The following is a 115,343-nucleotide window of genomic DNA, read 5'->3' as shown; positions in this document are numbered from 1 at the left end:
GTCGAAACTTTAGATTTTAAGCACAACCCTTTTGGTTTACACTGTCTAACAAATAGATACTTCTGTTTAACAAAAGGTTATGTTACAATAAATTTAAAGAAAGGGTACGGTGATTGTTTATGAATAATTTTATATTTGAAAACAGCACAAAGGTATATTTCGGCAAAGGCAGCGTAAAGGAGTTTCTTGCCGGAAGTATAAAGGAATACGGAAACAATGTAATGCTTGCATACGGCGGCGGTTCAATCAAAAAGAACGGTGTATATGATGAGATAAACAGCATATTAAAAGCCGAGGGCAAAAACGTGATTGAATTTTCGGGCATTATGTCAAACCCTACTTATTCAAAAGTAAAAGAGGGTGCAAAACTTGCAAGAGATAATAATGTCGATATGATATTGGCGGTAGGCGGCGGCTCTGTTATGGATTGCTGTAAAGCGGTATCATTGGCAGCGGCATATGACAGCGACATATGGGCAGATTATTGGGAAAAAAGCGGAGTTGTGTATTTTGATCCTATTCCACTCGGAGTTATTGTTACCGTCGCAGGAACGGGCAGTGAATGTAACGGCGGTGCGGTAATTACAAATGAGGAAAAGAAAATAAAAACAGGTCGTGATTATCCTAAATGCAATCCGAAGTTTGCGATAATGGATCCCGAATACACGTTCAGTGTCCCTAAATTACAAACCGCGTCTGGTGGATTTGATATTCTTTCGCATATAATAGAAACTTATTTCAGTAAGACAGATGATGATAATGTATCCGATGATATTTCGGAAGCACTTATGAAAAGCATTATTAAAAATCTATCTGCGGCACTTGAAAATCCAAAAGATTATATTGCAAGAAGTAATTTAATGTGGGCGGCTACAATGGCAGAGAATAGAATTATCAAACTTGGCAAGCAATGTGATTTCCAAGCACATCAAATTGAACATCAGTTGGGCGCTTATACAAATTGTAACCACGGCTGTGGGTTAGCGGTTATTCACCCTACATATTACAGAAAAATATATAAAAACGGAATGAGTAAATTCGTTAAATTTGCAAAGAATGTGTGGGGAATATCGGATATAGGCAAGACAGCGGATAAGGTTGCTTTGGAAGGAATAGACGCACTTGCTGATTTTATTAAAAAAATCGGATTGCCTACGACATTAAGAGAGTTGGGAATAGACGACAAGGATATTCTTCCCGATATAGCCGCGTCATGTAATATTGCTCCGGGCAGTTACGGAGATATGAACAAAAAAGCAATTATGGAAATTTTGGTAGAGTGTTACTAATAGATGAGCCTGTCGACAAAATGTCGACAGCTCCAAAAATCACATCATAGATGTAATTTTTGAGTATTTTCAGAGAAAAAATCATAAAGTTCCTCCAAAGTCGAAACTTTAGATTTTAAGCCATTTCTGCCGCACATGTCGTCAGAAATGATTTTTAATGAGGTTAGCACCTCAAACTCCCCAAAATAAAGTATACAAAACCGCAACGGTTTTGTATATGGTCAATTTTATTTATGAAAGGAAGTAAGAAGATGAAAAAGAATTTTATTACAGGATTTGTTTCGGGTGCGGTAGCATTTTCAATGATTGGAGCATTTGCCGCAAATATGATAACGACACCGAATACTTATGAGGTACAGCTTGACGGTAAAGATGTAAATATTGAGGGCTACAATGTAGATGATTACACATATTTTAAGCTTAGAGATATTTCAGATGCTGTAGGCGGTTTTGATGTTGATTTTAAGGATAACAAAATTGTTCTTACATCACAAGAAAAAGGGCTTGAGATAAAGAAAGAGGGAATATTCTCATCGGGAGGAACTGTAACAGAGCCGATAGCGGGAGAATATGACGAAACAACAAACTGGTTGGACAACACACGAAAAGGTAATACAGCACACGTTGACCATGCAAATGTACTTTATCAAATACCTGAAAATGAAACCGAATTGCCTATGGTATTTTTACACGGCTACGGACAGTCAAGAATGGGTTGGATGACAACACCTGACGGACGTGAGGGTTGGTCAACATCATTCCTAAGAAAAGGACACGGAGTATTTTTGGTAGACCAACCAAGACGCGGTGAGGCAGGCTCAACAGCTTCAATGACGAATGACAGTATTGATACATGGTCGGAAGATTCTAAAGAATATATGCCGGGTGACCAAGCATGGTACACACATTTCAGAATAGGCAGAGTTGCACCGGAGCGTTATGAGGGCTCACAATTCCCTGAGGGTGAGGAGGCACAAGACCAATTCTTCCGTCAAATGACACCGAATACAGGCAGCTTTGATATGGAAGCAAATGTTGCTGCTATGGATGAAGTTATGCAAGACGTTAAAGATATGATGGGCAAAAAGAGCATTTATGTAATTCATTCGCAAGGCGGCAGAGTCGGTTGGAATGTCAATCCCGAAAATGTAGCGGCAATCGTTGCAATCGAGCCGGGCGGAGCTCCTGAAATCGGTTCGGAACAATATAAAACATTACTTGCCGCAAATATTCCGATAGTTATGTATTTCGGTGATTATATCGATAACGGTCCGGAAGATATTCAGTCAACATCATTCTGGAAAAGCGTGCGTGACGGTGCAGTGGCATTTGCGGAAAGCTACAATAAAGACGGCGGAAACTGTACTGTTGTAAATCTTCCTGATGTCGGAATAACGGGAAATTCACACTTTATGTTCCAAGAAAAGAACAGTGAAGAAATAGCACAGCACGTTGAAAATTGGATAAAGGAAAACGTAAAATAACTTGTCGAAGAAATGGAGAGATTAATATGAAAGTCGCACTTGTAAACGGAAGTCCGCATAAAAACGGATGTACATATACCGCACTTTGTGAGGTGGCAAAGACACTGAACGAAGAAGGGATTGAAACGGAAATATTTTGGATCGGTCCGAAAGCTTTGTCGGGGTGTATTGCGTGTAAATCGTGTGTAAGTAAAGGTGAGTGCGTATTTGACGATACTGTAAATGAGTTTCGTGAAATAGCGAAAGAATGTGACGGATTTGTATTCGGCTCACCCGTGCATTATGCAGGAATAAGCGGAGCAATGACATCATTTATGGACAGATTGTTTTACTCTGATTTTTGCGGAAACGGAAACAAAACATTTTATATGAAACCTGCGGCTTGCGTTATATCTGCAAGACGTGCCGGAACAACGGCAACTTTTGATCAGATGAATAAATATTTTACCATTCAAGAAATGCCTATTGTTTCATCGAGATACTGGAATATGGTACACGGTGCTAAGCCGGAAGATGTAAAGCAGGACTTAGAGGGATTGTACACAATGAGAGTTTTGGGACGTAATATGGCATTTATGCTTAAATGCAAGGATATAGCAATGAAAAACGGTGTTGAATTACCAAAACAAGAAACACCTGTTTTCACTAATTTTATAAGATAAGGAGATAAACGAATATGAAAAAAGTAATTTCGATTTTAATGACTTTAGCATTTATGTTTACATTAATTACCGGATGTACGGCGGCAGAGAGCGATAAGCAAGCGTTAGACAATGAATTTTTGCTTACAATGCAAATCGCTAATCCCGTTATGACTGTAAATGGTCAGGAAAAGAATATTGACGATGACGGTACAGCTCCGACTATTGTCAATGACAGAACGCTTGTACCGGTAAGAGCAATTATTGAATCAATGGGCGGAAGTGTTAATTGGGACAGTGATACAAGCACAGCAATGCTTGAATACAACAACGACATAATAACACTTACAATCGGAAGTGAAACCGCATATTTCAATGATAATGCAAATACCCTTGATACCGCTCCGCAGATTATCAACGACAGAACAATGTTACCGATAAGATTTATTGCAGAAAGCTTTAAATTTGATGTTGAATGGGAGCAGGGCACTCAAACGATCACAATAAAAAGCAATACTTTAAATCCAACTGTAACAACAGAGCCAACAATAGCACCCGATAATCAGACGAACGGTAGTAAAGCGTTGGTAGTTTACTATTCGGCAAGCGGAACTACCGAAAAAATTGCAAAATATATAGCGAATGCGGCAAATGCGGATATTTTTGAAATTCAGCCTGTCGAGCCATATACGGCTGATGATTTGGATTGGACAGATGAAAGCAGTCGTGTTGTTAAAGAACATGATGATGAAAGCTTAAGAGATGTAGAGCTTGCTTCAACAACTGTACCGAATTGGGATACATATGATACGGTATTTATCGGTTATCCTATTTGGTGGGGAATTGCCGCATGGCCGACAGACGGATTTGTTAAAGCAAATGACTTTACAGGTAAAACAGTTATTCCATTCTGCACATCTGCAAGCTCGGGAATCGGTGACAGTGGTAAACTTCTTGAGGAAGAAGCAGGTACGGGAAATTGGCTTGACGGTATGAGATTTAGGTCAAGTGCAAGTGAAGATGACGTTAAGTCTTGGGTAGACAGATTGGAAAAATAATTATTGGAGGTTATAACAATGAGAAAGAATTTTGGAGCAAAGCCGTATTTATATCCGCAGCCGGTTATGATTATCGGCACATATGATGAAAACGGAAATGCCAATGCTATGAATGCCGCATGAGGCGGTATTGTAGGTATGGATAAGATTATTATTGATTTATCAAGTCACAAGACAACAGATAATCTTATGCAAAGAAAGGCTTTTACGGTAAGTATAGCCGATGCAGAGCATATGACGGAATGTGACTATGTCGGTATAGTGTCGGCAAAAGCCGAAAAAGATAAAATGAAAAAGGCGAATTTCACAACAACAAAAAGTGAATTTGTTGACGCACCGATTATAAACGAATTACCGTTGACTTTGGAATGTGAGTTAATCAAAGTAGTGGAGGACAGTCTGTATTTAGGTAAAATCGTCAATGTTAACGCAGATGAAAAAATACTCGGAGATGACGGTGAAATCTCGCTTGATAAATTCCGCCCTATAACATATGATACAGTCCACCACGGATATTATGAATTGGGTAAAAAAATCGGAAATGCTTTTAAAGATGGAGAAAAATTGAAATAAATATCTTTGTAGGAGAATTTAAAGTGAAATATATAAATTTAGGTGACGGTAAAATTAAAATCTCTGCGTTGGGATTAGGCTGTATGGGTATGACTCATGCTTACGGAAAACCGTCAGATGAAAATGAAATGATAAAATTGATACATTCTGCATTTGATATGGGAACAACTTTTTTCGATACTGCGGAATGTTATTTGGGAACAAAGGAAAACGGAGATATTGCGTCTAATGAAGAACTTGTCGGTAAAGCACTAAAGAATTATCGTGATAAGGTAATTATAGCGACAAAATTCGGAGTAAAGCATAATAATACCGAACTTATAACCGACAGCAGACCCGAAACAATTATAAAGAGTGTTGACGGCTCGCTGAAACGATTGGGTACAGATTATATTGATTTGTATTATCAACACAGACTTGATCCCGACGTACCCGTAGAAGAAGTTGCGGGAACAATCAGCGACCTTATAAAAGCAGGTAAAATTCGTGCATGGGGTATTTCCGAAGTGGATGAGGAACATATCAGACGTGCGGATAAAATATGTCCACTTACGGCAATTCAAAACAGATACTCTATGATGTACCGTTATTATGAGCCGCTTATGCCTGTTTTAAAAGAATTGCAAATCACATTTGTTGCACACAGTCCGTTGGCAAACGGCTTTTTGACGGGAAAATACAATAAAGAATCGGTGTTTGATAAAGTGTATGATTACAGAAGCGATATGCCGCAGTTTAAGGGAGATAACCAAGAGCTTTTGGATATGCTAAATAATATAGCCACAGAGAAATATTCCACTCCCGCACAAATTTCACTTGCGTGGATGATGGCAAAAGGAATTGTACCTATTCCGGGAACAAGAAAGCTACAAAGACTTGAAGAAAATATCGGTGCGGCTGATATTTTGCTTACCGACGAAGAAGTTTCACGAATTGATGAAACATTGAACACAATAAAAATGTCAGATGTCTTTTGGGGACACAAAATCAAATAAGTTTTAAAGGATGCAATGGGGCAAAACACATTGTATCCTTTTTTATTTTCGGTTATAACCTTTTGGTTTAAACCGAAGAACATATCGATACTTCTGTATATAAAATGTTTATGCTACAATTATTACAGTGAATAAATCACATAAAGATAAATCATAGGAGGTCAAATTTATGTCAAAGAAAATTATAACAATTATTATTGCGGCGGCAATGATTGCAAGTTCGGCAATTAATGCTTTTGCCGTAGGAAACACTTCAAATAATTCATTTAATGTTTCGGCACAGACATATACAACTATGAGTGCAACAGATAAAGAGAAATTTATAAATGATAATTTGGATGTCAAACTGCAACATATGTCATCTCTTGTTACGCTTACTGCAAACGGAGATTATGACAAAATTGCGGAAGAAGTTAAAAACGCACTTGACAGCGGACTTACAGCCACAGAGATAAAAGAATCAATATACCACAGCGGTGCATATTGCGGATTTACAAGAGCGGCAAAAGCGTTGGACGCAGCCGATATCGCATTGAAGGCTTTGGGGCAGGATATTACATATTCAAGCAGAATAACGTCAAGTGAAGATGTACGTTATGACGAGGGACTTGCCACTCAAAGATATTTGTTCGGACAGCAGATAGGAACGATAACCGATGATATGGACGGTGCTTTGAAGCTGCAAACAAAGCTTCTTTCGGGAATATGTTTCGGTGATTTTTACAATCGTACGGGATTGTCATTATATACAAGAGAGTTTCTTACATTCTGCACAATCGTAGGAAACGGAAATTGTGCGGGACAACTTAACGGACATATTAATGGTAATCTAAGTGTAGGTCACTCAAAGGATATGCTGCGTGCGGCGGTATTGCTCAACGAAAAATATAACGGTGAAGAAAAAACACAGCTTGCCCTTGATGTTATTGACAGCAATACAAATGAAGTGTCTGAGTCACCGTCACCAGAGCCGTCAATTTCTACAAATACAATAAAGACAAATTATAAAAGTGACAGTGAAGAATTGCTCGGAATTATGTCGCACTTTAGGACTGATGATACAGACAATTATATAAATAACAATCTTGACAGTCAAACACAAGAAATATTGATAAATGCGGTAAATGCCGTTATTGATAATACCGATATTCCGAAATCGGACGATAAAGCAACACAAGTTTTAACAGATATTGCGGTTATGTCGGCACAAGGCGGCAGAGAAAGTGAGATACCGTCAAAGGTTTCGGAGGGACTTGATGCAGGACTTACTAAGGATAATATGCTTGCCGTTCCGATTTTGCTTGCACCTTATAACGGTTTCCCGAGAACGCTTAATATGAGAGCGTCATTATCCTCGGCACTGGAGGACAATGATACACAAAGCGGTCAGAAAATTAAAACAACAGTAACAATGACAATAGGAAACCCTATTATGACCGTAAACGGCAAAGAACAAAATATAGATGATGATAATACTGTGCCGGTAATCAAAGACGAAAGAACACTACTTCCTATTCGTGCATTTGTAGAGGAAATAGGCGGACAAGTCCAATGGGACGAAAACACAAGAACGTCAACTCTTACATATAACGATACAGAAATAAAACTTACAATAGATTCAAATACCGCTTATCTCAACGGTGCAGAAAAAACACTTGACGTTGCACCTACAATCATTAACGACAGAACTATGCTGCCGATAAGATTTATCGCAGAAAGTTTCGGATATACGGTTATGTGGAATCAAGACAGCCAAACAGTGAGTATTATAAATGCGGATAATATAGAAAACGTATTCGCAAAGGGTGATATTAACCCCGCGTCACCTAAATTTACCGGTACGTCATATATGAACTGGCTTACCCAATACAATGAAGAAACCAAAATACCTGCATTCGGACAAGTAACTTTTGAGCCTTGCACAAGAACTGATTGGCATTATCATGACGGCGGTCAGATCTTACTTGTGACAGAGGGCGTCGGCGTGTTTGAAATGGAGGGCGAGCCTGCAAGATTAATGCAAGCCGGTGATGTAATTCTTATTCCACCGGGTAAAAAGCACTTTCATTCTGCTATAAACGACAGTTGGTTTGCACATATTGCAATAGGCGTAAATCCGGGTGTCGGAACAACAAATTGGCTTGATAAAGTTACAGACGATGAATATAATGCGGCAGTAGAGGAGGCTCGTGCAAACGGAACTATTCGTGAAAAGAGCGATATAATGTTCCCAAAGGGAGATTTGTTAAAGGAAAAGGGATACAGCGGTGCAGTGTACAAAAACAAGCTTGTTGAGAATGAAACAACATTTAATTGCCCTGAGGTTGATAACTACACTATGGAAAAAGGTGCAAGAACAGATTTGCATTCTCACGAGAGCGGTCAACTCATAATCGTAACAAACGGAACGGGCTTATATCAAGAAGAAGGCAGTGATGTAAGAGTTGTAAAAGCCGGAGATGTCATAGAAACAAAACCTGGAGTAAAGCATTGGCACGGTGCGGCAAATGAACAGTTTGCTTATATTGCCGTAAACGGTAATCCGGGACATGACAAAATAACTTGGGATAAAGCCGTAACCGATGAAGAATATAATTCCGTACAAGTAGGCGGAAATACGGCAGTAGTTAAAACCGATTCTGGAAATGTTCAAGGATATGTAAAAGACGGAACGTATACATATCACGGAATACCTTATGCGAAGGCAGATGAAAGATTTGTTCCGGCTCATAAAACAGACAGTTGGGACGGTACTAAAACTGCATATTCATACGGTCAAATAGCACCACAGTCGGGCGGCAATAATTTGCCGACAATGAGCGAGGATTGTCAAAATCTTAATGTATGGACTCAAGGTGTGAATGACGGAAAGAAACGTCCCGTAATGGTATGGCTGCACGGCGGCGGATTTTCAACAGGTTCGTCAATAGAAAGTCCTGCATATGACGGTGAAAATCTAAGTAAAAAAGGCGACGTTGTAGTTGTTTCGATTAACCACAGATTAAATTCTTTGGGACATTTGGATTTGTCGGCATACGGAGATAAATATAAATATTCGGCAAACGTGGGAATGACAGATATTATTGCCGCTCTTGAATGGATAAAAGATAATATTGACCAATTCGGCGGTGATCCCGACAATGTAACCGTATTCGGTGAATCCGGCGGCGGTGCAAAGGTGCTTGCACTTATGACAAGTCCGTATGCAAAGGGATTGTTCAATAAAGGTATTGTCGAAAGCGGAGCGACAGAGAATATGGGAGCAAAGTTTACCGACTTAAAGGCAAGTCAAAGAGTAACAGAGATTACTCTTGATAATTTGGGTATTACACCTGACAGAATTGAAGAACTGCAAAATGTTTCATACGAAGATTTAACCGCTGCGTCCGATAAAGCACTTGTACAAGCTGCCGAGGAAATGGGTATATATGAGGCATTTGTAAACGGATATTCGCTTTTATGGGAGCCGGTTGTTGACGGCGATTTTCTTCCTACAAGTCCCGTTACTGAAGACGGCTTTGCCGAGGCAGGCAAGGATATTCCTCTTTTGATTGGCTCTAATCTAAATGAATGGACTGTAATGGGTAACCCTATGGCAAATCCTAATGAAGAATTGAGTACAGAAGAATTAAATAAACGTCTTACAGATACTTACGGCGATAAGGCACAAGAAGTGCTTGCCGCATTTAAAAAGGCATATCCTAATGAATCCGATACTTCGGCACTGTATGTGGATAATACACTTATCAGATTACCGATTTTAAAACTTACCGCACATAAGGCTGACCAAAACGGTGCACCGGTATATTCATATGTATTCAGTTGGGGAACATCGTATCATACTGCTGAAATACCGTTTGTGTTCAACAATATTGATAAGGTAAGCGTAAGCGGTGACAGAGATGAAGCAGAAAAACTTTCGGATATTATGAGCAGTACATGGATTAATTTTGCTAAAACGGGAAATCCGAACGGTGACGGAATACCTGATTGGGAACCATATACGAGAAGTAATTCGGCTGTTATGATTTTTGACAATGAAACATATCTTGCACATAATCACGAACAAGAGCTGATGTCGCTGTTAGCACCGAATTATAAATATTAATATTTACGGAAAGGCTATGATTAATTATGAAAAAAATAATAGGCTTTATAATTGTAATGATGATGTGCGCTGTCGGCACAGCATTTGCAAATGCAGCTGAAATGAATTATACGGACGGCACGCTTACGATAAACGGTTTAAACGGCAGTGCCGATTTATTACACGCATCATATACAGGCGGTGTTTTGGACAGTACGGAAATTTTGAATGTATCCGACGGAACGTATAATATTAATGCAAAAAACGGTGATAAGTTATTTTTGTGGGATAATACGAATACAATGAAACCGCTTAGCGGAAATATAATCGTAGGTGAAAAAAATCAAGGTGAAAATCTTGAAGAAGATACTCAAGGGAAAATTCTTGTTGTGTATTTTTCGGCTCAAAGTCATACAGAAAGAGTTGCAAATTATATTGCACAGGAAACCGGTGCAGATATATTTGAACTTGTACCGAAAAATCCGTACACAAGTGCTGATTTGAATTATTCAAACAGTAGCAGTCGTGTTGTGTATGAATATCAACATCCCGAAGAAAGAAATGTCGAACTTGTATCCGCAGTACCGCCGAATTGGGATTCTTATGATACCGTATTCGTAGGTTATCCTATCTGGTGGGGAATTGCCGCATGGCCCGTAAATGGATTTGTTGCGGCAAATGACTTTACCGGTAAAACGGTTATTCCGTTCTGTACATCCGCAAGCTCCGGGATAGGTCAAAGCGGAACTCTTTTGAGAGATTCCGCAAAAGGCGGAAACTGGATTAACGGTATGAGATTTTCGTCAAGTGCATCTGAAAGTACAGTGAAAAGTTGGGTAGCAAGTCTTGATTTGAATTAATAAAAAATAGCTTTCTATGGTGAACATAGAAAGCTATTTCGTTGTGTGAATGTTTTTTCTCTCTTTTTGCATGAGCAAGCACGCAAAAACGCATACGAGCAATTCGGTAATAGGAAACGCAATCCATATTCCGATAATTTGTAAGGTATGATTTAACAGCCACATTAACGGAATCAGCAAAACACCTTGACGACAAAGTTGAATAATAATACTCGGTACAACTTTGTCTGTTGCTTGTTTATATGTTGCAATCATTGTAGAAAGTCCGCTGAATACAAACCCTAAAGACATTATACGCATTGCAGTTATGCCCAATAAATGCATTTCTTGTGATGCAGAGAAAAGAGAAAGTATTTCGCCTGGGAAACACATAACCAAAAATGTTCCTACAAACATCATAATTGTTGCAAAGAGTGTTCCGATTTTGTAAGTTTGCCATAAGCGAGCCTCTTTTTTAGCTCTGTAATTAAACCGCATAATCGGCAAACATCCTTGTATAAGACCGTTTACTGTCATAACAATTAATTGTTGTACCTTGAAATATGCTCCGAAAAAAGCCACCGCCGTATCGGAATAGCTTACTAAAAATACATTTACGAAGTTTACCATGAAAGAACCCAATGCGTTCATTATAAAAGATGGTAAACCGTATGAAATGAGCATTTTGAGCATTTGCGCATCAAAGCGATAGCCTTTTAGAATCGGCTTAACTTTTTGCTTTGTGAAAAACAACTGTATCAATGCAATCAGCATTGACAGAGTGTATCCCAAAACTGTTGCGAGTGCCGCACCAGCAATACCCATTTCCGGAAACGGTCCGACACCGAAAATAAGCAATGGGTCGAAAATAAAATTAAACATCACACCGATAATTTGAAACCACATCGGTGCAATCATATTACCGGTTGCCTGCAACATTTTTTGAATTGCGATATGTACCATATTTGGAATCTGCATATACGCACAGATTTTCATATAGCGCAATCCGTATTCAAGAATCTCATTATTTTGCGTGAATGTAGCGTAATAGGGTTTTATAATAAAAAGCGTTGCTATGGTTACTGCCACACCGACTGACAAAGACAACAGAAGTCCGAGTGTTGCCGCCGAATCGGCTTTTTTCTGCTTGTTCTGACCTAAATATCCCGCAATCAAAACATTAACGCCGACGCCTATCCAAATAGATAACGCATTCATAAGTGTAGTAATCGGAAATGAAAGCGAAACTGCGGCTAGTGACTGTTCGTTGATTTTTGCGACAAACATACTGTCTACAAGGTTGTATGAATACTGTAAAAACATCGAAATAAGCGGCGGGGCAGACATTTGCAATATCAGTTTGTTTATAGGTCTATATGCCATTTTATTCTCTGCGTTCATTTTTGCACACTCCCATAATTATATATACTGTAATTATAACGTGAATACTGTTGTATTTCAACCGATATTCTGCATTTTTTAATAAAACCGGTGCAATAAAAGGCAGTCTAAAATGATATGCACCCCAAAAGTTAGACACTTTTGGAGGTGCATATTTTTATTATGATATTATTTTATACTGTATATTTTATTAAATACAGCTGCGGCTTGGGCACGAGTGGTATTTGCTTTAGGGCGGAGGGTATTATCCGTGAAACCACTTATAATTTTATTTCCGCAAGCCCATTGGAAAGCAGAAACAGCATAATCGGAAATGTCTTCCGTATCTGAATAACTGTCGAGTGTATCAATTATAGAAGTGTCAATTTGTTTATATTCTGCAAATCTCTTTAAAATCGATACCATCTGCTCACGAGTTATATTATCGTTCGGAGCAAACTCTGTGTCGCTGTAACCTGAAATAATATTATTCTCACTGCCCCAAGCGACAGCATTTGAGAAATAATCATTTTAATTTACATCAGTGAAGTTATAATCAACATCGGATTTTGTTTCGCCGTCAATTCTGTAAAGAACAGTTATAAACATTCCTCTCGTAATATCTGTATCAGGAGCAAATTCCGTATCGCTTACACCACTCATTAATCCGTTGTCATATGCGGATTTTATCGGGGCATAATACCATTCATTTTCTGCAACATCATCAAACCACCAATCGTCTTTGCCGGACGGTGTAGGCGTTTTTTGCGGAGAGTCGTTTATTTCTTTGAATGTTACGTCAACGCTTACTTGGCTTCCTGGCATTACGAATGAAAATTCGTTGTCGGCTGTCTTTGTAACTTCAATTACATTTCCCTTTGAATCAGTAACTGTTACAGTATCAACCTCATAACCGTCATTCGGTTTTGTATTAACCGTTACGTTTTCACCCAATGCGGCACTTTTCTTTGATATATTCATACTTCCGTTGTCGTATGTCTTGTTTACAGAAGAAATACCATATTTTGCAGAACTTCCGCCGCCACTGCTGCTTGGTTTTGAAGTAGGAATTGGTGTAGGAGTAGGTTCATCTGATTCTATACCTGTCACTTGAACATCAATACTGTCGTCAATTCTGTATTTTGGATAGTATGCATATATCTTTGCATTACCGTTGCTTAGCGGAATAACTTCACCGTCATCGGTAACAACAGCTATGCTGTTATCTGTTGAATAATACTTGACTTCACCCGCATAATTATTCCAAGGGAAAGCTTTTGTTTGAAGTGTTGTTGTATCATTTTTTCCGTTTAATGAAACGTTTTCGGCACCATCGTTGATTTCTGCAATAAGTGGTTTATTAGAGATAAACATGGTATATGCGTTAGATGTGTTTTCACCGCTTACTGCTGAAAGTTTAAAGTCTATATATCCTAAATTGTTGAAATCAGCTTTATCTATCTCAAACGGAACTGTAATATCTTTACTTTCACCGCTCGCAAGTTGAGGTAGGGAAGTAGTGCCGAAAGTTTTGTCGGCGGTATTATTTAGCGTTACATTTATTTCGTCGGACGGTTTAGAACCGTTGTTTGTAACCGTTGCAGATGCATAATAACCGTTATCATCGTGTTTGATTTCAAAGCTCGATACATCAAGTCTTGTATCATACGGAATGGCTTTTGTGGCAGATACAGGCTTTGCATTTTCAATTCCGCGTTCAGTTACCGTAACTGTAACTTCTTCATTTTCCAAGTTGCTCGGAACTGTCCATGGTACACTGACATTTATCGAATTACCGGATTCGATTATGTTGTCAGAACTGCCCTCGTAAAGAGTATTTCCTTTTTTATCCGTTACTTTTAAATCATAACCCTTTGCATCAAGCAAACCTGTGTTCGCAATAGTGAATGTTATATCTTCCGAATAATTCGGATAAATCTTTGACGGAAGAATAATATTGCTGTCTTTAATTTCAAGAGAACTTACAGGTTCAAAGTCAATGGTTACAAGGGTGTTTGCACTGTATTTCATAGGTGAATCTGCATCGCTTTCATCAATCCATTGCTTGTAGTAGTTTGAAACAGCTGATATTTTATTATCATCAGTCATATATAGGTCAAGTTCATCAATAACCATACCGAAATCGGTAATTTGTACCGAATTGCCGAACTTCCAATAACCGTTATCTGTGCCACGCTGATAACGTACACCGTATATTTCAGTACCGTTCTTTGTACTGTCTTGACTTAATTCTGTGTAATAAATATAAATATCTTCACCGTTGGAGGTTACAATATAGTTTCCTATACTTGTGCAAAGGTCGTCATTACCTTGGAAGTTTGCACTTGTGACATTAAATGTACCGTTGTACAAGGCTTCGTAAATGCTGTTTTCATATACGTCGTCTGACATACCAAGTTCAGATGCAGTCTTTTTATACCAATCGGCATTTTTATTATCAGCGGTCATTTCGCCGTTTTTGTATGCACTGTTTACCGTATCGGCATTAATCAAGTCTGTCATATCTCCGTTTGAATCTGCGTTAAACATTGAAGATAACATATCTGAAAGATTCATAATTTTAAACATATATCCGTTATCCAACCATGTCATGTATAATTCACCGTTAATGTTGGTAAGTTTAGGTAATGAATTGGATATACTGTCATTTGTAATTTGTATCGGGAAATATGCTTGCCCGGTTGTTAGGTTTTGAATTTGCAGATAAAGCTCTCTGTCGTCACCTGTTTGTAAATCTTCGTCTTCATCAATAGTGTAACTTGAAATTAAATAACTTTCGTTATTTATATTTATTGTTGCCGAATTATAATCCAATGCAATAGGAGAACTGATTGTTTTATGAGGTATCGGAATTATGGTTTCATCATAAGACTCTCCTGTACTCATATCGTATTTTACATAGGCTATATTAGAGAATGATTTTTCAAGCTGTAATAGGTCGCTGTTACTGTTACCTAATTTTGACACATCAAGCTTGACATAGCTTATATAAAGCATATCCCCATCAACATCAATTTGTGGGTTTAAAGTAAGGTATCTGTCGTGTACAATACTGATTTCTTTGCCCATTTTGTTGGTTTTTGTATCGTATATTGCACAAGAAATACCGATTGATGAAAGCTTTTCTCTTGAAGTTTCCACACCCGCAAATGCGTCTTTAACATCGGTCCATGCGATAATAACTTTGTCACCTATCTTTTTAAGTGTGTGAATTGAATCAGGTGTACCGTCGTCTGCTACAGCTTTAGGAGTAGACCAATGAGTACCGTCAAATATCGAATAATACAGAGTTGCTCCGTTGTATTCGGCACGCTTTTCCGAATCGCCTATAAATGTAAGCATCTTCTTACCGTCATCGAGAGGGATAATATGAGGTCTCGTTCTGTCTGCGGCTTTATATATTAATTGTGTACAGCTTACAACTTCTTCTGTTGCGGTAAGCTGAATATCATCATTTTTTCCGAAGGTTGATAAATCTGATGTGCCGTTACTGTATGGAGTTAATTTAATATCATCATCGGTCATAAGTCCGTTGAAGAAATCAAATTCAGAGGCATGCTCAAGAGTACCCCAACCTTTTGTATATTTGACTACATCTACATCAACGGAGAAGAATAATAAGTCGAATCCCACACCGCCGGCTGCCGTTATCAGTGTACCGGGCTGACCGTTTGCAAAACTCAAATCAAATTGGAATGTTGTAGCAACGTAACCTCTTGCTGAAAGTACATCGCAAAAACCTACACCTACTTGTAATTTTCCTGAAAGGACAACACTTAGTGTTACATCGGTAGTGCTCAGTCTGTCTGCTATATTGCCTTGATAGTTGTTAAATTCATCTGCGGATATTGCATTTTTATCATCATCTGCAGCATAGTTTGTAATTAGATCTACCTGAATACCGGCAATGATATTTAAAAATACAGGTACACCGTAAATTGTAGTATACATAGTCTTATTGAATGTATAGGCTCCGCCGATAGAAACCGAACCGCAAGCAAACATATAGTCGTTGTCCGGCGTTTTAACAAAGTCGAAAGCTAAAATAACGGCTACTTCGACGCTGTACCTTTGGTTATTAAAACCGGCAAATGGAGCTTTTGTATCTTTTAGTAAATCGGTATAATCTGCATATGCTTCTTGATATTCGGCATCGGTTTTATAATCGTCACGAGACGGAGCGACACCATTGAATGTCGCAGCCATTATTTTCATAGCATTACTTCTGTGATTATTATTTTCTTGAACAGCACCACGGAATTTATCATAAAACGCTTTTTTCTCGTAAACGGTTTTCTTACCCATACTATTGAGTATTGTGTCAATATTTGCCTGAATAGTATAACCGGTGTTGTCAGGCCAGTTTGTTTTGCCGAATGTAATCAATCCAGATTGGCATTTGCCTATTGCTGAGCCGACTAACGGAATATCGATTGTACCGCTTTTATCCGCATCGAAAGTTTGAGGTGTTGTAAGTGCAAATTCCGTATAGAATGAAAGACCTGTTGCAACATCGGGATACACAATTTCAATTTCAGTGTTACCTGATGATAATTTTTCTGAATCTACAAGACGTACAGAAAGACTGTCACCAGAATGTAGATTTTCTGTCATCTTAGGAATTGTACATTCTATAATACTGCTGCCATCCTCACGAGGATAACCTTTGTATTCGGTTGTCTGACCGGTTGATGTGCGAACGGTGAATACTGCCTCACTGACACTTCTTCCATAGCTGTCTATAACGGCTGTGACTGTAAGATTGTCGTCGAGTATTCTTATTTGATTTTGGTTTAAGTCGGCTGTGTTCTTGTCATATGTGTACATAATTGACGCAACCTTAGGAGCACCGTAAGGGTAGGTGATATTTGTGTTACCTGCATTTACGGTATAAGCGCCGTCTGCTTGACCAAGTGCGTCTGTGAGCTTTACTTTTGCTACATAGCCTGTCGTAACACCGTTTGAGATGTACATTGTAATAAGGTCGTTTGTGTCACCCAATACGTTTGTCAATATATAAGTACCGGTATCGGAAGTTGTACCGGTCGCACTGTCAGGCATATAGCTTGAGTTTGCAGAGTTTAGCGACTGTGAACCTTTTCCGGCTGATACGGAATATCCTACAAGCGGAAGAGATTCCGGTTCTAAGCCGTTATCGCGGATAGACGCATTTTTAGAAACAACAGTACCTGATATATTAAATGATTTTAAATCGCTCTTTTTAACTTTTTTGTAATTTACAGTTACAACATTGTCTGTTGTTTGTGCTTGCGCAACGATGTGATAAGAATTGGTTGTAAACGTGTCATTGCCTTGCTTGATAACGGGACGGTATATGTATTCTTTATCTTCAACGGAGGCAAAATTTAATGTATATATCTTACCTGTAATCGGTGTTATTTTATCTGAAAGATTTGATTCTGACGGATTTGCGTTAATAACATATTTACCGCTTAGTTCCTTTTTCAGTTGTTCATCGGAACTTGAATTAAGATCATTTTCACTGATAAGACCCTGTACCGTTAAATACTTTTCAGCACCGTTTTCAAATTTAATTTCGATTTTGTTTGAATTTTTCGCTATAAGAGGACGTATTCTGTAACTCGTATTAGGCTCAAGGAATAATTTTGTTGTATCTGTTATTGTGTTGAAACTTGTGTTGTTTGTTGAAACTTGATAACCTACAACATGATATCCGTCATCCGGAGTTGTTGCACTTAAATCAAGTGTATCACCTGCATGGCGAGTAACTGTTTTACCTGCGGCAAGCTCGCTTGATATAAAACTGCCGTTTCCTTCACCGGCTGACGGTAATACTTCGACTGTAACATCGGCATATGATACTTTAGGTGTTATCTTCAGATTTTGATGATAACCGTATGTGTCGTGTGCAACATTTTTTTGAACTGATTCAATCCATGATATGAAATATTTATCATATGGAATGTAATAAAGATTTTGCTTTTCTGTTTTCTTCAGCTCATTATTTACGTTATCCGATGTGAAATTTACTTCGTCAGAAAGTTTTGTTCCTTTTTTGAGTTAAGGTATGAAATGAATTCTTCGGGATAATTTACAGTTATTTTATCATCAGTTGTACCCGGATCTATGGTGATTTTATAGCCTGAAATATATCCGTATTTACCTTTGTGACCATTAATGTCTGTATCATTTATTGTAAATACAATATTGCAGTCATCCTCATTCGGATTGGTCCAGAAATCACGCGTTTTACTTCCGGCGATTTGAGCACCGCTGTTAAGTTCAACCTGCATCGGTAAGGCATTTATCTTTTCATTACCGATACAGTATTCTTGTGTTGGGGGTTGGTTAAGTTCTACATTAACCTTTTTATACATAGCCGCAACACCGTAAAAGCGTACATAACTTTTCGGAGTTTTTGATTTGTCTTCATCAGCCGAATGTATTTCCATGCTTATATTTCCGTTTAAAGGTTGGTTGTTATTCAAGAGAGTTGCAGGCATTGCGTCAAGTGTTCTGCCGAATTTTCCGCTTTTTGATTCATTGATAACAATACTGTCATTATTTGCAATTTTAAATCTTGCAAGCTGTCCGCCAAAGGCGTTTGATGTTGATTCCATATCTGGAGTCATATATTGATAATATACCGACGGTACAGTTTTGGAATGTGTCCATACTCCGCCTTTATCCCACATACTTGTATGGTAATATTCAAGTTTTCCGTAATGAGAGCTACCCATATTTCTTTCACGTGTATCTATTTCATATTTGTTATCCCAATGACCGCAACCCCAAGGCTTATCACCCCAATATCCGTCATAATAAAACAGACCGTCGCGGTTTACTTCTGTTGCAAAGTAGTATGTACCGACTTCGGGAGGAATGTCATAATTGTGAGTTCCGTCACCTGTTGCGTATATTTTACCTTCGGCAGGATCTTTTGTATTATCTGACGGCATTGTATATTTAACGTTGTATTTAAGACCGTTTATGGTGATGTCATTTGTCTGATTTTCATTGCCCATAAGAGAAATATCACTCTCATCATCGGCGTTATTTTTTATTTTGACAACGGTTTCTGCATATTTACCACTTTCACAGCCCGTCATATCACTCATCAGCAGTTTAAATTCACCCTCGCCGGATACGGGAATTTCAATTGTCTTTTCCGTTTCATAAGGAATAAATGTAACTGTTTTGATTTGTTCTTCATAATTTTCTCCTGCTACTGCGGTAATGCTCGATGACAGCAAAGTGAAATCGCAAAGAGAATATTCTGCATTTTTTCGTTTTATTGTAACAGTGGCATTTCCGTCTTTTGACGTGTAACTGTTTCTGCTGAAAGAAACAACGCTTTTTTCTTTCGGCTCGTCGTCTTCGATATTTACAGAAAGTGATGTTACTTCATAAAGTTCGGCATTATCGGGATTTACCAAAAGTAAAGAAAACCCTTCTGTGCCTTCGCTTTTTTTGTCGTCCAATATTTTGAATTTAACCGTTTTTTCGTTTTCGCCCGGTGCGAAAGTAACGGTTGTACCGCTTGAGTATTCAATTCCTGCCATTGCATCCGGCACTACTTCGTCTGCAAATTGCTGTGCCATTTCTGAATCAAATTCCGAATAATTTTCAATATCTGTATTCTCTTCCGAAATGTTATCCGATGTTTCATCAGTGTCAGCTTCTGCCGTGGCATAACGTTCAAGTATTGAAACCCCATCACCGGTTTTCTCTGCGTTATCGTCAAGAATTACATAGTCCTCGCCGTATATCGCAGTTAAGTCAAGCGAGTGGATTGTGACGCTTGCTTCTTCCGATAAATCGCCCTCACGATAAATAGGGAACGAATAAACAGCATCTTCTTCCTTGACGTTTGCTGACGCAGTACCAAGGTAAATTAAATTGCCGCTTGGAAGTTTTTCCGAATCAATTCGTGATGCGTTTAACGGCATGACCGTTTCTTCTGCTTTTGCAGGCATAACTGCCATAGAGGTAAGCATTGACAGCGACAAAAGCAATGATAGTAATTTTTTCATTTTAATCCTTCCTTTCATATTAGAAATATTGGTAGTGTAAAAGAATTTCTCTTTCAAAACAGAAAAATAATTATATATAATAAAAGTATATATTATGATTATTATAAATGTCAATATAATCTAAATAAATGTCAATATAATCTAACTCAAATGCCATTTTTTTGACACAAAATCACGTTAAAACAATATTTTACACAAAACCGCAGCGGTTTTGTCTGCATTATTTTATGGGGAACGCGCAATTTCGGGTTGTAATCACTTCTGACTGTATGTGTGTCGGAAATGACTTTAAATCTAAAGTTCCCGGTTTTAATTTTAAAGAATTCTTTCATAATAAATAGAAAACTCATCAATAAAAAAACAGTTGAAAACCACACAAAATTTACGTTAATATGCGATTAAAACATATATTATGTTATGTAAATCAAATAAAATAAAAAAATATGAAAAAAGGGTTGACTTTATAAGGGTTTATGTGGTAAACTATTTTAGTATGAAAAATACGCACATTTGTGGATTGTGTGAAAGTTGCCTGTTTTGCCTGGGTCTTCACATAAGGTGAAACAAATGGAGGAATAATCAAAAAACGAGGAGGAAATAAAAATGGCAAACGTAATTTCAATGAAACAGCTTTTAGAAGCAGGTGTTCACTTCGGACACCAAACAAGAAGATGGAACCCTAAAATGGCTGAATACATCTTCACAGAAAGAAACGGTATCTACATCATCGACCTTCAAAAGACAGTTAAAAAGGTTGAAGAAGCTTATTATTTCGTAAGAGATATTGCTGCAAGCGGTGAAGATATTCTATTCGTAGGTACAAAGAAACAAGCTCAGGACTCAATCAAAGAAGAGGCTGAAAGAGTTGGTATGTACTATGTAAACGCAAGATGGCTTGGCGGTATGCTTACAAACTTCAAGACAATCCAAAAGAGAATTGAAAGACTTGCTCAAATCAACCAAATGGAAGAAGACGGTACTTTCGATATGCTACCAAAGAAGGAAGTTATTAAGCTAAAGGCTCAAAGAGATAAGCTTGAAAAGTATCTTGGCGGTATTAAAGATATGAAGAAACTTCCTGGCGCAATGTTCATCGTTGACCCAAGAAAAGAAAAGATTGCTATCGCAGAAGCTAAGAAACTTAACATTCCTGTAGTAGCTATCGTTGATACAAACTGTGACCCTGATGAAGTAGACTACGTTATCCCTGGTAACGACGACGCTATCAGAGCCGTAAAGCTAATCGCATCAACAATGGCTAACGCTATTATCGAAGGCAGACAGGGCGAAGATGCTCTTGCAGATGCTGAAACAGCTGAAGAAGATACAGTAGAAGAATAATTTTCATATAATTAATATAGGAGGAAAAGTAACATGGCATTTACAGCTAAAGACGTAAAAGAATTAAGAGAAATGACAGGTTGCGGTATGATGGACTGTAAGAAAGCTCTTACAGAAACAGACGGTGACAAGGATAAGGCTGTTGAATATTTGAGAGAAAAAGGTCTTGCAACAGCTGCTAAGAAGTCAGGCAGAATTGCTGCTGAAGGTATCGTTAAGGCTTATGTTGACGGTAACGTAGGCGTACTTGTAGAAGTAAACTCAGAAACAGACTTCGTTGCTAAGAATGATGAATTCCAACAGTTTGTTTCAGACGTTGCCAAGACAATCGCTGAACAAAATCCTGCTGACGTTGAAGCACTTAAAGAATTAAAGTGCGGAGACAGCACAATCGGAGAAATGCTTACAGAAAAGATTGCTAAGATCGGCGAAAATATGAACATCAGACGTTTCGCAAGAATTGAAACGACAGGTGCAGTTGTAGATTATATCCACGCTGCAGGTAAGATTGGTGTATTGGTTGAGGCTGACGCTGAAAACAATGACACTACAAAAGAGTGTCTAAGAAACGTTGCAATGCAAGTTGCAGCACTTAGCCCTAAGTATCTTTCAAGCGATGATATTCCTGAAGAATATAAGGAACACGAAAAGAAGATTCTTATTGAGCAACTTAAGAATGATCCTAAGAATGCATCTAAGCCTGAAAACATCATCGAAAAGATGATCACAGGTCGTCTTGCTAAGGAATTCAAGGAAGTTTGCCTACTTGAGCAAGAATACGTTAAGGCTGAAAATAAGGAAAACGTTGCTAAGTACGTTAAGAGCGTTGGCGACATTACTATTAAGCAATTCGTACGTTTTGAAACAGGCGAAGGTCTTGAAAAGCGTGAAGACGATTTCGCAGCAGAAGTTGCATCAATGGTAAAGTAATTTAACTAAACCGTATATTAAACCACGGTAGACGATAAGTTTATCGTGGTTTTTATGTGCAAATTAGAAAGTGGATTAATTTTGTGGAATTAGTTAGCGTTAGCTAATTTTGTCTGCTTAGGATAAAAGAAAAGGGAATAGAAGATATGGGGAAAAAGATTATATCATTTTTGTCTGACGGTATTTTGTCGGGAATATTTTTGTGCGTAGGCTGTTGTGTGAGTATGTCGGTTGAGTCAAAACCGCTGGGAGCGTTCTTGTTCAGCTTGGGTTTGTGTGCAATTATTGTGTTTAAATTCGGTTTGTTTACTGGTAAAGCCGGATATATGGCGGTAAAACCGTTGTCGTATGTGCCGGAAGTTGTACTTACCTTTATCGGTAATGCAACAGGTGCGGCGATAGGCGGTTTCTTGCTTAACCTTACACGTTTGGAAGCGACTTTATCGGAAAAGGCCGCTGCTATCACGGCAACAAAGTTCGCCGATTCACCGCTTAGTATATTTGTATTGGCGGTGTTCTGCGGTATATTGATGTTTACGGCGGTTGACGGAAATAAAAGAGCGACTGAAAAAGGTGACTTTGTGATGTCGCTGTTTATAGTGGTTTTACCTGTTATGGTGTTCATACTTTGCGGATTTAATCACTGTATCGCAGATACTTGTTACTTCTTTATAAGTAAATGTGCTAATGCGTCACAGGCGGCAGTATATTTCTTATGTGCTGTACTTGGTAATGCTGTCGGTTGTATGTCTGTACCAATGGTTAAAAAATTATCGCTTAATAAATTGTTTTAATAAAAAAGTTGCGGTGATTGTTCACCGCAACTTTTTTTGATAAGCAATTATGCACAAATTTATCGAATTTCGCCAACTTTGCGACAGCGATAACATCTTCGTCTGTGGCATTCTTTTTACTGCTTGTATGTTTTCCATTATGGCATTGTTGTATTAACACCACAATATTAAAAAGTCGATATTTTTCATGCAAAAAAGTAAAAAAATTTTTTCGGCATTTATTGACAAAAAATATATTGCGTGCTAAAATAGATTTGATTAAATAAATCACTAAAATATACACAGAGAGGAAGATAAAATTATGAAATTTAATTTTTTAAAGGATAAGAAATGTTGGTGCTTTGCAGCAGGTATAGCTACTGCAGTAGTAGGTAAGAAGATTGCTACAAGCGAAAAAGTTAGAAGTATGTGCGTTTCAGGTCTTGCAAAGGGTATGAAGTTCCAGCAAGAGGCTAAAGAAACACTACAAAATATGCGTGAAGAGGCTGAAGATATGTGTTATGAGGCTAAGTCACAGCTAAACGACGAGGAAGAATAATAATGAAATTTAAAATCGTACATGATACTCCGGGTCGTATCAGATTGCGTTGTGGTGGATATTATTTTGATAAAAATCAAGAAAAATCTCTTGAGAAAACAATTTTATCGGAACATTATGTTGATTCTGTAAAGGCTAAAAGCGTCAACGGCGGTATTTTAATTACCTATCAATCCGATTACAGACAGGAGCTTTTGAACTACATAAAAGGAATCAAGCAAAATCAATTAGCGGCTGTTGAAGATGAGTCTGAGGATATACAGGCTGATTTCAAGAATGAGATTATAAAAATGCTTATAAAGCGTTTTGTTCTTAGAAGAATATTGCCGTATCCTGTACGAGTTGCAATGGCTTACTTTAAGGCATTCCCATATGTGAAGAAAGCTGTGGGCAGTGTACTTAATTTAAGGGCCGATGTGGCACTTTTGGACGGTGTTGCACTCGGAACGGCACTTTCAAGAGGAATGTATTCGGAAGTTAATTCAATTACATTCTTGCTTGGAGTTTCGGAACTTCTTGAAGAATATACAAGAAAACGTACAAAAAATGCACTTGCGGACAGTCTTGCGATGAAGATTGACACTGTATGGAAGAAGAACGGCGAAAACGAGGAACAAGTTCCAATTTCAACCGTTAAAGAGGGTGACTTTGTCGTATTCCGTGACGGTGCAATGATCACTTTTGACGGTGTGGTCGTATCCGGACAGGCAAGTGTAAACGAAGCGTCTATGACAGGCGAATCGGTTGCGGCTGTAAAGGATAAGGACAGTACTGTTTACGCCGGTACAGTTGTAGAGGCGGGAAATATAGTAATTAAGGTTAGTGCTGTGGCTGATAATACACGTATTTCAAATATTATTGAAATGATTGAAAACGGTGAAAGTATGAAAGCCGGAGTACAGAGCCGTGCAGAGAAAATTGCAGACGGTTTTGTACCGTACAGCTTGGGATTGGCGTTGCTTGTTTATCTTACAACAAGAAATGTTGTAAAGGCAATGTCTGTTCTTATGGTGGACTATTCTTGTGCAATTAAATTGTCAACGCCGATAAGTATTATAAGTGCTATGCGTGAGGCATCCTCAAGAGGATTTGTTGTAAAAGGCGGACGTTATCTTGAAAGTGTATCTCATGCCGATACTATTGTATTTGACAAGACAGGTACACTTACAAATTCATGCCCGACAGTAGAAAAAGTGCTTTCATTCGGTGAATACACATCAGATGAAATACTTAAAATATCTGCGTGCCTTGAAGAACATTTCCCTCACAGTGTGGCAAAGGCAATCGTTAAAGCAGCTAAAGCAAAACAGCTTGACCACGAAGAAGAACATGCTGAAGTTGAATATGTAGTTGCACACGGCATAGCTACAATGTTGCATGGCAAGCGTGCAATTATAGGCAGTGAGCATTTTGTGCTTGAAGACGAAAATATTCCGATAACTGATGAACAGAAGACTGTTATTGAAAACGAATGTGAGGGTTTTTCTGTTATATACCTTGCAATCGGAGGCGTGTTGTCGGGAGTTATTTGTATAAGCGACCCGCCGAGAAGTGAGGCTCATGAGGCAATTCAGTTACTTCGTGAAAGCGGTATTGATAATATTATTATGCTTACAGGTGACCATGAAGGTGCTGCAAAACGCACTGCCAATATGCTCGGTATAGACAATTTCCGTGCACAGGTATTACCTGAGGATAAGGCGACAATTATTGAAGAATTGAAGAACGAGGGAAGAACGGTTATAATGGTCGGTGACGGTATCAATGACTCTCCTGCATTGGCACTTAGCGACGTTTCAATCGCTATGAAAGATTCTGCCGATTTGGCAAGAGAAGTGGCTGATGTCACATTGCTTTCGGGCGATTTGAGAGATTTAGCGCTTCTTCGCAAGTTAAGCAGCAGACTGTTCAGACGAATTAAACGTAATTATACGTTTATTATGGCATTTAATTCATTGCTTATTTTGCTTGGATTGAAAGGTACTATAACTCCGTCTGCATCATCACTTTTGCATAATTCGTCAACTATGCTTATAAGTGCGAACAGTATGCGTCCGTTATTGAAGGACAAGAATTAATCGTATTAATTTATGATATGCACCCCAAAAGTTAGACACTTTTGGAGGTGCATATTTTTATGGCAAAGAAAGGGCAAAAATATAGAAAACACTCGCCAGAATTCAAACTATCTGTTATAATAGATATGCGAGAAAACCATTTGGGTATAATGGAAACAGAGAGAAAATACGATGTTAAACATGATGTAATATCGAAATGGGAACGCATATTCTTGGAAGAAGGAGCCGAAGGTCTGATGAAAGAAAGACGAGGTAGAGCCAGTAAAGTAGATGGAATAGCAAAAGGTCGTCCACCCAAACTTGATAAGAAAATTGAAGAAGATTTAATTGCCGAAAATCAGCGATTAAGAATGGAGAATGAATACTTAAAAAAACTCAGTGCCTTAGTTCGGAAAAGAATGTTAAAAGAAGAGAAAAAGCAGCAATAGTCAATGAATTAAGGCAAAAATATCCGTTAAAAGACTTGCTGCAATTATCAGGTTTAGCCCGTAGTACCTTTTATTACTATATACAACATCCAATCAAAGATAAATACAAGAAAGAAAAACAAGAAATACTATATATATTTTTAGCTAATAAAGGCAGATACGGCTACCGCAGAATCTTAATTGTATTAAGACAAAAAGGATATACAATTAACCATAAAACTGTGTTGAAACTGATGAAAGAACTTAATCTCAAAGGAAAACAACGCAAAAACAGTAAATATCGTTCATACAAAGGAGAAATCGGCAAAATAGCCGACAACTTACTTAACAGAGAATTTACAGCTACAAAACCTTTTGAAAAACTAGCAACTGATGTAACTGAATTTAAAGTGTGTAATGATAAAGTATATTTGTCACCTGTAATGGATTTGTATAATCGAGAAATTGTGTCATACTCAATTTCATTAAGTCCAAATTTGCAGCAAATTAGAGAAATGCTTGATGGTTTATTCAAAAAGCTGCCCGCTAATGCGAAACCATTATTCCATTCTGACCAAGGTTGGCAATACCAACATTCGGAATATCAACGTTTACTGTCAGAACACAATATTGTACAAAGTATGTCTAGAAAAGGAAACTGTATGGACAACGGTGCGATGGAAAACTTCTTCGGAAGATTAAAAGTTGAAATGTTTTATGGTGAAAAATTTGAAAGTGTCAAAGCTTTCATAGATGAATTAAAAAGATATATTGATTATTACAACAATGAAAGAATTTCTTTAAAGCTAAAAGGAATGAGTCCGGTACAATACCGAACTCATTCACAAGCAAGTTAATATTTAATTTTGTCTAAATTTTGGGGTTCACTTCATTATTTGACGGTTGAGCGGCAGTATAAAAACTGCCGCTTTTTTTATCATATGGAATAAATTTAAAAGAATAAATATTAAAATCGGTATTCCCAAAACGAAAAATATATAGTATAATAGAAATAGAAAGTAGGTGGTAGGTTGTGAGAATTGAAAAGCTAAACAAAGACAAAATAAAGGTAACGCTTACAACTGCGGAATTAATTAATCTTGATATAGATGTGAAAAGGCTTTCGCCCGATTCAAAAGAATTACATACATTTTTATTTCATATTATGGAAACGATAAGGGAAGAAACAGGTTTTAATCCGTATAACGGCCAAGTGGTCGTTGAGGCTACTCCGTCACAGGACGGTATAAGTATTTTGGTTAAACGTTTAAACAAGGGTATAAAAAAAATTACCGAGGAGCAGTTTAAAAAAGTTGTTTCGGTCAAGCCTAAAAAGAAAGAACCGGGTACGGAATGTGTATTTTATTTTGAAACTTTTAATGATATGTGCGGCGCTATAAGCGAAATGGATAAAAGTATTCTTTCAAAAGCAAGCCTTTTTAAGCTGAATAAAACATATTGTATTCTCATAAGAAACGATAATGAGAATATGAGAGGCATTAATGTAATAAGAGAGTTTACGGAAAGAATGTCGATATACCCGTTGCAGAATGAGTACATAAAAGAACATGCTCTTCTTGTCGCAAAAGGTCAAAAACTTGTTGAAATGGCTGAAAACGTCAAACGATTGATGTAAGAGAGATTTTATTTGTTAATATTTTGTTAAATCTATTGCAAAGTTCACATATAGATAGTATAATATATAGGTAGAAAAAATTATCAAAGGAGAACTATTATGGCAAACATTTTAGAAACAGTCGTTTTCGCAGACGGCGAAACAGCAAATACACAACAGGCGACAGGTACTCAAACAGCGGCAGACCCTAATGCTACACAACAGGTTAATCCTGTAATGAGTACAATAGTAAGTATTCTTCCGCTTGTTCTTATTATCGTATTGTTATACTTTATGATGATAAGACCGCAAAGAAAGAAAGAAAAAGAAACAAAGGCAATGATTAACGCAATGAAAGTCGGCGATAAGGTTGTAACAATCGGCGGTATCTGCGGTAAGGTTGCTAAAATTAAAGACGAATATGTTTTTATTGAAACAGGTAACATCGGTACACCGGATCAAAAGTCTGTTGTAAAGATGGAAAGAGACGCTATCAGAACTGTTGAAACAGCTAAAAACTAATTGGTTATAAAATTTAAACCTCTCTAATATATTTATAGTAAATATATAGGGAGGTTTTTTTATGGGTATTAATTTTAAGGGTGTGATAAAAGGGACGATATTTGCAATTCTTGTTACTTTTGTTATAATTCTGATATTGGCACTGCTTTCGTATTTTACAGGCATAGACGAAACTATTATCACAACCGGAGTGTATGCCTCGGTTATTATCAGCGTGATACTCGGAACGATTGCGGTATCAAAAACGGCAAACAGCAGAGTATTTGTTCACGCAATGCTTGTATGTGCGCTGTATTTGATCGTACTTATCGGAATATCGTTGATTGTAAACAATGGAATAATGTTTAACACGCATTTTCTTGCTATAATAGGCGGTACATTTGCATCGGGAATATTGGGGTGCATCATAGGAAAATAGCCGAAAAATAAGTTTTGTGAGAAAAAATACAAAATATTTGTAAAAAAGCCTTTTCAATCACTTGAAAGTATGTTATAATATATTCATGGTGAATTAATATAAGGAGGTTTTAATATGAAACACGTACAGACTTTAAACAAGGCTAATTTAAAGGATTCAGCAAAGCACGGTGGTTGCGGAGAATGTCAAACATCATGTCAATCAGCTTGTAAGACATCTTGCACAGTTGCAAACCAAAAATGTGAACAAGCAAACTAATTGTTTTGCCGAATAAATGAACATTAAAGATGAATCATCGGCTTTTTAAGGTCGATGATTTTCTGATTTTATATAGGGAGTTTTTGAAGTGATACATAAGTATAAACAGTTGGGACTTAATATTGTAATGGATGTATATTCAGGTGCGGTACACGTTGTTGATGATGTAATGTACGATATGCTTGATTATACTCTTGAGCCGTTTATGGCAGAGGCAAAATGTCCCGATTATATTAAAGAAGGTTTAAAAGATAAGTATAGTGAAGAAGAATTGGAAGAAAGCTATGCTGAAATATGTGCACTTGTAAATGCAGGTCAGTTGTTTACAGATGATTGCTATGACGAAATCGCGAAGAATTGGAATAAGCAATCTGTTGTAAAGGCTCTTTGTATTCACGTTGCACATGACTGTAATTTGAGATGTAAGTATTGTTTTGCCGATACAGGTGAATTTCACGGTGGCAGAAGTCTTATGAGTGCGGAAGTAGGTAAGAAAGCTATTGATTTTGTTATCAATAACAGCGGTAACAGAAAAAATATAGAAATCGACTACTTCGGCGGTGAACCGCTTATGAATTTCGGCGTTGTTAAGGAAATTACAGAATATGCAAAAGAAGAGGCGAAAAAGCACGGTAAGAATTTCAGATTTACTGTAACAACAAACGGTGTATTGTTAAATGACGATATTAAACAATATATTAATGAAAATATGTCAAACGTTGTTTTGAGTATTGACGGTACAAAGGAAACTAACGACAGAATGCGTTATCGTGTAGACGGCAGCGGTTCTTATGATACAATTGTTCCTAAGTTCCAAGACTTGGCTGAAAGCAGAAATCAAAATGATTACTACGTTCGCGGTACGTTTACGGCGTATAACGTGGATTTTGCAAAGGACGTAATTCACCTTGCGGATTTAGGCTTTAAGCAGACAAGCGTTGAACCGGTTGTTGCACCTGAAACAGAGGACTACGCACTTACAAGTGAGCATATCGAAAAGGTCTGTGCCGAATATGATAAGCTTACTGAAGAATATGTAAAGAGATATGACGAGGGCAGAGGTTTTAACTTCTTCCACTTTATGGTTGACCTTGACCAAGGTCCGTGTGCGATAAAGCGTCTTTCAGGTTGTGGTGCAGGACACGAATATCTTGCGGTTGCACCGAACGGAGACATTTATCCGTGTCACCAATTTGTCGGTAACAAGGATTTTCTTATGGGTAATGTCAATGAAAATAAAATTGATGAAAATATCGAGAAGATGTTTGAACGCTCAAATGTGTATACTAAAGAAAAATGTAAGAATTGTTTTGCGAAATTTTATTGCAGCGGTGGTTGCAGTGCGAATGCGTATAACTTTAACGGTGATATAAACAAGCCTTATGAGCTTGCTTGTGAATTTGAAAAAAAGCGTCTTGAATGTTCAATAGCAATCGAGGCACATAAAAAATTAAGTTAATTTAAGGAGGAAAAAGAAATGATACACAAGGGTTTTAAAATGAAACTTTACGACGGTATGGCTGAGGAGTACGAAAAAAGACATAATGAGTTATGGCCGGAAATGAAGGATATGATTCACGAACACGGCGGTAAGAATTATTCAATATTCCTTGACAAAGAAACAATGGTTCTTTACGGTTATATAGAAATCGAAGATGAAGAACTTTGGGCAAAGGGTGCCGATACCGCCATCAATAGAAAATGGTGGGACTTTATGGCTGACATTATGGAAACAAATCCTGATAACAGTCCTGTTTCAGAAGATTTACACCTTGTATTCCATTTGGATTGATAAAATGTGTATAAATTAGAAAATAAGGGCGATAATATTTAATGACCTCACAAAATACATTAAAACCGATAGTCAGTCGGTAAATAACCCCCTTATTTGCGGAGAGAACAGTTCATTATGAACTGTTCTTTTTGTATTGACAGATAGTGTGAATTATGATAAACTGATAATAAGGTTAGTTAAAACTAACCTATGTAATTTTATTATGGAGGAATATATGGGCGAAGTTATAAGAGGAATATTGATACCGTTTTTGGGTACGACACTTGGTGCGTCTTGCGTACTGTTTATGAAGAAAATGATGAATAAGATGGTACAGCGTGCCTTAACAGGATTTGCGGCAGGGATTATGGTCTCCGCGTCTGTGTGGAGCTTGCTTATACCGTCAATGGATTATGCGGCGGAAATGGGGAAGTTTGCATTTGTACCGGCGGTTGTGGGATTTTGGATAGGTATATTGTTTTTGCTGGCAATGGACCATATAATACCGCATTTGCATATGGATACCGATAAAGCTGAAGGCCCAAAAAGTAAATTGAAAAAGACAACAATGCTTGTATTTACTGTTACACTTCACAATATTCCAGAAGGAATGGCTGTGGGTGTTGTGTATGCAGGTTATCTTGCAGGAAATATGCAAATATCGGCTATGGGTGCGTTGGCTTTGGCAATCGGTATTGCAATTCAGAATTTCCCGGAGGGTGCAATTATATCAATGCCACTTAAAGCCGAGGGAACGAGTAAAGGAAAAGCGTTTTTATACGGTGTGCTTTCAGGTGTGGTTGAACCTATAGGCGCAGTGCTTACTGTCGTTGCGTCAGGATTTATAATACCCGTATTGCCATATTTCCTCAGTTTTGCCGCAGGGGCGATGATGTATGTTGTAATAGAAGAATTAATTCCCGAAATGTCACACGGCGACCACTCAAATATCGGTACTGTAATGTTTGCAGTAGGTTTTACACTTATGATGATTCTTGATGTGGCACTTGGGTAAATATTTACTACTTGCTTTTATTTAATATTGACAATTATCGAAATTTATGATAGAATACTGCAAGTATGGAGGGGTGGCCGAGTGGTTGAAGACGCAGCATTGGAAATGCTGTAACGGCTTACGCCGTTCGTGGGTTCGAATCCCATCCCTTCCTCCAATAATAAAAAGCTTAAAACCGAAAGGTTTTAAGCTTTTCTTTTTTATTAAACTCCAAAATATGCTTGGAAACCACCGTCAACAGGGATTGTAGCACCTGTAACAAAACCTGATTGAGCGCTGTCGGTAAGCCATAGCAATGTGCCTGTCAAATCCTCCGGAACACCGAAACGTCCCATAGGAGTATGAGCAAGAACTTTCTTTGAACGTTCCGAAAGTGAGCCGTCCGGATTTCTCAAAAGTGTTTTATTCTGTACTGTTTCAAACCAGCCCGGTGCAAGAGCGTTGACTCTGATACCGCTTTTTGCAAAATGTACGGCAAGCCATTCGGTAAAGTTGGAAATAGCGGCTTTTGCGGCACAATATGCGCTTACTTTTGTAATTGCGTGGTACGAACTCATTGACGCAATATTAAGCACATTAGCACCAGGATTGTCAAGCATATCAACTATAAATACTTGTGTAGGAATAAGAGTACCTACGATATTTAGGTCAAATACATAATTGAAGTTTTCCTTTGACAAATCAAAGAATGAAACAACATTGGGATTTTCAATATCGCCTTTTTCAAAATATTCTTTTGTTGTAGTACCTTTTGGGTGATTGCCACCTGCACCGTTTACAAGTATATCAACTTTTCCGAAAGTATCGTTTACAACTTGCTTTGCATTGATAACGCTGTCCTTATCAACAACGTCACATACAACGGCAAGACCGTTACCGCCAAGTTCGTTTATCTTATCACGAACTTCTTCAAGTTTTGAAAGTGTACGTCCCAAAACAGCGACATTCATACCTTGTTTAGCATAAGCGTAAGCAAATTCACGGCATAAAATACCGCTGCCGCCTGTTATAACAACTGTTTTACCTTTTAAATTTTCGTGTAAATCCATTTTTATATCTCCTTAATCATTCTGACCTGCAAGTTTTGCGGCTTGGTCAGCCGTAACAAGTGCATCAATAATTTCATCAAGATTACCGTCAAGTATTTGTTCAAGTTTATATAATGTAAGATTAATTCTGTGGTCGGTAACTCGGCTTTGAGGAAAGTTGTATGTTCTGATACGTTCACTTCTGTCACCGCTGCCGACTTGCGATTTTCTTTCGTCTGCAATTTCTTTGTGACGTTGTTCTTCCATAACATCATAAATTCTCGAACGAAGAATTTTCATAGCCTTATCTTTATTCTTGTGCTGTGATTTTTCGTCTTGACACGAAACAACAATTCCTGTTGGAATATGTGTAATTCTTACCGCGGAGTCAGTTGTGTTTACACACTGTCCGCCCGGTCCGCCTGCACGGAATACGTCAATTCTAAGATCATTCTGATTAATTTCGACTTCAACTTCTTCAACTTCCGGTAAAACAGCTACCGTAACGGCAGAAGTATGAATTCTTCCGCTTGATTCTGTTTCGGGAACTCTCTGAACACGGTGTACACCGCTTTCAAATTTAAGTCTGCTGTATGCACCTTGACCTTCGATTGAAAAGCTGACTTCTTTGTAACCGCCGATGTCGGTAGGGTTAGAGCTTAGAATATCGATTTTCCAATTCTTTGACTCGGCATACATTGAATACATTCTCATAAGGTCTGCGGCAAAAAGTGCGGCTTCATCACCGCCTGTACCGCCGCGGATTTCCATAATAACGTTCTTTTCGTCGTTAGGGTCTTTCGGAAGAAGAAGAATTTTTAATTCTTCACTTGCTCTTTCGATTGTTTCTTCTGCCTCTGCCATTTCAAGACGTATCATTTCTTCAAATTCCTTGTCTTGTCCTGCTTCAAGCATTTCCTTATCATCTGCAACAGTCTGCTTTGCTGACTTCAATTCTCTGTACTTATCAATAATCGGTGTAAGGTCCGAATGTTCCTTACAGTATTTACGCCATGACTCTTGGTCGGCGATAATATCAGGGTCACTTATCTTCTCAGATACAAGCTGAAAGCGCTCTTCAAGCGCCTCTAATTTATCAAACATAATTAAAACTCCTTATTTTACTACATATCTAATATTTTATAATATTTTACCATAGGTGTCAACACAAAAATTAAAAATCATTATTTATAAGTATAAAATCATTTTTTTGGTAGTCAATTAATCCGTCATGTTTCATTTTTGAAAGCTCGTTTGACATTGCACTGCGGTCAACTCCGAGGTAGTCGGCAAGCTGTTGACGTGAAAATGGGACAGTAAATGTATTACCGCCGTTTAAAATCGCCTGTTCTGAAAAATACGACAATAATCTGTCACGAATGAACTTTGACGCAGTGTGCATCATTCTTGTGGCGAGAGATATATTTTTCTGTGCCGAATTTTTAAGAAGATTTCGTAAAAGTCGGTTATGAAAAGAACATTGATTTTCACATACGGAAAGAACTTTCTCTACATTAATAAACAGAACTTCCGTTTTCTCTGCCGCAACCACATCACAGAGCATTTCTTTATTCGGAATGGTCGCATAAGTTTCGGCGAAAATTTCACCCTGACCTATGTGGTTGAATATATTACTGCTACCCCAATAATAGTTGACGACAATATTTACACTACCCGACAAAACAAGTCCCATATCACTGACAGTATCACCGCTGTAATAAATAATTTCCGATTTTTTAAAACTTTTTTGATATGCACCAAGACAATTTAATATCGTCTTAATTTCATTCTCGGAAAGTCCGTTAAAAAATGCTGTTTTTGTTAAAAATAAATAATTCATAAATTCCTCGTATTTTGTTGTTGCAACAACATATTTTTTTATAAGATTATATTATACTGAATTCACAAAGTCAATACATGAAGTATTAACAAGGAGGATTTATATATGGAAAATAAAATGTTTTGCTTTCAATGTGAACAGACAGCAGGATGTTCCGGTTGTACAGGTAAGGTAGGCGTATGCGGTAAAAACGCAGATGTTGCCGCTCTGCAGGATAAATTAACAGGTGAACTTATCGGACTTGTTCGTGCAACAGGTGATGTTGTACCGACAGGAAACGTTTTAAAACTTATAATAGAAGGACTTTTTACAACTCTTACAAATGTCAGCTTTAACGAACAGACACTTAATGAATTGATTGAAAAAGTTCGCACAGAAAGAGAAAGGCTTGTTCCGCAATGTTTTGCTTGTGCATCACCGTGCGGAACAAATAACGAATATGATTTGTCGCATATTTGGACAGATAATGAAGATATTCGCAGTTTGAAATCACTTATACTTTTCGGCATCAGAGGTATGGCGGCTTATGCTTATCACGCTATGGTACTCGGCTATACAAATGATGAAGTTAGCCATTTCTTTGTGAAAGCATTGTTTGCACTTGGTGAAGATTGGGAAATGGATAAGCTTTTACCGATAGTTATGGAATTGGGAAAAGTTAATCTTGTATGTATGGAAATGCTTGATAAAGCGAATACGGAAACTTACGGAATACCGACACCAACAACTATTGATTTAAAAGTTGAAAAAGGTCCGTTTATTATAATTTCGGGACATGATTTGCTTGATTTAAAATTGCTTTTGGAGCAGACAAAGGATAAGAATATTAATATATATACTCACGGAGAAATGTTACCGGCACACGGCTATCCGGAATTAAAGAAGTATAGGCATTTAAAGGGCAACTTCGGTACGGCATGGCAAAACCAACAAAAAGAATTTGCAAATGTACCTGCACCGATATTGTTTACAACAAACTGTTTAATGCCACCAAAGGACAGCTATTCTGACAGAGTGTTCACAACAGAAGTTGTATCATATCCTGAAATCACACATATCGGTGATAATAAAGATTTTACGCCGATTATCGAAAAGGCACTTGAACTTGGCGGATATGACGAGGATAAACAATTTACAGGTATAAACGGCGGAACAAGCGTGACAACAGGTTTCGGACACGGAACAATATTGAGCGTTGCGGATAAAGTTATTGACGCAGTTAAGAGCGGCGCTATAAAGCATTTCTTCTTGGTAGGTGGCTGTGACGGAGCACGTGCAGGAAGAAATTATTATACCGATTTCGTAAAGCAAACGCCTGACGATACCATTATATTAACGCTTGCTTGCGGTAAATATCGTTTTAACGACCTTGATTTAGGTACAATAGGCAGTTTGCCGAGAATTATGGACATGGGACAGTGTAATGACGCATATGGTGCGATTAAAGTAGCCATTGCACTTGCGGAGGCATTTGAATGTGAAGTAAATGAACTTCCGCTTTCAATGATACTTTCATGGTACGAACAGAAAGCTGTATGTATTCTGCTTACACTTCTTCATCTCGGTATTAAAAATATCCGTCTTGGTCCTACACTCCCAGCATTTATATCACCGAATGTATTGGGATACTTGGTAGAAAACTACAATATTGCAAAAATTACAACACCTGAAGAAGATTTAAAAAATATATTGGGTTAAAACAGAAAAACTGCCGACATAAAATCGGCAGTTTTTTTATGTTGACAGTGTATTGTAAGAAGATTATAATAAAATTATCAAACGATAAAGGGATGAATATTATGAATATAGCAATTTTATATCAAGTAAAAGAGCCGCCGCAGGTGGGGAATATCAGAAAGCCTATGAAAGAGGGCGGATACAGTGACAGCGGTTCAGACCTTGCGTATGAATTAAATAAAAACGGATATAATTTGATAACCCCCGTGGAGCATCCCAACGAAAAGAACAACATTGATTGGGTATTCGGTGATGATGAGGAAGGAATAACAAAAGCGATAAATATGGGGGCTGATGTATTGTGGCTGAAAATGCACTTAGAGTATATACGACAACAGAAAAGACGAATTATAAAATCGGTGAAGAATTTGATAAAAACAGTTTGTCTGTAAAGATGCTATATGAAGATAACACTGAAAAAGAAGTCTGCGGATATGAAATATCGGGCTTTGATAATATGAAAGTCGAACCGCAAACTGTCACGGTGATATATAAAGGCTATGATAATTTATGTTATAATTATAAAAAATTAAGAGGTGAAAGCATGAAAGTTAATTATAACAGTACAATACGGTCGTGCTTTATTGGGTACATAGTTCAAGCGATAATAAACAATTTCGTACCGCTGTTGTTTATTACGTTTCAATCGCAATACAGTATACCGCTGTCGAAGATAACATTATTAATTACAATCAACTTTGGTTTACAGCTTATAATAGATTTTGCGTCGGCATTTTTTATCGATAAAATCGGATACAGGCTATCTGTACTTATAGCACACTTATTCGCGGCATTGGGATTGATTTCGATAGCAATATTGCCCGATATGATGAATGATTCTTTTATGGGAATATTTATTTCGGTGTTGCTTTATGCAGTCGGCGGAGGATTGCTTGAAGTTGTTGTAAGTCCGATAGTTGAGGCTTGTCCGAATGAACATAAAGACAAAACTATGAGTATGCTACATTCATTTTACTGTTGGGGTACGGCGGGAGTAGTAGTAATATCAACAATATTCTTTAATGTATTTGGTATTGATAATTGGAAGATACTTGCACTTGTTTGGGCGGCAGTACCTGTTATAAACGGATTGACATTTCTAAAAGTGCCTATTGCACCGCTTATTAACGAAGAAGAAAACGGACTTTCTTTAAAAGAACTTATAAAGCAAAAGGCATTTTGGGGATTTTTACTTATTATGTGCTGTGCCGGAGCAAGTGAACAGTCTGTAAGCCAGTGGGCGTCGGCATTTGTTGAAAAGGCACTCGGAATATCAAAATCAATAGGTGACTTGGTAGGACCTACGGTATTTTCTGTACTTATGGGTATTTCAAGAGCGATTTACGGTAAATTCGGAGAAAAAATCAATCTGTATAAAATGATGGTTTTCAGCGGTTGTTTATGTGTGCTTTCATATTTAACGGTATCGTTTTCATCATCGGCGATTGTCGGCTTAATCGGGATTGGGGTATCAGGGTTTTCGGTAGGCATACTTTGGCCCGGAACATACAGCGATGCGTCAACCTCTATAAAAGGCGGAGGTACGGCTATGTTCGCATTTCTTGCGCTAGCCGGAGATGTAGGTTGTGCAGGAGGTCCTACATTTGCAGGTAAAATAGCAGGCATGCTTGGCGACAATTTGAAAATGGGCATTTTGGCCGCCACTGTTTTTCCTATAACACTTATAATCACTTTAATAATAATGAATTTGCACAAAAAAAGTCTGTACAACACGAAATATTTGTGATATAATTCCAAATATAAATAAATTATGAAGGAAGTGCTATGAAGATGAAGAAGAACAAAATTCGTGTGATTTCAGCGGTGGTTTCTGCGATAATGCTTGCAAGCAGTGCAAGTGCGTTTGCAAAATTTGACGCATATAATGATTCCGACGGTTTTACACTCGGTCATTATGAGGCGGAAGTAAATCAAGAACAACGTGCCGATACAGAAAAATTGTATGAGCAAAGACCAAAAAATGAAAGACAGTTTGAAAATCTTTCAAGAGGTTTGGTGGCAGTACCGGGAGAAAACGGAACGCTTGTAAGCTGGCGTTTTTTAGGTACGGATTCAAACAGCTTGACATACAATCTTTATTGTAGCGGTGAAAAGCTGAATGACAAGCCGATAACTACGACAAACTTTTTCCATACCGGAGCAAGTACAAATGCAGAGTATACTTTAAAAGAAGTAGAGAACGGTGAAGAAACAGGAGTAGAGTATACGACTACGGCATGGGATAAAAATTATATTGGCTTTAAAGTAACGGAGCGTGAAGGATACAACATTGATGACGGTGCGGTTGCAGACCTTGACGGTGACGGAGAATACGAAATTTTGTTAAGACGAGTGCCGAGTATGGACGTTAACACAAGAACATCATATCCTGTTATCGAGGCATACAAAACAGACGGTACACATATGTGGACAATCGATATAGGTCCTAACGAAATTAATGAAGTAGATATAAACTTCCTTGCATATGATATGGACGGCGACGGAAAAGCAGAAGTTATAATGCGTTCGTTCGAGGGTACAACAGACGGAAAAGGCAATACAACAGGCGATACGAACGGTGACGGAATAACCGATTATTCAAAGTCGGAGAGCAATTTGGCAATATTTAAGGACAGACAATACATAGTTTCAACACCTGAATTTCTTTCGATATATGACGGCGAAACAGGTGAGGAAACAGACAGAACAGACCTAAAACCGTCAAAAGAACCGCTTTCGGACTGGTCATACAGATACAGTGATACAGGACGTCTTACAAAGAGAGCAAGCCACTATCTTTTCGGCTTGGCATATCTTGACGGTGTAACACCGAGTGTTGTTATGGTGCGTGGTGCGTGGGATAACGTAAGAGCGGCAGCATGGCATATTGAGGACGGAAAGTTTAAAGAAGATTGGGTACACAATACCGAAAACAAAGATGATGTAAACAGTATATGGGGTGCGTGCAACCATAATCTTGTAACGGTAGACGTTGATTTTGACGGAAAAGACGAAATATTATCCGGACCTATGGCTATTGACCATGACGGAAGCGAAATGTATGCCGTAAAGGTATATGATAATGACGGCAATGCTCAAAAATTGGCTCATGGAGATGCGTTTGATGTTGCAAAAACAGATCCCGATTTTAACGGCTATATGACGTGGGCTTGTCACGAAACATCACAGCTTATGGCAAATATCGAGTATCACGATGCAAGAACAGGTGAAGTTCAATGGGGTTACAGCAAAAATAAAGATACAGGCAGAAGTCGTTCGGCGGATATAGACCCTACACACAAAGGCTTTGAAGTATGGGGCTCAACTGCAACAATTCCTGCCAATATCAGCGGTGAAAATATAGCTGATACATGGAATGGTTTTAAGTTCAGAAAAATTGACGGTACTGTTGACAGCGACGCAACTATTCCGATGAATTTCAAGGTTTATTGGGACGGTGATTTACTTAGCGAATTGCTTGACGGTACAACCGTATCAAAATATAACTGGGAGGACAAGTCTGTTGACGTGCTTATGACTGCGGATGATTGCGCGTCAAACAGCGGTACAAAGGCAGTACCTTGTATCAGTGCGGATTTGTTCGGTGACTGGCGTGAAGAAATTGTATGGAAAACCGCAGATGAAAAGGAAATAAGAATATACTCGACTTCAATTCCTACATCATATAAATTGAATACATTAATGCATGATTCATATTACAGAGCGTCTGTTGCGGTACAAAATAACCACTACAATCAACCGCCGAATTTAAGCTATTATCTTGGTGCTGAAACAACAAAAGTACCTATGTTTGAGGGATATGTTATAAAAGACGGCAAAAAAATCACAAACCCTGATTTGACAGGTTCGCACGGTACCTATGACATTAACGCAAAAACAGGTGCATTAAGTGTAAAATTGGCAGTTGACTGCGCAAATGCCTATGTCGGCAATAATATTGTACAAATTGATACAGAAAACAGTGACGTTACACCGATAATTGTTGATGACAGAACATTAGTACCGGTTAGATTTATCGCTGAAAGCTTGGGTATGGACGTTGGATATAATGACTCGACAAGGACTGTTACACTTTCTGGAAACGGATATAAAGTAAATATGACTTTGGATAAGAGCGAATATACGATTAATGATATTCCTTTTGAAATGGACGTTCCGGCACAAGTAGTAAATGACAGAACGTTGATACCTCTTAGAGTTATTGCTGAATCTATCGGTAAAAAGGTTGAGTGGGACGCAGACAACAGATTAATATATATCGGATCTGTACAATTCTATGATAAAGCAAATGCCGCAAATTATGCTGCTGCATTAAAAAACGGCAAAGAGGAAGATCAGGAAATAATTGAAACACCGGTTCCGACAGAAGAACCTGACCTATTGGCAACGGCGGACTATACGGAATATACAGATTCTAATAATGTAGCGTGGAAAATGTATATAAACGAAGATTATGAAAAGTATAATATAGGCGATAAACTTGAATGGGCAGGTACGAAAAAGCCCGGTGAACTGGCAAATATCGCGGTAGCACAAGGAACAAACGGCAAAGTAATGCATTTTGAGGACAGTACAAAAGGAAACAGAAATGCAATTTATAATCTTCCGTATAAAATGAACGGTACAGTAAGAATTGAGCTTGATTGGAAAGTCGGCGAGTGTACAGGCGGACAGTCATACGGTGAATTGAGATTTGCCGATTCATCAAAAAATACATTCTTTGCATTGAAAACCCAAAAAGGTGCGGAATTGCAATATTCGGCAAACGGCGGAATAGCAAACGGACTTCTTGAAACAGATTGGAAGGACGTAGGTACAGGCTTTAATAAAGACACTGTTTATAATGTGGTTATTGAGGGTGACTTTGATAAAAAAGTATGCAACGCCACTATCTCTGACGGCAGTAAAACAGCTAAAATAACAGATATGCCTTTTGAAAATGCAACAGATTTTAATGCAATGGAAATCTTGGCGGTAAGAGTTGAAAAGAACTTTACTTGGGCAACCAACATTGACAATATGAAAGTCGGCATAAAAGCAAATTAACAAAAAATTCACAAGACAACCTGAAATTTTTGGGTTGTCTTGTGTTATAATATAAGTAAATAATTTATCGGAGGTAACATTTTATGTGTACTGCAGCAACGTATAAAACAAAAGATTTTTATTTCGGAAGAACGCTTGATTATGAATTTTCATATGGTGAAGAAATTACGATAACACCTCGAAATTATAAATTCAATCTAAAAAATATGGGCATAATGGAAACTCATTACGCGATGATAGGGATGGCTCATATTGCCGAAAATTATCCGCTTTATTATGACGCAATTAATGAAAAAGGTCTTGGTATGGCAGGACTTAACTTTGTCGGCAATGCGGATTATAAAGAAGTGATTGACGATAAGGATAATATCACGCAATTTGAATTTATACCGTATATTTTAGGTAAATGTGCAAGTGTAAAAGAGGCAAGGGAGTTGCTTAGAAAAATTAATATAACGAACATTCCTTTTAACGAAAAAATGACTTTGGCACAGTTACATTGGATAATCGCCGATAAAAACGAGGCAATAACTGTTGAATCTATTAAAGACGGTATAAAAATTTATGACAATCCTGTTGGTGTGCTTACGAACAATCCGCCTTTTGACAAGCAGATGTTTAATCTTAATAACTATATAAATTTGTCACCAAAATCACCTAAAAACAATTTTTCGGATAAGTTGAATTTGAATATGTACAGTCGTGGTATGGGATCAATCGGTTTGCCCGGTGATTTATCGTCACAGTCAAGATTCGTAAGAGCGGCATTCGTGAAAACAAATTCATTGTCGGGAGAAACTGAATCGGAAAGTGTAAGTCAGTTTTTTCATATTCTTGGTGCGGTTGAACAGCAAAAAGGCTGTTGTGAAGTTACAGACGGTAAGTTCGAATACACTATTTACACTTCTTGCTGCAACGGTGACAAGGGAATATATTATTACACCGCTTATGAAAATCATCAAATTACAGGTGTTGATATGAATAAAGAAAATTTGAATTCAGATAAACTTATATGCTATCCGTTAATTCAAGGTGAACAAATAAAAATACAGAACCAATGAGAAAGCGGATATATTATGAATGAGGTATTAAAAACAATAAAAGGTGAGATTTATAAAAAAGATGTTTTGTGATATGAAAGAGGAAAATCATAGCTTTATTATAGAAATATTGGTAATAACAGCTTGGATAGGATTATTGTGGTGGTATACAAAATTTGCAGTATTTGACAGTTTTGCTTTTTATGATTCTGAACACAATTATCATTATATAGGTGGCTTGAGGAATATTATATCGTGTTTTATATATCTTTTATCGACTGTCGTAATTTTGCTTAGATTTAGAGCTAATTTGAAGAAATATTCTGCCCAAAAATGCCTCTATGGAATTTGTTTTGTGGGGATAATTTTTATAATAACCTGTGTGTATGGCATATTATCATCAGAAATCAGACAAGTTGTGGTAGAAGATACTGGATTTTATGTTTATAAACATTCGATAAAAAATTTAGATAGTCAATGGTATAACTTTGACTATCTAAAAACACATAATATACAACTATTAGATGGTGAAGTTTATTTTTGTGAAGTTAAAACGAATAATGCAGGTTGGAACAGAGAGAGTTTTAAAGGAGTAGAATCTGATAACATATGTAAATTAGTTGATGATTGGACACTCGGACGAATTCTGAATATCACTTATATGATAATTTTATTAAATAATCAGAAAAAGGAGTTGGTAATAGCCTATCTTAAAAACCGCATGGTTAAGCTATTTTTTTAGACCTGTCAAAAAAATATCAATCTAAGTATAATAAAAGGCAGATTGCAAATTAAGGTAATTATGTGAAAAGTATTATGAGATTTTTATCTGTTTTTTTATTTTCTTGCCTTATAGTAATTATAACTAAAATATAACAGAACAATTCTACATATTTCCTAATTGTATATTTAATATTTGTATGTTAAGATCATATTAGACAAGATGGTACATATGCAAATGCATCAGAATGGTATTTTACAGAAAATTCATTAAGAGCAGAACAAGGTTTTTGTAAAAGGATAAGGCATTAAAATGAAAAATAAGAAAATAGTTGTAACAGCAATTTTAATAATAGTTATAATCAATATTTTTTCAGTATTTAATCCGATTTTATTATTAAATTTAAAAAATGCTAAAAAAATTTGTAATGATTATAACATAATAGAAGTTAAATTAAATAGTGATAATGAATATGTTTCAAGAGAAGAATTCTTAGATTCAGTATTATATGCAATAGGAATGAATGAATATATTATAGATAGATATAATAATACTGATTTTGGTACAATACCAACAGATGATTTTAATTTACCAAATAAACAATATTCAACAACAGATAATTTTTACACAATATGTTTTATTGCTAAAGATTTGAAATTATTACAGACTAAAGGCAATACAAGATGTTATTATGGGAAAGATAATATTAAGGTTCAAGAAGCAGCATCTATTTTGCAAGCATGTTTATCTAATGTAGAAACAGATAACGGTATTTTTACCAAAAAGTCCAAAGAATTTATGACATTATTTATCAAATCACATTTTAGTGGTATCATAACACCATTAGACAGTAATTATTTTACAATTACAAATCCAAGCTTAAAGCGTAAAGACGTATATATTCTATTAGCAAGATTACTCAAACAAAAACGTTATAAATATCTGATTGATACAAAAATTTCAGAACCTGCTTCTCAAATTGATAGTGAACGTTCTATGACTTATAAAGAGTACCTTGATTTAACAAATTAAAATTACTTTACTTCTATAAAAAATCTGTTATACTAAAATTAAAGTATGAAGTGACAACGAAATACAAAGTAAATTTATGCAGACAAGAATCTGAATTGATTTTTGTCTGCTTTTTTACGTTTAAAAGAAAGGAGAGAAGAAAAATGCTTATAAGTATATTATTTGTTAGTATTATTATTGTGTACGGATTTATAGGACTAAAAAAGGGTGGTATCAAAAGTATAGGAGGCTTAATATCAATGATATTGTCTTTTATACTTTCACGCTGTTTAGCTATTCCGGTAACGCAATATGTATGTAATGAATCGGGTATTAGTGATAAAATCAGTAGTTTTATTCAGAGCATCAATGGTTCAGTGTCTCAAGGTGGAAATGCTTTTAACTTAGGTTTTGTTAATTTATCTGCCGAAAAATTATTATCTTCATTCATAATGATACTGTTATTTTCATTGTTTATGTTCATATTCGGATTGATAATACACTTAATATCAAGTGCAGTAAAAATAGTTCCTTTAGGGGAAAAACTTGATAAGTCAATTGGTTTTATAAGTGGTGTTGTTAAAGGTTTAATAATGGCAATTATCGTATATTTCATACTTTATACAGTCAATATGATTCCTAATGTTCATATACCGCTCGATAATACAGTCTTAAATAATGTAATGCAAATGATAGGGGGATTCTGATATGGATATTAAAGAATGTTATGAGATATTGGGTATTACTAAAAAAGCAACAGATGAGCAGGTAAAAAAAGCATATAGAGAGAAATCCAAACAATTTCATCCTAATTTACATTGAGATGACAAAGATGCAACTGCTAAATTTGCAAAAGTATCAGAGGCGTATAGGCTTATATTAGAAAATCGTGAAAAGAAACACAAGTCTATATTTAACTTTGGTACTATATTCAGTGATGCCGGAAGTAAGACGAATACAGAAAAGAAGAAAGAAACAACAAAATCAGAAAAGCCTGAGTCTGAGCAGAAAGGTATTCGAGGTTCTGACGTATATACCACAGTAGAAATTACTTTTGAGGAATCAATTCTCGGCTGCCGAAAGGAGATAACTGTTCAGCATGAAGAAATATGTCCTTGCAGTAAGGAAGAAAATCATACCGATAATTGTACAATTTGTAATAATACCGGTAAGGTATTGAAGAAATTCATATATGATATAAGTATTCCGAGAGGCATATTCAGTGGACAGGTATTAAAAATAAAAGGCAAAGGCAATGTCGGAATCAATGGTGGAGAAAACGGTGATTTGGTTATCAATATTCAAGTAAAACAGAAGAAAGGTTTTGTGAGGACCGGTCAAGACGTTGTTTACTATATGACTATCTCATTTCCACAAGCTGTTTTGGGAGCAGTGATTAATGTGCCGACAGCTTATGGTACAGTGAATTGCGAAATACCGGCAGGAATCAAACCGGGAGAACAATTATGCCTTGCAGGCTATTCTTTCAAAAATTGCTGAATTCCTAAGCACATCAGAAGATGCAATGTGGGATATGATGGAATATCCTGAATTTTGCATAATTGATGAACGTCCAAACGGAGAAAAACACGGCTATTTCTGCCAAAATAGCTACAAAACCTTTGGTACGACTATTATAAACATTGTATATGTTAAAACTGTCGTAGTCAAAGCTCCGGACAAAGAAGTTTATCGTAATAATAACGAACCATTGTTCGTGTACAAAAACGGTAATATTTCATTTGTTGAAACAGAATAAGAAAAAGGTCGGTACATTATGTGTACTGACCTTTTTGAATGTGTTCATATAATTTTACTCTAAGATAGTATTAATAGTATTTTTGATTTCATTAACTGTATTAAATACAGGTAATTCAGGAAGAATTGACAACTGATCAATAATTATATCACGAACGGTATTATACTCAACTTCACTATCAGTAGAAGTATTATGCGTTGTAATAAAATTTTTAATAATAGGGTCAATAACATTTTTATGCTTTATAAGAAGCTGTAATATAGTTGTTCTTTTAGGTTGCGATTCAATTTCTTGCTTGATAAGTACATTTTCTATTGTGAATAAAGCATAATTGAAGAATGTTTGATGCTTTTCTAAGATTGAAACAGCATTATCATAGGCTTGGGGAATAGTAGTGAGTCTAATAGCGTTTAACCATTGCTGAGCACAATAGTTAATATATTCTGACAACTGTTCATCAGAAATTTGAATGTTTTGTTTAATAAAAATTTGTTTTGCTTTTTCGGTTAATAAATTCATATCAATATCATTTAATATGTTGTGAATTGTAATCAATCTGATTTGTTGTGTAGATTTGTTATTTAGTATTTCTTTATAAGTTTTCATAATTAAAACCTCCGTTAAAATGTATTTGAATACAAAAAAACATAGAATCAGAATTTTTGAATTCCTCAACTATGTTTTTTTGCTAAATACTATTTTACTTTGTTTATATAATACCATAATTCTACGGATTTGTCAATACTTTATTGAATTTTATAGCATTAGGCACTGCTTTTTTATCTTAAAAATATTTTTCAAAGTAAATTACCGCCATTTGCTTATGAAAAGGTAGAAATCTTCATTAAAATAAGGACTATATTAATGAGAGACGTTTTATGAACTCTTATCCTAAAAAGAACTTCTCTCAACAATATATCTTTCACCTTATGAGTATTGTAACAATGGATAATAGATATGTATTTCATAATTTTGTCCTATGTATCCGCAAGTCAAAAGAGGTAATTTTGAAAATGCGCATCCAAGTATAATAAAGCGTCATTTATCTTACTTAGATTGATATTTTGAATTTTACCCCCTACGTAGTTTTTAGAGTTCCTCTCCAAGAACTATGATATACTGTTTAAGATGCTGTGGATTGGTTGTGCGCTCCTACCGCTTGACGGTTCACGAAAGGCTCCAGTCACAGACTCTTTGCAGTTTGTTAATCAGTTAGATACCGCATGACGGTTTATTTAGAACGAGGCTACAATTGCTAAGAGCCCCTGTGGGTCTAAACAGTATCAAAATATTTTTAAGGAGAATTATTCTTATGCACAGATATGTTTTTTGTACTTATTTTTGCTTAATCAAAAACAGACAGAAATTCATTTTGAATTTCTGTCTGTTAAAAGCTATTTTAATTCTTTTAAAATTTCAATTAAAAATTTCCATGTGCGTTTGGTAGAAGCTATATCAAGTTTCTCGTTCGGAGTATGAATTTCTAAAATATTAGGTCCTATTGATACTGCATCGAGATTATTAATTTTATCGGCAATAATACCGCACTCCAACCCTGCGTGGATAGTTTCGATTTTAGGCGTTCTGTCATATAAACGTTCAAATACAGCAGTCATAGTTTCTCTTAATTTTGAATTTTCAGCATATTCCCATGCAGGATAGCTTGCGGAATGTTCAAACGAACCGCCAAGTGATAACACTAATTCATCTAAAATGTCCGATTGTTGTTCTTTTTCATTCTTCAAATTGGACCTAATCATAAAACTTGCTTGAAATGTATTATCCGCTAACGAAACAACACCTAAGTTCAGTGATGTAAGCACTTCATTTTTATTGTTAAACTTTAATGCGGTAGATTTTGTATTTGTAAGAAATGTTATTATTTTATCGGTACTTTGTTTTGAAAGTTTTTTATTGCTTTCAGTTTCTGAAAACGTTATTTTTAAGCCTTTTTCCGTATTGATTAATTCTGATTTTATGTTTTTGATTATGTCTTTTAATTTCGATGTATCCTCTATACAGATTACGGCATATGCTTGCTTAGGTATGACGTTTTCTCTAACTCCCCCTTTTATATCGCAAACAGAAAATTTACAATCTTGTGATAACTCATAAAGTATTTTCCCTAATAATTTGATTGCATTTTCACGTTGCTTGCCAATATCAATACCGCTGTGTCCTCCGTTTAAACCGCTTATTTCTATACGCAAAGTGTTGTTGTCACTGCTTTCAAATTCTATCGGAATATTGGCAGTATAAATCATTGCACCGGCACAACCGGCGGTAAAAATGCCTTCATCTTCACTGTCAATATTAATTAAACGCTTACCTTTCAGATATGACGTCTCAAGCTCAGCCGCACCTAAAAGACCTATTTCCTCATCTCTTGTTATAACTGCCTCAATAGGCGGATGAGGTATATCGTCTGAAGCAAGAATTGCAAGGATATAAGCAACCGCAATTCCGTCGTCACCGCCAAGCGTTGTACCGTCAGCCCATAAATATTCACCGTCGGTACACAATGTCAAGCCCTCTTTAGACATATCAATAGTGCAATCCGGTACTTTGTCACACACCATATCCATATGACCTTGTAAAATAATAGGCCCACTGTTTTCAAACCCTTTTGTACCGTCTTTAAAAATTATAATATTTCTGCCGGAATCATAAATTGCTTTAAGATTATGTTCCTTTGCAAAATTCATTAAATATTTTGATATTTCTTCTGTATTTCCAGAACCATGCGGAATATTCGATACTTCCTTGAAATATTGAAATACTATCTTAGGTTCTAATTCATTATAATCCATCTTTTTCACCTCAACTATATTATATCACATTTATTTTATAAACAAAACAAAATCAGAGTATATTTCAACTCTGATTATAATTATTTCTTCAAAAACTCGATAACACGTTTCTTTATATCATCCAATGAATTATCCAAACCGTGTCCTTCACCTTCAATTAATACAAGTTCGGTATTATGCGGCATACATTCTTTATATCTGCGAGAACCGATAACTCCAACTGCGTCATCGGCAGTACCATGTATGATCAGTGTTTTACCACAGAACATTGATGTAGTTTCATAAATCGGTAATGTTCTTGCAACTCTGAAATATATACCGCCGACTTCATAATGATTACCCTCATTATCTTTTACATGGAATTTATCCGGTACGTTTATCATATCATACGGAGTACCGAAACACGAGCCGATTAAAGAATCGTCTTTAATTGTTGCGGCAGGAGCAAGCATTATAAGTTTACTGATACATTCACGATAATATCCCGCCATCATACCGCCTACCAAAGCACCTTGAGAATGACCGAGTATATTTATTTCGGTAACAAAATCAAGTCCTCTGACATAATCAATTATTTTAGCGGCATCAAGTATTTCGCTTAATACATTCATATCACAAAATTCACCGTCACTGGCGCCGTGACCGTCAAAATCAAACCGTATTGTTGCGATACCGTTATTAAGACATTCATGTGCAATCTGATAAAACATTGATTTATCATCTTTGCCTATATTCGCCATAAATCCGTGAAATATAATAAGTATCGGGCATTTTTCAACGTCCGGCTTTAAAAGTTCGCCTCTCAAAGTTAATCCGTCACGCTTTAATGTTACATTCATAAACTAAACCACCTTAAAATAAAATATAATACAATTATATCATTTTATTTGCTTTTGTAAAGCGTTTTTTGTCAATAGTTTCTTATATGTCAAGTCAATCAAAAATGCTCCCAACGGTGCGGTGATTATTATTGACAAAACCGCAACGGTTAAAACTGTTTCACCGCAATTTAATCCCATAGAAAGTGGTATTCCGCCTATTGCGGCTTGAACAGTCGCCTTTGGCAGATAAGCTATCATACAGAACAGTCTTTCTTTTAAGTTGAGATTTGTTTTAAACATACAAATAAATACGCCGAACATACGGAATAGCAAAACTAAGAATATCAATATAATTGCTGCTATTCCCGCTTTAAGTGCGTAATCAATATTAACGCTTGCACCGACAAGCACGAATAATAATATTTCCGCAACAACCCATAGTTTGTTGTATCGCTGAGAAAGAAGTTCAGTCGCCTCTTTTCTGACTTTTTGCAAAGAAATACCTATGCACATAACGGCAACAAGCGATGAAAACGGCACAATTCCACCGTAAGTATCTTCAAATGCAACAAGCAAAAACGACACGCACATTAAAATGATTATTTTTACCGTATCTCTGATATGTGCTTTAGCAAAAAAATTGCCTAACACTATTCCGACAAAAATACCGACAGTTATACCCAATACAATGGATATTGGGATTTTTACAAAACTGACAGCAGACATATCTCCTGTTTGCGACAGACCGAGAAATGCAGAGAAAAGAACTATAACAAACACGTCATCAACCGACGCTCCGGCAAGTATAAGTTGCGGAATGCTTTTATCTTTACCGTAGCCGTTCTCTATTAAATTCAGCATTTTAGGCACAATAACCGCAGGTGAAACCGCACCTACCACTGTACCCATAACTGCCGCGTCAACTACGGATATTCCTAACAATTTAGGTGCAAGAAGTATCATACCTATTATTTCAAAACAAGCCGGAACAAAGCACATCATTATAGCAGGTCTGCCGACTTTTTTCAATTCCGACACATTGAGCGACAATCCGGCTCTTGCAAGAATTATAATTAATGCAATTTTGCGTAATTGTGCGGATATTTCAAGAATTGATGTATCAATTAAATTCAGTGCATACGGTCCTATTATAATTCCAACTGCCAACATTCATATAAGTGACGGCAATCGTAGTTTTTTGCATATTCCGCCAAGTAACAGACCGAACAATAAAATGATTGCTAAACTAAAAAACATAAATATTCCTCCATAAAATACAGAAAAAGCTGATGTTTCTGCATTAAAAAAATAGTGCAGAAGTCATCAGCTTAAATAAGCGGTTTTAGTATTATACTAAGGGAGAACCTCATTCCCTTTATTTAATTCTTGAATATTATATCAGATTTATTTGTGAAAATCAAGTCCTAACTTAAATATTTACTATAATTGTTCCAATATCAACTAATTTACCGTCTTTAAGCGGAATAATATCAACATTATATTTATGGCAAAACACCTTAATTTGTTCGCTGTCGGGATGAGAATTAATGTCACCGTTTACAGCAAGCGTGTTATTATCTATAAGTCCCGTTGCTCCACCAATAAAGCCGTAATCAAGTTTTCGCAATTCAATATGACCTGATGATATTTTTAGGACATCTATTCCCTTTTGTGCCACTGTCTTGGCTATTCCGTTATCAGACGTTATAATTGCATTATTGTCTACAATACAAATATTGCATTTACTGTACCCCTGCTTGACGTTAATAATTTCTTTATTGTGACTATCAAGAATCGTTTTATCAGTATATGCTTTATTACAAATAACATAATCTTTTAAAGCCGTAGCATTGTACCACACGTCATACGGATATTTTGAGTCTATATTGTTTTGTCCTTTAATTAAAGTACACTTTTTAGGCATATATTTTTTGTAATGTTCATATGTTTCGGGAGCAGATATAAAACAATTATTTCCGATATAGTGAATTTGAATATCTGCGTGGGTTGCAACGGAGTCATACAGATTATCAATCTTTAAAGTCGGAATTACTTTGATATTTAATTTTTCAAGAGTATATATAGTTTTATCATCTGCTCTGCAATCTATAACTGCTATTTTTTTCAATTTTAAAACCTCTTAAAATCAATTTAGTTTACATAATATTTTTATGGTAAACTAATTATTATAAGTATCTAAATAATCAACTGCGGTTTGTGACAAAATCGCACTTCCAATAGGTAAAGCGTCTTCGTCTGCTATAAACTTCGGACTATGTATCGGATAAACAGCTCCTTTTTCTACATTTCCTACACCTAATTTAAAATAGGCACTCGGAACGTTTTCTCCAAAATATGAAAAATCATCACCCGCCATTGCCGGTTTATCAAGTGTCACTACTTCGTTTATGCAGGTAAGCTTTTTTGCACTGTTTCTGATTACATCATTCATTTCACTGTTATTAACAACAGGCGGAAAAAGTTTATTGAATGTAAAATCAATAGTTGTTCCATGCTTTTTTGCTGTTTCATGTGCCGTTTTATCAAGTAATTCTATGAGCATTTCACGAGTTTCATTGTCAAGCGAACGTGCCGTACCCATAATTTCAGCAGTTTGCGGAATGGCATTATTGCAAGTCCCGCCGTTAAAATAGCAAACCGTCATAACACACGGCTTGTCTTTTAGAACAGTTGCATTTATTTTTTCAAATTCCGTTATAATTGCCGTGCCGATAGTAACTGGATTTACGCATTTTTCAGGTGCGGAGGCGTGACCGCCGACACCGTGAACAACAATTTTAAAATCGTCGGGCGACGCCATAATTGAGCCGTCCTTAACTTGGATATTGCCCGTCTTTTCTAACGGTTCAACGTGAAGTGCAAAAGCCGCGTCAACGTGCGGATTTTCAAGTATTCCGTCCTCAATCATAGGTAATGCACCGCCTACTCCCTCTTCAGCAGGCTGGAAAACAAGTTTTACGTTTCCGTTCAACTCATCTTTAATATCGTTTAAAATTTTAGCCGCACCTAAAAGACACGTTGCATGAATATCATGTCCGCATGCGTGCATATATCCTTCGCGTTCCGATTTTATTTCAAATTTGCTTTCGTCTTTTATAGGTAATCCGTCTATATCAGCACGCAAAAGTACAGTTTTATTACTGTTTTTACCTTTAATCAAGGCAACTGTTCCTGTTTTAGCTGAGGTTGTATAAGGTATTCCGTAATCGTCAAGTTTACTGCGAATAAATGAAGATGTTTTTATTTCTTCAAAATCAGTTTCAGGAGTACGGTGGAGGTGACGTCGTATGGAAATCAGCTCATCCTTTATTTGAAATGCTTTTTCTTCAATCATTTTATCATCTCCTCAAATTCATCTTCACTGATAACCGTTACACCCAAGCTGTTCGCCTTGTCAAGTTTACTTCCTGTGTCTTCACCGGCAAGAACATATGTTGTTTTCTTTGATACACTTGACGATGTTTTACCACCGTAATTTTCTATTATTTTTCCTGCCTCACTTCGCTTATATTTAGAAAGTGTTCCTGTCAGAACAAATGTCATACCCTCAAAACGTCTGTCGATAATAGAATCTTCACTGTCGTCTATACAGTTTACACCCGCTTTTTCAAGCTTATCAATAAAAGCGATTGACTGCTCTTGCATAAAAAATTCAACAACCGATTGTGCCATTTTACCGCCTATATCGGCAATTTCGGTAAGTTCTTCAACCGATGCGTTTCTCAAATTATCAAGAGTTTTATATTTTGCCGATAAAATCTTTGCGGCTTTTTCACCTATATGACGAATACCGAAAGCATTTATCAGTCTGTATAATGGGTTTGTTTTTGACTTTTCAAGAGCGTTTATAAGATTTTGTGCTGATTTTTCACCCATTTTATCCATTTCGGCTATATCTTCGGCTTTTACATAATACAAATCGGCAGCGGTTTCGATTAAATCTTTTTCTATCATTTGTTCAATGATAGACGGACCAAGACCGTCAATGTCCATTGCATTTCGAGACACAAAGTGAATTATATTTCTAAGTCGCTGTGCCGGGCAATTCACACCTGTGCAACGATATGCCGCTTCGCCTTCTTCACGCACGATTAAAGCACCGCATTCAAGGCAATGTGTCGGCATTTCAAATTCTTTTTCACTGCCGTCACGATTTTCTTTTATAACTTCAACGACAGCCGGAATTATATCGCCCGCCTTTTGAATAATAACAGTATCGCCTATTCTGATATCCTTTTCACGTATAAAGTCAAGATTATGAAGTGTCGCTCTTGATACATTTGAGCCTGCAATGTGGACTGTATCAAGTATTGCAAGAGGTGTAAGAACACCTGTTCTTCCGACTTGAACTTTAATATCTCTTATAACCGTTTGCTGTTTCTCGGCGGGATATTTATATGCAATAGACCAACGGGGGAATTTTGCGGTATCTCCAAGCATTTCTCTTGCGGTCAATTCATTTACCTTAATTACTGCACCGTCTATATCAAAATATAGGTTACCTCTCTCCTCACCTATTTCTAATATTCTCTCATATGCCTTTTCTATAGATGAATACGATTTTTTATCAAGAATAGTTTTAAATCCCTGTTCTTTCAAAAATTCAAGACCTTCAATATGTGTTGAAATTTCTTTACCCTGTATTTGCTGAATATTAAAAACAAATATGTCAAGATTACGTTTTGCGGCTATTTTGGGATCGAGCTGTCTTAGTGAGCCTGCCGCCGCATTACGCGGATTTGCAAAAAGCGGTTGTTCGCTCGCCTCTAAAATATCGTTTATTTTATTAAAGTTATCTCTTGACAAAAAGACTTCTCCTCTCACTTCAAGAAAAGGTATATCGTCTTTTAAAGTAAGAGGTATGCTCTTAATTGTTTTCAGATTTTCCGTAACATCCTCACCGTTAATACCGTCACCGCGCGTCGAACCTCTTGTAAATTCACCGTCCACATATTCAAGAGAAACAGACAAGCCGTCAATTTTCTGCTCAACAACGTAATTTACATCATGCACAACGGCTCTTACACGTCTGTCAAAGTCAAGTATTTCTTCTTTTGAAAATGCCTTTTGCTGACTTAACATAGGCACGTCGTGATGAACTTCACCAAAACTTTTAACAGCTTCTCCGCCTACTCTTACGGTAGGTGAATTTTTCTTTTTATATTCAGGATATTTTTCTTCAAGGTGTTCAAGCTCTACAAGCATTTTATCAAACGCAAAATCAGAAATTTCGGGAGCATCATCAACATAATACTTGTGGTTGTGATAATTAAGTTCATTTGTCAATTCTTCAATACGTTTTTCAATATCGTTCATTAATAAAATTCCTTTCTACTCGACTGATGCAGTCATTCCACCATTTCCGTAATAAGTCGGTGTGTCACCTACAATAATCGTTTCATTTAAAAGCACTGATGTTTCGACAGTGTCGGCTTGTGCAAACATCATTCCCACGAATGACATTTTCATAGATACGTCTAAATACAATTTATGCTTTACCTGATTAATACCGACAGAGTCAAAACTCTCTTTAAAATCAGCATTTACAATACTAACCGGATATATTCGTATCGGCACTTTAGGACCGAGTCCGGCAAGAAAATATAAATTACTGCAGCTTCCGAGCGGTACATATACCGTATCGCTTTTATGTGAATCAATATTTTTCTGCATTGACTGTATTATTGCCGATTTTAAGCGATTGATCTTTGCGGTATCCGTTTCGATTGCCTTTATGCTTTCTGAAGAATTTTCCATAATTTTGGCAAGACTTTGGTATTCTTCTTCAACAAATACATCATCTACTGCACTGTTTACAACCTCATTTGCAATGTTATTTGAATACACCTTTGCATATTCGATAAAAGACGGTTGCAATTTTGTGAAAACAAGCCATATAAGAAAAATTAAAAAAAACAGTGTAAAGAATATTCCTACACCTTTTAAATTTCTGTTTCTTGTTCGTGAAAGTCCAAGCCTCATATAAATCCCTCCCCGACACTGTATAGTATGTCGGGGAGCAAATTTACGTTACATTAACAATTATATTCTCTTTGTGTCGATTTCTTCTTTAACGGCTTTGATAAATTCATCTATTGCCATAGCACCCTTGTCGCCCTCTTTTCTTGAACGAACAGATACAGTGTTATTTTCAATATCCTTATCACCGACAACAAGCATATAAGGTACTTTTTCAAGCTGTGCCTCACGAAGTTTATAACCAAGTTTTTCACTTCTGTCATCAACTTCTACACGCAAAATACCGTTTGCCTCAAGCTGTTTCTTAATTTCATATACATAATCAAGATGTCTGTCTGCAATAGGCAAAAGCTTGATTTGTACAGGAGCAAGCCATACCGGGAATGCACCTGCATACTTTTCGATAAGAAGTGCAAGTGTTCTTTCGTAACAACCGATTGATGTTCTGTGAATAATATACGGATTTTTCTTAGTACCGTCTTTATCAACGTATTCCATACCGAATTTCTCGGCAAGCATTTGGTCGATTTGGATTGTTACAAGGGTATCTTCTTTACCATGTACATTCTTAATTTGAATATCAAGTTTCGGACCGTAGAATGCAGCCTCACCGACACCGACTTTATAATCAATGTTAAGGTCTTTCAAGATTTTCTCCATTGTATCTTGTGCCTCGTTCCACTGTTCTTCTGTACCGATATACTTTTCTCTGTCGTCAGGATCCCATTGTGAGAAACGATATGAAACGTCTTCGATTAATCCAAGAGTTGTAAGCATATAGTTTGTAAGTTCAAGACAACCCTTAAATTCTTCTTCAAGCTGTTCAGGTGTACACATCAAGTGTCCCTCTGAAATTGTGAACTGACGTACACGGATTAGTCCGTGCATTTCACCGGACGCCTCATTTCTGAAAAGTGTCGATGTTTCATTAAGTCTCATAGGCAAATCTCTGTACGAACGACCTCTGTTTAAAAACGCTTGATACTGGAACGGACAAGTCATCGGACGAAGTGCAAATACTTCCTTATCCTTTTCTTCATCGCCAAGTACGAACATACCTTCTTTATAGTGATCCCAGTGACCTGAAATTTTATACAAGTCGCTCTTTGCCATTAGAGGTGTCTTTGTAAGCTGCCAGCCACGTTTTTGTTCTTCATCTTCAACCCATCTTTGAAGTAATTGAATTACTCTTGCACCCTTTGGAAGCATAATAGGAAGACCTTGACCGATATAATCAACTGTTGTAAACAATTCAAGTTCACGTCCAAGCTTATTATGGTCACGTTTTTTTGCCTCTTCAAGCTGTTCAAGATGTGCCTCAAGGTCGGCTTTATTTAGGAAAGCAGTACCGTAAATACGTTGTAACATCTTGTTTTTCTCATTACCTCTCCAATATGCGCCTGTTGCACTTAAAAGTTTGTATGCTTTAACCTTGCTTGTGTAATTTACGTGAGGTCCTGCACATAGGTCAACAAAATCGCCTTGCTTATAGAAAGAAATTGTAGCATCTTCGGGTAAATCGTTAATCAATTCAACTTTGTATGGCTCATCTTTCATTAATTCAAGAGCCTCTGCTCTCGGCAATTCAAATCTTTCGATTTTAAGGTTTTCTTTAGCGATTTTTTTCATTTCTTTTTCAAGAGCTTCTAAATCCTCAGGGGTGAAAGTATGCTCTGTATCAAAATCATAGTAAAAACCGTCATCAATAGCCGGACCGATAGCAAGTTTTGTATCCGGATAAAGTCTTTTTACAGCCTGTGCAAGTATATGCGAGGCTGAATGTCTTAGTGTTTGTAGTTCATTCATTTCCATTTTTATTAGTCCTTTCTTTTTATAAACTAAAAACACCCCTAAAGTACGGATAATATCCATACCTTAGGGGTGCATAAATATACACGGTTCCACCCTAATTACAGCATATAAGCTGTCACTTAGTTCGTCCTTGTTTCGTAAGGAATACGGCAAAACTTACTTAATATAAATTGTTCAGTCCGCAGCTCCGAAGTGGTATTCACATCAAACCCATCAAAGAACGCTTACAGCCCATGACGTTCTCTCTCTTGTGATTTTTGCTTAATGCTACTGTCTTCATCTACGCTTTAAAGTTATTCTAACACTCTTTTTTTATTTTGTCAAGGTTTTATTCGAGCATTTTCTTTAAATATTTTCCGGTATAAGATTTTTCAACCTTTGCAACCTGCTCAGGCGTACCTGACGCAATTACGGTACCACCGTTATCGCCCCCCTCAGGTCCCATATCAATAATATAGTCTGCGGTTTTTATAACGTCAAGGTTGTGTTCGATTACAACAACGGTATTACCGCCTTCAACAAGTTTATCAAGCACTTCCGTAAGTTTGTGAACGTCAGCAGTATGAAGTCCTGTTGTAGGCTCGTCAAGAATATAAATCGTCTTTCCTGTACTTCTCTTTGAAAGCTCCGTTGCAAGTTTAACACGTTGTGCTTCACCGCCTGACAAAGTTGTTGAACTTTGACCAAGTTTGATATATCCAAGACCGACTTCCTGTAAAGTTTCAAGTTTTCGCTTTATCTTCGGAATGTTTTCAAAAAATTCAACACCCTCATCAACCGTCATTTCAAGCACTTCATAAATATTTTTACCTTTATATTTAACTTCAAGAGTTTCTCTGTTATATCTCTTGCCCTTACATACCTCACACGGAACGAATATATCCGCCAAAAAGTGCATTTCTATCTTTTTTATACCGTCACCGCTACAAGCTTCACAACGTCCGCCTTTTACGTTAAAGCTAAAACGTCCTGATTTATAACCACGCACTTTTGCCTCATTTGTAGATGCAAAGACTTCACGAATATCACCGAAAACGTTTGTATATGTTGCCGGATTTGAACGTGGTGTTCTTCCAATCGGCGACTGGTTTATATCAATGATTTTGTCAAGCTGTTCTATGCCCTTTATCTCTTTATGTGCGCCGGCATGAGTTCTTGCGCGATTTAAAACGTGAGCAAGTTTTTTGTAAAGTATTTCATTTACCAATGACGACTTACCCGAACCCGAAACACCTGTGACGCAAGTCATAACACCTGTCGGTATTTTTACGTTGATGTTTTTAAGATTATTTTCTTTTGCACCACGTACTTCAATCCAACCTGTCGGTTTTCTGCGTTCCTTAGGAACTTCGATTTTAAGTTCACCGCTAAGATATTTACCTGTAATCGAACGAGGTGATTTAATCAAATCTTCAACGGTACCCTCTCCTACGAGTTCACCGCCGTTTACACCCGCTCCCGGACCGATGTCGACAATATAATCTGCGGCATACATTGTATCGGTGTCGTGTTCAACAACAATTACAGTATTACCCAAATCACGAAGATGCTTAAGTGTTTCGATAAGTCTGTCATTGTCACGCTGATGAAGTCCGATACTCGGCTCGTCAAGAATATACAGCACTCCCATAAGTCCCGAACCTATTTGAGTTGCAAGACGTATTCTCTGTGCCTCACCGCCCGACAAAGTTCCTGCCGAACGTGACAATGAAAGATAATCAAGACCTACGTCAAGCAAGAATTTAAGTCTTGCCTTGATTTCTTTCAAAATCTGTTCGCCAATCATTTTTTCACGGTCGGTAAGTTCCAATGAATTTACAAAATCCATTTCTTTTTGGATAGACATAGTTGTAAATTCATATATATTAACTCCGTTAATTGTAACCGCAAGTACTTCATCATTAAGTCTTGCGCCGTGACATTTCGGACAGGTTACGTCATTGACGTAACGTTCAATGTCGTTCTTTACATAATCGTATGTGTTGGCATTATAACGTCTTTCAAGGTTTGTTATAACGCCTTCAAACGGTGCACTGTATTTACCGCTGCCGTAACTGCGTTCATAATTCATAGGAATGTTTGTATCGCCTGTTCCGTAAAGAATAATGTCTTGTATATCTTTAGGCAAATCTTTATACGGTGTATTTACGTCGAATCCGTAGTAATCTGCAAGGGCAGTAAAATACATATAAGCCATCGAATCTTTTTTGTTTGCAGTTGCCCAGCCTGTTGCTGAAATAGCACCGTTTATTATACTTAAATTTTCGTCTGCTATAACAAGGTTGGGGTCGATTTTAGACAACGCCCCCAAACCGTCACAATTATCACACGCACCGTATGGATTATTGAAAGAAAACAATCTCGGAGTAAGCTCCTGTAAGCTGATACCGCAATCGTCACACGCAAAATTCTGACTGAAAGACATAATCTCTCCGCCGATAACCTCGACAAGCACAACATCACCTGTCAATGCAATGGCTGTTTCAAGTGAATCGGTAAGTCGCTGAACAATATTTTCACGAATAATCAATCTGTCTATGATAATTTCTATGTTGTGCTTTTGCGTTTTCTTTAACTCTATCGGCTCGCTTAAATCATATTGTTCACCGTCGGCCTTTACACGCACATATCCGCTTTTTCTTGCATTTTCAAATACTTTTTTATGCTCACCTTTTTTACCGCGTATGACAGGCGCAAGGATTTGAATTTTTGTACCTTCGCCCAATGACATAACTTTGTCAACAATTTGGTCTATACTCTGTCTTTGAACCTCTTTACCGCATTTAGGGCAATGCGGTATACCGATTCGGGCATACAAAAGTCTTAAATAATCGTATATTTCGGTAACTGTACCGACTGTTGAACGTGGATTTTTTGATGTTGTTTTTTGGTCGATACTGATTGCAGGCGACAAACCGTCAATATAATCTACATCAGGCTTTTCCATTTGACCGAGAAACATTCTTGCATATGACGACAGTGACTCTACATATCTTCTTTGTCCCTCTGCATAAATTGTATCAAACGCCAAAGATGATTTACCGGAGCCAGAAAGTCCCGTAAGTACGACAAGCTTTTCTCGCGGTATTTTTACATCGATATTTTTAAGATTATGCTCTCTTGCACCTTTAATTATAATATCCTTTTCCATTGATTTACCTCTGTTTTACTGTAAATAGCACGTTCCGCATTCTTTATATCTCTGCTGAACGTCCTTTCTTTCATCCATAGCAATTTTAAAATCTTCCATCATTGATTGAGCAAATATTTTTTCGATCAGCGGATGTTCGGAATAAATTAAAGTCGCTTGATTTATCACTTCAATTCTTTCCGATTCGCCGAATTCACGAATGTCGATTATCTCAACATTTTTGCTTGTAACCTCTTTTATTTGCTGTTCTACATTATATATTTCCTGCATTTTTATATTTCTATCACAAAAACATATAAAATCAAGTAGATTATCGTTTTCAATCATATATATAACAGGAGTGAGAATGTTTTTTGAAATTATCTTAACAAGCTTATTTTTAAGCTCATAATCCATTTTATTCACTCATTTCTTTTTCTAATTTTCGTATTCTGTCACGCAAAGCCGCGGCTTCTTCAAATTCAAGATTTTCAGCCGCTTTAATCATCTTAGCCTGAAGCTCGGCAATGGTCTTTTCGTAATTTATGATATTTTCTTCTGCGGTTTCGGTATCGTCCTCAATAGGCTTTAATGATTCTATAATATCTCTGATGTCTTTCTTAATTGTCTTTGGTATTATGCCGTGTTCTTCATTAAACTTCTGCTGAATACCTCGACGTCTGTCTGTTTCGTCAATCGCCTTTTTCATTGATTTTGTAACCGTATCGGCATACATAATAACTTGTCCCTCACTGTTACGCGCGGCACGACCGATAGTCTGAATAAGTGACATTTCACTTCTTAAGAAACCTTCTTTATCCGCATCAAGTATCGCAACAAGTGCAACTTCGGGTATGTCAAGTCCTTCTCTTAAAAGGTTAATTCCGACAAGTACATCAAATTCACCCATACGCAAATCTTTGATAATTTCTGCACGTTCGATTGTCGATATATCGGAGTGCATATAACGAACTTTAATACCTACACCGGTAAGATAATCGGTCAAATCCTCCGCCATACGTTTTGTAAGCGTTGTCACAAGCGTTCTAAAGCCTTGTTCGGTACGCTTATTAATTTCACCGATAAGGTCATCAATTTGATTTTCGGTAGGTTTAATTGTTATTTTAGGGTCAAGAAGTCCTGTCGGTCTGATAACCTGTTCCGCAACAACCGTTGAATGTTCTTTTTCATAATCTGACGGTGTCGCACTTGTGAATATTACCTGATTTAATCTATCTTCAAATTCTTCAAATTTCAAAGGTCTGTTATCAGCCGCACTCGGTAAACGGAAACCGTATTTAATAAGCGTTTCTTTTCTGGCTCTGTCACCGTTATACATCGCACGCACCTGCGGTATTGTAACGTGTGACTCGTCTATAATCATAAGATAATCATCAGGAAAATAGTCAAGCAACGTATACGGTGCACTTCCCGGAGCACGACCGCTTATATGTCTTGAATAGTTTTCTATACCTTGACAAAATCCTATTTCCTGCATCATTTCTATATCGTACATTGTACGCTGTTCGATTCTTTGTGCTTCGATAAGTAAATCACGTTCTTTGAAATACTTAACCTGTTCACGCATTTCAGCCTCAATTCCGGCAAGTGCCGCAATCATTTTTTCGTTGGTTGTAACATAGTGAGAGGCCGGAGATATAACTGCGTGTTGCCTTACACCTACAATTTCACCTGTAACTACGTTTACTTCGCAAATACGTTCTATTTCGTCGCCGAAAAACTCGACACGAATAGCGTTTTCACCGTTATTGGACGGAAATATTTCCACCACGTCACCTCTGACGCGAAACTTGTTTCTGACAAAGTTAATATCATTTCTTTCATATTGCATTGAAACAAGTTTTTTTAGAAGCTCATCTCTGTCTTTTACCATTCCTACACGCAAAGAAAGCATAAGATTTTTATAATCTTCAGGATCGCCCAAACCGTATATGCAAGATACACTTGCTACGATTATAACGTCCTTTCTTTCAAGCAAAGCAAATGTGGCACTGTGACGTAGTTTATCTATTTCATCATTGGTCAGTGAATTTTTCTCGATAAACGTATCGGTTTGCGGAATATATGCCTCTGGTTGATAATAATCGTAATACGACACGAAAAATTCAACACAGTTATTTGGAAAAAATTCTTTAAATTCACTGCAAAGCTGTGCGGCAAGGGTTTTATTATGAGCAAGTACAATGGTAGGTTTGTTCACTTGTGCAATGACATTTGCCATAGTGAAAGTTTTTCCCGAACCTGTTACACCGAGCAAAGTTTGGCATTTCTCGCCTTTTTTTATTCCGTCAACAAGTGTTTGAATTGCCTGCGGCTGATCTCCTTGTGGTTTAAATTCAGAAACGAGTTCAAATTTATCCATACAGCTTCCCCTTCTTAATGGTTATTTCCTTAGATTTTTAACAAGTATATTTATTCTTCTTGCATTTATCGACGTATATTGTTCAACATTATTTCTGACTGCAAGCTGAATATTTTTACATACAGAAAAAATATCACAGCCATATTGTAAAATGACTGTCATATCTATATGTACACCGTGTCCTGTTTTTCTTAGGTTTATATTTTGCACCTTAATTAGCCCGTCGATCTTTTGTGCCTCATGTATTGCTATTGAATTTATAACATTATCTGAGATAATATAGTCACCCATATAACTGAATGTGGGTCTGACGATTGATTTATCAGCCTCGGCGGTTGTTATTTCCGAATCAAGATTTTTTTGAAATCTTCTTAACGGATGCAAGAAATATCCTGAAAATTCCTTCTTTATTTCAAATGTCGGAACAGGAATAACGTGTTTCCCTTCAACTGTACGCATTCTAAGTGCCATATTCATTTCTTCGGGTGTTGCAACATCCTCTATTCTTATAATTTGTTCAACCTCATGAACACCGATATTTTTAGCAATTTTATTTACCATTCCGTCAGATGTACCCAAAATCATAAGGCACTTAATCTTATTCCTTTTCAGAACTTTTTTTATTTCATTTACCTGCGACGGATTCATAAAAAGTGCGTGTTTAACAGACGCAATTTTTGTCGGTTCTTTTTTGGCAGATGTGCCGGCTATAACTTTTCCGTGAGAAATAAGCAAGCCGTCATCAATTATAGCGTCAGCTCCATATTGCTGCGAAACCATAACACTTCTGTAACTCTTTCCTGTTCCACTCGGACCTACAAATGCGATAACTCTCATAATTATAACACCTTAATTCTGATTTTGCTTGATTTTGTATGACAATGTCATAAGCGGATCTGAAAGGTGAACGTTTTCCACCGCTACGTCCTTATCGAATTTAAGTTCGGTATACGAAAAGTTCATAAGACCTTTAACTCCGCAATTAACCAATTTTTCAGCCGTTTTCATTACTGCCGCTTTCGGTACGGTAAGAATTCCGATGTCAACTCTATGCGAATTCAAAAATTCCTCAAGCTTATCTATTGACATAACTTCTATACCGTTGATTTTTGTACCAATTATATTAATGTCATTATCAAAAATGCCTACCAGTTTAAAGCCTCTTTTTTCAAACGTATCGTGACTTGCCAATGCTCTGCCGAGATTACCGGCTCCGACTATAACAGTAGTATCTCCGTCATTAAGTCCTAATATGTCACCGATTTCGTTATAAAGATGTTCGACATTATAGCCGTATCCCTGCTGACCGAAACCGCCGAAATAGTTAAAATCCTGTCTGATTTGTGATGCAGTCACGTTCATTTTTACGCTAAGTGCATTTGAGGAAATACGCTTTATATCCTGCTTTAAAAGTTCGCCCAAATATCTGTAATAGCGTGGCAGACGTTTAACTACGACCGTAGGAACTTTCTTTTCATTTTCACTCATGTCCTCTAAACCCCTTGTTAATTATATAACATTTATTATATCACACTCATTTCGTTTTGTATAGTCTTTTTAAATGTATTTTTTTGTATTTTGACATTTTACACATATAAAAAAATGTCACAACAAGCCGATACTGACTTATTGTGACATTAGTTACTTAAATTAAATCATTAAGTTTTATCCATTTTTCAAGAGAATCTTTCCACTGTGCAACGTGCGGTATACTGTCTGCCAAGCCCAAGCCGTGAGAACCGATTGGGTATATGTGCATTTCATACGAAACTTGCACTTTGCTTAGTGCGTCGGCGTACATCAAAGAATTTTCTACCGGTACTGCCTGGTCTGATGATGTATGCCATATAAATGTAGGCGGTGTATTAGGTGTGACGTGTTTATAAAGCGACATAAGCTCTTTATCAGAATGTAATGCTCTTTCACCTATCAAGTTTTTTCTTGAACCGTCATGTCTGTATTCGAACATATCTATTACAGGGTAACACAAAATTGTCGCATCAGGCTTACAGCTTTCTTTATCTATTTCATCTGTATCTTCATACATTTTCTTATCATAATGAACAGAAACAGAGGCCGCCAAATGTCCACCGGCACTTGAACCCATAACTGCAATTTTATCCTTATCAATGCCGTATTTGTCGGCGTAATATCTGACATATTTAACAGCACGCATTGCGTCACTTATTTCTGCCGGATGTTTGTACGGTGCAACTCTGTATTCAACCACAAATGCAGTAAGACCGATTGACTGCAACCACTTAGCATATGCAGTACCTTCGTGGTCGGCTCTTATTACATAGCCACCACCCGGAAAAATAATAACAGCACCTTTTGAATTTGCAGGATATGCCGTTATAGTCGGTTTTCTTACCGCTGTTTCATCAGCCTCTATAAATTCTTCGTTCCAATAAGGAATCACGTCATTCCATAAATTCTCCATAATTAATCTCCTTGCTTTTCCGGATTTTCAACATAAGTATTGAATAAATCCATAAATTCATTAAGCTTACTTTTCTTGATTGTAAATTCTGTTTTACCGTTGCGGATTAAAGCACAGTACAAATCATCAATACTCTTAAATTCGATTTCTGTATCAGAACTGCTCTTGATACCTTTATATTTTATTTTCATAACGGTATCGCCGAGTGTTTCGTCTTTATATACTCCGTCAACCGCCAAACCGACAATGCTCTTGTATATTGCTTGTGTTATCTTTGTATCAACCTTTTGACCGTCAAGCACAAAAGTCATATCCGAATCGTTATGAGTTATGTCAATCGTATGTTCTGCTCCGTTATACTCTACCGTTACACTCTTAACTTCCGAAATATCAACAAGCGCCTGCAATTTACTTACAATGTTGTATGACGAGTCATTCGCAAAAGATATAATGTCCGATGAAACTTTAAATACCTGTTCCTTATATTTTACATAAGTCATATCACCGTCTGTGCGACCTATTGTAAGTGTTTCGGTATATTCTTCGCCGTATTTGCCTGTTGAATTGTCGTAAGGCTTAACAGTTATCATTAAAACAGGCGACTTTTCACTGAAACCGCCGTCAGCATTTTCAATCGGTGTAGTAAGTGAAATTTCCTCTATCGGAGCAAGTATTTTGTTATCGATATAATCATCATTGGCACCGCTCTGATAAGGCTGTACCATTTCCCATACATTATTTGTGTTGTTATTTATATTGCTTAATATTCTGATTTCAATAGTTTCATCACTGCGGACAATTTTAATGTCATTAATATTGTCAATATTAATGCTGAAACGATTGAATTCTTTATAATAGCTGATAGGCTTTTTTAAAGTATCAACTTTAAAATCATACATTGTATAGACAGTATTATCGCCGTCTTTCATCACAAAATATTCTCCGAGTGTCGGACTTAAATCACCGATAATCATTTTATCAATCTGACCGTTTTTCTTTTCAACTGTAACAGTGACTTGCGGATTGTCAAGTCCGTATTGTGATAAATCAGCCGGATTTTCTTCAATCTTGTTTTTTGATGACAATGTTGAAATTGTACCGACAAGCGCACTGGCTTTTGAAGAATCTATTTCAGACGCATCCATATCATTTACGGACCATTCCGAATCGCCTATACTTTTTACTGTAATTGTACCGTTTTCACTCTCTGACTTTACAGATAAAATATCGGTTGTATCAGCTGAATAGATACTGTATAAATCATCGGTTGTATCAACATTATTATCTTTTGACGTGTCAATATTACTTATAACAATCGTTCCGACAATAAGCACTATAATCACTGACGCGGCTATAATTATGCTTTTCGTTGTTTTACTCATAGATTTCTCCTTTTTATCCAAATTACAAGTCCGATTATTAATACGGTAATCGGTATTATAATTACAACAAATGCAAAAATAATTTTTTGACCTAAATCAGATAATGTAATAACATTATTTACAAGTGTTTTTTCATCTACGGTAAAGCTTTCTTCGTTACCTATCATAAAGTTGGTCAAATTCATAAAATAATCATAGTTTGCAAGTCCGTAATTATTTGTAAGTGTTGTTTCGTCTATGGTTAAAAGCATAGTATTTCCCGATACATAAACCGATGAGGCGTGTTTTGCATCTACCGAAAGTTCGCTGACCGGATATTCGCCGTCCTGCTCGCCGCCGACTTTTGAAACATTTTCATAATTTGAAGTCGTGTATGCTTTTTCTGAACTTGTCAAAACAGGTGTAACAGATATATCGCCATTTGATTCAAATTCTTGAGTTATCAATCTTGAATATGGGAAATATGCCAAAGTTCTTTGATTGTCTATTATACTGTCGGTAAATTCATATGATTTTACGTTCGGCACGACAAGACTCATCGAACTTCCGCTCAACGAAACGGATTTTGATGTGTCTGTTTCAATTACAAGGTTATCGCTTACACCTATGCCCCATGATGATTTTAGATAGTCATACAAGTTAGTAAGATTTTTTGAATCGACATCAAGATAAACTTGTATATTACCGCCTTTTTGCAAATAAGAATCAAGTTTTGTGATTTCTTCTTTTGAAAAATCGGCCGTCGGTTTTGCAACAATCAACATATTTGCGTCTGACGGTATATCATCGGTCAATGTATTAACTTCTCCGACTTCAAAGTTTTCTGATTCAAGTTTAGTTTTTGCACCGTCAACAGCTATCTCATTATGTCCTTTTATTAGGTATGCCTTTTGTTGTGTTTCGCTTGATACATACTTTAATGCCGAAGTTATTTTATTTTCAACATTAAGTGATGTATACTGTCCTGTTTGTGCATTTACTCCGTACAATTCAGTCATAGTATATGTTTTAAACTTATCTCCGCCGTCAACAATGACAGAATTTGATTGCAGACTTTTGCCGTCAGTAACGTATTTCTTGCCAAAAGTCGGGTTAGATGTCATATTAATATTTGTAACATTGATATTTTTATTTGCGGTGGCATATTTATCAAGCACCGTACGAATATTTCCGTCTTGTTCCGATTCACCGGCAAGAATATATATATCAACAGGAGTATCATAATTTTTAAGATACTCTTTTGTTTTATCTGAAAGTTCGTACATTTTATTTGACGTAAGGTCGATTTTTAAAGGTAATTTGTTGTTAAGCACGCTGACAAATACGTTTACAACAATAACCAAAACAACCGCTATTGCAATAGCAACGGAAGATACAAATTTATATTTTTTTACGTTATTCATTACATATCCTCCTATCTCATTCTGCGTCTTTCAAATACCATAACGGTAAAGAATAAGAACAGACCGGTGATGCTTAAATAATAAATTATCGGTTCAAAGTTAAGGATTCCGAGAGTAAAATCCGAAAATCTTTGTACAGGCGATAACCACAAAAGAATTTTTACAATTATTTCGTTTGAAACGTTTGACGCAACCGAGCCTAAAAGCAATGTAAAAATCAATACACCGTAAGTGGCAACTGCAGCGACAATCTGACTTTCCGTAATAGATGACATAAACGCACCGATAGCAAGTATTGCCGAACATAGCAGTATAAAGCCGACATAACAGCTTATTGTTTCCGCAATCGGCAAATTACCCGTAAACGCTAATATAACAGGATAAATAAGTGTTATAAGCACACCTACCATAAATATTCCAAATGCCGCAAGATACTTACCGAAAACTATTTCTTTTGTAGATATAGGTGCGGTCAGTAATAATTGGTCTGTCTTTTGCTTTCTGTCCTCTGAGAACAATCTCATTGTCAATAACGGCAACAAGAACAACGCCCAGTTATTGACGATTGAAAAGAAATTAGTCATTCTTGCAGTCATAAATCTGATATTTACAACATAGAACATTACTCCTGTTAAAAGAAGAAAAATAGTTAAAAATACATAACCGAGCATTGATGTAAAATACGAATTGAATTCTCTGTTAAATATCGCTTTCATTTGTATTTTCCTCCTTTTCTGACGTATTGTCAGTAAGTTTTAAGAATATATCCTCCAAAGACGGCTCGATTTCTTTTTGCATTAATATCGGTATTTCATTTTCCGCGAATGCAAAGAACATTTTTTTCTTTTCTTCTGCCGCCATTGCGTTATCAAATTCAAAATCATACGAATCATTTTCAGATGAAACACAGGTTACATTTGATATGCCGTCAAATGAATTTAGGATATTTTCGGCTTTTTTCCTATCGCCTGATATTCTGAACAACATTTTTTTATTATCACCAAGCTTATCCGAAAGATTTTTCGGTGTATCTTCTGCAACAAATTTGCCTTTATTTATAATAATTACTCTGTCACAGACTGCACTTATTTCGCTTAATATATGCGAACTTAAAATTACAGTCTTTTCTTTTCCGAGTTCCTTAATAACATTTCTTATTTCGATAATCTGCTTAGGATCAAGACCAACTGTCGGTTCGTCAAGTATAAGAATTTCGGGATCTCCGATTAAAGCACCTGCAAGTCCCACTCTTTGACGATAGCCTTTTGACAAATTGGCAATTTTTCTGTTTTTAACATTATCAATCTTCACCATATCAATAACTTGCTGTATATGACTCTTTTCATCCTCGGTCTTGATTTTCTTCAATTTATATACAAATTCAAGATAATCCCACACTACCATATCAAGATAAAGGGGTGGTATTTCAGGCAAGTATCCTATTTTCTTTTTCACTTCAATAGGATTTTCTAAAATATCATAGCCGTCAATATTAACAGAGCCGTCTGTATATGAAATATATCCGGTGATAATATTCATAGTTGTTGATTTTCCCGCACCATTAGGACCTAAAAATCCAAGAACTTCACCTTTTTTTACATTAAAACTAATATGGTCGAGTGCATATTTATCACCGTATTTTTTTGTTAAGTTTGAAATAGTAATCACTTAAAACTCTCCGTTTCACAGATTAATTTGCAGACTGCCGAGAAATCAGTTCGTATTTTGAAAAAACAAACTCGTCAGCGTACATTTGTACGGCAGAGTTTATTTTTTCAAAAAGTGCATAGGCAAGCCTATCAATATAGGCTTGCCTGCTATTTTTTTGATAAATTAAATCATACAAATTTGAATAACACTTCTGCACGTTCCGGACAATTTGCCAACAGTCTTAGAAGCTGAAAATTCGGCTCCTATTTTAAGGTTATTATACAATAACGTTATTAAATTATTATGAACACATTATTAATTTTCTTTCTTTTCAGGTATTATGCTTATTGAAAGTTCCTGTAATTGTTCTTCGTCAACAACATTAGGAGCTCCCGACATAAGTTCTGACGCATTTTGTACCTTAGGGAATGCTGTTACATCTCTAAGACTGTCATTACCTGTCATAATCATTGCAAGTCTGTCAAGACCGATACCCATACCGCCGTGAGGTGCGGCACCGTATTTATATGCCTCTACAAGGAAACCAAATTTAGCCTCGATTTCTTCATCAGAAAGTCCAAGTGCCTGGAACATTTTTTGTTGAAGTTCGTAATCTGTAATTCTGATTGAACCACTTGAAAGTTCTGTACCGTTAAGGACAAGGTCATATGCCTTAGCCGTAACTTTACCCGGATCAGTATCAAGATATTGAATACACTCGTCCATAGGCATTGTAAACGGATGGTGCATAGCAAGCCACGAATCTGTATCTTCGTCATATTCAAAGAATGGGAATTCAGTAATCCAAAGGAAGTTAAATCCTTCAGGAATTATATCAAGCTGCTTTGCAACCTTTAATCTAAGTGCGCCAAGTACAGGAAGTGTTACTTTATTCTTATCTGCAACGATAAGTACAACGTCACCCTTTTGAGCGCCTACTTTATTTAATATTGCGTCAAGTTCGCCTTCACCCAAGAATTTTGCAAATGCACAAGTCGGTTCATCATCAACCCAACGAACAAAAGCAAGCCCTTTTGCACCTATTCCCTTTACGTATTCCGTAAGTTTGTCGATTTCTTTTCTTGTAAGCGTCTTTGCCGCGTCTTTTGCAACGATTGCTCTTACCGAGCCGCCGTTTTCGATAGCCGAAGTAAACACGCCGAAACCGCAATTCTTAACAAGTTCTGAAATATCGCATATTTCCATACCGAAACGAGTATCAGGCTTATCTGAACCGTAACGTTCCATAGCGTCTTTATAAGTAAGTCTTGGAAGTGGTAATTCTACGTCAACATCAAGAACTTCCTTAAACAATCTTTGTATAAAGCCTTCGTTCATTTCAAGAATATCCTCAACATCAACGAATGACATTTCAAGGTCAATTTGCGTAAATTCAGGCTGTCTGTCTGCTCTTAAATCTTCATCTCTGAAACATCTTGCAAGCTGAATGTATCTGTCAAATCCTGCAATCATCAAAAGTTGCTTGTACATTTGAGGTGACTGCGGAAGTGCGTAAAACTTTCCGTGATGTACTCTTGACGGAACAAGGTAATCTCTTGCACCCTCAGGAGTTGACTTAATCATCATCGGTGTTTCGATTTCTATAAAGCCGTTTTCATAATAATAATCTCTTGCAACTTTTGCAATCTTACTTCTCATAATCAAGTTATCCTGTAAAACCTTTCTTCTAAGGTCAAGATAACGATATTTCAATCTTAATTCTTCGTTTACGTTAGTATCGTCAACAATTTCAAAAGGAGGTGTCTGAGCCTTTGCCAACACTCTCAAATCTTTTACGTCAATTTCAATATTACCTGTTTTAATTGCTGTATTCTTGCTTTCTCTTTCACGAACAACACCTTTTGCCATAAGTACATATTCGCTGTGGCAATCAGACGCTTTTTCAAATATTTCTCTGTCTGTCGAATCATCAAAAGCAAGCTGAACTATACCTGTTCTGTCCCTTAAATCTATAAAAATAAGATTTCCCAAATCTCTTACTTTTTGTACATAACCGCCTACTACAACTTCATTGCCGATTCCTTCAACATCTCCGCAATAGTGAGTACGTTTTAAACCTTGCATTGTATCCATGTCTATTCCTCCATATAAATTTACATACTTATTATATTTTACCCTTATATCAGCTTTGTGTCAAGTCAAAATGCCGATTTTTGACTTATTTCTATACAATTACTTTATTTTTTTATGACAATACTTGATTAAATCCGTATTTAGTTTTATAATATGACAATGTGAACATTAAATTAGGAGGAATATAATGAGTAAACAAAACAAAGAAAACACTCAATCGTTTATGAATAATGTTACTATAATTCTTATTTCACAAGTGCTTGTAAAAGTTCTTGGTATGGTTTACAGAATTGTAATAACAAACATTGACGGTTTCGGTGACGAGGGACTGGGATTTTATAATGTAGGATTTCAGATTTATACCCTACTGCTTGCAATTTCATCTGTCGGAATACCTAATGCAATTTCAAAAATGGTTTCCGAACGTGTTGCACTTGACGATTACAAAGGTGCACATAAGATTTTCAAAACGGCTTTATTGCTGTTCTCAATAATAGGTCTTGTAACGACTGCGGTTCTGTTCTTTGGTGCGGATATTTTTGCACAGCATATAATTAAAATTGACGGTTCTCAATATGTAATGCGTGCGCTTGCACCGTCACTGTTCTTCGTTTGTGTATCTTCCGTAATCAGAGGATATTTCACAGGTATGAAGAATATGAAAGCAACAAGTAATTCGCAGGTACTTGAACAGATTTTAAAATGTACACTTACTATTGTGTTTGTATACCTTTCAATCGGTCTTGCTCCTGCAATTATGGCATCTTGGGCTAACTTTGCAACATCTGTTGCAACTGCGCTTAGTATGCTTTACTTAGTATACTTCTATTGTAAACGTAAAAGCGGTATCAAGGAGCATATTGAAGAATCAAAAGGCGAAACAATTAAGATTTCAGGCAGACATCTTATGATGAGTATTCTTATGATAAGTATTCCGATTTCGCTTGGCTCTATCATTACAGCTATAAACAGAGTTATCGACACAGCAACAATAAGTCGTGGTATTGAAGTTGCATTTGCATCATTAATTCCGGCACATGGCAACATCGGCGATATTATAAATCCGACCGCCGAGCAACTTAATCAGGAAATTGCAAGATTATCGGGACTTCTATCAAAGAGTGATACACTTTACAATATGCCTTTGGCGGTAAACTTCGCTTTTGCAACAGTTCTTGTTCCGTCAATCGCAGGTGCGTTGGCGGTAAAAGATTATAAAGAGGCCTCTTCAAAGATAAACTATTCATTGCTTATTTCAATATTAATTATCTTGCCTTGCGCAATAGGTTTGATAACTCTTGCTGAGCCGATTTATAAAATATTGTATTTCAGCACTTCGAGCGGTTTTGAGCTTTTACAGCTTGTTTCGGTATCGCTTATATTTGCGGCACTTGCACAAACTATGACAGGCTCGCTTCAAGGTCTTGGGAAAGTTTATGTCCCTGCAATAAGCTTGTTGTTTGGATGTATAGCGAAAATTGTATTAAATATTGTACTTATAAGAATACCGTCAATCAATATTTACGGTGCGGCAATAAGCTCTATTGCTTGTCAGTTCATATCATGTGCAATATGCTTTGTTGTTCTTGCAAAGAACTGCAAACTTAACATCAAGCCAATGAAATATATCTTAAAACCGATTATAGCAGGTGTTGTTATGGGCGTTGTTGCAGTCGGTGTTTATAAGCTTTCAATGCTTGTATGCCCATCTGGATTTATAGGTAATTTGATTTCCACTGTAATTGCAATAGCGATTGCGGCGGTTGTATATTTCTTTACGGTGTTTATGCTAAAAATTCTTTCAGAAGACGAAATCAAACAGCTTCCTATGGGTACAAAAATTTACAATGGTCTTGTTAAATTAAAATTCTATAAAGCACAGTAAATTCAAAAAGTCTTTGCCATACAGTAAAGACTTTTTTGATAGTTACTTAAAAGTACCTACTTGTTATAATAACAAAAACACGTTATAATCATTTCAGAGGTGGTAATATGACACAGTATGAAAGACTTGATTTTCTTATTAATCATCTGATAAGTGAGGACAACAGATATAGCAATATAGTTATCCCAAAAGATTCAGAAGAAAAATTTAATTTATTCCGTTCTCTTGTAAACGTCAGAGAACCGAAACAAATTAGTAACGAATTTATAAAGCTACAAGATGATTATTTGCAAGAACGATTGACGGAAATTAACATAACCGACGCATATGATTTACAAGCAATATCGAACAAATTATACCTTTGGCAAGGCGATATAACAACATTAAAATGCGGTGCAATAGTAAATGCCGCAAACAGTGCAATGCTCGGTTGCTTTGTGCCTTGCCACAAGTGTATTGATAATGCAATTCATACGTTTTCGGGTGTTCAGCTTAGATTGGAATGTAATCGCATTATGAAGCTACACGGTCACAAGGAACAGACTGGTGCTGCGAAGATAACAAAAGCATACAACTTGCCTTGTGATTACATTCTTCATACGGTCGGTCCTATTGTATACGGACATCTTACCGATGAACACCTCAAACTTTTGGCAAGTTGTTATCGTTCTTGTCTTGAGTTGGCTGAATCTAACGGTGTAAAATCAATAGCTTTTTGTTGTATATCAACAGGTGAATTTCATTTTCCAAATGATATTGCCGCACAAATAGCCGTTGAAACAGCGAAAGACTATTTGAAACATTCTGAATTGGAAAGGGTGATTTTTAATGTTTTTAAGGATACCGACAAAAAAATCTATGAAAAATTACTCAGATGAGATAATTCATTTGAAAGAAAAACTTGATAAAGCCGATGCTGTTGTAATCGGTGCGGGTGCAGGGCTTTCAACTGCGGCTGGTTTTACTTATGCAGGCGAACGCTTTGAAAAACATTTTTCTGATTTTAAGCAGAAATACGGCTTTACAGATATGTATTCGGGCGGATTTTACCCATTTGAAACACTTGAAGAATACTGGGCGTATTGGAGCAGATACATCTACATCAACCGCTATATGGATATACCGAATAATTTATATGATATGATTTTGAGTTTGGTAAACGGTAAAGATTATTTTGTTATTACCACTAACGTGGACCATTGTTTTCAGAAAGCTGGCTTTGATAAAAAACGCCTATTTTACACTCAAGGCGACTACGGTTTACTTCAATGTCCTACTCCATGTTGTAATGAAACCTTTGATAATGAAGATAGAATTAAGCAAATGTATAAGAGTCAATCGAATATGAAAATTCCTACGGAATTAATTCCGTTATGTCCGCATTGCAAAAAACCATTAACAACAAACTTGCGCTGTGACAACAGCTTTGTGCAAGATGAAGGCTGGCATAATGCGGCGGAGAGATATGACAATTTTTTACGAACAAGAAAAGGTCAAAATATTGTATTCTTGGAATTAGGTGTAGGCTACAACACACCCGCAATTATAAAATATCCGTTTTGGAGAATGGTATCTGGCAACAAAAATTCAATATACGTCTGCATTAATAAAGGCGAGTCGGTATGCCCAGAGGAAATAGAAAAACAATCAATATGTTTAGATGAAGATATTTATAAAGTTATAAAAGATGTCAGGAAGTGATATAATGCACGATATATGGAATCCGTGGCACGGTTGCGTGAAATGCAGTGAGGGTTGCCAAAATTGCTATATGTATTTTTTAGACCGTGTTCGTGACAAAAGCGGCTCGGATATTTATAAAACAAAATCAGGATTTGACTATCCTCTGCAAAAAGACCGTTACGGTAATTATAAAGTGCAGAGTGGTGAGCTTATTCGCGTATGTATGACGTCAGATTTCTTTTTAGAAGAGGCTGACAAGTGGCGTGAAGAAGTATGGGATATTATAAAGCAACGCAGTGACGTAAAATTTTATTTGCTTACGAAGCGTCCCGAGAGAGTGCATAAATGCCTTCCGTCAGATTGGGGTAACGGTTGGGAAAATGTATTTTTTAATGTTACCGCCGAAAATCAAAAACGTGCCGACGAACGCATTCCGATATTACTTGATTTACCGTTTAAACACAAAGGAATAATGTGTGCTCCATTTATCGGTCCTATCAGTATCGAAAAATATCTGCAAAGCGGTCAGATAGAACGTGTAGTATGTGGTGGAGAAAATTACGACGGTTCACGTCCTTGTAATTTTGATTGGGTAAAATCATTACGTCAAGAATGTGTATCGCATAATATTACATTTTGCTTTATTGAAACGGGTACTTATTTTATAAAAGACGGTAAAAAATATCGTATACCGAAAAAATCTACACAAAGCGAAATGGCGTATAAATCGGGTATGAATTACATCGGTAAACCGATTAAATTTAAGTTGTGTGATAATTTCGGATTTGATATACCCGAAAATGAATTATATGTCCCCCACTATCGCAAAAATTGCGAACATTGTAGCAGTAAACTTATTTGCAACGGTTGTTGTGATTGCGGTAAATGTGATTAAGAACTTTGAAATGAATTTTCAGCCGCTAAAACTTCGTTTAACATAGGTATAGATACAGACGCACCTTTTCTTGATACTGCAATAGCTGATGCAACTGACGCAATTTTTAAGGATTTTTCAACAGTGTTCCCCATTGCTGTTTGTGCAAAAAAGTATCCTGTAAATGTATCTCCCGCGGCAGTTGTATCAATGGCATTAACCTTAAATGGCGGCTGAAAAACAACCTTTTCGGTATCGCCGTACATACTTCCTTCACTTCCGAGAGTAATAATGATTTTAAGTTTTGGATAATTCTTTGCAAAATATTTTAAACCGTCCTTTGGATTATCACATTGGGTAAACTCCGACATTTCCACTTCGTTGATAATTATATAGGAAAGCATATTAAAATCAAGATTTTTTATTTCATCGTTATACGGTGAAGGATTAAATATTATACACATTCCTTTTTTGTATGCTTTTTCTATGATATAGTCTATTTTATTTATTTCATTTTGAAGCAAAAGCATATCGCCTTTTTGAAATTTATCAAGCACTTCATCAACAAATTCTTCGGTTATTTTTGCATTTGAGCCGGAATAAAGAAAAATCGAATTATCACCATTGCGACTTACTTGAATAACAGCGTGTCCTGTTTTTTCGTCTACTTTTTTTATATTAGATATATCGACACCGTTTGACTCTAAAACATCTGTAAGCATTTCTCCGTCAGTTCCGATACAACCTGCATGATATACTTCCATACCGGCCTTAGCTAAAGCGACTGATTGGTTAAGACCTTTTCCACCCGGAAATACTTGCATTGAATTACTTGTTTCTGTTTCTCCTATTGTGACGATATGGTCTAATTTATATACAAAATCAATATTACACGAGCCGAAATTCAATATTTTCATAACAGTCACACTCCCTATAAGACATTATTATTTATTTGTTGGCTTTTTAACTTTACCCAATCCGTGACAATGTGGGCATATAGTTTTGCCTATATCTGGATTCCATACATATTTTTTACCGCAAACAGGACATTTTTTGAATATTGGTATAATTGTCATTTGTATCACTCGCTTTTAATATAATTTATTTATCTTGTGCCGAATATTCGGTCGGCCACATACCAGTTTCACGTTTGAATGTTTTGGAGAAATAGTATGATTCTTTAAATCCGACTGCGTCGGCAATATCTTTTATTCTTAAATCATTATTTTCTTCGATTAATTTCTTTGCTTTTTCTATTCTGTATTTAGTTACATATTCATTGGGTGATACGCCTTTTTGACGTTTAAACAATCGGCTTATATAACTCGGTACAAATCCGAATTCTTTTGATAGAACATCGCTTGTAATATTTTTATTATAATTATTAATCAGATATTCTTCCACTTCATTTGCAAGCTGTTCATATCTGTCAGGATCACGTTTATCGTTTCTCAATGTTGCCAATATTGATATAATATCATCTATAAACGCATCATATGAAACAAAGCTTGCAAGTGCATTGACTAATTCTTTTTTTACACTTGTATTTTTCCGCTTCATATGATTCGGATAATTCAATGTGTAAGCATCCAAAATTATATTCAAAAAACCGTTTATTTCTTCTTGTGTACATTCAGATGACATCATATTATCCAGAACTGTCGTCAATTTATTCTTTAAATCATCACTTTTATTTTTTATTGCAAACACTATACTGTCAACGTCCGATTTAGAATATGGCTGTGATATATCTTCGTAACTTTCCGATGTAGAATTACAACACAATAATTGTGATTTATTTAAGATAAGGTGCTTTATGAGTTGTTCTCGCAGTTTGCTGAAATACTTTCCTGTATCCTTAAATAAAACTCCTTTTTGATAAACAATAATTACAGGAAGATTTTTGTTTGAAAATCCATCATAAATTTTGTGTATTAATTCCTCTTGCCTTTCTTCTGTTTCGGCAGTGATAACCATAAGCCGTTCAGAAAGCATATTACTGTTAAAGAAAATATATTCTTCCGACGGTGTAAGCAGATTATCCATAAAAGTATCAATTCCCGAATCCGTCCAAAAACGTTCACCGGGAAGAAGGACTTCCGAACCGTACAATAAATATGCTCCGGCACACGCAAGAACTACTATTGTATTATTATCGTCTGACATTTTACTTTTACTGCCTATCTCACTTTTTATCCTTGCCGTAAGCTCACTTACCTTATCTTTTGATATTGGCTTTAACAGATAGTCAAACACCTTATATTCTAAGGCTTTTCTCGCATATTCAAAGTCAGAATATCCGCTTACGATTATAACTTTTGTATCGGGTTTATTCTGATAAATCCAACCGGCAAGTTCAATTCCTGTCATTATAGGCATTTTAATATCTGTAATAACAATATCAAAATCTTCATTTTTCAATTTTTCTACGGCACTCTTACCGTTTATGCAACATTCTTTAACACAAAAATCAGAATCAACCGATTCTAAAGTTGATTTAATCATTCGCATAATCGGAGGCTCGTCCTCAGCAATAAGCACTTTAAACATATTTTTACTCCCCCACAACAATTTTTATTTCCATACCGTTATCGTTATATATATCGTATTTGAGATTTTTGTTGTGCGTCATAGTAAGACGGACTATTGTATTTACAATACCCAATCCGCCGATATTCCCCACTTGTCTTTCATTTAATGCTTTATCTATTTTGTCTTTTATTTCGGCAATTCTTTCTTCGGATATTCCCGAACCGTTATCCTTTATGATAAGTTCCCATCTATCTTTCGTGCCTATCATCTTTATATCAATATTCCATGGTGGCTCTTTTTCTTTAAAAGCATGTATAAAACAGTTTTCTGCAAGCGGTTGTATAAACAATTTTGGCACCGGAATGTTCATCAAATCATCTGAAACATCAATCTTATAAGAAAAATAATCCTCATATCTTGATTTCATCAATGCAAGATAATTTTTTGTATGGAGTATTTCTTCTTTAAGCGGTACAGTAACTTTTTGATATGCTGCAACGTATCTAAGCATATCAGACAATTCGACGCACATTGTGGAAACACTGTCACAGCCCGCCTCACTTCCGGCAGAACTGATTACCGCCAACATATTGTACAGAAAATGAGGATTCATTTGAGCCTGCAAAGCAAGTGCATATGCCTTTTTCTCTTGAATAATCGAACTATTCATTCTTTCAAGCATTTTTTCAAAACTGTCCTCAAGCTCTTTTATTTCATCAATAGCATCATCGTTGATGTGAGCCATTTTATCATCCGGTGCGTCAATTTTGCAAACGTGATTTGCTAATTGTGAAATCGGTTTTATAACTTCTTTTCCGATAGTTCGGCTTATCAAGAAGACAAACACTAATAATATTGCATACAAAGCCACAAAAATCGATAAAATAAATATTATATTTGCCTTTGTATTTGCCACGGGTGTTCGTATCATTATTTCCCAGTTTGCATTATTGACAAATGCCTAAGAATACTCGCTTCTTTCTCTTTCTGTATATACGGTCGGATATATAATTTTTCCGTTTGAACGGTCACAAATTAAAATCTCGGCATTATCTTCCGTGTGCAGCATTTGCTCAAGCCTGTCTACACTTGCTCTAACCTCAATTATACCGCAAACGGTATCGGAATAATCATTTTTAAGACTCTTTTTTTAAGTTATAAATTCTCTTGTACTTTCTGTCCAAGGATTTTCCGATGGTGCGGTTATTATTTTATCGTCGTTTTCTTCGATTTGATTTAACTCTATGGCATAATTCATATTTTCCATAGTGCTTTGAAATTTCTTTTTATCAATGAAGTAATTTTGATTTGATACAAAATCACCGTATCCGTTATAAACCGATATATTGAAATTACCGTTTCGATCAGTAATCAATCCGTTAAGGATAGATGAAACGTCAATTCCAAGCAAGACATTATTATTGAAAAAATTACTTTTATCATTTTTGGTATTGTTAAGGTTATAAAAAATATTTATTATACGAGGTTGACGTTTTACTTGTTGTGCAAGTACGTCTATTTCTTCTATGTATGTGTCGACCTGTCGAGCCATTGTTTCCGCAATTTTCGTCCCTGCATTTTCTGCCTCATAATTAAGTTTTGTCACAACAGAAAAGTACATTACAATCATTGCTACAGCTAAAATCAAAGCTATAAAAATCAAATATGGTCTGACAACTCTTTCAACAAGTCTTGAATGTTTTTTCATATCAAACTCCGTTTTTATTACATTTAGTAAAAAACTACAAATCATAGAAATATACAATCAATATATTGTACTATATTAACATATTAATTATACTCTATCGGCATTATATTTGTCAACGAAAAAATGTCCCTTTTAATAAAGGGACATTTTTTTAGGGGGGAAATAATACAATTAATCAGTAATTAACTAAAATCAATAAACTTCTTTCCACTCAGCAATGTTTTCTGTATCAAATTTGAATGGATCACCAAGCATTACTTCTGTACCACCATCTGCAGCTTCTGTAATCTTCTTTTCACCAAGGTCACCGGCATTAAATGAACCGCCTACATCACCTGTAATTGTGCCTTTTACAAGTGCATCCATTGTGTAACCTGACAAATAACCTATATCAACAGGATTCCATAGATACATCCAAGGACAAGTACCATCTTCGATAAACGGAGCCATTTCCGACGGCAAGCCAAGACCTGTTAGTTTTACATCTGACTGTTTATCTTGCAATACCTTACCTGCGGCAAGCATACCTACAGTTGTCGGAGCAATGATAACTTTAATAGATGAATCTGTCAAAAGTGCTTGTGTTTCTGATGTTGACTTTGTTGGGTCATCGTCACCGTATGCAACTTTTATAAGTGGTGTATTTGCATACTTTTCAGGATTTTCTTCCAATTCTTTCTTCATCCATTCAATCCATAGATTTTGGTTTGTAGCTTGTGCTGTTGCAGACAATACAGCGATACCGCCGTTACCGTCTACCATTTCATAAGCCGCTTGAATTAGTCCTCTGCCGATTTTTTCAGGATCGGCTTGTTGAATATGAGTTTGTCTTGAATCTTTATTTACAGCACTGTCAAGCGAAATAACCTTAATACCTGCGTCCATAGCTTCTGTCAATGCAGGTTGCAATGCGTCTGCATCGTTAGCTGCAATAGCGATACCCGCAACGTTTTGTGCTACAAGCTGATTGATAATTTCAATCTGCTTTTCCGGTGTGGCTGCTTCAGGGCCTTTGTAAAGTGGTTCTGCTCCGATTTCTTTACAAGCCTTTTCAAAACCGTCATATACTTTCTGCATATAAGGATTTTGTACGTCTTTCGCCACAAATGCGTATGTACCGCTTGCCGATGAGCCATCTGAACTTTGAGATGTTGTGCTTCCGCCACCACCTCCGCAACCTGCCATCATAGTTGCTCCGATTATTGCCGTTAGACCTAATACCAATAGTTTTCTTGCTTTCATGTTTAAAACCTACCTTTCTTATTTTAAAGTTTTCCTTTATTTTTCGGAGTTTCCTACTCCGATTGATACTAAGTTATTTTTGCGACTTTGTCGCCATTGCTTTAAGTTTTTTGAACCAATTCATATTACCGATACTATCTCTGAAACTTGGAATTGCAACTGCAATTATCAATAGTAAACCTACAACTATCATAATAATCTGGCTTGATGCGTTGATTAGACCAAGACCATATCTTAGATAACCGATTACCATAATAGCAAGTGTTGCACCAAGTATTCTTCCTTTACCGCCCGAAGTTGATACTCCGCCAAGTACAGCCATTGCTATAATATCAAGTTCATATCCCTTTGCAACGTCAGGACGTACACTTGACATCTTTGAGGCAAGGTAAATTGCTGCAATTGCTGATAATAAACCTGTCATTGTATAAACAATAATTTTAATCTTATCTGTTTTTACACCCGAGAATTTTGCAACCGTTGTTGAATTACCCATTGCGTAACATCTTCTGCCGAATTTTGTGTAGTGAAGAAGATAAGCAAAGAACAAAGCCTCAACTACTACAAATATTAATGCGTATGGAACCATTCCACCGATTTTACCGGCTGCAATTTGTGTAAACCAATTTGGGAATCCTCCCACCGAATTGGTTTCCAAAATAATCTGTGCTATTCCTCTGAATATTATCTGTGTTGCAAGCGTTACAATCATACTTGACAATTCAGGGAATTTTACAAGGATAATTCCGTTAATTAAACCGCATACAGTGCCTGTGACAAGTGCAAGACCGATTGCTCCAATCATCGGAACTCCTGCGTCAAACGCAACACCCATAATTGTTGCTGAAAGAGCCATAATTGACGCAACACTGATGTCGATTTCACCGAGCATTAATACGAATGCCATCGGAAATACTACTATTGCTTTATCCAAGAAGTCACGGGTTGCATTTAAAATTGATTTTGCGTGTGCATAATACGGTGACGCGGATATATTAAATATATTTACCAATATAAGCATTAATACAAGCATCCACTCCCATTGAAAAAGAAATCTCTGCCAAGAAAATCCTCTTTGGGCTGATATTGTTCTTGTACCGTCACTGCTTACAGCCTGTTTTACATACTCTTTAGCCATCAGATATTCCTCCTTCTCAATGCTTTCATTTCAACGTTTCTTTGAATTAACGAGTTTGCTATAATTGAAAGAAGTATAATCAAACCGCGAATTGCCTCTTGCCAGAATGAAGATACATGGATAAGCGGCATTGCGTTGTTAAGAATACCAAGTAATACAGCACCCAACAATACGCCTTGTACTCTGCCTGTACCGCCATTAATGCTTACACCGCCAAGTACGCAAGCTGCGATTACATTCATTTCATATCCGGTACAGGTTTCACCTTGAGCAACTCCGTATTTACAAACATAAAGTATACCGCCTAAGCCGGCTACCGCACCTAATATAGTATAAACCATAATTAATGTTCGATCTGTTTTGATACCCGAAACTCTTGCACTTTCTTCACTGTTTCCTACTGCATAAATCTTTCTGCCCGTACGGGTTTTATTTAGGAAGAATGCGGCAATTATATAAACAACTATTGCTACAACTATAAGATTATTTATACCAAGAAACTTTCCTGTCGCGATTGACAGAAACTTTGTACCCATTTCCTGTTGTTTTACCCAACTTCCGTTAGCAACTAAATATGTAAGTCCGCGATATATATTCATCATACCGAGTGTTGCGATAATAGGTAATATTTTCAGTTTAGCAACCAATGTACCGTTTATGAAACCACATACGATACCGACTGCTATCGATACTAAAATTATTACCACTCCGGGAACTGCTTGATTATTTTTAAGTATCGTTCCGCCGACCATTGCACCCAACGCCATTATCGAGCCGATTGAAAGGTCGATACCGCTTGTGATAATTACCATCATCATGCCTACCGCTGTAATTGCAAGAACTGCCGTTTCTGTGAACATATCGGAAATGTTTTCAAGTGTGAAGAAGTTTCCTCCACTTCTTATTTCAATAAATACAGAAAGTGCAATCATTACAATAACTAAGCTGATTTCACGAATATTCGATGAAAAGAATTTTTTTAACTTCATAATTAAATTACACCTCCTACATATTCATTGCGGCCTCAAGAATTTGTTCTTGAGTAACGCCTGTTGCATCTGCAAAAATCTTAGATACTCTGCCCTCTTTCATAACAAGGATTGTATCTGCCATACCCAATACTTCCGGCATTTCCGAAGAAATCATTATTACTCCGAAACCTTGTGCCGCCAATTCTGACATGATTTCATATATCTGTGCTTTTGCACCTACATCGACACCCTTTGTCGGTTCGTCAAGGATAACTACTTTCAAATCGGAATTTAAAACCTTTGCTACGATAACCTTTTGTTGATTACCACCTGACAAACTTGACGCCTTATCAAATACAGAAAGAGCCTTTGTTTTAACTTTTTCCAAAAGTTCTTTTGAACGTTCACGTTCTGCTTTTCTGTTTATAACAGTGAACTTAGTAAATTTTTCAAGTGTTGATAATGTTACGTTTTGTCCCAATCCCCAATCAAGAATCAGACCTTGTTTTTGTCTGTCCTCAGGCAAATATCCGATACCTGCTTTCATAGCGTCTGACGGATGTCTTATTGAAAGTGTTTTTCCTTCCAAAATGACCTTTCCTTTATCGGGTCTTTCAATACCCATAATACCTTGACATACTTCTGTTCGTCCTGCACCGACAAGTCCTGTCATAGCAAGGATTTCGCCCTTGTGAAGTGAAAAAGAAACATCTTTGTAGTATCCTGTCTTTGATAATCCCTCAACTCTGAAAATTTCTTCTCCTCTTTCAACTTCTTGCTTAGGATAAATTTGAGAAATTTCACGTCCGACCATTTTTGAAATCAATACTTCATTTGAAATTTCATCTACATTCCATGTACCTATGTACTGCGAGTCACGAAATACGGTTACTCTTGTAGCAAGTCTGTACATATCTTCAAAACGATGCGAGATAAATATTATTGAACAGCCTTCATCTCTAAGTTGTTCTGTAATTCTGTATAATTCCTCACATTCTCTTTTTGAAAGAGCCGCCGTAGGCTCGTCCATTATGATTATTTTTGCATTTGTAGAAATGGCTTTTGCAATTTCTACTATCTGTTGTTCCGCAACTGTCAGATTACCCATACTTGAATGTGGGTCAATGTCACTTCCCAATCTCTCCAAAAGTGCTTTTGCATCCTTGTGCATTTGTTTCCAATCAATTGTATGGAACTTTGTCATTTTCTCGTGCCCTATGAAAATGTTTTCTGTTACACTTAAATGTTGATATGCCGTACCGTGCTGATAAATAGCGGCAATACTTAATTTTTGTGCATCTTTAGGATTTTTTATTTCTACTTTTTCGCCGTTAATGAATATTTCACCTTCTTCAGCTTGATGTACTCCGGTGATAACTTTTATGAATGTTGATTTTCCTGCACCGTTTTCACCCATAAGAGCATGTATTTCACCTTGTTTTAACTGAAAGTGAACATTATCAAGAGCCTTTACTCCGGGGAATATTTTCGTTATTCCTTTTAGCTCAAGAATGTATTCAGACATCTCTCTCATTCCTTTCTTTGTTTATTTGTTGACTTTATTTTAACTAAAATCATTAATATCTTCAATGGAAAAAATCGAAAAGAAGATGTAAAATTTTAAAAAGTGTATTATTTTAAATTTTTCTATCGTGTTAGTTGTGCAGATAAGTGCACAAACCGCTTGGGGATACCTGAAATATTTAGGTTTGTTTAAAATGCTGTACCTTGCAATAATGGACGTCATGAAAAATGGATTAGTCGCCGGCGTGATTGGATATGAGCCTCATTCTCAGTTGGAGTTCTTCTTTGCTGATAGAATCCGCTATTGACGATTTGATTTTTTTAATAACGTAAAAGCGGACGGAATTAAATTCCGTCCGCTTAAATAAAATTTTCTATACCATTTTGTATTTACACAAAACTAAAAGAATACTCTTTTAGTTTTTGTATACCTCTGCTATTGCTTTACCTGCCGCTATGCCAACTGTATTATATGCGATTTGGTGAAAATGATAATTGTCTTTCATATTTTCCTTAAATTCAAGGAATGAACCTACTGTATAAACATTATCATTCTCACTTGCAAGTTCTGCTTGTGCATCGTGTACTGTGACATATGCCTCATCATGTTTGCCGTCTGTATCGTCGTCACCGTTATAGTGACCTGTTTGAACTATGAACATATCTGTAACGCCCACTGTTTTCATATACTCAAACACATTAAGCGTCTGTGACTTATATGACGCTGCCGACTGACTTCCCGAATAAATTTTATCCGCGTCTGCTTCGCCTTGACACCAAACCATAAAGATATGATTTACAGTATAACCGTTATCTTCAAGATATGTTTTAGCGGCGGTAAGTCGCAACTGTGCCTCATTCTTTTGTGCCGCAGTATTCCAATATCCTATATTTGTACCGCCTCTTGATGCTTGGACTCCTACAATCGGAACACCTGTTTGGGCATAATAGCTGTTCATAAGTGATGAAACCATATCCCCACTTCTTCTGTCTATACCGTTACTTCCGTTGTCATTTATAGAATCGTTGTTTTCACTCTTGCCAAAAGGTTCTGATACACCGAATAACATATCTACATTTGATACACTTCTGAATTCATATCCTACGCCTATCGGGCATTCTGTCGCATCAGCGTATTCACCACGTCCTGCCATATTTGACTGCCCCATAAATATAGCCAAGTCAACAGTTTTTGTATTTTTAGTCTTATTGTCTGTTAAATTCTTTGCAAACAACCAATCAAGCAAGCCTGATGTATTCGCAGCTGACTTCAGAATATTATGACCTTCACCGTAAATTTCTTTATATTCAACATTCGTCGCACCGTTTTCGACAAGTGCTTTATATATTGCCTTTGAAGAATCATTAATTTCCGTATCGTCCTCGCCACCCGCAAAAATCATTACACCTGTATTATTTTTTGCTATTGCCTGCGCCAACGTTGCATCGCCTTTTCCTGCTATTGCAATTATTCCTGCATACTTATCGGGATTATCAGAGACAACCTTATAACAGCCCTCTGTACCCTCTGAATAACCTGCAATATATATTTTCTCATTGTTTACACTATACTGATTTTGAATATCATTTACAACTCCGTCAATCATATCCGACAAATCAGTCCAATTACTATCTGCACTGCATTGCGGTGCAACAAGAATACAAGGATTTGTGCTTTCCTGTTCTATAACCTTATCAAATAAATCTTGTGCGTTATACAACTGCTTTTCATTATCGTTGCCCTTTCTTGTTTCGCTGTGCAAGAACATTACTACCGGATACGATACTGAACTGTCATAATTTTCAGGAAGATAATATCTGTATTTCATTGTACTTCCGTCTTTTGTATATGTTCCGCTTTTAAACTTAGGGAACGCAGTTTCGTCTGTATCCGATGAATCGGTTTCATATTCTCTTACTACAAGATTGTCAAGATATATACTTCTGTCAGCTTTCTTTGAACGCTCCGACTTAAACGATATATCTGAAATCAATCCTGTTTCTGCTCCTGTGAGTTTACCTGTAAATGATTTTGAACCTATGTTTACAGTAACTGTATTAGTGGCAAAATTAATCTCATTTGACACTTGCGTTACTGACGATGACATACCGTCACCGCTTACCTTTGATACTGCTGATGCAACATCACTGTCAACAGCAATTTCTTCACTGCCAATAACCATACTTCCTGTACCGTTATATACGTTAAATGAGCAATTTACAAGATTTGTACCCTCACTGTCATTAATCGTGTATGCAAACATCTGTCCGCCCAGTGCACCGACATACAAATCAAAATTAACATTCGCCTTATTACCTATTGCAGGGTTTAATTTCAATGACAAAGTACCCGGTGCAGTTACATTTGCATTAAATTTAATATTCTGATTCGTTTCGTTCCAAGCCGCAGAGCCAGACACAACCGGTACATTTTCACCCTCTGTCGCCGTTGTATTTTCTGTGAAGTCCCACTTCTTTTCGATTATCGGTAAAGATTCTGTATTGGCTTTTATAAACTTTTCAGCCTCTGCAACGGAATAAACTCTTGTCACACCGTTTTCTTCACCTCTGATAACCTTACTGTCACTGTCGGCAGAAAGACTCGATAAATCTTTATATGTATATGAATAATCGGTTGTTTCATATCCCATACTCTTTAATTCTGCCGCAATAAATGATGACGCAAGCAAAGCGGAATGTTGTGTCAAGTGTAGGTTATCGCCTACCTGATAATTATTAACCGCCCAATTTGTATCGTTTGTATCTGTTTTGGCTTGATTTACATATAATTGAGTGTATTTATTAAGGTCTATGCACTCCACACCAATACTCTCGGCAAATTCAGTTATAGCATTAATCTTTGTTGAAGTGCTGTATGTGAAATATGTTTTGTGCTGATATTTACTGTTGTAAACAGGGCTTACAAGAACAGGTACTGCGCCTTTTTCTTTCGCCATAGCCGCCATTTCACTCATATACTGTTTCATTTCATCAATAGTAATCTTATTTGATGAACTTACCGAATCATTAATACCGAAGTCAATAATCAAAACATCATCTTTTTGAATTAACTTTTTAACCGATTCAAAACATTCGTTATACCAAGTCTTAACAGTAGCACTCGGCTGACCGAAGTTTGCAACCGCATATTTTGTCGGTGATAAGAACTTTTCAAGCTGCATACCGAAGCCTGTCATCATAACTTTATTGTTATCCAAGTCGTCACCGTCTGCATTTTGTGGATAGTAATTTGCAGATTCACTGTCACCCGCTATCCAAACAACTTGCTTTTTATACTTTTTTGGTACTCTGACAACTTCAACCGACGCAACTCTCTCATTTCCGCCCGAAGTATTACCGATTGCAAGATTTATCTGACCGCCTGTAACTTCCATTCTCGGTGCATACATTACACCGTATCCTGACGGACGGTTTTGTGAACCCGATGATGTAGTATTATTTATAATCTGAACACCGTTATTATAAACATCTGCTCTCGCTCCGCCTTTTCTGTATACAGTAATGTCATAAAAGCCGTCAGGTACATCTATTTTTATAGTATTGTCACCTGTCGGCAAGCAACCGTTTTCGTTAATATGATAATCACCGTTTCCAAGTCCGTAACCTTTTTCTTCTGTATAAGAATTTACATTGACTTTTACATATCCGTTTATATATTCATCTTTTGATGAAGAAGTATTGGTAAATTCAAATTTATACTCCGGCACTACCGTCACTTCTGATTTTGATGTATTATGAACTTTGCCGTTTTCTGCCTTGACGCTTTCGTATGTTCCGTCACCGTTATAAACTCTGTATGTATTGCTATCATACGAAGTAAGCTCTGATACGTCTATATATTCGTCTGATGATGTTATTTCTTCTGATGAATCATCTCCGTCTGATAAATCTTCTATATCGCTTACTTTTATCGAATGCGTTTTTCCGATTGGGTTCATCTTATCCAAACTGTCCCAATTCATCACTTTTACTGCATATCCGTCTTTGGTTGCAGGCATTTTAAGTGTCAAAGTTTTTTCGGCTGTATTGTCTGTTTCAGTGACAACCTGCTTTAAAAGTCCGTCTTTATCGTATAGCGCACAGATTGCAACGCCCTCAAAACCTTTATCAATATCAACTAAAATTGAACCGTTCTTTATTGTTGTACCTGTAATTTTTAACCTTTTCGTTTTAGGCTTTTCAAGATTTATAACTTGAGGTATATCGTCTTGTTTTTCACCTGTCACAAGTTGTGCCACACGAGTTGTTATTTGAGGTAAGATATAGTTTGAGAAATCTGTATAATAATGATTATAATCTTTCCACATACTCATAAGTGCCGTGGCTCTTTCCTGTGCTTTTGCTCTTGCCTCAATTTCGTTTTTTCCGCTTTGAACTGCAGTATTATATACTGTTCGTACATCATTTGTCATAACGTTATCTGCAATTTTTCCAATATCGACAAAGCCTATAATATTTGTATCGTTCGCTCTTTCGTTATATACTTCTCTGATTGCGGTATCATAACTGTTTGTTCTCATACCTTTGAACAATACATTATCTGCGTCATAAACCTTGTCTTTAGTTAAGCCGTAATTACCTGTCGGTGTGTAACTGCCCAATATTACCTTTGCGCCCATTGCTTTGATAGCGTCTATATAAATGTTATTATACTCTTTAAATTCATCTTTTGTTGAAGATGTATCATTTGTCCCCATACCGCTTATCGAAACAATGTCACCCGGTTTAATACCGCATAGGACGTTGTTAAGTAAACCTTCTGTATAATATGAACGGTGCTGACGTCCTGCTTGACCGCTGTTATAAAATGCACTTATAACATTTGATAGTTTCGGATAATCAGACAATGTATTATTAAGCGTATAAGCCCAACTTCCGTTTTGCTGTACCGTAGAATCGCCTATTGTCCACCATGCAGGCTTACTGTTTGCTGTGCGTTCTACTTTTTCAACTGTTAATGATGATAGTTTACCGTCACCCGAGAATGTAATATCGAGCACACCGTCACCGAATACCGCCGTTTTATATGTATCACTTTCTAATGTCTTTTTAGTTCTTTCAAAGCCTGTAAGTGACGAATTTACTCTTTCACACTTAATTGTGCCCTCATAAACTGCCGTAATTTCATATACTTCACCTGCTGTCAAGTTAAGTTTAAAACCAAAATTCTGACCGCTCATATAGCTTTCACCGTCTGCACAAGTTCCGTCTATACCAAAGCCACGACTTTCCTTATATTCGGTTGAAGAAGTAACTGATGTATAACCGTCTTTTGCACTTGTTGTGAAATTGAATTTTAGATTATATACGTTTACCTTAACCGATTTTTCAAGCGTTTTACCGTTTGAATCGGTTGAGATTGCTCTAACATAGATATCTGTCGGCTTTGCAGATGATGATACTGTTAATGTACCGTCACTTGCAATTTTTATATCACTGCCTGTATATTCTGTTGTGTTATCAGAATTGTATAGTTTGTATGTTACAGTCTTGTCTGTCAATACTTCCGCATTTCCGTTTTTAACGACTGCCTCATATTTGTTACTGCTCGGAATTTGTACTCCGACAGGTGATTTTATAAATGCAATACTGTCATTTGTACCGATTAGTTTTACTGTCTTTGTTACAGACTTTCCGCCTAATGTCACTTTAACAGATACGTCGCCGGCAGACGCCGTTGGGCTTACGACAAGATCTGCCGAATGTGAATCAGCGCTATCCGTTTCAACAGAAACACCATCTGCAAATTCATCGTCAATCTTCCATTCAGCTGTACCGAATGCAATATTACCGTCTGTCATATTTGCAGATACTGTCATAGGCACTTTTACACTGTCGCTTGCAGGAATATTAACCGTATCCTGCCCGTTTATTTTAAATGAATCTGTGTCAATCTGTGCCGATTGAATTTTAACATTATTTATATCTATAGAACTCGATTTATCTTTTGATAATGTAATTCTATAGTACTTGCCTGTTGTGTAATTTGCATTGAAGTTTATCAATTCAGATTGCATTAACGGAGTTTTGCCGTTATAATCGCCGTTTGAATCCAAGTTATATATCTTTGCTATACATTTTTTTACTGTCGGATCGGCTGTTACAACTATGTGATACCACTTATTCTTTTCACCTGTTCCGATTTCTGTACCGTTCAAGCTGAATTTTGAATCTGTGAAAGAGAATTCAAAGCCAACTGATGTGCTTTCTGTCACGTTTCCGCCTATATAACCGACAGTTCCGTCTATGCCGAAACGCACATCTTGTTCAAAATTAGTTTGTGATGTAATCTGCCCTACATTATTGTTAATATATGATGAGTTTCCTGTAAGTTCGCGAGACAGACTCAAATATTTACCGCCGTTATCTGATTTCAAAACAACATTACTCTTATCAGAGCCGTCTGTTGACCAACCGCCTGTTAAAATATCGTTTTGTGATGTTGTATATCCGACTAAACCGCTTTCGTAATTGTTGTAATCTGCGGTATAACCGGCTTTTGGCAAGTATATATCAGAATTAGCCTCTGTATCAGCTAACAGTACCAACGGGCGTGACACTTTGGTTGTCTTGCCGTTATATGTAACTGTGGCAGTTACCATGCCGTAATAGTTAGCCGATGTATTCTTTAGTTTAAAATTGACTGAACTTTGATTTGCACTGTTTACCGTTACACTTCCGTAACTGTCACAATACACCTGTGTTCCCGGGAAAGTTCCGCTTTCACCTGTCGGCTTGCCGCCAAGTGTTCTGAAACCGTCAAACTGCCAATCAATTTTATAATCTTTTACCCTTGAATCAGGGTTTGTTACTATGCTTGTTCCTCTTTCACCGACAATCTTCAATGAAATTTCATTGTCAGCATATGTATCGGAATCAGGTCCCATAGTAAGCATATTGTCTGTCGGGAATGAATTAAATTCTACCGTTGCAATATTTTCAATATAGTCTTGTGATATTTGTGCTGTGATTGTTGTATCCTTTGTAATTTGATATTTGTTTAAATCGTCAGAGTTTAATAGTTGACCATCAACGCTCCAGCCCTCAAAATACTTGCCGTATGCCGACATATCCGGTATGTTTACAACACATTCACCGTCATAGACATACTGTGAAAATTCATCAATACTGTTATTTATTTTTACTGTATGGAATACTTCGCTTAAATCCGAATCAAGTGCTTTTAAAATTTTGATATTGTCAATGCAAGTATCAACTCCGCTTGACGGTGCCAATAGTGCAAGACAGCTAAATGATGTTATATCCTCAGACATATTTATTCTTCCGTGATAATATACCGTATTTCCGTCAAGTGATGTTATGTATGCCGTAGCCGTTTTATTTGTAAAATCGCCTATCACTTTTACATGAATCCAATCATCAGGTATTTCTTTTGTCAAAACAGTCGGCTGAGCATATCTGCCAAGTGAAAGTCCGCTGTCTGATACACTGTTATTTATAACAAATTTATTTAAGTCTGCCGGTCTGTTCATTTTAAATGCATACTTTGCATTACTGTAACAACCGTGATTCATATATAGTGAACCTGTTTTTTCAAGAACTTCAAAATTAGAAACATTCGTTTTATAATTTGTTGTCTTTATATCTGCCTCAAGGACAAAATTATCCTTAATTTCAGTTATGCCTTTGTATGTTGAACGTGCAGTACCGCTTTTACCTGAAGTAACTGCAAGATATTTGTTTATTGTTTGATTGCTGTCACTTTTTAATTCTGCTGTTCCGGCAGGTGATTTCCAACCGTCAACGCTTGTACTGTTACCCGACGCTTTATCTCCGACCGTACAGTTTTCAAAATTCTCCTCATATAAGACTTCTCTCTCAACATCTGCTTTAGGTGTTGACTGTGGATTTGATGTTTGTATCGGATTCTCTGTCGGTGCTACAGTTTCTTTTGGAGTTTCAGTTGGTGTGAATGTAATATTTTGTAGATATGAAGTTCCTTTTCTGTAACCCAAATACATTGTTTCTCCTGCTTTCATATCATAAGTACCTTTATCCGAATAACCTTTATAAGTGCTGTCAATATAAACACCTAACGCACTGCCGGTAAATATTGCACTACCGTCTGACGGTGCAGTAAATGATACATAACTTCCATTACTGTATGACGAACTGGCATTTGTAACCTTACTGCTCTTTAAGTAAATCTTTCCGTCTGCCGATACATATGTTCCTGTATACGTCAAAACTGCTTTTGTATAATCGTCAATATCGTATATATCATCAGCAGTTCCGTATGTTGTGTCTGCATTATTTTTGACGAGTGATGTAAAATCACACGAATATGTATTATCATTTTCTGCAAATGACGTTACAGAAAAAGCAGAAAACATTGATATACACATTGCCAATGTTGTAATTAGACTTATAACTTTTTTAAACTTCATAGTTATACTCCTTTCGCACAATTACTTTTTTATTAAAAAACTTACTAAATTTCTGATTATCTTTTCATAAGTTGGTAAATGCCGATATATCCCGTATTTTAGGGCTTTATCGGTATTTTCTTTTCGGAAGATACCTTGCATAAGCTGGCATTTACCAGCATGAAAATGCAACCAAAAGTAGTAAATGAGTAGTAAATATAAGCTCCGATATTAACAAGCCAGCCTTTCCAGTTCTGCTTTTGCAGATTGAAATGTGCCGTGTGCATAATAGCCAAGTGTCATGGTTATGTTAGCGTGTCCCATGAGATATTGCAGAGTGTTTGGGTTCATTCCTCTGTTTGCCATATTCGTACAATAAGTATGTCTGAATGAATGTGGCGTGATGTTCGGTAACTTGTCCGTGTGATACTTGTTATACTTCTTAATCAGTCCTCGCACCATGCCCTCATAGTTTCCTGCAACTTTAGGCAAGCCCTCACGATTTAGGAATAGGAAATTGCTGTAACCACCTACAATCAGCGGTTGTGCCTTTCCTCTGTTCTTTAGTATTCTTTGGATTGCTTGATAAGCCCGTTCTGTCAATGGAAGTTCCCGTTTTCCGTTTTTGGTCTTTGGTGTTTCAATATAGTAGCCCATTTCGCTATCTTTCAATAACTGGTGGTCTATATTGAGTATTCTGTTCTGCATATCAATATGCGTCGTCAGTCCGCAAAATTCAGAAATACGAAGTCCCGTTTCCAGCAGAAGCACAACCTCATCATAATACTTACTGTAAATCTTGTCCTTTTCCATAAAGGCAAGCAGGTGTTCTTCCTGCTCTGGTGTAAGGATAACTTTCTGTTCGGTATCATCTTCCAGAACATCACTTAACTTAAATTCAAATGGGTTCTTTCTGATACAGTCGTCTTGTATTGCCATGTAAAATGACGCTTTCAAGGAACGTTTATAGTTATCAATCGTTTTATAGGCATATCCTTTTTCGCTCATTCTGATAGCCCATTCTTTAGCGTCCGACTGCTTAACCGTATCAATCGCCCTCATACCTAATGGGTCATTTTTCAAAGCGTTCATAAGATACTGTCGTCCTTTTTCAGTAGCCCTTTTGATGTTCTTTCTTTGACTGTTCTTCTTGTCGTAGAGCTGGCAGACTGTCATTTTACCGCCGACTGTGTCGATACCGTCGTTAAGGTCTTTTTTTATCTGTGCTTCTTTTTCCCTCAACGATATATCATCACGCTTTCCAGCAGGTGTCTTGTCTGTCGGTACAAGTTTCCAAGAATAGATAAATTGTGGCTTTCCGTATATATCGGTATATTTATAAACGTATCTTCCGTCTTTTCGCTGGCTCTCTCCATTACGCAAATTGCGATTTTTACTGTCTTTTCGTTTCACATTAGACATAGTGTAAAGCTCCTTTCCGTCATGGAATGAGCCGTGATACGCTACTAATATTATACCATATCTACGGCTCAATGACATTAGATTTCGTCCAATGTATCTATGATTTTTTCAAATTGTTTTCGCTTAATCTGAATACGATTACCGTTCACGATAACCCAGCCAGCGTCAAGATTTTCTTCGGCTAATTTACGCAATTTCTTTTCGCCAATACGGAAGTATTTAGACGCTTCTTCAATCGTCAGCGTATATTTTTCCCAGATAGGCACATCAGTATTGTTCATAATCTATGCACCCCCTTTACTGTGTGTCATTTTTTTACAAGCAGACAAACGGCTTTGGAAAGCTCCGTTAGTATCTCAACTATTCCCATTCTTGTGGGCAGAACCGCACCATGCGGACGTATCATTATTCTGTGAGGATAGGTCGTGGCAAAACGACTATTCCAACAGTCGCTCTCGGATCACTGCGTGGGTCGCTCGCTTTCTTTTGGAAAGGTCATGGCGTACAGTCCCCGTGGCTTGCTATCTCACAAACGTATCTGTCTGCTTTATTCAGTTGTCAAAGACCAGACGGGCATAATCAATCCCAATATGAATTAGAAGCGTTTAATATCAAAGTTTAAGATTTTACGAATAATCGCTTCTTTGATAAAACCTTTCATTTCCAAATCTACCGCAAGACGTAAGTTGTTGTTATCGTCGTAAAACGGACGCATACAGCACTGATTGATATATGGGTCATAAAATTCCAAGATTTTTGAAATTGCTGTTTCGTCGCCGTCGCAGGCTTTGGAAATAACCGTGAAAGTCGGTGTCAGCTCTTTTGGCATTTTTCTTTTTCCTCCTCAATCAGTTGCTTTAACTTGTCTAGTGCTTGTATTCTGCACTTCGTTACATTCGCTCTGGAACAGTCAAGCATTTTCCCAATGTAAGTGTCCGTGTCGCCAATGAAAAAATACTGTAAAACGATATTACGCTTTCGTTCTTCAATAGCTTTCAATGCACGAGCCAGTTGTTCATCTTCGATTGATACTTTTTCTCCACAGACTTCAAATACCGCAACATAATCCGTAGAATATGTATCTTCTGTACCTATGGAATTTAAGAGGTCGTCCATAATTTCGGCGAATGGCATTTCTTTTTTCTCTGAACGACGTATCGCTCGATAGAAGTCAATCGCTCTATGACGTATAACTGTTTTAATAGCACAATCGAATTGATGACAGGTTTTTTCTTGTAGTTCTGACGGTTTCATTTTCCTCACCTCCTTTCGCTAGTCGAAAAGAGGTGTCTGCCCCTTTTCATATATACCGCGTTGAAAGTGGGGACAGCGTAACCAAAATCGAAAAAACTTTAAAAAATTTTTTTCTGGCATGAAAAAAGCCCGCACAAAACATATAGTCTGTACGAGCTTTTAAAACTGTGCTATATTCAGTTGTTATAAAAATGCCGTTAGGTTCAAACTGATTGCGTCGAGGTATATCTAAAATATTCCATAATGACAACTCCTTTACGGCACTATTCTAATTTAATCAGACAGAAAAGAAATTGCACCGTTTTTAATTTCTAAGATTTCGTCGGCTTCTTCTGCCAAATGCTTACTGTGTGTAACCACAACAACACATTTTCCTAATTCATGTGCAGTCTTTTTCAGCAAAGCAATGATTTCATCAGCGGTAGTTTCGTCAAGATTTCCCGTCGGTTCGTCTGCCAAAAGTACATGAGCGTCGCTGGCTAATGCTCTTGCAATCGCTACACGCTGTTGCTGTCCGCCAGATAGTTGCAATACATTTCTCTGCCAGTATTCTTTTCCAATGCCGACTTCTTCCAATAATTTTTCAGCATTTCCACTACCACCTAATTTGACATTTTCAACCGTTGTCAAATAATCAATCAGATTATAATTTTGAAATACCAATGAGATATTATGCTTTCTGTGGTAATTCAGCCCTTTTTTTGTAATGTCCTCGCCATTGCAAAGGACAGTCCCTTTTACCGCTGTGTCTAAGCCTGCTAACAACGATAAGAGTGTTGTTTTTCCTGCACCACTCGGACCGACAATAGTATAAAAAATACCCTCCTCGAAAGTAGCAGATACATTATTCAAAATGGTTTTATCTTTTTTTGTTTTGTAAGCATAGCTTACATTCTTTACTTCTAACATTTTCGTCGTCCTCCTAACTCATTTCCGATAAAATATCTTTCGGGTTTCTCTTTAGTATTACAATTCCAGATACCAGAACAGAAGCCGTTATCAACACAAGAACACTTGCTCCGTCCAACAGATACATTTCTGGCGTAACCTCTACGCTGATATTCTGCACGTCCTGCTTTGGTGCAACATATTCTGTGGATACTTTTCCCTCGTTATTTTTTTCTTCTTCCTGCATTTGCTGAACCTGCTGTGATACCAGATAATTTGCAGTTACTTTGGAAACGGCAGGAGCGACAGCAAAGGATAGCATAAGGGAAAGAACAGCAATCATAATCGCTTCACTCCAAATCTGCCCGATAATTCTGAATTTCGGAACACCGAGAGATAAGAAAATGCCGACTTCCTGCACTCGATTTTTCAGCCAGAACAGAAATACTAAAACAAGGATAACAAAACTTGCAACAGAGATTACCAATATCATCATTTCGCTTACTTTTGCTAAATCATTGAAGTTTGAGGACATGGTTTCGGAATTTCCGTTATTGTCAATCAAATCATATTGCTCCCAGTTGATGTCTACTTTTTGCAGATTTTCTTTTACTTCGTCGTAAGCTTCCACATCTTCTACTTTGAAATAGGCTCTTTCATATAATGGACTTGTTTCACCCTCTGCCTTTTCTGGAAATCTCAAATCTGTAAATATTACATTTTCCGAACGGTAAGTATCTCCCTGCATAAGTGGGGACATCTTTTGATCCACTTGATAAATTCCAACAATCTCAGCTTCTGATACCTTTGAATTTTCAGTATCGTGGTAATCATTAAAAGAAATCTTATCGCCGATTTTCAGATTATTTTGATTTGCAAGTTCCTCTGAAATGACACACATATCTTTATCCTCTGGGGTTATCATTCGCCCCTCTTTGATATGCAGGTTTCCAGATAAAACATTTCTGTCAAGTTTCATATCTTTGTTTCCAATTAAGCTTACACCTCCCTCATCTACACTTTGGTCTACATCTTTATCTTCAATTCTTTTGAAATTTACAGGGTTTACAGGAGTTGTTGCTGTTGTAATATTGTAATCAGCAATTCCTTTTGTTTTTGCCAGTTTCTCAATGTCTTTTATATCTAAGCTTTCAAATTCATTTGTTGTCCAGCCTGACCAAGTCTCCACACCATTGATAATCTCTTTTTCCTGATGGTAGCCACCAAAACTACCTTCCTTATCATTACCAATCTTTTCTGAGTATTCACGAACTCGTTTTGTTCGGTACTCTGCATTTCTTTCTAAAAGAAAGCCTGCACCTATGGCTTGTCTGGTTTTGTCCTGCACCTCAATACTGGCATTTTTGCTCGCCACACCTGCAAGAAGCAGGGTACTGATTGCAAAAACAATCAACAATAAGAGAATACTTTTTATGGGCTTTCTGAACACAGAACGCCTTGCCAATCCAAAAAAATTCATGTACTATCCCTCCATTTTCGCTAATATATCTTTTGGGTTTGCTCGTAATATCGGAAGAATGGAACAGCACAATGCCACCAGAATAACTGCACCACCTAAAAGGAACAACATTCCAATATCTTGTATCTGCAACACCACTTTCAGATTTTCTGTTACTGTTTCTGAACCAGTAATGACATTTTGCAAAACGCCCGAGAACAATTTACCAATGGCTGTTGCTCCTAAAACCGAAAGTGTAAATACACTGCCTGCTTCTAATAAAGTTTGCAGGAAAATTTCACTTTTTGTCTTGCCGAGGCTCATAAAGATTGCCACCTCTTTTTGCCTTGTCCGCATCCACATACATAACAGCAGGGAAACAACAACAGTACCAGTTACCAATGTAAGTACCAGCATAAGATTTGCCACCTTACTGATTTGCTCTAATGGAGCAGACATCTGTTGATAAAGGGTATCGGAAGTGCTAAGTTCTACATCATTTCCGAATATTTTTTGCAAGCTGGTTTCCAGCACATCTAATTTTTCTGGTCTTTTTGAATAAACGCAGAGTTTTTCAAATTCAGCTTCTTTGAACAATTCTTTATAAGTGCTGTTGTCAATAAAGACTTGATTTTCTATTCGATTGACTGCGGTAGTTTCTGACGGCTGGTCTTTTTCCACATTTCCTGCGGACATGAAAATTCCAATAATCTGAACAGATACTTTTGTTCCGTTTTCTGTACTTAATTCAATCGTATCTCCAACTTTTAGCTCATTTTGATTTGCAAGGTTCGCATTGATAACAGCACCTTTTTTCTCATGTTTGATATAATCGCCAGAAGATAAGCGGTACTGCATTTCTGAAAAAGGGCTGTCCTTTTCCAAATCATCATAGGAGAGCAACGCTATTTTCAAATTTTCCTCATTCGTAGAAGTATTGAGCGTAACGGGAGCAAAACTAGCTGGAAATACATCTTGCCTGCCGATACGGTTGATAGCTGAAACATCTTCCAGCGTTTCAATCTTGTTTACTTCATTCTCTGTTATCTTGCTGTCCTTACTTGTAATTTCAGCTACAATCTTAGAATTTGTCTTTTCCTGCATGGCTTGTTTGGACTCATTTGTAGTCCTTAAAATCATGCTTGTACCTAAAATCATACTGTTTACAAGTATCAAAACAATCAACAAAAGAATGGTTTTTCCTTTTTTTCGCTGTAAATAGCGAAAACCAAGTTGATAAAACTTCATACTTCACACCTCTATTCCCAACGGGCTATGACAACCTTTGTTGCATTGAAATGAAGTGTGTCTGCAAATTCTCCATAAAGATATACTTCAGATTGTTTTTTTACATCGGATATAGAACCCGTTGTTACATTTGTAACACCAGACTGTGCATTTACTGTGGCAATGACAAATTCACAATCTGGGTTATAGGTTACAGAAACAGCATTGTCTTTATTTTCCATTCCCGGTGCTTCTATTTTTATCCCAGCTCCACCCTCAATATCTTTTGCTTGATTTACCAAGCAACCATTGTCTGTAAATTCCAAAACACTTCCTCTCAAATTAGCAGACTCTAATATGTCGTTTCCTTTATTTTCTGAAGAACCATTTGTATTTTCTTCATTCGTATTAGAATTGACAATAGGATTAGACGTATCTGGCTTCTCATTTGGACTTGCACCACACCCCGTCAATGCACAGATACATAATCCAACTGCTATGAATTTACTGATGTTTGTTTTTTTCATTTTTGTATTCCACCTTTCTTGTTCGATATGCCCCTATTGTAAAAGCAAACCATTCTAAAAATCCTGTAAAAAAGTAAGAAAATCATCATCATTTTTTAGAGGATTTTTACAGACTTTTCTGTTATACTGTCTATAATTTATATAGAAAAGGATTGATACATTATGAAAATACTTCTTCTGGAAGATGATTTAGAGTTATGTAAAAATATAAAAATTTCTCTGGAAAAAGAAAACTATATGGTTGATTGTTGCAATGACGGGGAAACTGCTATGCTGTATGCCTTAAATACAGACTATGCTTATGACCTCGCCATTGTAGACCGTATGTTACCGATTATTGACGGTTTGACAATCATAAAATCTATGCGTAAAAAAGGAATTTCTATTCCTATCCTTATCATTACTGCCATGAGTACCCTTGACAATCGGGTTGAGGGTTTAGACGGCGGTGCTGATGATTATTTAGTAAAACCATTTCATATCAAAGAATTGCTTGCAAGAGTTCGGGCATTAACAAGACGCCCTGCCAATATCCAGTTATCTTCCAAATTAGAATATGGAGATTTAACTTTCGATAAAGACAGCCGAACCTTATCTACACCCGTCAATTCTCTTTTATTAACTTCAAAAGAAACCGAGTTGACTTTTGTATTTATGCAGAACCCAGAAACACTATTTTCCCGTGAACAGCTAATCCTTAAAATCTGGGGCAGTTCTTCCGAGGTAGAAACTGGCAATGTAGACAGTTACATTTCTTTTCTGCGAAAACGCCTAAAAGAATTAAAAAGTTCCTGTAAAATAACAACGGTCTACGGTGCAGGGTACAAACTGGAGAAAGAAACATGTTAAATAACTTATACCGAAAACTTCATATTCTGTTTGCAAGTTCTGTTATGCTGATTATTACCCTTGTGATTTCCTTTGTCGTTGCGAACACAGTTCATACAGAGAAAATCAACGAAAGCACCTTATTTCAGAGATTGACAACCTTGCTGATTTATCAAGTGGAAAGTGCTTCTTCGGATATGGACAAAGCACTCAAAACCTACGAAGAGAGTTATCATATTTTTTCTTTAATTACTGATACAAGGGGGAATACCATTTATCAGAGTGATTTCCCATTTCCAACTTCTGCGGACAATCTGTTGCATGATGTAGAAAAGCAGATTTCTACACAACCATTATCACAAATAGAAAACAGCACAACTTCACAAGGCGGTTTTCTGGAAATAAGAGGAACACATCACGATACTTATTTTGTTATTCCTGCTACAATTAGGACAGCAAATGATACCGTGTATCATGCAACCTTTCTTTATCAGACAGCCAGTTTGACGGATATTTTACAAAAAACATTGCCTATATATCTTCTTATCTGGTTTTTGGCTTGTATCGTTGTTATCGTGCTGACCCGTTATCTGCTGAAAAAGTCGTTTGCTCCAACGGAACGAATACTGCAAAGCCAAAAAGATTTTGTTGCAACAGCGTCCCATGAATTAAAATCTCCACTTGCTGTTATGATTTCCAACACGGATATGCTTCTTGATAATGTTTCCTTAAACGAGCAGGCAAAGCAAGCCGTACAGACCATAGATTTTGAATGTATGCGGTTATCCCGTTTAGTCAAAGATATGTTGCTTTTGGCTTCTTCCGACGCTAAAACATGGACATTGCATAAAAGCACAATCAATGTAGATACCTTGCTCATTACGTTATATGAAACCTACGAACCCGTCTGCATGAAGCAGAATTTAGAACTAAAACTGCATTTATCCGAGGAAAGTTATCCTGCTATGTTTACCGACAAAGACCGATTATTTCAAATCTTGTGTGTCTTTATGGATAATGCCATTCAACATTCCAAGAATAATTCTTTAATAGAGATAGAAGTAATCGCCACCGAAAAAAATATTGCTTTTTCTGTGGTAGACCACGGGCAAGGCATTTCTGATGAAGATAAGCAGTATATCTTTGACCGATTTTATAGTGGCGACAAGTCCCATACGAACAAATCGAATTTTGGACTGGGACTAAGTATCGCCAAAGAATTAACTCAAATGCTGAACGGTATTATCATTATCAATGATACTGCTGGTGGAGGTGCTACTTTTACTGTTAAATTTCCTCTGAAATAGATTAAGGCTTGCAGATCATACACTATGTATGGAGCAAGCCTTTTTTCAAATCTTTGTCTTTTTGGTAATCTTGTAAATATATTCTTCTGGGGTAGGGCGTTTATTACCAAAATATTTTTTGAAATTTGCCTGCACTTCTGGGGCGGTGCTATTCATAGCTTCATCAATCGTCGCTTCAATATCTGCCCGAACATCAGCCAATGATACACCGCCAGCTTTTGCACCAGCTTTCAACGCTTTTTTTATATCTCGCTTTTTTAGTCCTATCATAATAACCTTTCTTATCATAATTGCAAATTTATAAATTCATTAGTATTAAAACTGAAATTCAAATACATTACTAAAATCATTGTTCAAGACATAATAAACTTTATTTTTTTCTGTAGAATATACAAATGAAACCCTAGTTGCCCACAAGTCTTTTTGAGAAACAGATTTTAATACTTTAAATGCGTCATTTACTGAAAAATCTTTATCATATCCTGCCAATAACTCTTTAGCCACTTCGTATCTTGTATCCCCAGAAACAATGTACGGCTTTGTTATATCTGGTTTTAGAATAGAATAATTTGTAATAAGTGAAAAATTTTCTTGTTCATATCTATACCCAATTCCAGGTTCAATAATTAAAACTCGTCCTTTTTTATCAGAAAGCATAGCTTGCATAGTAGCATCTGGTGCATAAATAATTTTTTTCTTTTTAACAATGTCCAAGGCTTTATCAAAAGAAATCTCTGCCTTAATGAATTTTTCTGTTAATTCAGATATTGTAATACAATCCTCGCTTTCTATATACCTTGCATTTTCATTACCATGAACATAAAGAAGTGTTCCTACATTACCATTTTTATTTATCCCATGAAATGAATGATACAGACCGTCAGGCATTTTAATACCAATATAAAATCTATTTTCTTCGGTAATTACAGTATGATCCCATACAGAAAGGTCAATATCAAAATTAAAACCAACAATTTTATCTATACCATTGTAAACAAATCTTGTACACATATAATCACTCCTCAAAATACTATTTCAAATAGTCATTTAACTAATCTAATTAGTATTTTAAAATGTTTTTAAACTCAAACATATTATATTCGCACGTTTCGATTGAATAGCCTGAACTAAAGTAGGCTAAAGAGAGGGTAAACATAACGCTATTGCGCCCTACTAAACCCTTTTCTCCTGAAAATTTCGTTTCGTGCAATAAGAGATTAAACCAGGGTTCATCTACTTGTTTTTTGCCTTCTGTACCGCTTAAAACCGTTAGACTTGAACGAGTAAAGCCCTTATTATCTGTTTGTTTGAAAGACCAATCTTGCCATTCTTTGAAAGAATAACGGTAATTGGGATCAAAAAATTCTACATTGTCCGTTCTTGGTATACGAGCAATCCCAAAATGATTGCACGTTAGATCAACTGGCAAAGACTTTCCAAAATATTCTCGGATATTTTGCGAGATTATTTTGGCTGCTTTGACAGATTTAAATTCTGATTTTGAAGTCACATAGACTGGCGTTTCTAAAACAAAATATGCTTGATAACCTTTATCAGATTTGATAATTAACGTAGGCATAAAACCTAAATCAATAGCTGTTGTTAAAATATCGCTTGCTGAAATAGTTTCTTTTTCCGTGTGAATATCAAAATCAATAAAGAAGGTATTGATTTGTCTTAAATTGTTTTCAGAATGTCCTTTAGTGTATGAACGGTTTTCGTCTGCATACGTACCATAACGATAAACGTTTGGTGTCCAATGCGTAAATGTATCTTGATTTTCGTGAATCGCTTCTTCGGAAGTCAGAACAACGCCACGTCCGCCAATCATGCTTTTTTTTGAGCGATACGCAAAAATAGCCCCTTTACTTTTACCTGGCTTGGTAGTGATTGAGCGAATTTTACTATTTTTAAATTTGTACTTTAACAAGCCGTCATGAAGCACAGTTTCTACAACAAAAGGGATATTCATTCAGCTGTTCTCCTTTCTTACGAAAATTAATTAGTTAGAAGCTACGATCAAAGTTGAATCACAACAAAAAAGGCAATCAACTAAGTTTTTCTTAATTGATTGCCTGGTATCTTCTTAAAGACTTGAAATCCCCTCAAAAACCCGATATAATGGGTTTACAGATATTTAAGTATCTGATTAATAAAGTAATTAAATACTTTACCAAATTTTGGGTCTCGACTTCTTTAATTGATTGGTGGTAATCAATTAAGGCTCGCAGTTAAAGTTTCTCAGGCTTTAACTGGTCGTGGCTCTTTTTTTGTATTCTTTATTCAGTTCGTTGTTTCGTTATATCTAGTATATCGCTTTTTAAAAAAATAAGCAATGATTTCGTGCATTATTCACACGAAATCATTGCTTTTTTCTTCTTCCATTTCTAACTCCAATGTTACTTGTTCTGTTTCTGGTTCTGGTTCTGTTGGCTCATTTGGGATTAAATCCACTACTAGCGTTGAGTTAGTTAACTTTGCAATTTGTTCTAGTGTTTTTATGGTTGGATCTGATTTTCCTGATTCTATTCGTGAATAATTTGATCTACTCATTTCTAATTCTTGGGAGAATTTTTCTTTTGATTTGGTACCTCTCATCTTTTTTAAGCTTTCTCTAAATGCTAGTTCCAAGTTTCTCCCCCCTCTTTTTGTGTCATAAAATTCACGCTTTATTTAAATTATAGCTTTTAATATCTTAATAAACAAGTGATTAATCACTTGTGATTTGTGATAAGTGATTTGTGATTAATATATAAAAGCCCTCTTTAAAGGGCTTTTATGTTTATTTTGAAAAAGAGATAAAATCAATATATCCCTTTTCCCCAATTTTTACAACGGCATTGTAGGGCTTTTTCTCTTTGTTTTTGATTCCTTTTACCAGGGTTTCTTTTCCCTCCAGTAATTCTTTTACATTCGTTTTGGTTAGTTTTTTCTTTCTAAAATGTTCAGCTAAAGTAAACTTACATTCAGGATAATTTGAACAACCATAAAACGATTTTTTTAATACAATATTGTTGCCACACTTAGGACATTTTCCTACAAGGGGTCCCGAGCGCTTAGTGGGAATTTGTACCCCTTATCGATACAAATTCCCCGTAGGCGCTAGGGACCTCTTTAGCTTCTTGGAAGCTGTCAGTAGTATATCTAATAATTTATCTCCATTCCCTTTAGTAACGTGTAACTTTCCAAATTTAAAAAAGCGACTCATAGAATTATTTCCTCCCGTTAAATAATAGATAACTATTAAAAATAGACAATACTTGCTCATAAGTAACGGTACTTAAATTGTTTACTTTGGCGTGTTTCATTGCTTGATGAAACTGATTTTTAGTAAACAGTTGACGATATTCTCGATTGACCCATTTTGAAACAAAGTACGTATATAGCTTCCAATATTTATCTGGAACATCTGTGGTATGGCGGGTAAGTTTTATTAAGACACTGTTTACTTTTGGTTTAGGATGAAAGCATTCCGCTGGCAGCTTAAGCAATTGCTGAATCGAGACTTGAGTGTGCAAGAGCAACCCTAGTGTTCGGTGAATATCCAAGGTACGCTTGTAGAATCCTTCTTCAACAATCAGATAGATGTCAGACGCATGGCTTTCAAAAACCACTTTTTTAATAATTTGTGTGCTTAAATGGTAAGGAATACTCCCAACAATTTTATACCTCTGTTTGTTAGGGAATTGAAACTGTAGAATATCTTGGTGAATTAAAGTGACACGACTGTTCAGTTTTAATTTTTCTGACGATAAGTTGAATAGATGACTGTCTAATTCAATAGACGTTACCTGTTTACTTATTTTAGCCAGTTTCGTCGTTAAATGCCCTTTACCTGTTCCAATTTCGTAAACGGTATCGGTTTCTTTTAAATTCAATTGTTTTATTATTTGGTTGAGTACTTTTTCACTCGTTAAAAAGTTTTGAGAATATTTTATATTTTTGTTCATGTAATCACTCCTGAAGTGATTACATCTGTAAATAAATACAGAAGTTAAACGATTTGTTTGTAATTTTAGTTATCTGTTTAAAAAGTCATAAGATTAGTCACTGGTAGGAATTAATCTAACGTATTTATTTATCTGCGTAATCACTGTTTTTAGTCTGTTTCAAAACAGTAGATGTTTTATCTACATTACGCATTTGGAATACCAACATGACGAATCCCTCCTTCTTAATTACAAATTTTTAGCATCTAATTTAACTTCAATTCCTATTATACACAAAATTTTAAGAAAGTCAATAAATAATCATAATTTTCTAATTGTGTTATTGACTACACTAATTCAATTAGCTAGAATTGTGTTTGTATGATATTTTGAATGAGGTGCATAACTATGAAAACCACTAAAGAAGCAGTAATAAAAGCAACATCAGACTTAGCAGATGAAAAAGGATTAAATAACGTTTCGTTAAAAGCTGTTGCTCAAAAATTAAACATTCGTACACCATCTTTATATAATCACATAGAAAGTTTAGATAATCTTCTTTTAGAAGTTGCTCATAATGGTATGCGTGACATGAATGAAAGAATGATGAAAATTGCCGTTGGAAAAATAGGGAAAGAAGCAATTAAGTTAGTTTCTATCGAATACCTAAACTATATGATTGAACACCCCGGAGTTTATGAAACAATTCAATGGGCTGTGTGGCACGGAACAGAGGAAACAGCAACCATTTTTAACAACTATCTTTCATTATTAACTACTCTTATCCAATCGTGCAGTCTTAACAAAGACAAAACACTTGAAATATTAAATATGCTTACTGGAATAATTCACGGTTATACAACTTTGCAATTAGGAAACGCTTTTTCTGCCTCAGATAAAGTTAGATTTGAATTAGCTGAAGCGATAGATACTTTATTAGTCGGGATTTTCCAGAAGTATAAATAATATATTTAGGCTTGCAAATCAATACAGAACTGCAAGCCTTTTTCTTTTATCCTACAATCTTCCAGTTGCTATCCTTATGTAGCACAAGCTCATACTGTGATACTTGTGTCGCCTTTGTCTGATTATCAAGGAATTTTACAGCTACTTTAACTTTCACATTATCCCCGTCCTTTGTAAAGATAGGGTTTACCAGTTCAGAATAAAGGTAGTCCCTGCCGATAGGCTCAATCACATTTCCAGATACATAGTAAGCAAGCTCTTTTTCTGTGGCTGTTGGATAGAGCTTAAAGAATGTTTCCAGAAATGCGGTAGCGTCATTTACCGTATCAGCGTCCACGCTTGCGTCTGCTTCTGGTGTCTTAGGCTCATAGTCTGATTTTTCGATTGCTGGTGCAAGAGTAGGGTTCTGAATGATTACCATATCCCCGTCAGCGTCTACATGGACTTTTACAGTATAAGTCGCTTTCACATTGCTTGTCTGTTCTCCCTCTTTTATCTGCTGATCTACTTCGTAGGTAGCAGAAAAAGTGTCCGTTCCCGATTGCTCGATATGCCACACAATCACATCTGTAACTGTGGAGCTGGTCGGTATATCCGTTCTGATTGTATCAACATTCAAGTCTTGCAATTCCTTTGTCAGATAACCGCTGATTGCCTGCGTCCTTGCTTCAATCGCTTCTTTGCTGTTACTCCATGTGTAATAAGACTTCGCAAAGTTCTTCACGAAATTTTCTATCCCGTTGGTGTCCTGCAAACGAAGTTCAATGATTTCTTTTTCATGGGTCGTGTGCTGGTCGATAGCCGTAAAATTCTTATACACCCCAAAGCTCACGCTTGCGATAAGCACCACCCACAACGCAATCACGGTTTTCTTATGTGTGCCTACCTTGACAGTACGCACCTTTTTTTCTTTGACATTTTCTGTCTGTTTCTTATTCTTCTTAAACATAATGTTATCCTCACTTTCTATTGTTTTACTCGTCCTGCACCGATTAAGTGCTGTTGCCAGTAACTATTATTTAGGTCTGCATATCCTATCGGATTTCCTGCGTGGTACATCTGCGTCGGCGAAACAAGAATACCGACATGTGTTACATAACTTCCAGCGTTATAGGTAGAATGGAAAAATACCAAGTCCCCAGCCTTTGCCTGCGAGAGTGGAAGATGTTGGGTGGCGTCATACTGTGCTTGTGCTGTTCTCGGTAAGGAAACACCAGCTTTTCCATAGCACCATTGCGTCAGCCCCGAACAGTCAAAGGAAGTGTTAGGATTGCTACCGCCATATACATACTTCCAGCCTTGATACTTCAATGCTTCATTCATTACTTTTTGTGCCAGTTCTCCCGATACCTGCGGAACAGTTAAATACTGATTGACTAATTCGACGTAAAATTGATTGCCATACTGATACCGCCAGCCCCCGTTCTTCGCAACGGCTATCGGGTTGGTGTAGGTTACTTTCTTTCCACCCGATTTTTCACGGGCGAAGCTCTCTGCAAGATTAAAGGTGTGTTTCTTTCCTTTTCCTGCCACATATCCCACATAGCCACCGCCATAGTTATAAGACTGTATCGCTACATTCAAATCGTCGATACCTTGATTTTTGCAGGAAGAAAGCAGGGACGCAAAATACTTACACCCCTGCTTGATTGAGCTTTCCGTATCTAAGGAATTAGGCGGTAAACCAAGACTTTCCGAACTCTGCATAACATCTTCTGCCGTACCGCCACTTTCTACTTGAATGATAGCCAATAGCACATTGACATACTCGGAAATACCGTATTCTCTGGCGTACTTTTCTACCATAGGCTGATGTTTCAAGACTTCTGCGGATAAGTTCATACCCGTAATGCCAGAAGAAAAATTGCTGTTCTCGTCGTCGCTGTCCGCACTAATCAAGACACCAAAGAAAAGCACCAGAGAAAAGAGGATAGGAAACAGAGTGCCAATGATAGCGATATGTTTCAGTTTCATTTTTTCTTCTGTCCTTTCTTCATCACAAGGTTACGAGTTTTCTCTGTTGTCTGCTGGTTCTTTTGGACGGTTTGCGTCTGCTGAACCTTTGTCCTGCGGTCTTTTGTGTAATTCTGGCGTGTTTCCTGCGATACCACTTTTTCTACATTCTGCCTATGTACTGGCTGTGCCGACTGGGTCGCTTTCTTATCAGAAGCACCAGAAGATAACGGACGCTCTTTGATAACATTTGTCTTGACTGGCTCACTTGCTTTTGAAGTGGTCGCTGTGGCAGGACGTTTGACTTCCTGCATTTTTTCCGCACTCGGCTTTGAAGCTGTGGCTGGTCGCTCATGGGGACGGGTAGCTCCCGTTGTCGCTGATCCGTCAGCCTTTCGCTGTGCCTGCCTTGCTTCTTGTGCCTTTTGAAGCTCCATACGCTTGTCAGCGATACTCTGTCTATGCTTTTCCTGCTTTTCCAAACGTCCCGTCTGTCTGGACTGCTGTTCCTGCACCATGCCACGCTTAAAGTCGGACACGCTGGACTTTGCCTTTTCCTTTGCGGAATACACCGCATAAGCGGTCTGTGTCGGCATATCCTTGATATTCTCTTTGACAGCATTTGCCTTGTCTTTCACTTTATTTTTCGTATCTAAGACAGCACCCACCTTTGAGCCTGCACGCTGTCCCATACTGGAAGTAGATGTATTGCCCCGACTGTCTTTTGTGGCTGTGTTCCTTGTCGGTTTTCTGTTTGAAATCGTGCTACCTGCCACCGCACCAGCAACACCGCCAGCAGTAACCGCACCAGCAAGCCGTCTTTCCATACGCCTAGCTCTATGTCGCATAAACAGATATGGTCTGCGGAATATCCTGCGTCCCATGTTTTGACTGTCGCCAGCGTTCAAAGAGAACATACTCATTAAATCGCCCAGCTTCATATAAATACCAGCGAAACATACTATCTGCAAGAACGCTACCATAAAGAACGGATAGTCCGTGGAGATGTTATAAAACATACTGGAAATGCTGAACGCCACCGTTACAATGAGCGTTATTCCTGCCCGTGTCATTATGGTATTAAACACCCTTACGATTGCCTGCTTCGCCATGCTTTCATAGCTCGGTATCATGGAAAGTAAAAAGCTGATAGGTAAAAACATTGCAAAGATAATAAAAAGTATCTGGCTAAATAACATCATGCCCGTAAGCAAGAATACAAATATCGTTATCCCTAAATTGAAGAACAGTAGGAAGAACACCATGCCTAAACGGTTCACGACCTGCGGTATCGTCAGATTGTTGTTGTCGTTATCTTCGATTTCTGTTTTCACGACTTCCTCTCTGGTTTTCCCGTCCTCGTCCTCTGGACTTGCCGATACAAGAGCTTCGACACGGTCTGCCCCGATTTCTTCTGTGTTGCTGTTACCGAATTGCAGAAGTAGCCACGGCTGTTCCACTTGAATAGAAAATAGGCTGTCCCGTATCAAGTCCACGCTGTCCTTGCCCTCGCTGTCGGAGTTGGGGAGCATGATTTTTGTTCCCAAGTCCAAAGAAGCGGTACTGATGTCTGATGAAAATTCATTTATCTTCTTGATGTAGTCGGGAGCGTAGGCAATAAACGAAGCGGACAGCACGAACACCACCACAAAGTTGATAACAGCGTGAAGTGCCTTGCTGGTTTCCCGTTTGATAAGTCCCGTATAAGCAACATACATTCCCACCACTAAGATAATGAGAAGCAGGAAACCAACATAGAAGCCCGTAGAAGAAAAGCCGTTCTCGGTTACACCTGCAAGGGTCTGTATGCTCTTTCCGATACTGTCTGCCATATCGTTAATAAAATCAAGTTTATAGGCTTCCTGCACCACATAGCCCGTGGCATTGCTTAAATAAAGGCTTATCGTCCAGACAAAGTTGGTAATGCAGTAAAGCCCGTACTGTACCGATTTTCCAATGCCGTCCAGCCAGTTCCACGGCAACCATGACCAGCTATTATCCACATAAAAATCAAGCTGGTAGTTGGAAAGGGGATATTTTGAGTAAAGATTTTCTGCGTTTATGGTATCGTCCACAAGCCCCGTCGCATGAGCCACCGTCCCCAAAAGTGAAAGCAGGATAAGGGAGAGTGCCACCACGAACAGAGCCATTTTGAGAAAGTGAAGTATCTTCCTTTTTGTGAACGCACCTTTTATCCTTTCTTTCATCACTCCACCTCATTTCTCTGTACGGGCGGTCTGGTATCAAAGGCGTGTAGCAGTTCTTCAAAAACTGGGTGTATCTGTACCACACCGACACGCCCGTATAAGTCCTGCAATAAGCATTGTCCGTTCTCCAAATCACGAAGCCGTTTCTGGTTGTTTTCATCGTCCTTGTCGATACCGAAAAATTCTAAGGTCTGTTTTATCTCGTTGATGTCAGTAGAACGGAAAGCGAATTTTAAGCCGATATTGTTTTTCAGACTTTCCTTTGCCACGTCCCCAGAAGATTGTGTAACGAAATAAACACCTGCCTGCATAGCTCGTCCAGCACGAACCAGCTTGTTAGAGAGCGTTTCTCCTTGTGCCACATTTAAGAACGCCCACGCTTCGTCCAAATCGACAATCTTAAAAATACTTCTGTCCGAATGGATAAAATCAAGGGCAAAGGTACTAATCACAATCAGCATAGATACCGACAATAATTCAATAGTCGTGTATTCTTCAAAGGTCGTGTCCTTATCTGGCAGTACAAGGTCGGCTACTTGAATGATATTGAGCTGGTTATCAAGGCTGATTGCATTTTCCACCGTACCGTCTGAAAACAGCAGATGTGCAAAGTCGTAGTCCGTGAAGCTGTCGATATGGTCTGCGATATTTCTTGATATGGGCGTATCTTCACGGCGTAGCTCGTCTATTACATGGAGCAAGCCCCGACTGTCGCTCTGGGTAACGGAACGAACCGCTTTTCGTAACACGGGGAATTTTTCGCCGTCCCTAGAGGAAATACCCGTAAGGAATGTCAAGATGTCGATTGCCAGACTTTCAGCGTCTTTTACATTCTTCATAATCACGAATGGGTCAAGAAGTCCTGCATTGTCTTTATCGCTGGTAAGATTTACGATATTGATTTCATGGGCGATTTCTGGAAGTGTTTCTCTCCAGTTGCCACGCTCGGCTTTGGGGTCTAAAATGACTGCTTGACCGCCAAACAACACCGAATAATACACCAGAAGATTGTTGCAGAACGACTTTCCACCGCCAAGCGAACCGACAAAAGCAGACGCTAAAGCGTTGGTAACTGTACCTTTTACGCCCTGCGAAGCTAAAGACGGTTGCAGGTACACATTTCTTCCCGTATCAACGGAATAGCCCATATAGATACCCGTAGTTTCCCCTAACTGCTGGGTCGCTCCAAAGCCAAGCCCTGCCAAGAAGTCTGATTTTACATACTGCACATAGTCATTGATATATCGCTTGCTGGCAGGTAAAAATTCAGAATGAAGCCCCAGCATATCCCCAGCAGGACGTACCAGCTTTACATTGAGGTCGTCGTAAAAGTCTTTGACTTCATCACAACGGCGTTTCAGCTCGTCAAGATCGGGTGCAGACACCCGTATAACGTAGCTTAACTTATACATACTTTCTTTTGTCTGGTCTAAGTCCGTTTCCAGCTCGTCCACGCTGTCTAAAGCGTCCACCACATTTGAGCTGGTTTCACCTCCTGCTTGATAAGCGTGATTGTCAAGGTCTTTCAATTCCTTTTTCTTGTTGCGTACGGTTGTTAATGCTTTTCGGTTCTCCACGATTTCTACATTCATAGAAGTATCAACGGGGAATGTGAATTGCTGTTGCTGGAAATAGAAGATTTCACTTGACGGAAAATCAAGCTCGCCGACAATCGCATTGACGGTAAAATAGGACACATAACTTTCCTTGTCCTCATGTTCCAAGCGTAAATACCGCTGGCTTTCTTCAATCACACACCTTGTCGGACGGATAAGGTCGTAGTATTTTATCAGCGTTTCTTTGTTCAATTTTTTTTTTGGTAGCTGGTACGCATAATCTTCATAAGCGATACCGTCCCTGCCGTAAAGATGTTCCATGAGATACCCAAAATCATTGATTTCCAAGCGACGCACCTTAAAGCGACGGGAGATTTTATTTTCCAGTAACTTTTCCATTTTCATGTAACGGTTGATTTCATCATTCGGCATGGAAACAAAATCATTCATCAGCGTATGGTTTACTTCATGGAGAAACTCTTTGAATGTCAGCCACGCCGATTTTTTGATGTTCTTCAGATTGAGCTGTTCTTCCGTAACCATGAGCTTAAAGCCAAGAAAAAAGCGGTAGTCCACTTGATTGTTCCCAATCATAGATACTAACGCTTCGGTCTGTTCGTCTATTTTCTGGTAGGCAACTTCCTTTAATTTTCCCGTTACCAGTTTCTTTGACTGCTCCTGCATACTTCGTATGGAGCTTTCTGTGGCAATCTGCAACGCATGAATTTTACCCTCACGGGACTGTGCGATTAGCTGTCGGAAACTGTCATGCACGATAAATTTCTGCTCTGCGGATAGAAAAGAATAGTTGTATGGTACCAGCTCATAATAGGCAAACACTTCATTGTCCTTGTTCCAGACAAGGTTATTGTCAATATATTTTATCGGGAACATAGTTCACACTCCTTACTGCCGTGATTGTTTCATTTAATATCTGCTTATGCAGTTTTACGGCTTTTCCTGCATAAGTGATTTTTGGTCGCAGGGCATAGGTTATCTGTGATTTCAAAAAGCTGTACGGCTTCTTTCCGTCAAAGGTTTTCTGCGACATGAACCAAGTGAGAGCAACGGGAATACCAAAGTATTTGAGAAATGCTCCCTCAATCATGGAAAGTGGGGGAATATCCCCAAACAGAATGATGATAAATTCCGTAATCACAAACCATGTAATCTGTGTAAAAGTAACGGGAAAGGGTAAGTTAAAGTCATTGATTGCATATAAGACTTTTTCCACGTTCCAGATACCCGTGTAGCTTTTAATCTTTTTCAAGTTCTTTCAGCTCCTTTCAAAATAGAAAAGGACAGCCATTTTCAGACTGTCCCTTAAAAGAGAAATACGCTGTCAGTAGCAACAATGCTTGTCGCTGATCTTCCAGCGTTAATATGGTATCTCGCACATACCTCGGCTTGTTTCAATAAAGCAACCGCCCATATCCAAATCTCGCCCGTAGGCTTCATAGTCAATGTAGTTCTGTAAGCTGGGTGGAATGTCGCCAAGTGCCTGCAATTCGTCTATGTAGTAGTAGGCAACGTCTGTCATGGTTTCACAGTCGGGATAATAATAAATATCGTCCTTGTGTTCCACGACTTCTTCCAGCGTCCCGTAGTGGCTGATAAATTCGTCCAGACACTCTACGATATAGTCGGGAAGT

97 protein-coding genes, 1 tRNA gene, 2 pseudogenes, 1 riboswitch and 1 other annotated feature (1 of these 102 running past the window's edge) are annotated in these 115,343 nt (G+C 37.0%); of the genes and pseudogenes, 42 read left to right on the top strand and 58 right to left on the bottom strand.

Annotation, left to right across the window (positions count from 1 at the left end):
- The first annotated feature begins 119 nt into the window (after window positions 1-119).
- The 8 genes and pseudogenes from ACSAMO_RS01605 to ACSAMO_RS01570 all read left to right on the top strand — a co-directional run bounded on the left by ACSAMO_RS01605 (window position 120) and on the right by ACSAMO_RS01570 (window position 10,987).
- Window positions 120-1,289, top strand: a complete 1,170-nt coding sequence (locus tag ACSAMO_RS01605; protein ID WP_499209658.1) for an iron-containing alcohol dehydrogenase — start codon at window positions 120-122, stop codon at window positions 1,287-1,289.
- Between the two features lie 251 nt (window positions 1,290-1,540).
- A complete protein-coding gene (locus ACSAMO_RS01600) occupies window positions 1,541-2,773 on the top strand; it encodes an alpha/beta hydrolase (protein WP_499209657.1) in 1,233 nt (410 codons plus the stop codon).
- Between the two features lie 26 nt (window positions 2,774-2,799).
- Window positions 2,800-3,435, top strand: a complete 636-nt coding sequence (locus ACSAMO_RS01595; RefSeq protein ID WP_412614577.1) for a flavodoxin family protein — start codon at window positions 2,800-2,802, stop codon at window positions 3,433-3,435.
- 14 nt (window positions 3,436-3,449) lie between these two features.
- On the top strand, window positions 3,450-4,472 hold the full coding sequence (locus ACSAMO_RS01590) for a flavodoxin (protein ID WP_499209656.1): 1,023 nt from the start codon (window positions 3,450-3,452) through the stop codon (window positions 4,470-4,472).
- An 18-nt stretch (window positions 4,473-4,490) separates the two neighbouring features.
- Window positions 4,491-5,045, top strand: a pseudogene (locus ACSAMO_RS01585) (flavin reductase family protein).
- Between the two features lie 23 nt (window positions 5,046-5,068).
- Window positions 5,069-6,040, top strand: coding sequence for an aldo/keto reductase (locus ACSAMO_RS01580; RefSeq protein WP_499209655.1), 972 nt, complete (start codon window positions 5,069-5,071; stop codon window positions 6,038-6,040).
- A gap of 169 nt (window positions 6,041-6,209) precedes the next feature.
- Window positions 6,210-10,148 (top strand): carboxylesterase family protein, encoded by a 3,939-nt coding sequence (locus tag ACSAMO_RS01575; RefSeq protein WP_499209654.1) that lies wholly within the window; start codon window positions 6,210-6,212, stop codon window positions 10,146-10,148.
- A 26-nt stretch (window positions 10,149-10,174) separates the two neighbouring features.
- Window positions 10,175-10,987 carry a flavodoxin gene (locus ACSAMO_RS01570; protein ID WP_499209653.1) on the top strand — a complete coding sequence of 271 codons (813 nt, stop codon included), beginning with the start codon at window positions 10,175-10,177 and terminating at the stop codon, window positions 10,985-10,987.
- Between the two features lie 33 nt (window positions 10,988-11,020).
- Here ACSAMO_RS01570 and ACSAMO_RS01565 read toward each other — a convergent pair whose 3' ends face one another.
- The 4 genes and pseudogenes from ACSAMO_RS01565 to ACSAMO_RS01550 all read right to left on the bottom strand — a co-directional run bounded on the left by ACSAMO_RS01565 (window position 11,021) and on the right by ACSAMO_RS01550 (window position 17,428).
- Window positions 11,021-12,367 (bottom strand): MATE family efflux transporter, encoded by a 1,347-nt coding sequence (locus ACSAMO_RS01565; protein ID WP_499209652.1) that lies wholly within the window; start codon window positions 12,365-12,367, stop codon window positions 11,021-11,023.
- A 168-nt stretch (window positions 12,368-12,535) separates the two neighbouring features.
- On the bottom strand, window positions 12,536-12,772 hold the full coding sequence (locus ACSAMO_RS01560) for an S-layer homology domain-containing protein (RefSeq protein ID WP_499209651.1): 237 nt from the start codon (window positions 12,770-12,772) through the stop codon (window positions 12,536-12,538).
- Window positions 12,773-12,781: 9 nt separating this feature from the next.
- Window positions 12,782-12,859: pseudogene (locus ACSAMO_RS01555) on the bottom strand (S-layer homology domain-containing protein); the annotation flags it as partial.
- Between the two features lie 18 nt (window positions 12,860-12,877).
- Window positions 12,878-17,428, bottom strand: a complete 4,551-nt coding sequence (locus ACSAMO_RS01550) for an S-layer homology domain-containing protein (protein ID WP_499209650.1) — start codon at window positions 17,426-17,428, stop codon at window positions 12,878-12,880.
- 274 nt (window positions 17,429-17,702) lie between these two features.
- Between ACSAMO_RS01550 and ACSAMO_RS01545 the strand changes: the two genes are divergently transcribed.
- The gene (locus tag ACSAMO_RS01545; protein WP_499209649.1) at window positions 17,703-17,969 is read left to right on the top strand and encodes a hypothetical protein; all 267 of its coding nucleotides are present in this window, start codon (window positions 17,703-17,705) and stop codon (window positions 17,967-17,969) included.
- Between the two features lie 406 nt (window positions 17,970-18,375).
- On the opposite strand, the gene ACSAMO_RS01540 is transcribed toward ACSAMO_RS01545, so the two are convergent.
- Window positions 18,376-20,382, bottom strand: a complete 2,007-nt coding sequence (locus tag ACSAMO_RS01540) for a Calx-beta domain-containing protein (protein ID WP_499209648.1) — start codon at window positions 20,380-20,382, stop codon at window positions 18,376-18,378.
- 603 nt (window positions 20,383-20,985) lie between these two features.
- On the opposite strand from ACSAMO_RS01540, the gene rpsB reads away from it, so the two are divergent.
- The 15 genes from rpsB to ACSAMO_RS01465 all read left to right on the top strand — a co-directional run bounded on the left by rpsB (window position 20,986) and on the right by ACSAMO_RS01465 (window position 32,229).
- A complete protein-coding gene (rpsB, locus tag ACSAMO_RS01535) occupies window positions 20,986-21,723 on the top strand; it encodes a 30S ribosomal protein S2 (protein WP_022230519.1) in 738 nt (245 codons plus the stop codon).
- A 33-nt stretch (window positions 21,724-21,756) separates the two neighbouring features.
- On the top strand, window positions 21,757-22,653 hold the full coding sequence (gene tsf / locus ACSAMO_RS01530) for a translation elongation factor Ts (RefSeq protein ID WP_022230520.1): 897 nt from the start codon (window positions 21,757-21,759) through the stop codon (window positions 22,651-22,653).
- Between the two features lie 113 nt (window positions 22,654-22,766).
- Window positions 22,767-23,447, top strand: coding sequence for a formate/nitrite transporter family protein (locus ACSAMO_RS01525; protein WP_308456343.1), 681 nt, complete (start codon window positions 22,767-22,769; stop codon window positions 23,445-23,447).
- A gap of 301 nt (window positions 23,448-23,748) precedes the next feature.
- Window positions 23,749-23,985, top strand: a complete 237-nt coding sequence (locus ACSAMO_RS01520; RefSeq protein WP_022230522.1) for a hypothetical protein — start codon at window positions 23,749-23,751, stop codon at window positions 23,983-23,985.
- 2 nt (window positions 23,986-23,987) lie between these two features.
- A complete protein-coding gene (locus tag ACSAMO_RS01515; protein ID WP_499209647.1) occupies window positions 23,988-26,063 on the top strand; it encodes a heavy metal translocating P-type ATPase in 2,076 nt (691 codons plus the stop codon).
- 59 nt (window positions 26,064-26,122) lie between these two features.
- A complete protein-coding gene (locus ACSAMO_RS01510) occupies window positions 26,123-26,491 on the top strand; it encodes a transposase (RefSeq protein ID WP_499209646.1) in 369 nt (122 codons plus the stop codon).
- Complete coding sequence (locus ACSAMO_RS01505; protein ID WP_147514788.1) at window positions 26,425-27,327, top strand: IS3 family transposase; 903 nt, start codon at window positions 26,425-26,427, stop codon at window positions 27,325-27,327. The genes ACSAMO_RS01510 and ACSAMO_RS01505 overlap by 67 nt, the downstream gene beginning before the upstream one ends.
- Window positions 27,328-27,503: 176 nt before the next feature.
- A complete protein-coding gene (locus ACSAMO_RS01500) occupies window positions 27,504-28,106 on the top strand; it encodes an adaptor protein MecA (protein WP_022230524.1) in 603 nt (200 codons plus the stop codon).
- A gap of 99 nt (window positions 28,107-28,205) precedes the next feature.
- Window positions 28,206-28,607, top strand: a complete 402-nt coding sequence (gene yajC, locus ACSAMO_RS01495; protein WP_022230525.1) for a preprotein translocase subunit YajC — start codon at window positions 28,206-28,208, stop codon at window positions 28,605-28,607.
- A gap of 61 nt (window positions 28,608-28,668) precedes the next feature.
- On the top strand, window positions 28,669-29,025 hold the full coding sequence (locus ACSAMO_RS01490; protein ID WP_499209645.1) for a TIGR04086 family membrane protein: 357 nt from the start codon (window positions 28,669-28,671) through the stop codon (window positions 29,023-29,025).
- Window positions 29,026-29,139: 114 nt separating this feature from the next.
- The gene (gene scfA, locus ACSAMO_RS01485; RefSeq protein ID WP_117967162.1) at window positions 29,140-29,283 is read left to right on the top strand and encodes a six-cysteine ranthipeptide SCIFF; all 144 of its coding nucleotides are present in this window, start codon (window positions 29,140-29,142) and stop codon (window positions 29,281-29,283) included.
- A gap of 88 nt (window positions 29,284-29,371) precedes the next feature.
- Entirely contained in the window at window positions 29,372-30,742 is a 1,371-nt protein-coding gene (scfB, locus tag ACSAMO_RS01480) for a thioether cross-link-forming SCIFF peptide maturase (RefSeq protein WP_499209644.1), read from the top strand.
- Window positions 30,743-30,760: 18 nt separating this feature from the next.
- Complete coding sequence (gene rhaM, locus ACSAMO_RS01475) at window positions 30,761-31,075, top strand: L-rhamnose mutarotase (RefSeq protein WP_022229437.1); 315 nt, start codon at window positions 30,761-30,763, stop codon at window positions 31,073-31,075.
- Between the two features lie 217 nt (window positions 31,076-31,292).
- A complete protein-coding gene (locus ACSAMO_RS01470; protein ID WP_499209643.1) occupies window positions 31,293-32,072 on the top strand; it encodes a ZIP family metal transporter in 780 nt (259 codons plus the stop codon).
- A 67-nt stretch (window positions 32,073-32,139) separates the two neighbouring features.
- Window positions 32,140-32,229: transfer RNA gene (locus ACSAMO_RS01465), tRNA-Ser, on the top strand.
- Between the two features lie 46 nt (window positions 32,230-32,275).
- On the opposite strand, the gene ACSAMO_RS01460 is transcribed toward ACSAMO_RS01465, so the two are convergent.
- From ACSAMO_RS01460 to ACSAMO_RS01450, 3 genes are all read right to left on the bottom strand, one after another.
- On the bottom strand, window positions 32,276-33,121 hold the full coding sequence (locus tag ACSAMO_RS01460) for an SDR family oxidoreductase (protein WP_499209642.1): 846 nt from the start codon (window positions 33,119-33,121) through the stop codon (window positions 32,276-32,278).
- Between the two features lie 12 nt (window positions 33,122-33,133).
- On the bottom strand, window positions 33,134-34,204 hold the full coding sequence (gene prfA, locus ACSAMO_RS01455; protein WP_117967150.1) for a peptide chain release factor 1: 1,071 nt from the start codon (window positions 34,202-34,204) through the stop codon (window positions 33,134-33,136).
- Between the two features lie 70 nt (window positions 34,205-34,274).
- Window positions 34,275-34,940, bottom strand: a complete 666-nt coding sequence (locus ACSAMO_RS01450) for a Crp/Fnr family transcriptional regulator (RefSeq protein WP_412614592.1) — start codon at window positions 34,938-34,940, stop codon at window positions 34,275-34,277.
- A 105-nt stretch (window positions 34,941-35,045) separates the two neighbouring features.
- On the opposite strand from ACSAMO_RS01450, the gene hcp reads away from it, so the two are divergent.
- The 11 genes from hcp (at window position 35,046) to ACSAMO_RS01395 (ending at window position 46,275) form a co-directional block, all read left to right on the top strand.
- On the top strand, window positions 35,046-36,638 hold the full coding sequence (hcp, locus tag ACSAMO_RS01445; RefSeq protein WP_499209641.1) for a hydroxylamine reductase: 1,593 nt from the start codon (window positions 35,046-35,048) through the stop codon (window positions 36,636-36,638).
- A 101-nt stretch (window positions 36,639-36,739) separates the two neighbouring features.
- Window positions 36,740-37,069 (top strand): hypothetical protein, encoded by a 330-nt coding sequence (locus ACSAMO_RS01440; protein WP_499209640.1) that lies wholly within the window; start codon window positions 36,740-36,742, stop codon window positions 37,067-37,069.
- Entirely contained in the window at window positions 36,979-38,424 is a 1,446-nt protein-coding gene (locus ACSAMO_RS01435; RefSeq protein ID WP_499209639.1) for an MFS transporter, read from the top strand. The genes ACSAMO_RS01440 and ACSAMO_RS01435 overlap by 91 nt, the downstream gene beginning before the upstream one ends.
- Before the next feature lie 38 nt (window positions 38,425-38,462).
- On the top strand, window positions 38,463-41,744 hold the full coding sequence (locus ACSAMO_RS01430) for a rhamnogalacturonan lyase family protein (RefSeq protein WP_499209638.1): 3,282 nt from the start codon (window positions 38,463-38,465) through the stop codon (window positions 41,742-41,744).
- Between the two features lie 83 nt (window positions 41,745-41,827).
- On the top strand, window positions 41,828-42,805 hold the full coding sequence (gene bsh, locus ACSAMO_RS01425) for a choloylglycine hydrolase (RefSeq protein WP_499209637.1): 978 nt from the start codon (window positions 41,828-41,830) through the stop codon (window positions 42,803-42,805).
- A gap of 73 nt (window positions 42,806-42,878) precedes the next feature.
- A complete protein-coding gene (locus tag ACSAMO_RS01420; RefSeq protein WP_499209636.1) occupies window positions 42,879-43,526 on the top strand; it encodes a hypothetical protein in 648 nt (215 codons plus the stop codon).
- Between the two features lie 291 nt (window positions 43,527-43,817).
- Window positions 43,818-44,537 (top strand): hypothetical protein, encoded by a 720-nt coding sequence (locus ACSAMO_RS01415; RefSeq protein WP_412614605.1) that lies wholly within the window; start codon window positions 43,818-43,820, stop codon window positions 44,535-44,537.
- A 143-nt stretch (window positions 44,538-44,680) separates the two neighbouring features.
- Window positions 44,681-45,223 carry a CvpA family protein gene (locus ACSAMO_RS01410; RefSeq protein WP_499209635.1) on the top strand — a complete coding sequence of 181 codons (543 nt, stop codon included), beginning with the start codon at window positions 44,681-44,683 and terminating at the stop codon, window positions 45,221-45,223.
- Between the two features lies 1 nt (window position 45,224).
- The gene (locus ACSAMO_RS01405) at window positions 45,225-45,338 is read left to right on the top strand and encodes a J domain-containing protein (protein WP_499209634.1); all 114 of its coding nucleotides are present in this window, start codon (window positions 45,225-45,227) and stop codon (window positions 45,336-45,338) included.
- A 54-nt stretch (window positions 45,339-45,392) separates the two neighbouring features.
- Complete coding sequence (locus ACSAMO_RS01400) at window positions 45,393-46,016, top strand: J domain-containing protein (RefSeq protein ID WP_499210078.1); 624 nt, start codon at window positions 45,393-45,395, stop codon at window positions 46,014-46,016.
- Window positions 45,988-46,275 carry a hypothetical protein gene (locus tag ACSAMO_RS01395; protein ID WP_412614612.1) on the top strand — a complete coding sequence of 96 codons (288 nt, stop codon included), beginning with the start codon at window positions 45,988-45,990 and terminating at the stop codon, window positions 46,273-46,275. The genes ACSAMO_RS01400 and ACSAMO_RS01395 overlap by 29 nt, the downstream gene beginning before the upstream one ends.
- Before the next feature lie 54 nt (window positions 46,276-46,329).
- Here the strand turns inward: ACSAMO_RS01395 and ACSAMO_RS01390 are convergent, their stop codons facing one another.
- From ACSAMO_RS01390 to aspS, 20 genes are all read right to left on the bottom strand, one after another.
- Window positions 46,330-46,881: a hypothetical protein gene (locus ACSAMO_RS01390; protein ID WP_412614614.1), complete on the bottom strand. Its 552-nt coding sequence runs from the start codon at window positions 46,879-46,881 to the stop codon at window positions 46,330-46,332.
- Window positions 46,882-47,669: 788 nt separating this feature from the next.
- A complete protein-coding gene (locus ACSAMO_RS01385) occupies window positions 47,670-49,085 on the bottom strand; it encodes an aminoacyl-histidine dipeptidase (protein WP_499209633.1) in 1,416 nt (471 codons plus the stop codon).
- Between the two features lie 80 nt (window positions 49,086-49,165).
- Entirely contained in the window at window positions 49,166-49,924 is a 759-nt protein-coding gene (locus ACSAMO_RS01380; RefSeq protein WP_499209632.1) for an alpha/beta hydrolase, read from the bottom strand.
- A gap of 39 nt (window positions 49,925-49,963) precedes the next feature.
- Window positions 49,964-51,076 (bottom strand): cation:proton antiporter, encoded by a 1,113-nt coding sequence (locus ACSAMO_RS01375; protein WP_499209631.1) that lies wholly within the window; start codon window positions 51,074-51,076, stop codon window positions 49,964-49,966.
- A gap of 137 nt (window positions 51,077-51,213) precedes the next feature.
- Window positions 51,214-51,289, bottom strand: a riboswitch (Fluoride riboswitch).
- Window positions 51,290-51,335: 46 nt separating this feature from the next.
- Entirely contained in the window at window positions 51,336-52,034 is a 699-nt protein-coding gene (locus ACSAMO_RS01370; RefSeq protein WP_499209630.1) for a DUF6873 family GME fold protein, read from the bottom strand.
- A 51-nt stretch (window positions 52,035-52,085) separates the two neighbouring features.
- The gene (locus tag ACSAMO_RS01365) at window positions 52,086-53,261 is read right to left on the bottom strand and encodes a M20 metallopeptidase family protein (RefSeq protein ID WP_499209629.1); all 1,176 of its coding nucleotides are present in this window, start codon (window positions 53,259-53,261) and stop codon (window positions 52,086-52,088) included.
- Window positions 53,258-55,243 (bottom strand): NAD-dependent DNA ligase LigA, encoded by a 1,986-nt coding sequence (ligA, locus tag ACSAMO_RS01360; protein WP_499209628.1) that lies wholly within the window; start codon window positions 55,241-55,243, stop codon window positions 53,258-53,260. Before ligA ends, ACSAMO_RS01365 begins: the two co-directional genes overlap by 4 nt.
- 15 nt (window positions 55,244-55,258) lie before the next feature.
- Window positions 55,259-55,909: a sporulation protein YunB gene (yunB, locus tag ACSAMO_RS01355; protein ID WP_337599204.1), complete on the bottom strand. Its 651-nt coding sequence runs from the start codon at window positions 55,907-55,909 to the stop codon at window positions 55,259-55,261.
- A 60-nt stretch (window positions 55,910-55,969) separates the two neighbouring features.
- On the bottom strand, window positions 55,970-57,718 hold the full coding sequence (thrS, locus tag ACSAMO_RS01350) for a threonine--tRNA ligase (RefSeq protein ID WP_412579193.1): 1,749 nt from the start codon (window positions 57,716-57,718) through the stop codon (window positions 55,970-55,972).
- A 62-nt stretch (window positions 57,719-57,780) separates the two neighbouring features.
- Window positions 57,781-58,010 (bottom strand) — a binding site (T-box leader).
- 36 nt (window positions 58,011-58,046) lie between these two features.
- Window positions 58,047-60,869, bottom strand: a complete 2,823-nt coding sequence (uvrA, locus tag ACSAMO_RS01345) for an excinuclease ABC subunit UvrA (RefSeq protein WP_499209627.1) — start codon at window positions 60,867-60,869, stop codon at window positions 58,047-58,049.
- A 15-nt stretch (window positions 60,870-60,884) separates the two neighbouring features.
- Window positions 60,885-61,265 (bottom strand): hypothetical protein, encoded by a 381-nt coding sequence (locus ACSAMO_RS01340; RefSeq protein ID WP_118446280.1) that lies wholly within the window; start codon window positions 61,263-61,265, stop codon window positions 60,885-60,887.
- Between the two features lies 1 nt (window position 61,266).
- The gene (gene uvrB / locus ACSAMO_RS01335) at window positions 61,267-63,231 is read right to left on the bottom strand and encodes an excinuclease ABC subunit UvrB (protein WP_022229053.1); all 1,965 of its coding nucleotides are present in this window, start codon (window positions 63,229-63,231) and stop codon (window positions 61,267-61,269) included.
- Between the two features lie 21 nt (window positions 63,232-63,252).
- Complete coding sequence (locus ACSAMO_RS01330) at window positions 63,253-64,068, bottom strand: Asp23/Gls24 family envelope stress response protein (RefSeq protein ID WP_117966453.1); 816 nt, start codon at window positions 64,066-64,068, stop codon at window positions 63,253-63,255.
- A 12-nt stretch (window positions 64,069-64,080) separates the two neighbouring features.
- Window positions 64,081-64,719 carry a redox-sensing transcriptional repressor Rex gene (locus ACSAMO_RS01325; RefSeq protein ID WP_117966449.1) on the bottom strand — a complete coding sequence of 213 codons (639 nt, stop codon included), beginning with the start codon at window positions 64,717-64,719 and terminating at the stop codon, window positions 64,081-64,083.
- Between the two features lie 157 nt (window positions 64,720-64,876).
- Complete coding sequence (locus tag ACSAMO_RS01320; protein ID WP_117966446.1) at window positions 64,877-65,674, bottom strand: alpha/beta hydrolase; 798 nt, start codon at window positions 65,672-65,674, stop codon at window positions 64,877-64,879.
- Window positions 65,675-65,676: 2 nt separating this feature from the next.
- Window positions 65,677-67,056 carry a DUF4340 domain-containing protein gene (locus ACSAMO_RS01315; RefSeq protein ID WP_499209626.1) on the bottom strand — a complete coding sequence of 460 codons (1,380 nt, stop codon included), beginning with the start codon at window positions 67,054-67,056 and terminating at the stop codon, window positions 65,677-65,679.
- On the bottom strand, window positions 67,053-68,459 hold the full coding sequence (locus ACSAMO_RS01310; protein WP_118446276.1) for a GldG family protein: 1,407 nt from the start codon (window positions 68,457-68,459) through the stop codon (window positions 67,053-67,055). Before ACSAMO_RS01310 ends, ACSAMO_RS01315 begins: the two co-directional genes overlap by 4 nt.
- An 11-nt stretch (window positions 68,460-68,470) precedes the next feature.
- Entirely contained in the window at window positions 68,471-69,175 is a 705-nt protein-coding gene (locus tag ACSAMO_RS01305) for an ABC-2 transporter permease (RefSeq protein WP_117966436.1), read from the bottom strand.
- On the bottom strand, window positions 69,159-70,127 hold the full coding sequence (locus ACSAMO_RS01300; RefSeq protein ID WP_499209625.1) for an ABC transporter ATP-binding protein: 969 nt from the start codon (window positions 70,125-70,127) through the stop codon (window positions 69,159-69,161). Before ACSAMO_RS01300 ends, ACSAMO_RS01305 begins: the two co-directional genes overlap by 17 nt.
- A 297-nt stretch (window positions 70,128-70,424) precedes the next feature.
- Window positions 70,425-72,194 (bottom strand): aspartate--tRNA ligase, encoded by a 1,770-nt coding sequence (aspS, locus tag ACSAMO_RS01295; protein ID WP_117966489.1) that lies wholly within the window; start codon window positions 72,192-72,194, stop codon window positions 70,425-70,427.
- 196 nt (window positions 72,195-72,390) lie between these two features.
- Between aspS and ACSAMO_RS01290 the strand changes: the two genes are divergently transcribed.
- From ACSAMO_RS01290 to ACSAMO_RS01275, 4 genes are all read left to right on the top strand, one after another.
- A complete protein-coding gene (locus tag ACSAMO_RS01290; protein WP_499209624.1) occupies window positions 72,391-74,088 on the top strand; it encodes a putative polysaccharide biosynthesis protein in 1,698 nt (565 codons plus the stop codon).
- Between the two features lie 107 nt (window positions 74,089-74,195).
- Entirely contained in the window at window positions 74,196-74,966 is a 771-nt protein-coding gene (locus tag ACSAMO_RS01285) for a protein-ADP-ribose hydrolase (protein WP_499209623.1), read from the top strand.
- Window positions 74,917-75,789 carry an SIR2 family NAD-dependent protein deacylase gene (locus ACSAMO_RS01280; RefSeq protein WP_499209622.1) on the top strand — a complete coding sequence of 291 codons (873 nt, stop codon included), beginning with the start codon at window positions 74,917-74,919 and terminating at the stop codon, window positions 75,787-75,789. The genes ACSAMO_RS01285 and ACSAMO_RS01280 overlap by 50 nt, the downstream gene beginning before the upstream one ends.
- A 4-nt stretch (window positions 75,790-75,793) precedes the next feature.
- Window positions 75,794-76,666: a DUF5131 family protein gene (locus tag ACSAMO_RS01275; protein ID WP_499209621.1), complete on the top strand. Its 873-nt coding sequence runs from the start codon at window positions 75,794-75,796 to the stop codon at window positions 76,664-76,666.
- Here the strand turns inward: ACSAMO_RS01275 and ACSAMO_RS01270 are convergent.
- The 17 genes from ACSAMO_RS01270 to ACSAMO_RS01190 form a co-directional block, all read right to left on the bottom strand.
- Complete coding sequence (locus ACSAMO_RS01270) at window positions 76,663-77,562, bottom strand: ribokinase (RefSeq protein WP_499209620.1); 900 nt, start codon at window positions 77,560-77,562, stop codon at window positions 76,663-76,665. The two genes, ACSAMO_RS01275 and ACSAMO_RS01270, sit on opposite strands and share 4 nt — an antisense overlap.
- Before the next feature lie 184 nt (window positions 77,563-77,746).
- Window positions 77,747-79,195, bottom strand: a complete 1,449-nt coding sequence (locus ACSAMO_RS01265) for a response regulator transcription factor (RefSeq protein WP_499209619.1) — start codon at window positions 79,193-79,195, stop codon at window positions 77,747-77,749.
- A 4-nt stretch (window positions 79,196-79,199) separates the two neighbouring features.
- Window positions 79,200-80,012: a sensor histidine kinase gene (locus ACSAMO_RS01260; protein ID WP_499209618.1), complete on the bottom strand. Its 813-nt coding sequence runs from the start codon at window positions 80,010-80,012 to the stop codon at window positions 79,200-79,202.
- 315 nt (window positions 80,013-80,327) lie between these two features.
- Complete coding sequence (locus ACSAMO_RS01255; RefSeq protein WP_499209617.1) at window positions 80,328-80,885, bottom strand: hypothetical protein; 558 nt, start codon at window positions 80,883-80,885, stop codon at window positions 80,328-80,330.
- 192 nt (window positions 80,886-81,077) lie between these two features.
- Window positions 81,078-82,127: a substrate-binding domain-containing protein gene (locus tag ACSAMO_RS01250; protein ID WP_499209616.1), complete on the bottom strand. Its 1,050-nt coding sequence runs from the start codon at window positions 82,125-82,127 to the stop codon at window positions 81,078-81,080.
- 73 nt (window positions 82,128-82,200) lie between these two features.
- Window positions 82,201-83,265: an ABC transporter permease gene (locus ACSAMO_RS01245; RefSeq protein ID WP_499209615.1), complete on the bottom strand. Its 1,065-nt coding sequence runs from the start codon at window positions 83,263-83,265 to the stop codon at window positions 82,201-82,203.
- Window positions 83,265-84,254, bottom strand: a complete 990-nt coding sequence (locus ACSAMO_RS01240; RefSeq protein ID WP_499209614.1) for an ABC transporter permease — start codon at window positions 84,252-84,254, stop codon at window positions 83,265-83,267. Before ACSAMO_RS01240 ends, ACSAMO_RS01245 begins: the two co-directional genes overlap by 1 nt.
- A gap of 16 nt (window positions 84,255-84,270) precedes the next feature.
- Window positions 84,271-85,770, bottom strand: a complete 1,500-nt coding sequence (locus ACSAMO_RS01235) for a sugar ABC transporter ATP-binding protein (protein WP_412598856.1) — start codon at window positions 85,768-85,770, stop codon at window positions 84,271-84,273.
- A gap of 406 nt (window positions 85,771-86,176) precedes the next feature.
- A complete protein-coding gene (locus ACSAMO_RS01230; RefSeq protein WP_499209613.1) occupies window positions 86,177-94,189 on the bottom strand; it encodes a sialate O-acetylesterase in 8,013 nt (2,670 codons plus the stop codon).
- A gap of 210 nt (window positions 94,190-94,399) precedes the next feature.
- Complete coding sequence (locus ACSAMO_RS01225; protein ID WP_025489609.1) at window positions 94,400-95,590, bottom strand: site-specific integrase; 1,191 nt, start codon at window positions 95,588-95,590, stop codon at window positions 94,400-94,402.
- A 77-nt stretch (window positions 95,591-95,667) separates the two neighbouring features.
- Entirely contained in the window at window positions 95,668-95,871 is a 204-nt protein-coding gene (locus ACSAMO_RS01220) for an excisionase (RefSeq protein WP_002347229.1), read from the bottom strand.
- Between the two features lie 314 nt (window positions 95,872-96,185).
- On the bottom strand, window positions 96,186-96,419 hold the full coding sequence (locus ACSAMO_RS01215) for a helix-turn-helix domain-containing protein (RefSeq protein ID WP_003431885.1): 234 nt from the start codon (window positions 96,417-96,419) through the stop codon (window positions 96,186-96,188).
- Complete coding sequence (locus ACSAMO_RS01210) at window positions 96,404-96,844, bottom strand: RNA polymerase sigma factor (protein ID WP_003431889.1); 441 nt, start codon at window positions 96,842-96,844, stop codon at window positions 96,404-96,406. The genes ACSAMO_RS01215 and ACSAMO_RS01210 overlap by 16 nt, the downstream gene beginning before the upstream one ends.
- Window positions 96,845-97,117: 273 nt before the next feature.
- The gene (locus ACSAMO_RS01205) at window positions 97,118-97,753 is read right to left on the bottom strand and encodes an ABC transporter ATP-binding protein (protein ID WP_003431891.1); all 636 of its coding nucleotides are present in this window, start codon (window positions 97,751-97,753) and stop codon (window positions 97,118-97,120) included.
- A 13-nt stretch (window positions 97,754-97,766) separates the two neighbouring features.
- Complete coding sequence (locus tag ACSAMO_RS01200; RefSeq protein WP_077710200.1) at window positions 97,767-99,212, bottom strand: ABC transporter permease; 1,446 nt, start codon at window positions 99,210-99,212, stop codon at window positions 97,767-97,769.
- 3 nt (window positions 99,213-99,215) lie between these two features.
- A complete protein-coding gene (locus ACSAMO_RS01195; protein ID WP_499209612.1) occupies window positions 99,216-100,439 on the bottom strand; it encodes an ABC transporter permease in 1,224 nt (407 codons plus the stop codon).
- An 11-nt stretch (window positions 100,440-100,450) separates the two neighbouring features.
- Entirely contained in the window at window positions 100,451-100,945 is a 495-nt protein-coding gene (locus ACSAMO_RS01190) for a hypothetical protein (RefSeq protein WP_025489607.1), read from the bottom strand.
- Between the two features lie 162 nt (window positions 100,946-101,107).
- On the opposite strand from ACSAMO_RS01190, the gene ACSAMO_RS01185 reads away from it, so the two are divergent.
- On the top strand, window positions 101,108-101,794 hold the full coding sequence (locus ACSAMO_RS01185) for a response regulator transcription factor (RefSeq protein ID WP_025489606.1): 687 nt from the start codon (window positions 101,108-101,110) through the stop codon (window positions 101,792-101,794).
- On the top strand, window positions 101,788-103,080 hold the full coding sequence (locus tag ACSAMO_RS01180) for a sensor histidine kinase (protein ID WP_021364213.1): 1,293 nt from the start codon (window positions 101,788-101,790) through the stop codon (window positions 103,078-103,080). Before ACSAMO_RS01185 ends, ACSAMO_RS01180 begins: the two co-directional genes overlap by 7 nt.
- Before the next feature lie 45 nt (window positions 103,081-103,125).
- On the opposite strand, the gene ACSAMO_RS01175 is transcribed toward ACSAMO_RS01180, so the two are convergent.
- The 7 genes from ACSAMO_RS01175 to ACSAMO_RS01145 all read right to left on the bottom strand — a co-directional run bounded on the left by ACSAMO_RS01175 (window position 103,126) and on the right by ACSAMO_RS01145 (window position 107,238).
- Entirely contained in the window at window positions 103,126-103,350 is a 225-nt protein-coding gene (locus ACSAMO_RS01175) for a hypothetical protein (protein WP_009905044.1), read from the bottom strand.
- 45 nt (window positions 103,351-103,395) lie between these two features.
- Entirely contained in the window at window positions 103,396-104,091 is a 696-nt protein-coding gene (locus ACSAMO_RS01170; RefSeq protein ID WP_009905043.1) for a C45 family peptidase, read from the bottom strand.
- A gap of 49 nt (window positions 104,092-104,140) precedes the next feature.
- A complete protein-coding gene (locus ACSAMO_RS01165) occupies window positions 104,141-105,052 on the bottom strand; it encodes a primase C-terminal domain-containing protein (RefSeq protein ID WP_044967241.1) in 912 nt (303 codons plus the stop codon).
- Between the two features lie 380 nt (window positions 105,053-105,432).
- Window positions 105,433-105,711, bottom strand: coding sequence for a helix-turn-helix transcriptional regulator (locus tag ACSAMO_RS01160; RefSeq protein ID WP_024407057.1), 279 nt, complete (start codon window positions 105,709-105,711; stop codon window positions 105,433-105,435).
- 151 nt (window positions 105,712-105,862) lie between these two features.
- Complete coding sequence (locus ACSAMO_RS01155; RefSeq protein WP_002326770.1) at window positions 105,863-106,147, bottom strand: topoisomerase C-terminal repeat-containing protein; 285 nt, start codon at window positions 106,145-106,147, stop codon at window positions 105,863-105,865.
- A gap of 145 nt (window positions 106,148-106,292) precedes the next feature.
- Entirely contained in the window at window positions 106,293-107,030 is a 738-nt protein-coding gene (gene erm(B), locus ACSAMO_RS01150; protein ID WP_074090627.1) for a 23S rRNA (adenine(2058)-N(6))-methyltransferase Erm(B), read from the bottom strand.
- 124 nt (window positions 107,031-107,154) lie between these two features.
- Window positions 107,155-107,238 (bottom strand): 23S rRNA methyltransferase attenuation leader peptide, encoded by an 84-nt coding sequence (locus ACSAMO_RS01145; protein WP_001814874.1) that lies wholly within the window; start codon window positions 107,236-107,238, stop codon window positions 107,155-107,157.
- Between the two features lie 179 nt (window positions 107,239-107,417).
- On the opposite strand from ACSAMO_RS01145, the gene ACSAMO_RS01140 reads away from it, so the two are divergent.
- Window positions 107,418-107,975 (top strand): TetR/AcrR family transcriptional regulator, encoded by a 558-nt coding sequence (locus ACSAMO_RS01140; RefSeq protein WP_005946872.1) that lies wholly within the window; start codon window positions 107,418-107,420, stop codon window positions 107,973-107,975.
- A gap of 46 nt (window positions 107,976-108,021) precedes the next feature.
- Here ACSAMO_RS01140 and ACSAMO_RS01135 read toward each other — a convergent pair whose 3' ends face one another.
- The 6 genes from ACSAMO_RS01135 to ACSAMO_RS01110 all read right to left on the bottom strand — a co-directional run.
- A complete protein-coding gene (locus tag ACSAMO_RS01135) occupies window positions 108,022-108,924 on the bottom strand; it encodes a conjugal transfer protein (protein ID WP_025489605.1) in 903 nt (300 codons plus the stop codon).
- A gap of 17 nt (window positions 108,925-108,941) precedes the next feature.
- Window positions 108,942-109,949 carry a bifunctional lytic transglycosylase/C40 family peptidase gene (locus tag ACSAMO_RS01130; protein ID WP_025489604.1) on the bottom strand — a complete coding sequence of 336 codons (1,008 nt, stop codon included), beginning with the start codon at window positions 109,947-109,949 and terminating at the stop codon, window positions 108,942-108,944.
- Window positions 109,946-112,135 carry a CD3337/EF1877 family mobilome membrane protein gene (locus ACSAMO_RS01125; protein WP_025489603.1) on the bottom strand — a complete coding sequence of 730 codons (2,190 nt, stop codon included), beginning with the start codon at window positions 112,133-112,135 and terminating at the stop codon, window positions 109,946-109,948. Before ACSAMO_RS01125 ends, ACSAMO_RS01130 begins: the two co-directional genes overlap by 4 nt.
- Window positions 112,135-114,585, bottom strand: coding sequence for a conjugal transfer ATPase TcpF (gene tcpF / locus ACSAMO_RS01120; RefSeq protein WP_025489602.1), 2,451 nt, complete (start codon window positions 114,583-114,585; stop codon window positions 112,135-112,137). The genes ACSAMO_RS01125 and tcpF overlap by 1 nt, the downstream gene beginning before the upstream one ends.
- A complete protein-coding gene (locus ACSAMO_RS01115; protein WP_003061368.1) occupies window positions 114,563-114,961 on the bottom strand; it encodes a conjugal transfer protein in 399 nt (132 codons plus the stop codon). The genes tcpF and ACSAMO_RS01115 overlap by 23 nt, the downstream gene beginning before the upstream one ends.
- 108 nt (window positions 114,962-115,069) lie before the next feature.
- Window positions 115,070-115,343: the 3' portion of an antirestriction protein ArdA gene (locus ACSAMO_RS01110; protein ID WP_002323345.1), read on the bottom strand. It continues 230 nt past the right edge of the window; the window shows 274 of its 504 coding nt (coding positions 231-504); its start codon lies off the right edge, out of view; its stop codon occupies window positions 115,070-115,072.

The sequence above is a fragment of the Ructibacterium sp. SJQ-7 genome, from assembly GCF_054696575.1.
Note: the sequence above shows the minus strand (reverse complement) of the source record. Positions and strands in the feature narration are given on the sequence as shown.

Coding starts and splice junctions, on each gene's coding strand:
- ACSAMO_RS01605 (WP_499209658.1), top strand. CDS start 120: ATGAATAATTTTATATTTGAAAACAGCACAAAGGTATATTTCGGCAAA.
- ACSAMO_RS01600 (WP_499209657.1), top strand. CDS start 1,541: ATGAAAAAGAATTTTATTACAGGATTTGTTTCGGGTGCGGTAGCATTT.
- ACSAMO_RS01595 (WP_412614577.1), top strand. CDS start 2,800: ATGAAAGTCGCACTTGTAAACGGAAGTCCGCATAAAAACGGATGTACA.
- ACSAMO_RS01590 (WP_499209656.1), top strand. CDS start 3,450: ATGAAAAAAGTAATTTCGATTTTAATGACTTTAGCATTTATGTTTACA.
- ACSAMO_RS01575 (WP_499209654.1), top strand. CDS start 6,210: ATGTCAAAGAAAATTATAACAATTATTATTGCGGCGGCAATGATTGCA.
- ACSAMO_RS01570 (WP_499209653.1), top strand. CDS start 10,175: ATGAAAAAAATAATAGGCTTTATAATTGTAATGATGATGTGCGCTGTC.
- ACSAMO_RS01565 (WP_499209652.1), bottom strand. CDS start 12,367: ATGAACGCAGAGAATAAAATGGCATATAGACCTATAAACAAACTGATA.
- ACSAMO_RS01560 (WP_499209651.1), bottom strand. CDS start 12,772: ATGGTATCGATTTTAAAGAGATTTGCAGAATATAAACAAATTGACACT.
- ACSAMO_RS01550 (WP_499209650.1), bottom strand. CDS start 17,428: ATGCCTGACAGTGCGACCGGTACAACTTCCGATACCGGTACTTATATA.
- ACSAMO_RS01545 (WP_499209649.1), top strand. CDS start 17,703: ATGTATTCTTTATCTTCAACGGAGGCAAAATTTAATGTATATATCTTA.
- ACSAMO_RS01540 (WP_499209648.1), bottom strand. CDS start 20,382: ATGAAAAAATTACTATCATTGCTTTTGTCGCTGTCAATGCTTACCTCT.
- rpsB (WP_022230519.1), top strand. CDS start 20,986: ATGGCAAACGTAATTTCAATGAAACAGCTTTTAGAAGCAGGTGTTCAC.
- tsf (WP_022230520.1), top strand. CDS start 21,757: ATGGCATTTACAGCTAAAGACGTAAAAGAATTAAGAGAAATGACAGGT.
- ACSAMO_RS01520 (WP_022230522.1), top strand. CDS start 23,749: ATGAAATTTAATTTTTTAAAGGATAAGAAATGTTGGTGCTTTGCAGCA.
- ACSAMO_RS01515 (WP_499209647.1), top strand. CDS start 23,988: ATGAAATTTAAAATCGTACATGATACTCCGGGTCGTATCAGATTGCGT.
- ACSAMO_RS01510 (WP_499209646.1), top strand. CDS start 26,123: ATGGCAAAGAAAGGGCAAAAATATAGAAAACACTCGCCAGAATTCAAA.
- yajC (WP_022230525.1), top strand. CDS start 28,206: ATGGCAAACATTTTAGAAACAGTCGTTTTCGCAGACGGCGAAACAGCA.
- ACSAMO_RS01490 (WP_499209645.1), top strand. CDS start 28,669: ATGGGTATTAATTTTAAGGGTGTGATAAAAGGGACGATATTTGCAATT.
- scfA (WP_117967162.1), top strand. CDS start 29,140: ATGAAACACGTACAGACTTTAAACAAGGCTAATTTAAAGGATTCAGCA.
- rhaM (WP_022229437.1), top strand. CDS start 30,761: ATGATACACAAGGGTTTTAAAATGAAACTTTACGACGGTATGGCTGAG.
- ACSAMO_RS01470 (WP_499209643.1), top strand. CDS start 31,293: ATGGGCGAAGTTATAAGAGGAATATTGATACCGTTTTTGGGTACGACA.
- ACSAMO_RS01460 (WP_499209642.1), bottom strand. CDS start 33,121: ATGGATTTACACGAAAATTTAAAAGGTAAAACAGTTGTTATAACAGGC.
- prfA (WP_117967150.1), bottom strand. CDS start 34,204: ATGTTTGATAAATTAGAGGCGCTTGAAGAGCGCTTTCAGCTTGTATCT.
- ACSAMO_RS01450 (WP_412614592.1), bottom strand. CDS start 34,940: ATGAATTATTTATTTTTAACAAAAACAGCATTTTTTAACGGACTTTCC.
- hcp (WP_499209641.1), top strand. CDS start 35,046: ATGGAAAATAAAATGTTTTGCTTTCAATGTGAACAGACAGCAGGATGT.
- ACSAMO_RS01440 (WP_499209640.1), top strand. CDS start 36,740: ATGAATATAGCAATTTTATATCAAGTAAAAGAGCCGCCGCAGGTGGGG.
- ACSAMO_RS01430 (WP_499209638.1), top strand. CDS start 38,463: ATGAAGATGAAGAAGAACAAAATTCGTGTGATTTCAGCGGTGGTTTCT.
- bsh (WP_499209637.1), top strand. CDS start 41,828: ATGTGTACTGCAGCAACGTATAAAACAAAAGATTTTTATTTCGGAAGA.
- ACSAMO_RS01420 (WP_499209636.1), top strand. CDS start 42,879: ATGAAAGAGGAAAATCATAGCTTTATTATAGAAATATTGGTAATAACA.
- ACSAMO_RS01415 (WP_412614605.1), top strand. CDS start 43,818: ATGAAAAATAAGAAAATAGTTGTAACAGCAATTTTAATAATAGTTATA.
- ACSAMO_RS01410 (WP_499209635.1), top strand. CDS start 44,681: ATGCTTATAAGTATATTATTTGTTAGTATTATTATTGTGTACGGATTT.
- ACSAMO_RS01405 (WP_499209634.1), top strand. CDS start 45,225: ATGGATATTAAAGAATGTTATGAGATATTGGGTATTACTAAAAAAGCA.
- ACSAMO_RS01390 (WP_412614614.1), bottom strand. CDS start 46,881: ATGAAAACTTATAAAGAAATACTAAATAACAAATCTACACAACAAATC.
- ACSAMO_RS01385 (WP_499209633.1), bottom strand. CDS start 49,085: ATGGATTATAATGAATTAGAACCTAAGATAGTATTTCAATATTTCAAG.
- ACSAMO_RS01380 (WP_499209632.1), bottom strand. CDS start 49,924: ATGAATGTAACATTAAAGCGTGACGGATTAACTTTGAGAGGCGAACTT.
- ACSAMO_RS01375 (WP_499209631.1), bottom strand. CDS start 51,076: ATGTTGGCAGTTGGAATTATAATAGGACCGTATGCACTGAATTTAATT.
- ACSAMO_RS01365 (WP_499209629.1), bottom strand. CDS start 53,261: ATGATTGAAGAAAAAGCATTTCAAATAAAGGATGAGCTGATTTCCATA.
- ligA (WP_499209628.1), bottom strand. CDS start 55,243: ATGAACGATATTGAAAAACGTATTGAAGAATTGACAAATGAACTTAAT.
- yunB (WP_337599204.1), bottom strand. CDS start 55,909: ATGAGGCTTGGACTTTCACGAACAAGAAACAGAAATTTAAAAGGTGTA.
- thrS (WP_412579193.1), bottom strand. CDS start 57,718: ATGGAAATGAATGAACTACAAACACTAAGACATTCAGCCTCGCATATA.
- uvrA (WP_499209627.1), bottom strand. CDS start 60,869: ATGGAAAAGGATATTATAATTAAAGGTGCAAGAGAGCATAATCTTAAA.
- ACSAMO_RS01340 (WP_118446280.1), bottom strand. CDS start 61,265: ATGGATTATGAGCTTAAAAATAAGCTTGTTAAGATAATTTCAAAAAAC.
- uvrB (WP_022229053.1), bottom strand. CDS start 63,231: ATGGATAAATTTGAACTCGTTTCTGAATTTAAACCACAAGGAGATCAG.
- ACSAMO_RS01330 (WP_117966453.1), bottom strand. CDS start 64,068: ATGAGAGTTATCGCATTTGTAGGTCCGAGTGGAACAGGAAAGAGTTAC.
- ACSAMO_RS01325 (WP_117966449.1), bottom strand. CDS start 64,719: ATGAGTGAAAATGAAAAGAAAGTTCCTACGGTCGTAGTTAAACGTCTG.
- ACSAMO_RS01320 (WP_117966446.1), bottom strand. CDS start 65,674: ATGGAGAATTTATGGAATGACGTGATTCCTTATTGGAACGAAGAATTT.
- ACSAMO_RS01315 (WP_499209626.1), bottom strand. CDS start 67,056: ATGAGTAAAACAACGAAAAGCATAATTATAGCCGCGTCAGTGATTATA.
- ACSAMO_RS01310 (WP_118446276.1), bottom strand. CDS start 68,459: ATGAATAACGTAAAAAAATATAAATTTGTATCTTCCGTTGCTATTGCA.
- ACSAMO_RS01305 (WP_117966436.1), bottom strand. CDS start 69,175: ATGAAAGCGATATTTAACAGAGAATTCAATTCGTATTTTACATCAATG.
- aspS (WP_117966489.1), bottom strand. CDS start 72,194: ATGCAAGGTTTAAAACGTACTCACTATTGCGGAGATGTTGAAGGAATC.
- ACSAMO_RS01290 (WP_499209624.1), top strand. CDS start 72,391: ATGAGTAAACAAAACAAAGAAAACACTCAATCGTTTATGAATAATGTT.
- ACSAMO_RS01285 (WP_499209623.1), top strand. CDS start 74,196: ATGACACAGTATGAAAGACTTGATTTTCTTATTAATCATCTGATAAGT.
- ACSAMO_RS01280 (WP_499209622.1), top strand. CDS start 74,917: ATGTTTTTAAGGATACCGACAAAAAAATCTATGAAAAATTACTCAGAT.
- ACSAMO_RS01275 (WP_499209621.1), top strand. CDS start 75,794: ATGCACGATATATGGAATCCGTGGCACGGTTGCGTGAAATGCAGTGAG.
- ACSAMO_RS01270 (WP_499209620.1), bottom strand. CDS start 77,562: ATGAAAATATTGAATTTCGGCTCGTGTAATATTGATTTTGTATATAAA.
- ACSAMO_RS01265 (WP_499209619.1), bottom strand. CDS start 79,195: ATGTTTAAAGTGCTTATTGCTGAGGACGAGCCTCCGATTATGCGAATG.
- ACSAMO_RS01255 (WP_499209617.1), bottom strand. CDS start 80,885: ATGAAAAAACATTCAAGACTTGTTGAAAGAGTTGTCAGACCATATTTG.
- ACSAMO_RS01250 (WP_499209616.1), bottom strand. CDS start 82,127: ATGAAAGCAAGAAAACTATTGGTATTAGGTCTAACGGCAATAATCGGA.
- ACSAMO_RS01245 (WP_499209615.1), bottom strand. CDS start 83,265: ATGGCTAAAGAGTATGTAAAACAGGCTGTAAGCAGTGACGGTACAAGA.
- ACSAMO_RS01240 (WP_499209614.1), bottom strand. CDS start 84,254: ATGAAGTTAAAAAAATTCTTTTCATCGAATATTCGTGAAATCAGCTTA.
- ACSAMO_RS01235 (WP_412598856.1), bottom strand. CDS start 85,770: ATGAGAGAGATGTCTGAATACATTCTTGAGCTAAAAGGAATAACGAAA.
- ACSAMO_RS01230 (WP_499209613.1), bottom strand. CDS start 94,189: ATGAAGTTTAAAAAAGTTATAAGTCTAATTACAACATTGGCAATGTGT.
- ACSAMO_RS01225 (WP_025489609.1), bottom strand. CDS start 95,590: ATGTCTAATGTGAAACGAAAAGACAGTAAAAATCGCAATTTGCGTAAT.
- ACSAMO_RS01220 (WP_002347229.1), bottom strand. CDS start 95,871: ATGAACAATACTGATGTGCCTATCTGGGAAAAATATACGCTGACGATT.
- ACSAMO_RS01215 (WP_003431885.1), bottom strand. CDS start 96,419: ATGCCAAAAGAGCTGACACCGACTTTCACGGTTATTTCCAAAGCCTGC.
- ACSAMO_RS01210 (WP_003431889.1), bottom strand. CDS start 96,844: ATGAAACCGTCAGAACTACAAGAAAAAACCTGTCATCAATTCGATTGT.
- ACSAMO_RS01205 (WP_003431891.1), bottom strand. CDS start 97,753: ATGTTAGAAGTAAAGAATGTAAGCTATGCTTACAAAACAAAAAAAGAT.
- ACSAMO_RS01200 (WP_077710200.1), bottom strand. CDS start 99,212: ATGAATTTTTTTGGATTGGCAAGGCGTTCTGTGTTCAGAAAGCCCATA.
- ACSAMO_RS01195 (WP_499209612.1), bottom strand. CDS start 100,439: ATGAAGTTTTATCAACTTGGTTTTCGCTATTTACAGCGAAAAAAAGGA.
- ACSAMO_RS01190 (WP_025489607.1), bottom strand. CDS start 100,945: ATGAAAAAAACAAACATCAGTAAATTCATAGCAGTTGGATTATGTATC.
- ACSAMO_RS01185 (WP_025489606.1), top strand. CDS start 101,108: ATGAAAATACTTCTTCTGGAAGATGATTTAGAGTTATGTAAAAATATA.
- ACSAMO_RS01180 (WP_021364213.1), top strand. CDS start 101,788: ATGTTAAATAACTTATACCGAAAACTTCATATTCTGTTTGCAAGTTCT.
- ACSAMO_RS01175 (WP_009905044.1), bottom strand. CDS start 103,350: ATGATAGGACTAAAAAAGCGAGATATAAAAAAAGCGTTGAAAGCTGGT.
- ACSAMO_RS01170 (WP_009905043.1), bottom strand. CDS start 104,091: ATGTGTACAAGATTTGTTTACAATGGTATAGATAAAATTGTTGGTTTT.
- ACSAMO_RS01165 (WP_044967241.1), bottom strand. CDS start 105,052: ATGAATATCCCTTTTGTTGTAGAAACTGTGCTTCATGACGGCTTGTTA.
- ACSAMO_RS01145 (WP_001814874.1), bottom strand. CDS start 107,238: ATGTTGGTATTCCAAATGCGTAATGTAGATAAAACATCTACTGTTTTG.
- ACSAMO_RS01140 (WP_005946872.1), top strand. CDS start 107,418: ATGAAAACCACTAAAGAAGCAGTAATAAAAGCAACATCAGACTTAGCA.
- ACSAMO_RS01135 (WP_025489605.1), bottom strand. CDS start 108,924: ATGTTTAAGAAGAATAAGAAACAGACAGAAAATGTCAAAGAAAAAAAG.
- ACSAMO_RS01130 (WP_025489604.1), bottom strand. CDS start 109,949: ATGAAACTGAAACATATCGCTATCATTGGCACTCTGTTTCCTATCCTC.
- ACSAMO_RS01125 (WP_025489603.1), bottom strand. CDS start 112,135: ATGAAAGAAAGGATAAAAGGTGCGTTCACAAAAAGGAAGATACTTCAC.
- tcpF (WP_025489602.1), bottom strand. CDS start 114,585: ATGTTCCCGATAAAATATATTGACAATAACCTTGTCTGGAACAAGGAC.